General features: G+C 60.6%; 113 protein-coding genes and 4 pseudogenes (1 of these 117 only partly in view). 73 read left to right on the forward strand and 44 right to left on the reverse strand.

Features of this window, described 5'->3' with window-relative positions:
* Positions 1-487, forward strand: partial view of an MFS transporter gene (locus tag P3R38_RS12935; RefSeq protein ID WP_277686206.1) — the final stretch only. It extends 839 nt beyond the left edge of the window; only the last 487 of its 1,326 coding nucleotides appear in the window; its start codon lies off the left edge, out of view; the stop codon is at positions 485-487.
* Between the two features lie 89 nt (positions 488-576).
* Here P3R38_RS12935 and P3R38_RS12940 read toward each other — a convergent pair whose 3' ends face one another.
* The 3 genes from P3R38_RS12940 to P3R38_RS12950 form a co-directional block, all read right to left on the reverse strand.
* A complete protein-coding gene (locus P3R38_RS12940; protein ID WP_104883868.1) occupies positions 577-1,392 on the reverse strand; it encodes a sugar phosphate isomerase/epimerase in 816 nt (271 codons plus the stop codon).
* Between the two features lie 80 nt (positions 1,393-1,472).
* On the reverse strand, positions 1,473-2,522 hold the full coding sequence (locus P3R38_RS12945; protein WP_277686207.1) for a Gfo/Idh/MocA family oxidoreductase: 1,050 nt from the start codon (positions 2,520-2,522) through the stop codon (positions 1,473-1,475).
* Positions 2,523-2,669: 147 nt separating this feature from the next.
* Positions 2,670-3,449 carry an IclR family transcriptional regulator gene (locus tag P3R38_RS12950; RefSeq protein WP_023380688.1) on the reverse strand — a complete coding sequence of 260 codons (780 nt, stop codon included), beginning with the start codon at positions 3,447-3,449 and terminating at the stop codon, positions 2,670-2,672.
* A gap of 187 nt (positions 3,450-3,636) precedes the next feature.
* Between P3R38_RS12950 and P3R38_RS12955 the strand changes: the two genes are divergently transcribed.
* Positions 3,637-5,349, forward strand: a complete 1,713-nt coding sequence (locus P3R38_RS12955; protein WP_277686208.1) for an FAD-dependent oxidoreductase — start codon at positions 3,637-3,639, stop codon at positions 5,347-5,349.
* 33 nt (positions 5,350-5,382) lie between these two features.
* Here the strand turns inward: P3R38_RS12955 and P3R38_RS12960 are convergent, their stop codons facing one another.
* The 4 genes from P3R38_RS12960 to P3R38_RS12975 form a co-directional block, all read right to left on the reverse strand.
* The gene (locus P3R38_RS12960) at positions 5,383-6,132 is read right to left on the reverse strand and encodes a hypothetical protein (RefSeq protein WP_049818773.1); all 750 of its coding nucleotides are present in this window, start codon (positions 6,130-6,132) and stop codon (positions 5,383-5,385) included.
* A gap of 75 nt (positions 6,133-6,207) precedes the next feature.
* The gene (locus tag P3R38_RS12965; RefSeq protein WP_023380692.1) at positions 6,208-7,848 is read right to left on the reverse strand and encodes a DUF5666 domain-containing protein; all 1,641 of its coding nucleotides are present in this window, start codon (positions 7,846-7,848) and stop codon (positions 6,208-6,210) included.
* A complete protein-coding gene (locus tag P3R38_RS12970; RefSeq protein WP_027907373.1) occupies positions 7,845-8,687 on the reverse strand; it encodes a DUF6502 family protein in 843 nt (280 codons plus the stop codon). The genes P3R38_RS12965 and P3R38_RS12970 overlap by 4 nt, the downstream gene beginning before the upstream one ends.
* A gap of 199 nt (positions 8,688-8,886) precedes the next feature.
* Positions 8,887-9,537: a hypothetical protein gene (locus P3R38_RS12975; RefSeq protein ID WP_277686209.1), complete on the reverse strand. Its 651-nt coding sequence runs from the start codon at positions 9,535-9,537 to the stop codon at positions 8,887-8,889.
* 287 nt (positions 9,538-9,824) lie between these two features.
* Here P3R38_RS12975 and P3R38_RS12980 point away from each other — a divergent pair, with 287 nt between their 5' ends.
* Positions 9,825-10,295, forward strand: a complete 471-nt coding sequence (locus P3R38_RS12980; protein ID WP_023380695.1) for a YMGG-like glycine zipper-containing protein — start codon at positions 9,825-9,827, stop codon at positions 10,293-10,295.
* A gap of 152 nt (positions 10,296-10,447) precedes the next feature.
* Here P3R38_RS12980 and P3R38_RS12985 read toward each other — a convergent pair whose 3' ends face one another.
* Genes P3R38_RS12985 through P3R38_RS13000 form a run of 4 tightly spaced genes read right to left on the reverse strand, consistent with a single transcriptional unit; the run spans position 10,448 to position 13,875 of the window.
* A complete protein-coding gene (locus P3R38_RS12985; RefSeq protein ID WP_027907371.1) occupies positions 10,448-10,984 on the reverse strand; it encodes a PqiC family protein in 537 nt (178 codons plus the stop codon).
* A gap of 29 nt (positions 10,985-11,013) precedes the next feature.
* Positions 11,014-12,654 carry an MlaD family protein gene (locus P3R38_RS12990; protein ID WP_023380697.1) on the reverse strand — a complete coding sequence of 547 codons (1,641 nt, stop codon included), beginning with the start codon at positions 12,652-12,654 and terminating at the stop codon, positions 11,014-11,016.
* Positions 12,638-13,282, reverse strand: a complete 645-nt coding sequence (locus P3R38_RS12995) for a paraquat-inducible protein A (protein WP_023380698.1) — start codon at positions 13,280-13,282, stop codon at positions 12,638-12,640. The genes P3R38_RS12990 and P3R38_RS12995 overlap by 17 nt, the downstream gene beginning before the upstream one ends.
* Entirely contained in the window at positions 13,279-13,875 is a 597-nt protein-coding gene (locus P3R38_RS13000) for a paraquat-inducible protein A (RefSeq protein WP_023380699.1), read from the reverse strand. Before P3R38_RS13000 ends, P3R38_RS12995 begins: the two co-directional genes overlap by 4 nt.
* A gap of 331 nt (positions 13,876-14,206) precedes the next feature.
* On the opposite strand from P3R38_RS13000, the gene P3R38_RS13005 reads away from it, so the two are divergent.
* Complete coding sequence (locus P3R38_RS13005) at positions 14,207-14,881, forward strand: DUF3313 domain-containing protein (RefSeq protein ID WP_027907370.1); 675 nt, start codon at positions 14,207-14,209, stop codon at positions 14,879-14,881.
* Positions 14,882-14,970: 89 nt separating this feature from the next.
* Here the strand turns inward: P3R38_RS13005 and P3R38_RS13010 are convergent, their stop codons facing one another.
* Entirely contained in the window at positions 14,971-15,798 is an 828-nt protein-coding gene (locus P3R38_RS13010) for an amidohydrolase family protein (RefSeq protein WP_277686210.1), read from the reverse strand.
* A 149-nt stretch (positions 15,799-15,947) separates the two neighbouring features.
* Between P3R38_RS13010 and P3R38_RS13015 the strand changes: the two genes are divergently transcribed.
* Positions 15,948-16,901 carry a LysR family transcriptional regulator gene (locus P3R38_RS13015; RefSeq protein WP_277686211.1) on the forward strand — a complete coding sequence of 318 codons (954 nt, stop codon included), beginning with the start codon at positions 15,948-15,950 and terminating at the stop codon, positions 16,899-16,901.
* Between the two features lie 314 nt (positions 16,902-17,215).
* Here the strand turns inward: P3R38_RS13015 and P3R38_RS13020 are convergent, their stop codons facing one another.
* Positions 17,216-17,662 (reverse strand): hypothetical protein, encoded by a 447-nt coding sequence (locus P3R38_RS13020; protein ID WP_277686212.1) that lies wholly within the window; start codon positions 17,660-17,662, stop codon positions 17,216-17,218.
* A 175-nt stretch (positions 17,663-17,837) separates the two neighbouring features.
* Here P3R38_RS13020 and P3R38_RS13025 point away from each other — a divergent pair, with 175 nt between their 5' ends.
* The 6 genes from P3R38_RS13025 (at position 17,838) to P3R38_RS13050 (ending at position 25,628) form a co-directional block, all read left to right on the forward strand.
* Positions 17,838-18,269, forward strand: a complete 432-nt coding sequence (locus P3R38_RS13025) for an anti-virulence regulator CigR family protein (protein ID WP_027907367.1) — start codon at positions 17,838-17,840, stop codon at positions 18,267-18,269.
* Between the two features lie 302 nt (positions 18,270-18,571).
* Positions 18,572-19,120 carry a tail fiber protein gene (locus P3R38_RS13030; RefSeq protein ID WP_027907366.1) on the forward strand — a complete coding sequence of 183 codons (549 nt, stop codon included), beginning with the start codon at positions 18,572-18,574 and terminating at the stop codon, positions 19,118-19,120.
* A gap of 34 nt (positions 19,121-19,154) precedes the next feature.
* Entirely contained in the window at positions 19,155-19,712 is a 558-nt protein-coding gene (locus P3R38_RS13035; protein ID WP_023380707.1) for a tail fiber protein, read from the forward strand.
* Between the two features lie 38 nt (positions 19,713-19,750).
* The gene (locus tag P3R38_RS13040) at positions 19,751-20,290 is read left to right on the forward strand and encodes a tail fiber protein (RefSeq protein ID WP_023380708.1); all 540 of its coding nucleotides are present in this window, start codon (positions 19,751-19,753) and stop codon (positions 20,288-20,290) included.
* Complete coding sequence (locus P3R38_RS13045; RefSeq protein ID WP_023380709.1) at positions 20,257-20,796, forward strand: GNAT family N-acetyltransferase; 540 nt, start codon at positions 20,257-20,259, stop codon at positions 20,794-20,796. The genes P3R38_RS13040 and P3R38_RS13045 overlap by 34 nt, the downstream gene beginning before the upstream one ends.
* A gap of 149 nt (positions 20,797-20,945) precedes the next feature.
* A complete protein-coding gene (locus P3R38_RS13050; protein WP_277686213.1) occupies positions 20,946-25,628 on the forward strand; it encodes a putative Ig domain-containing protein in 4,683 nt (1,560 codons plus the stop codon).
* A 50-nt stretch (positions 25,629-25,678) separates the two neighbouring features.
* On the opposite strand, the gene P3R38_RS13055 is transcribed toward P3R38_RS13050, so the two are convergent.
* Complete coding sequence (locus tag P3R38_RS13055) at positions 25,679-26,170, reverse strand: GNAT family N-acetyltransferase (RefSeq protein WP_023380711.1); 492 nt, start codon at positions 26,168-26,170, stop codon at positions 25,679-25,681.
* 93 nt (positions 26,171-26,263) lie between these two features.
* On the opposite strand from P3R38_RS13055, the gene P3R38_RS13060 reads away from it, so the two are divergent.
* The gene (locus P3R38_RS13060) at positions 26,264-26,932 is read left to right on the forward strand and encodes a class I SAM-dependent methyltransferase (protein ID WP_023380712.1); all 669 of its coding nucleotides are present in this window, start codon (positions 26,264-26,266) and stop codon (positions 26,930-26,932) included.
* A gap of 66 nt (positions 26,933-26,998) precedes the next feature.
* Here P3R38_RS13060 and P3R38_RS13065 read toward each other — a convergent pair whose 3' ends face one another.
* Positions 26,999-27,880, reverse strand: a complete 882-nt coding sequence (locus P3R38_RS13065) for a hypothetical protein (RefSeq protein WP_104883860.1) — start codon at positions 27,878-27,880, stop codon at positions 26,999-27,001.
* A gap of 205 nt (positions 27,881-28,085) precedes the next feature.
* Here P3R38_RS13065 and P3R38_RS13070 point away from each other — a divergent pair, with 205 nt between their 5' ends.
* The 4 genes from P3R38_RS13070 (at position 28,086) to P3R38_RS13085 (ending at position 32,191) form a co-directional block, all read left to right on the forward strand.
* Positions 28,086-29,066, forward strand: a complete 981-nt coding sequence (locus P3R38_RS13070; protein ID WP_104883859.1) for an aliphatic sulfonate ABC transporter substrate-binding protein — start codon at positions 28,086-28,088, stop codon at positions 29,064-29,066.
* Between the two features lie 16 nt (positions 29,067-29,082).
* Positions 29,083-30,474, forward strand: a complete 1,392-nt coding sequence (locus P3R38_RS13075) for an LLM class flavin-dependent oxidoreductase (protein WP_023380715.1) — start codon at positions 29,083-29,085, stop codon at positions 30,472-30,474.
* Positions 30,475-30,580: 106 nt separating this feature from the next.
* Positions 30,581-31,417: a bifunctional allantoicase/(S)-ureidoglycine aminohydrolase gene (locus P3R38_RS13080; protein WP_023380716.1), complete on the forward strand. Its 837-nt coding sequence runs from the start codon at positions 30,581-30,583 to the stop codon at positions 31,415-31,417.
* Between the two features lie 168 nt (positions 31,418-31,585).
* Complete coding sequence (locus tag P3R38_RS13085; RefSeq protein WP_104881720.1) at positions 31,586-32,191, forward strand: START domain-containing protein; 606 nt, start codon at positions 31,586-31,588, stop codon at positions 32,189-32,191.
* Between the two features lie 102 nt (positions 32,192-32,293).
* Here the strand turns inward: P3R38_RS13085 and P3R38_RS13090 are convergent, their stop codons facing one another.
* The 4 genes from P3R38_RS13090 to P3R38_RS13105 all read right to left on the reverse strand — a co-directional run bounded on the left by P3R38_RS13090 (position 32,294) and on the right by P3R38_RS13105 (position 35,002).
* Positions 32,294-33,001 (reverse strand): anti-sigma factor, encoded by a 708-nt coding sequence (locus P3R38_RS13090; RefSeq protein WP_023380718.1) that lies wholly within the window; start codon positions 32,999-33,001, stop codon positions 32,294-32,296.
* On the reverse strand, positions 32,998-33,546 hold the full coding sequence (locus P3R38_RS13095; protein WP_027907362.1) for a sigma-70 family RNA polymerase sigma factor: 549 nt from the start codon (positions 33,544-33,546) through the stop codon (positions 32,998-33,000). The genes P3R38_RS13090 and P3R38_RS13095 overlap by 4 nt, the downstream gene beginning before the upstream one ends.
* A gap of 130 nt (positions 33,547-33,676) precedes the next feature.
* Complete coding sequence (locus P3R38_RS13100; protein ID WP_104881719.1) at positions 33,677-34,204, reverse strand: DUF3455 domain-containing protein; 528 nt, start codon at positions 34,202-34,204, stop codon at positions 33,677-33,679.
* A gap of 318 nt (positions 34,205-34,522) precedes the next feature.
* Positions 34,523-35,002 (reverse strand): Lrp/AsnC family transcriptional regulator, encoded by a 480-nt coding sequence (locus P3R38_RS13105; protein WP_027907360.1) that lies wholly within the window; start codon positions 35,000-35,002, stop codon positions 34,523-34,525.
* 160 nt (positions 35,003-35,162) lie between these two features.
* Here P3R38_RS13105 and P3R38_RS13110 point away from each other — a divergent pair, with 160 nt between their 5' ends.
* The 3 genes from P3R38_RS13110 (at position 35,163) to P3R38_RS13120 (ending at position 40,388) form a co-directional block, all read left to right on the forward strand.
* Positions 35,163-36,989, forward strand: a complete 1,827-nt coding sequence (locus P3R38_RS13110) for a tyrosinase family protein (RefSeq protein ID WP_277686214.1) — start codon at positions 35,163-35,165, stop codon at positions 36,987-36,989.
* The gene (locus P3R38_RS13115) at positions 36,986-38,722 is read left to right on the forward strand and encodes a hypothetical protein (protein ID WP_277686215.1); all 1,737 of its coding nucleotides are present in this window, start codon (positions 36,986-36,988) and stop codon (positions 38,720-38,722) included. Before P3R38_RS13110 ends, P3R38_RS13115 begins: the two co-directional genes overlap by 4 nt.
* 61 nt (positions 38,723-38,783) lie before the next feature.
* The gene (locus tag P3R38_RS13120; RefSeq protein ID WP_277686216.1) at positions 38,784-40,388 is read left to right on the forward strand and encodes a hypothetical protein; all 1,605 of its coding nucleotides are present in this window, start codon (positions 38,784-38,786) and stop codon (positions 40,386-40,388) included.
* Positions 40,389-40,454: 66 nt separating this feature from the next.
* Here the strand turns inward: P3R38_RS13120 and P3R38_RS13125 are convergent, their stop codons facing one another.
* Positions 40,455-40,997, reverse strand: a complete 543-nt coding sequence (locus tag P3R38_RS13125) for an Rrf2 family transcriptional regulator (RefSeq protein WP_023380726.1) — start codon at positions 40,995-40,997, stop codon at positions 40,455-40,457.
* A 278-nt stretch (positions 40,998-41,275) separates the two neighbouring features.
* Here P3R38_RS13125 and P3R38_RS13130 point away from each other — a divergent pair, with 278 nt between their 5' ends.
* From P3R38_RS13130 to P3R38_RS13190, 13 genes are all read left to right on the forward strand, one after another.
* Entirely contained in the window at positions 41,276-42,478 is a 1,203-nt protein-coding gene (locus P3R38_RS13130; protein WP_277686217.1) for an NAD(P)/FAD-dependent oxidoreductase, read from the forward strand.
* Positions 42,479-42,708: 230 nt separating this feature from the next.
* Complete coding sequence (locus P3R38_RS13135) at positions 42,709-44,334, forward strand: methyl-accepting chemotaxis protein (RefSeq protein WP_104881716.1); 1,626 nt, start codon at positions 42,709-42,711, stop codon at positions 44,332-44,334.
* Positions 44,335-44,867: 533 nt separating this feature from the next.
* Positions 44,868-45,929 carry a 3-deoxy-7-phosphoheptulonate synthase gene (locus P3R38_RS13140; RefSeq protein WP_277686218.1) on the forward strand — a complete coding sequence of 354 codons (1,062 nt, stop codon included), beginning with the start codon at positions 44,868-44,870 and terminating at the stop codon, positions 45,927-45,929.
* Positions 45,930-46,007: 78 nt separating this feature from the next.
* Positions 46,008-46,289, forward strand: a complete 282-nt coding sequence (locus tag P3R38_RS13145; protein WP_023380733.1) for a peptidylprolyl isomerase — start codon at positions 46,008-46,010, stop codon at positions 46,287-46,289.
* Between the two features lie 16 nt (positions 46,290-46,305).
* Positions 46,306-48,150 carry an extracellular solute-binding protein gene (locus tag P3R38_RS13150; RefSeq protein WP_027907357.1) on the forward strand — a complete coding sequence of 615 codons (1,845 nt, stop codon included), beginning with the start codon at positions 46,306-46,308 and terminating at the stop codon, positions 48,148-48,150.
* A complete protein-coding gene (locus P3R38_RS13155) occupies positions 48,147-49,205 on the forward strand; it encodes a microcin C ABC transporter permease YejB (protein WP_023380737.1) in 1,059 nt (352 codons plus the stop codon). Before P3R38_RS13150 ends, P3R38_RS13155 begins: the two co-directional genes overlap by 4 nt.
* Positions 49,205-50,221, forward strand: a complete 1,017-nt coding sequence (locus tag P3R38_RS13160) for an ABC transporter permease (RefSeq protein WP_023380739.1) — start codon at positions 49,205-49,207, stop codon at positions 50,219-50,221. The genes P3R38_RS13155 and P3R38_RS13160 overlap by 1 nt, the downstream gene beginning before the upstream one ends.
* A gap of 82 nt (positions 50,222-50,303) precedes the next feature.
* Positions 50,304-51,683, forward strand: a complete 1,380-nt coding sequence (locus P3R38_RS13165) for a sigma 54-interacting transcriptional regulator (RefSeq protein WP_277686219.1) — start codon at positions 50,304-50,306, stop codon at positions 51,681-51,683.
* A 255-nt stretch (positions 51,684-51,938) separates the two neighbouring features.
* A complete protein-coding gene (locus tag P3R38_RS13170) occupies positions 51,939-53,330 on the forward strand; it encodes a GntP family permease (protein ID WP_277686220.1) in 1,392 nt (463 codons plus the stop codon).
* Positions 53,331-53,340: 10 nt separating this feature from the next.
* Positions 53,341-54,111: a 3-hydroxybutyrate dehydrogenase gene (gene hbdH / locus P3R38_RS13175; protein ID WP_023380744.1), complete on the forward strand. Its 771-nt coding sequence runs from the start codon at positions 53,341-53,343 to the stop codon at positions 54,109-54,111.
* Between the two features lie 58 nt (positions 54,112-54,169).
* On the forward strand, positions 54,170-54,649 hold the full coding sequence (gene eco / locus P3R38_RS13180; protein WP_023380746.1) for a serine protease inhibitor ecotin: 480 nt from the start codon (positions 54,170-54,172) through the stop codon (positions 54,647-54,649).
* Positions 54,650-54,707: 58 nt separating this feature from the next.
* Positions 54,708-56,666, forward strand: coding sequence for an acetoacetate--CoA ligase (locus P3R38_RS13185; protein ID WP_277686221.1), 1,959 nt, complete (start codon positions 54,708-54,710; stop codon positions 56,664-56,666).
* Positions 56,667-56,701: 35 nt separating this feature from the next.
* Positions 56,702-56,977: a peptidylprolyl isomerase gene (locus P3R38_RS13190; protein WP_023380749.1), complete on the forward strand. Its 276-nt coding sequence runs from the start codon at positions 56,702-56,704 to the stop codon at positions 56,975-56,977.
* A 50-nt stretch (positions 56,978-57,027) separates the two neighbouring features.
* On the opposite strand, the pseudogene P3R38_RS13195 reads toward P3R38_RS13190, so the two are convergent.
* Positions 57,028-57,306 (reverse strand): annotated as a pseudogene (locus tag P3R38_RS13195) (LysE family transporter); the annotation flags it as partial.
* A 91-nt stretch (positions 57,307-57,397) separates the two neighbouring features.
* Here P3R38_RS13195 and P3R38_RS13200 point away from each other — a divergent pair.
* The 4 genes from P3R38_RS13200 to P3R38_RS13215 all read left to right on the forward strand — a co-directional run bounded on the left by P3R38_RS13200 (position 57,398) and on the right by P3R38_RS13215 (position 62,614).
* The gene (locus tag P3R38_RS13200) at positions 57,398-58,498 is read left to right on the forward strand and encodes a DUF3800 domain-containing protein (RefSeq protein WP_277686222.1); all 1,101 of its coding nucleotides are present in this window, start codon (positions 57,398-57,400) and stop codon (positions 58,496-58,498) included.
* A gap of 69 nt (positions 58,499-58,567) precedes the next feature.
* Complete coding sequence (locus P3R38_RS13205; RefSeq protein WP_277686223.1) at positions 58,568-59,200, forward strand: hypothetical protein; 633 nt, start codon at positions 58,568-58,570, stop codon at positions 59,198-59,200.
* A 736-nt stretch (positions 59,201-59,936) separates the two neighbouring features.
* Entirely contained in the window at positions 59,937-61,769 is a 1,833-nt protein-coding gene (locus P3R38_RS13210; RefSeq protein WP_277686224.1) for a P-loop NTPase fold protein, read from the forward strand.
* 545 nt (positions 61,770-62,314) lie between these two features.
* Positions 62,315-62,614, forward strand: coding sequence for a helix-turn-helix transcriptional regulator (locus P3R38_RS13215; RefSeq protein WP_277687214.1), 300 nt, complete (start codon positions 62,315-62,317; stop codon positions 62,612-62,614).
* Between the two features lie 9 nt (positions 62,615-62,623).
* Here P3R38_RS13215 and P3R38_RS13220 read toward each other — a convergent pair.
* Positions 62,624-63,283 (reverse strand): annotated as a pseudogene (locus P3R38_RS13220) (DUF4113 domain-containing protein); the annotation flags it as partial.
* Here P3R38_RS13220 and P3R38_RS13225 point away from each other — a divergent pair.
* Complete coding sequence (locus P3R38_RS13225) at positions 63,267-63,437, forward strand: hypothetical protein (RefSeq protein ID WP_277687236.1); 171 nt, start codon at positions 63,267-63,269, stop codon at positions 63,435-63,437. The pseudogene P3R38_RS13220 and the gene P3R38_RS13225 overlap by 17 nt on opposite strands.
* The gene (locus P3R38_RS13230) at positions 63,434-63,706 is read left to right on the forward strand and encodes a hypothetical protein (protein WP_277686225.1); all 273 of its coding nucleotides are present in this window, start codon (positions 63,434-63,436) and stop codon (positions 63,704-63,706) included. The genes P3R38_RS13225 and P3R38_RS13230 overlap by 4 nt, the downstream gene beginning before the upstream one ends.
* 3 nt (positions 63,707-63,709) lie before the next feature.
* Here P3R38_RS13230 and P3R38_RS13235 read toward each other — a convergent pair whose 3' ends face one another.
* Complete coding sequence (locus tag P3R38_RS13235) at positions 63,710-65,317, reverse strand: recombinase family protein (RefSeq protein ID WP_277686226.1); 1,608 nt, start codon at positions 65,315-65,317, stop codon at positions 63,710-63,712.
* A 183-nt stretch (positions 65,318-65,500) separates the two neighbouring features.
* Between P3R38_RS13235 and P3R38_RS13240 the strand changes: the two genes are divergently transcribed.
* Positions 65,501-66,121, forward strand: a complete 621-nt coding sequence (locus P3R38_RS13240; protein WP_277686227.1) for a LysE family translocator — start codon at positions 65,501-65,503, stop codon at positions 66,119-66,121.
* Between the two features lie 45 nt (positions 66,122-66,166).
* Here P3R38_RS13240 and P3R38_RS13245 read toward each other — a convergent pair whose 3' ends face one another.
* The 3 genes and pseudogenes from P3R38_RS13245 to P3R38_RS13255 all read right to left on the reverse strand — a co-directional run.
* A complete protein-coding gene (locus P3R38_RS13245) occupies positions 66,167-66,631 on the reverse strand; it encodes a hypothetical protein (RefSeq protein WP_277686228.1) in 465 nt (154 codons plus the stop codon).
* 1 nt (position 66,632) lies between these two features.
* Positions 66,633-66,929: a hypothetical protein gene (locus P3R38_RS13250; protein WP_277686229.1), complete on the reverse strand. Its 297-nt coding sequence runs from the start codon at positions 66,927-66,929 to the stop codon at positions 66,633-66,635.
* A 73-nt stretch (positions 66,930-67,002) separates the two neighbouring features.
* A pseudogene (locus P3R38_RS13255) lies at positions 67,003-67,371 on the reverse strand (LysE family translocator); the annotation flags it as partial.
* 138 nt (positions 67,372-67,509) lie between these two features.
* On the opposite strand from P3R38_RS13255, the gene P3R38_RS13260 reads away from it, so the two are divergent.
* Both P3R38_RS13260 and P3R38_RS13265 read left to right on the forward strand, forming a co-directional pair.
* Positions 67,510-68,331: an AraC family transcriptional regulator gene (locus tag P3R38_RS13260; protein WP_277686230.1), complete on the forward strand. Its 822-nt coding sequence runs from the start codon at positions 67,510-67,512 to the stop codon at positions 68,329-68,331.
* Between the two features lie 64 nt (positions 68,332-68,395).
* Positions 68,396-69,010, forward strand: a complete 615-nt coding sequence (locus P3R38_RS13265) for a LysE family translocator (protein ID WP_186598533.1) — start codon at positions 68,396-68,398, stop codon at positions 69,008-69,010.
* Here the strand turns inward: P3R38_RS13265 and P3R38_RS13270 are convergent.
* Complete coding sequence (locus P3R38_RS13270) at positions 68,967-69,683, reverse strand: metallophosphoesterase (protein WP_277686231.1); 717 nt, start codon at positions 69,681-69,683, stop codon at positions 68,967-68,969. The two genes, P3R38_RS13265 and P3R38_RS13270, sit on opposite strands and share 44 nt — an antisense overlap.
* A gap of 75 nt (positions 69,684-69,758) precedes the next feature.
* Here P3R38_RS13270 and P3R38_RS13275 point away from each other — a divergent pair, with 75 nt between their 5' ends.
* The 3 genes from P3R38_RS13275 to P3R38_RS13285 all read left to right on the forward strand — a co-directional run bounded on the left by P3R38_RS13275 (position 69,759) and on the right by P3R38_RS13285 (position 71,333).
* Positions 69,759-70,274 carry a DUF3016 domain-containing protein gene (locus P3R38_RS13275; protein WP_277686232.1) on the forward strand — a complete coding sequence of 172 codons (516 nt, stop codon included), beginning with the start codon at positions 69,759-69,761 and terminating at the stop codon, positions 70,272-70,274.
* Between the two features lie 76 nt (positions 70,275-70,350).
* A complete protein-coding gene (locus tag P3R38_RS13280) occupies positions 70,351-71,094 on the forward strand; it encodes a carbon-nitrogen hydrolase family protein (RefSeq protein ID WP_277686233.1) in 744 nt (247 codons plus the stop codon).
* Positions 71,091-71,333, forward strand: coding sequence for a hypothetical protein (locus P3R38_RS13285; RefSeq protein ID WP_104881710.1), 243 nt, complete (start codon positions 71,091-71,093; stop codon positions 71,331-71,333). The genes P3R38_RS13280 and P3R38_RS13285 overlap by 4 nt, the downstream gene beginning before the upstream one ends.
* 4 nt (positions 71,334-71,337) lie before the next feature.
* On the opposite strand, the gene P3R38_RS13290 is transcribed toward P3R38_RS13285, so the two are convergent.
* Complete coding sequence (locus tag P3R38_RS13290; protein ID WP_023380762.1) at positions 71,338-71,838, reverse strand: methylated-DNA--[protein]-cysteine S-methyltransferase; 501 nt, start codon at positions 71,836-71,838, stop codon at positions 71,338-71,340.
* 193 nt (positions 71,839-72,031) lie between these two features.
* Here P3R38_RS13290 and P3R38_RS13295 point away from each other — a divergent pair, with 193 nt between their 5' ends.
* The gene (locus P3R38_RS13295) at positions 72,032-72,247 is read left to right on the forward strand and encodes a hypothetical protein (RefSeq protein WP_023380763.1); all 216 of its coding nucleotides are present in this window, start codon (positions 72,032-72,034) and stop codon (positions 72,245-72,247) included.
* Positions 72,248-72,308: 61 nt separating this feature from the next.
* Positions 72,309-72,971, forward strand: a complete 663-nt coding sequence (locus P3R38_RS13300; RefSeq protein ID WP_023380764.1) for an SOS response-associated peptidase family protein — start codon at positions 72,309-72,311, stop codon at positions 72,969-72,971.
* Between the two features lie 3 nt (positions 72,972-72,974).
* Here the strand turns inward: P3R38_RS13300 and P3R38_RS13305 are convergent, their stop codons facing one another.
* Entirely contained in the window at positions 72,975-73,301 is a 327-nt protein-coding gene (locus tag P3R38_RS13305) for a hypothetical protein (protein WP_023380765.1), read from the reverse strand.
* Positions 73,302-74,250: 949 nt separating this feature from the next.
* Here P3R38_RS13305 and P3R38_RS13310 point away from each other — a divergent pair.
* From P3R38_RS13310 to P3R38_RS13325, 4 genes are all read left to right on the forward strand, one after another.
* Positions 74,251-74,520 carry a hypothetical protein gene (locus P3R38_RS13310; protein WP_023380767.1) on the forward strand — a complete coding sequence of 90 codons (270 nt, stop codon included), beginning with the start codon at positions 74,251-74,253 and terminating at the stop codon, positions 74,518-74,520.
* 479 nt (positions 74,521-74,999) lie between these two features.
* Entirely contained in the window at positions 75,000-75,236 is a 237-nt protein-coding gene (locus P3R38_RS13315; RefSeq protein ID WP_081669686.1) for a hypothetical protein, read from the forward strand.
* A gap of 236 nt (positions 75,237-75,472) precedes the next feature.
* The gene (locus tag P3R38_RS13320) at positions 75,473-75,748 is read left to right on the forward strand and encodes a hypothetical protein (protein ID WP_148299919.1); all 276 of its coding nucleotides are present in this window, start codon (positions 75,473-75,475) and stop codon (positions 75,746-75,748) included.
* 86 nt (positions 75,749-75,834) lie between these two features.
* Positions 75,835-76,509 carry a polysaccharide lyase family 7 protein gene (locus P3R38_RS13325; RefSeq protein ID WP_104881708.1) on the forward strand — a complete coding sequence of 225 codons (675 nt, stop codon included), beginning with the start codon at positions 75,835-75,837 and terminating at the stop codon, positions 76,507-76,509.
* Between the two features lie 88 nt (positions 76,510-76,597).
* Here P3R38_RS13325 and P3R38_RS13330 read toward each other — a convergent pair whose 3' ends face one another.
* The 7 genes from P3R38_RS13330 to P3R38_RS13360 form a co-directional block, all read right to left on the reverse strand.
* On the reverse strand, positions 76,598-77,938 hold the full coding sequence (locus tag P3R38_RS13330; protein WP_277687215.1) for an MFS transporter: 1,341 nt from the start codon (positions 77,936-77,938) through the stop codon (positions 76,598-76,600).
* A gap of 107 nt (positions 77,939-78,045) precedes the next feature.
* The gene (aroQ, locus tag P3R38_RS13335; RefSeq protein ID WP_277686234.1) at positions 78,046-78,483 is read right to left on the reverse strand and encodes a type II 3-dehydroquinate dehydratase; all 438 of its coding nucleotides are present in this window, start codon (positions 78,481-78,483) and stop codon (positions 78,046-78,048) included.
* A gap of 4 nt (positions 78,484-78,487) precedes the next feature.
* Positions 78,488-79,306, reverse strand: coding sequence for a shikimate dehydrogenase (gene aroE / locus P3R38_RS13340; protein WP_027907348.1), 819 nt, complete (start codon positions 79,304-79,306; stop codon positions 78,488-78,490).
* Positions 79,303-80,535, reverse strand: a complete 1,233-nt coding sequence (locus tag P3R38_RS13345; protein ID WP_104883846.1) for a CoA transferase — start codon at positions 80,533-80,535, stop codon at positions 79,303-79,305. Before P3R38_RS13345 ends, aroE begins: the two co-directional genes overlap by 4 nt.
* On the reverse strand, positions 80,532-80,987 hold the full coding sequence (locus P3R38_RS13350; protein ID WP_023380777.1) for a MaoC family dehydratase: 456 nt from the start codon (positions 80,985-80,987) through the stop codon (positions 80,532-80,534). Before P3R38_RS13350 ends, P3R38_RS13345 begins: the two co-directional genes overlap by 4 nt.
* Positions 80,984-81,382 (reverse strand): glyoxalase/bleomycin resistance/dioxygenase family protein, encoded by a 399-nt coding sequence (locus tag P3R38_RS13355; protein WP_023380778.1) that lies wholly within the window; start codon positions 81,380-81,382, stop codon positions 80,984-80,986. Before P3R38_RS13355 ends, P3R38_RS13350 begins: the two co-directional genes overlap by 4 nt.
* The gene (locus P3R38_RS13360; RefSeq protein ID WP_023380779.1) at positions 81,379-82,326 is read right to left on the reverse strand and encodes a 2-dehydropantoate 2-reductase; all 948 of its coding nucleotides are present in this window, start codon (positions 82,324-82,326) and stop codon (positions 81,379-81,381) included. The genes P3R38_RS13355 and P3R38_RS13360 overlap by 4 nt, the downstream gene beginning before the upstream one ends.
* A gap of 93 nt (positions 82,327-82,419) precedes the next feature.
* Here P3R38_RS13360 and P3R38_RS13365 point away from each other — a divergent pair, with 93 nt between their 5' ends.
* The 7 genes from P3R38_RS13365 (at position 82,420) to P3R38_RS13395 (ending at position 89,058) form a co-directional block, all read left to right on the forward strand.
* Positions 82,420-83,331, forward strand: a complete 912-nt coding sequence (locus tag P3R38_RS13365; protein ID WP_023380780.1) for a LysR family transcriptional regulator — start codon at positions 82,420-82,422, stop codon at positions 83,329-83,331.
* A gap of 130 nt (positions 83,332-83,461) precedes the next feature.
* A complete protein-coding gene (locus tag P3R38_RS13370) occupies positions 83,462-84,118 on the forward strand; it encodes an HAD hydrolase-like protein (RefSeq protein ID WP_023380781.1) in 657 nt (218 codons plus the stop codon).
* Positions 84,119-84,250: 132 nt separating this feature from the next.
* Complete coding sequence (locus P3R38_RS13375; protein ID WP_277686235.1) at positions 84,251-84,463, forward strand: hypothetical protein; 213 nt, start codon at positions 84,251-84,253, stop codon at positions 84,461-84,463.
* Positions 84,460-85,434, forward strand: coding sequence for a fimbrial protein (locus tag P3R38_RS13380; RefSeq protein ID WP_277686238.1), 975 nt, complete (start codon positions 84,460-84,462; stop codon positions 85,432-85,434). Before P3R38_RS13375 ends, P3R38_RS13380 begins: the two co-directional genes overlap by 4 nt.
* A 509-nt stretch (positions 85,435-85,943) precedes the next feature.
* Positions 85,944-86,714 (forward strand): EAL domain-containing protein, encoded by a 771-nt coding sequence (locus P3R38_RS13385; protein ID WP_347176200.1) that lies wholly within the window; start codon positions 85,944-85,946, stop codon positions 86,712-86,714.
* A 25-nt stretch (positions 86,715-86,739) separates the two neighbouring features.
* Entirely contained in the window at positions 86,740-87,714 is a 975-nt protein-coding gene (locus P3R38_RS13390) for a GGDEF domain-containing protein (protein ID WP_277686239.1), read from the forward strand.
* Between the two features lie 24 nt (positions 87,715-87,738).
* Complete coding sequence (locus P3R38_RS13395; RefSeq protein ID WP_277686240.1) at positions 87,739-89,058, forward strand: PAS domain-containing methyl-accepting chemotaxis protein; 1,320 nt, start codon at positions 87,739-87,741, stop codon at positions 89,056-89,058.
* Positions 89,059-89,086: 28 nt separating this feature from the next.
* On the opposite strand, the gene dmeF is transcribed toward P3R38_RS13395, so the two are convergent.
* Positions 89,087-90,013, reverse strand: coding sequence for a CDF family Co(II)/Ni(II) efflux transporter DmeF (dmeF, locus tag P3R38_RS13400; RefSeq protein ID WP_277686241.1), 927 nt, complete (start codon positions 90,011-90,013; stop codon positions 89,087-89,089).
* A gap of 7 nt (positions 90,014-90,020) precedes the next feature.
* Positions 90,021-90,296, reverse strand: a complete 276-nt coding sequence (locus tag P3R38_RS13405) for a metal/formaldehyde-sensitive transcriptional repressor (RefSeq protein ID WP_027907343.1) — start codon at positions 90,294-90,296, stop codon at positions 90,021-90,023.
* Between P3R38_RS13405 and P3R38_RS25115 the strand changes: the two are divergent.
* The 3 genes and pseudogenes from P3R38_RS25115 to P3R38_RS13415 all read left to right on the forward strand — a co-directional run bounded on the left by P3R38_RS25115 (position 90,286) and on the right by P3R38_RS13415 (position 93,626).
* Positions 90,286-90,657: pseudogene (locus P3R38_RS25115) on the forward strand (integrase). The gene P3R38_RS13405 and the pseudogene P3R38_RS25115 sit on opposite strands and share 11 nt — an antisense overlap.
* Positions 90,658-90,698: 41 nt before the next feature.
* Positions 90,699-92,285, forward strand: a complete 1,587-nt coding sequence (locus P3R38_RS13410; protein ID WP_277686242.1) for an ABC-F family ATPase — start codon at positions 90,699-90,701, stop codon at positions 92,283-92,285.
* 150 nt (positions 92,286-92,435) lie between these two features.
* Positions 92,436-93,626, forward strand: a complete 1,191-nt coding sequence (locus tag P3R38_RS13415; protein ID WP_023380791.1) for an MFS transporter — start codon at positions 92,436-92,438, stop codon at positions 93,624-93,626.
* Here the strand turns inward: P3R38_RS13415 and P3R38_RS13420 are convergent.
* Both P3R38_RS13420 and P3R38_RS13425 read right to left on the reverse strand, forming a co-directional pair.
* Positions 93,576-94,634: a dienelactone hydrolase gene (locus tag P3R38_RS13420; RefSeq protein ID WP_277686243.1), complete on the reverse strand. Its 1,059-nt coding sequence runs from the start codon at positions 94,632-94,634 to the stop codon at positions 93,576-93,578. The genes P3R38_RS13415 and P3R38_RS13420 overlap by 51 nt on opposite strands.
* A 130-nt stretch (positions 94,635-94,764) precedes the next feature.
* The gene (locus P3R38_RS13425) at positions 94,765-95,376 is read right to left on the reverse strand and encodes an FMN-dependent NADH-azoreductase (protein ID WP_023380793.1); all 612 of its coding nucleotides are present in this window, start codon (positions 95,374-95,376) and stop codon (positions 94,765-94,767) included.
* A gap of 133 nt (positions 95,377-95,509) precedes the next feature.
* Here P3R38_RS13425 and P3R38_RS13430 point away from each other — a divergent pair, with 133 nt between their 5' ends.
* Together P3R38_RS13430 and P3R38_RS13435 are read left to right on the forward strand one after the other, a co-directional pair.
* A complete protein-coding gene (locus P3R38_RS13430; RefSeq protein WP_023380794.1) occupies positions 95,510-96,412 on the forward strand; it encodes a LysR substrate-binding domain-containing protein in 903 nt (300 codons plus the stop codon).
* Positions 96,405-96,764: an MmcQ/YjbR family DNA-binding protein gene (locus P3R38_RS13435; RefSeq protein WP_104881699.1), complete on the forward strand. Its 360-nt coding sequence runs from the start codon at positions 96,405-96,407 to the stop codon at positions 96,762-96,764. Before P3R38_RS13430 ends, P3R38_RS13435 begins: the two co-directional genes overlap by 8 nt.
* A gap of 117 nt (positions 96,765-96,881) precedes the next feature.
* On the opposite strand, the gene P3R38_RS13440 is transcribed toward P3R38_RS13435, so the two are convergent.
* Complete coding sequence (locus tag P3R38_RS13440; protein WP_027907340.1) at positions 96,882-97,310, reverse strand: DUF1294 domain-containing protein; 429 nt, start codon at positions 97,308-97,310, stop codon at positions 96,882-96,884.
* 1 nt (position 97,311) lies between these two features.
* Positions 97,312-98,142 (reverse strand): undecaprenyl-diphosphate phosphatase, encoded by an 831-nt coding sequence (locus P3R38_RS13445; protein WP_104883837.1) that lies wholly within the window; start codon positions 98,140-98,142, stop codon positions 97,312-97,314.
* Between the two features lie 301 nt (positions 98,143-98,443).
* Between P3R38_RS13445 and P3R38_RS13450 the strand changes: the two genes are divergently transcribed.
* From P3R38_RS13450 to P3R38_RS13495, 10 genes are all read left to right on the forward strand, one after another.
* Entirely contained in the window at positions 98,444-100,078 is a 1,635-nt protein-coding gene (locus P3R38_RS13450) for a methyl-accepting chemotaxis protein (protein WP_023380798.1), read from the forward strand.
* Positions 100,079-100,293: 215 nt separating this feature from the next.
* Complete coding sequence (pnuC, locus tag P3R38_RS13455) at positions 100,294-100,860, forward strand: nicotinamide riboside transporter PnuC (RefSeq protein ID WP_023380799.1); 567 nt, start codon at positions 100,294-100,296, stop codon at positions 100,858-100,860.
* Complete coding sequence (locus P3R38_RS13460; RefSeq protein WP_277686244.1) at positions 100,857-101,384, forward strand: AAA family ATPase; 528 nt, start codon at positions 100,857-100,859, stop codon at positions 101,382-101,384. The genes pnuC and P3R38_RS13460 overlap by 4 nt, the downstream gene beginning before the upstream one ends.
* 307 nt (positions 101,385-101,691) lie before the next feature.
* Positions 101,692-102,129 carry a hypothetical protein gene (locus P3R38_RS13465; protein WP_027907336.1) on the forward strand — a complete coding sequence of 146 codons (438 nt, stop codon included), beginning with the start codon at positions 101,692-101,694 and terminating at the stop codon, positions 102,127-102,129.
* A gap of 1 nt (position 102,130) precedes the next feature.
* Positions 102,131-102,703 carry a hypothetical protein gene (locus tag P3R38_RS13470; protein ID WP_023380802.1) on the forward strand — a complete coding sequence of 191 codons (573 nt, stop codon included), beginning with the start codon at positions 102,131-102,133 and terminating at the stop codon, positions 102,701-102,703.
* Positions 102,704-102,754: 51 nt separating this feature from the next.
* Positions 102,755-104,290: a heme utilization protein gene (locus P3R38_RS13475; RefSeq protein ID WP_277686245.1), complete on the forward strand. Its 1,536-nt coding sequence runs from the start codon at positions 102,755-102,757 to the stop codon at positions 104,288-104,290.
* A 68-nt stretch (positions 104,291-104,358) separates the two neighbouring features.
* A complete protein-coding gene (locus tag P3R38_RS13480; RefSeq protein ID WP_023380804.1) occupies positions 104,359-105,039 on the forward strand; it encodes a C39 family peptidase in 681 nt (226 codons plus the stop codon).
* 33 nt (positions 105,040-105,072) lie between these two features.
* Positions 105,073-105,819 (forward strand): hypothetical protein, encoded by a 747-nt coding sequence (locus tag P3R38_RS13485; RefSeq protein WP_277686246.1) that lies wholly within the window; start codon positions 105,073-105,075, stop codon positions 105,817-105,819.
* A gap of 50 nt (positions 105,820-105,869) precedes the next feature.
* On the forward strand, positions 105,870-107,150 hold the full coding sequence (locus P3R38_RS13490) for a hypothetical protein (protein ID WP_023380806.1): 1,281 nt from the start codon (positions 105,870-105,872) through the stop codon (positions 107,148-107,150).
* A gap of 124 nt (positions 107,151-107,274) precedes the next feature.
* Entirely contained in the window at positions 107,275-109,476 is a 2,202-nt protein-coding gene (locus P3R38_RS13495) for an LTA synthase family protein (protein WP_023380807.1), read from the forward strand.
* Positions 109,477-109,544: 68 nt separating this feature from the next.
* On the opposite strand, the gene P3R38_RS13500 is transcribed toward P3R38_RS13495, so the two are convergent.
* Complete coding sequence (locus P3R38_RS13500) at positions 109,545-110,870, reverse strand: sigma-54 dependent transcriptional regulator (protein ID WP_023380808.1); 1,326 nt, start codon at positions 110,868-110,870, stop codon at positions 109,545-109,547.
* Positions 110,871-111,214: 344 nt separating this feature from the next.
* Here P3R38_RS13500 and P3R38_RS13505 point away from each other — a divergent pair, with 344 nt between their 5' ends.
* On the forward strand, positions 111,215-111,481 hold the full coding sequence (locus tag P3R38_RS13505) for a hypothetical protein (protein WP_023380809.1): 267 nt from the start codon (positions 111,215-111,217) through the stop codon (positions 111,479-111,481).
* Between the two features lie 112 nt (positions 111,482-111,593).
* On the opposite strand, the gene P3R38_RS13510 is transcribed toward P3R38_RS13505, so the two are convergent.
* Positions 111,594-112,154 carry a VWA domain-containing protein gene (locus P3R38_RS13510; protein ID WP_277687217.1) on the reverse strand — a complete coding sequence of 187 codons (561 nt, stop codon included), beginning with the start codon at positions 112,152-112,154 and terminating at the stop codon, positions 111,594-111,596.
* Positions 112,155-112,193: the final 39 nt, after the last annotated feature.

A 112,193-nucleotide genomic window follows, 5' to 3' on the forward strand; every position in this document is an offset into this window, starting at 1 on the left:
CATCAGCGTGACCCAGATGGGCATCCCGCTAATGCTGATCTGGCTGACTGCGGACTTCGGCAGTATTGGCGGCGGCATCCTTTCATCCTGGCTGATAGGCCGTGGAGTGCGCGCCACCCGCGCCCGATTGATTTCGATGCTGGTCTTCGCCTGCACCATCATCAGCGTCGTCTTCGCCGCCAATGCCAGCGGTCTGTGGATCGCGGTCCTGGCCATTGCCGTGGCGGTGGGTGCCCACCAGGCCTGGACGGCGAACATCTGGAGCCTGGTGATGGACTACACGCCCAAGCACCTGGTGAGCACCGTGTTCGGCTTCGGCAGCATGTGCGCAGCGATCGGCGGCATGTTCATGACCCAGATCGTCGGCAGCGTCCTGACTGCCACCCACAACAACTACGCGGTGTTGTTCACCATGATCCCGGCGATGTACTTCATTGCGCTGGTCTGGATGTACTTCATGGCACCGCGCACGATCGAATCGGCCTAAGCGCGAATCCCTTTCCTCTACGGGGCCCTTCGGGGCCTCTTTTTTGGCCAAGCCGTAGGAGCCGGCTTACCGGCTCCTACAGGCAACGATCAGACTTGCGCCAATACCCCGCGTGCTTTTTCCAAGGCCATCCGCGCCCGTTGCTCGGCACTCACGCCCTGCTCCATCAAGTGCCGTGTCGGAATTTCCAGGCTCAGCGGCACCGTGGCCGGCAAGGTACGTAGCAAGCCGACCAGGTCAGCGTCGCCCTCACCGGGGAAGCGCCGCTCGTTGCGGGCCTGGCGCAGGATCTCGTCCATATCGTCCGGCACCGGCCCGGCAACGTCGCAAAGCTGCGCATAATGCATGCGCTCGGGCGCCAGACTCGCGAGCGCCTGGAGGGAAGATCCGGAACGGTTGAAATGGAAGGCGTCAACCAGTACGCAGCCGTTGACTCGGTCAGCCGCTGCAACGATGTCCACCGCCTGGCTCAGGTTGCGCACGTCAGTCCAGGGCATGAATTCAAGGTGCGGGCGAATGCCATAGCTCACCGCCAGATCGCACAACGCGGCAAAGCGTTCGGTCAATCGCCCATGGTCAGGGTCGTTCCCCGCCACCAGCAGCTCGCTCCCCCCCAACTCAGCCCCCACCGCCAGGATAGGCTCGAAATCGGCGACACAGGTCTGCGGTTGCAACCGCAGGATTTCCAGGTCCAGCACCTTGATGCCCGTATCACGCAGTCGCGCTTGCGTTTGTCGGCGCAGCTCGGTATCCGCCACCAGCGGGAAATGTCGCTCTTCCCTGGTAGCGGGCACCAGACGCAGGCCCACGTGGCTGTAACCGGCGCGAGCGGCGACTTCCACCATCTGCGGTGGGGGAAGTTCAAGCACCGTCAGGGCGGCAAGGGAAAAGATTCGATCGGTCATGTGTTTCACCAAAAGCATGAAAAAGAAAGGTCTCGCCGCTGACCTGCCACAGTGGCAATCCCAGCGGCGAGGTGTAGACGTCAGATGGGGGCTGGAGCGCAGGCTCGACCGCTTTCGGCTGCCTGGCGGATGGCTTCGATCAGCGCCAGGGTGCGGCCACCATCGGCGGCATCGATCAGTGGTGCTTCCTGACCACGGGCAACGCGGATGAAGTGCTGCAACTGCAAGGTCAACGCCTCACCAGGGGGAATGGCTTCTTCGCTTTGCAGCAGCGGTGTATGCCAGCCCGAACCCGTCTCGGCGTAGTGCCAACGCTTGAGCTGCGGAATGCTCAGCGCACCTTCGGTCCCGGCCAGCAAGTAGCAAGGCTGGTCGGCCTGGCGTGGGTAGACTGGACTTTCGCCGGAGCCCAGCTCCCAGCTCCAGGGCGCGGCCACCGCGTCGGATCCGGTCAGGCTGCCCAGTGCGCCGTTGGCGAACTGCAACAGCACAGCAGCGCTGTCCTCGTTGGCGAAGCCCCGCACGTCATTGCGGGTGAACGCCTGCACCTGGACCACCTCGCCACAGAGGTAGCGCAACAGGTCAAGGTCGTGAATCAGGTTGGTCAGCAGAAAACCTGCGCCCGGCTCTCGGCGCCAAGGCGTCTCGAAGTAGCTGTCGGGCTTCTGCAACTGCCACAGCGCGGTGACGTTGATCAGCCGGCCCAGTCGCCCGTCCTGAATCACTTGGCGGGCACGGGCGATCAAGGGGTTATGCCGCCGGTGATGGCCGACCAGGACCGGTACACCATGGCGTTGCGACGCCGCTACCAGTGCGCGGACCTCGTCCAGGTGTACGCCCACTGGCTTTTCTACCAGTACCGGCACCCCGGCCTCGACACAAGCCAGGGCCGTAGCGACATGCTGGTTGTTCGGGTTGGCGATGATCACCGCTTCAGGCTTGATCTGCTCCAGCATCTGGCGGTGATCAGCGAACCAAGCCACGCCACACTCGGTGGCGAAAGCCTCGGCCTGCGGGCCTGGGTCGGCCACCGCGCACAACTGCGCTTGAGGAACATTGCGCAGGTGCTGGTAATGCTGGCGGCCCATGATCCCGGCACCGATGAGTGCGATACGAAGGGGTGCGTTCAACAGTCTGTCCTCTTGTCATTATTGTCATGGCAATTCCAGAACCAGGTTCCAGAATCAACCAACAATAATTTAGAACCAAGTTCCAGATACCAGAAGCGCCCTCGACACAGACTGTGCGGTAATCGACCGCAAAATGCCCGGATACCTTTACGACGCGAACAATTCACTGGCCTGACTGGCCGCCGACAGCTCCTCCACCGCCGCCAGCAACTGTGGCGCCAAGTCTGGCAAGCGCGCCTGGGCCATACGAGCGCTGGGGCCGGCGATGCTCAGTACGCCGATGACCTCATCACTTTGCGGACGACGCACCACGGCAGCCAGCGCCGAGGTGCCGACCGCGGAGGTTTCCTCGACCCAGGCGTAACCACGTTCGCGGGCGCGGTGCAGGTAACCGAGCAGTTCCTCCGTGGAACGCGGTGCATTCGGGCCGAACTGCGCAGGGTCGGCAATGCCTTGACGCAAGACCATCTGCAGCGCCGCTTCATCGCTCAAGCTGGCCAGCCAGGCATGCCCGGAGGCGGTGTAGAACAGCGGCGCATCCCGGCCCATGTCGGGGTCGTAGCGCAGCCCGGACCGAGCCCCCTGGGACTTGGCGATCCATGTCTGGCGGCTGCCGTCGATTACACCGAGGCGAACCAGTTCGCCGCTGTCCTGGGCCAGACGGTCGAGAATCGGCTGAATGATGTCGGCGCCGCTGTTGGAAAGGTAGCGAAAGCCCAGCGCCACCAGCTTGGCTGACAGTTGGTAGCGGCTGTTGTCGCGATTCTGACGCACGTAGCCCAGGCGAACCAGCTCGGCGAGCATGCGGTGGGTGGCACTTTTGGGGATGTCCAGGCGCTCGGCCAGGGTTTGCAATGCCAACCCGTGCGGTTCGCCGGTAAGGCATTCAACAAGACTGAAGGCGCGTTCGATCTGACTACCAGCCATGACTACGAGATCCCTTAAAAATTGGGCGAATTCTAGAAGAAAATGCCGCATCCACAGACGTCTTGACAGCCAAGTGTCCGGTTATCGACCACTAATTGCCTCTAGCCTGCGCGAATCGCTTGCATCACGCCCGGCCTGCCAAGAACATTGTGGAACCGAGTTCCAATAATAATGCAGGAGACCCCCGATGCCCACCGATACCTTCCAAGCCGACTGTGACGTTCTGGTCATCGGCTCCGGCGCAGCCGGGCTGGCTGCTGCCGTCACGGCCGCCTGGCACGGGCAGAGCGTCATCTTGGTCGAGAAGGAGCCGGTGTTCGGCGGTGCCACGGCCTGGTCCGGCGGCTGGGCTTGGGTGCCGCGCAACCCATTGGCCCAGCGTGCGGGTATCGAGGAAAGCATCGAACAGCCACGCACCTACTTGCGCAATGAACTTGGCGAGCACTTCGACGCCGAGCGTGTCGATGCTTTCCTCGAAGCCTGCCCGCACATGGTGGCGTTTTTCGAGAAGCACACCGCGCTGCAGTTCGCCGACGGCAATGGTATCCCGGACATGCACGGCGATACCCCTGGGGCGGCCACCGGCGGCCACCAAGTGATCGCGGCGCCATACGATGCCCGCGAAGTCGGCGCCCTGCTGCCGCGCCTGCGCAAGACCCTGCGCGAAACCTCGTTCATGGGCATGCCGATCATGGCCGGTACCGACCTTGGCGCGTTCCTCAACATGACCCGCTCACCGCGGGCCTTCCTTCACGTGTGCAAGCGCTTTGGCCGTCACCTCTACCACCTTGCCCGATACGGACGTGCCATGCACCTGGTCAATGGCGTGGCGCTGGTGGCGCGGCTGGCGAAATCGGCGCAGGACCTGGGTGTGCGTCTGCTGGAGTCCGCACCGGCCAGGCACTTGCTAATGGAAGATGGCCAGGTGAAAGGGGCAGTCGTCACGACGCCCCAGGGTGAGATGCGCATTCGGGCCAAGGCAGTGGTGCTGGCCGCCGGAGGCTTTCCCAATGACACCAAACGGCGTCAGCAACTGTTCCCGCGCGACGCCACTGGCCAAGACAACCTTGCCCTGCCCCCGCTCTCCTGTTCGGGTGATGGGCTGCGCTTGGGCGAGTCGGCGGGCGGCGTGGTCGCGACCGACCTGAAGTCACCAGTGGCCTGGGCGCCGGTGTCGAAGGTGCCGCACCGTGACGGCAGCATGGGCCACTTTCCGCACATCATCGAGCGTGGCAAGCCAGGGATCATTGGCGTGCTGGCCAGCGGCGAGCGTTTCGTCAACGAAGCGCACGGCTACTACGACTACGTTTCGGCCATGGTCGATGCGGTACCACCAGGAAAAGAAGTCTGCTCATGGCTGATCTGCGATCACCGCTTCCTGCGCCGCTATGGCCTTGGTCACGCGCGTCCGGCACCGCTACCGGTATGGCCCCACCTTCGCAGCGGCTACCTCAAGCGCGGCGCGACACTGGAACAGTTGGCGCTTGCCTGTGGTATCGACGCTGCTGGATTGATCAACACCGTCGTCAATTTCAACCGCCATGCACGAACCGGCCAGGACCCCGCATTCGGACGCGGCTCCACGCCATTCAACCGAAAGCAAGGCGACCCTCTGCACAAAGGCCCTAACCCCTGCGTGGCGCCCATCGAGCAGGGCCCGTTCTACGCCGTTAAGGTTCAACCCGGTTGCTTCGGCACCTTCGCCGGCCTTCGCACCGACGGCCATGCACGAGTGCTGGACGAAGCGGGCCAGCCGATAGCCGGCTTGTACGCTGTCGGTACCGACATGGCCAGTGTGTTTGGCGGTTGGTACCCCTCTGGCGGAATCAACCTGGGTCCGGCACTGACTTTCGGCTATGTGGCTGGGAGGCACATTGCCGGGGCGACCGCCTACGAATGAACCGCTGGCACTGCTGGCGCCAGGGGCACATCATCAGAACGCATGAAATAGCATCAGGCCGCCTTCCGCATCGGGACTGGCGTCGGAGAAACCTTTGACCGCGTACAACTGAACCTTCCATTGCGCGCTCAGCTTATGGGTGACGAACAGGGTGAGTTCCTTGATTTGCGACCCAGTGGACACGACTTTCTGCCGCCAGTCATAGGAAGCACCTGCCGTGGTACCCCTCGCCACTGGCAGGGCGAACCCCAGGCTGGCGAATACCGGGTCATCGAAATCGCTGCCTGGCGGGTCGCCGTACTTCTTCCAGCCCAGAGTGGCGAAGCCGGTCACCGGGCCAAATGCCTTGGCGATGTCGACCTGACCGGTGTAGTCGTACTCACCGGTACCCAGGCACTGGTCTTCATCGGCAGTAGGGAATTTGACCTTGCCGATCAGGTCGAGCAAGACGCCACCTGCACTGCCGTCAAGCAAGGCGTAAGCCGCGCTGGTGACCGTGTCGCCCAGACCGCTTTCCACATCCCTGCAACCGCCGGGCAGCGGGTCGCCATCGGGGCCCACCTCAGGGTTGGTGATGCGTAACCAGGGTACGGTGACCTTGTACGTCATCGGGCCGGTCTCGTATTTCGCCACCACAGGGACGTACCAGATCTCCGATGTGGTGCCGGTGCCGTAGTCGCCACTGGAATAGTCCAGGCCTGAGGCCAGGGTGAACGTGTCAGCCATCGCCGATGCGCTGATGCTCGCCAGCAAGCTGGTGAACAGAGGGAGCATGGGTCTCATCCGCACCTCAACTTCCCGTTGGAACGTGTGATCCGTTTCTCCCAGCCTAGTTGTTCCATGCCGAACTGCTTACCTCTAATGCCCGGAACGTTCGGGGCGCTCGACCTTCTCGGTTTTTTCTACTTTCTCGACCTTCTCCACTTTTTCGATTTTTTCTACCTTCTCGACTTTCTCAATCTTTTCAACCCGCTCTACTTTTTCGACTTTGTCCACCTTGTCGATCTTTTCTACCTTTTCGACTTTCTCGACCTTTTCGACTTTCTCGACCTTATCGGGCTTTTCGACCTTCTCGCCTTTCTCGATCTTCTCCACTTTCTCGGCCTTCTCTACTGCCCCGGCCCTCTCTACCCTTTCGGGCCGTCCACTGTTGCCGTGGCTCTCCTGCTTTTGCGCCGCCTCGACCCGCTCTGATCCAGCGTGGTCAACCGACTCGGTCGCTCCGTGGTCATCTGCCCCGACCTCGACTCGTACGCTTTTCCCGCTGTGGTCGTCGTTGAAAGCGCGGGTATCGCCCCCGCCATGCCCACTGTTGCGCGAGCCTGTCGTACTGTTCGAGTTCTGGTCGGTGCTGCGCTCCCGATTCCCCTTGCCCGAATGGTCGAGGCGTTCGCCAGGGCTTTCGACACGTGCTGCCCGTAGCTCACGATGGCCAGTGAACACCCCACTGACCCGAACGCGCTGATCCACTGCCAGGGTCTGCGCCTGCTCGCCTACGATCACCGTGTCACGCCCCAAGGTCACCTGAATGCCGCCAACGACCAGTCGTTGGTTCTGCCGACGCTGCACAAGCCCCTCGATCACAGCCGTCTGCACCCGACCGGCGAACGGCAGGCTTGGGTCGGGCCGGCTCTGTACGACTTCCAGCTGGCGCCCGGTCCATTGTCCCCGCACCAGCACTTCCTGCGCGGGCGCCATGCGGGTCCCGAGCTTCAGCCCCTGGAGGGAGCCAGCACGGTCTATCGTGCCAATCGCGCTGGACGCCTTCAGGCCCGGCGCACGCTCGATACGGCTGGCCACCACTGCGCCATTGGCATCGCGCAGGCCGCTGACTTTGACCGGCTCGCCAGGGCGTAACCCCTCTGCCACCCTCGCCCCTGCGGCCAGCCGCACTGGCTGGCCCATTACCCGCAGTGGCCCAGCAGCATTGGGCAGCGCGGTCAACGGGCCTTCGTAGACATTGAGAATCGAGATGCGCCCAGCATTCAGACCACGCTGGGTGACGAAGGCTTCTATGGCAACGACCTGGCCGATGGCAAGGTGGGCACTACTGGCGGGCATGCCGTTCTCGCTGACTGGCACGTCTTTGCCAAAGTGAACTTCAAGGCCATTGACGCAAATCGACGCAAACCCGGTTATGGTGCCGACGATGCCTGTGCCACCGGTTCCTCCAGGGCGCAGCACCGGAGCCCCCGTTCCGCCAACACCACCGTTATCGCGATCGAACAGAATGCCGTCCACGCCGTCTGCCACTGCCCCGGTACCGCCCGTGCCACCTGGACGCTGCTGCGCAGGTGCACCCGTGCCGCCCACACCACCGCTTGCGCTCCGTACACCAGTACCACCCATGCCCCCCGGAGACTGCAGGCCCGCAGCGCCCGCCATGCCCACTTCGTCACGGCTAACACACACGGGGGCGGCTTGCACGCCGGCACAGGTCGCCAGCCCCAGACCCAAGGCCAGCATGACCACACTGAGGCAGCGCGAGAAGGCATTCATGTGTCAGGCGTCTTGTGCGAATCGGGTTGGGTAGGCTCAGTGTAGAAATAAAGCCCGATGGTGATGCGCTGACGTTGTTCAGGACTGGGCGAGTCGGCGCTTTCAAGGTCGGCGGCCATCCGACTGAAGCCTAGCAGTGTTTGCATGCCGTCCTTGGCCACCAACTCACGCAGACTTTCCACGCTGGCCAGGCTAAGGGCATCGTAGTGCACACTTCGCTCGAAAAAGGGCAGACCCTGGCCGCTCAAGTTGTGCACCGCCGCGCTGGCGTGGTCATGCAGGTTATGACCAAAGTACGCGGCTTTTTCGTCGAACCCCTTCTGCGGCACGAATGCCTCGGCTTCCAGGTGCACACGGTCTTGCTCGTCCAATCGGACGATGCCCAGTCGCAACCACTCATCGAGCACCACCCGGGCACGGATGTCGGTGCTGACCTTCGCCACCAGAGCATCGAACGAACACGCCCCTCCGACGCTGGCCAGCCGCGGCAACGGCAGCGCCTGCCCGACATTGGCGCAGAACGGCGGGCTGTTGGTCCAGAGATTGACCAGTTGCGCACCAAGCGTGATGTTTTCCGGCAGCGCTTGCGACGCTTCACTCTCGCCGCGTAGGCGCCTGACGTCCTTGCGATGCACCCCCGTCAACAGACTGATGCGGCTATCGCTGGGCGCCTTTTCGTCCAGTCGAAACTCCCGATGGGCAACATCGACGAACACCTGCTTGAGCAGGTCGGCGAACACCGTATAGGTGACCCCCTTGCGCAGCATCAACCGCACCAGCGGGTACATCACCCGGCGCAAGGCATTGAGCATGGAGGGCGGTAATGTCGGCGATTGCATTGAGCGCATTTCCTTGACAGGTGGAAGCCGTATACGACGCGGGAAATAATCCCATACGTCCCGTAACCATTTCCTTCCCGAAACACCAAATTAACTGTCAGCGCTCATTGCACATGCGTTGAGAGGGGCAGTCGTGGACTGGGCAAGCCCAGGCAAAACCCGCCCCCCCAAGGTTTTGCTCATGGCCTGTCAGCGTGGCTCAGCTCCTGCTGTTGTCATCCCCCGCTTCGCCGCCGGCGTGAGTGCCGCGGTCATCACCCGGTTCGCCACCCACAGGGTTGCCGCGATCATCGCCAGGCTCGCCACCGACGTGATTGCCATGGTCATCGCCAGGCTCACCGCCAACATGATTGCCATGATCGTCACCCGGCTCGCCGCCAACATGGTTACCGTGATCGTCGCCGGGTTCGCCGCCGACATGATTGCCATGATCATCGCCTGCTTCGGCGTGGTTGCCGCTGCGCCCGGCATTGGAGTTGCCGTCGTGACCACGGCCTGCATCGCCATGACCGCTGCCGCTGTGGCCGCCGCTGTGGCCTCCATGACCGCCACCGTCGCCGCCATGACCACCACTACCGCCGTGGCCACCACCATGACCACCACCACCTCCACCGCCATGGCCTCCGCCACCACCGTGGCCACCACCACCGCCATGGCCACCACCACCGCCATGGCCTCCGCCGCCACCGTGGCCACCGCCGCCACCTCCATGACCGCCACCCCCACCCTCCTTGGCGTACGCGCTGGCGCTTTGGGAAATCGTGTCCGGAACCAAAACGATGGACGCTGACAGCACGGCGCCTATGGCCGCCGCCAGTAATGCCCTCTTGAACAACCTCTGGATTTGCATTTTCCGTCTCCTGGTCATCACCGCGAGAAACGCCAAATCAAGTCGGGAATCGTTGGAAGCTTTTACTTTTCTTAGCGTGGGAATTTTTCCCACACATATTAATTAGTCCCTTTCGCCGCGCGGTTCAAGCCGCGTCGGGAAAAGCCGACCGGTGGTGAGTGATGGCAAGTGGAGACAATCGCGACGAGGGGCGGCTTGGCGGGCTCAGAACACAGACCAGCGGGCATCAGCGCCCCGCGCTTGGAACTATTCTCTTCGATGGGGTTAGCTTCCAGTGGAGAAGAGCCATGCGTACATTCCCATGGGGATACTTGCTGGTACTGCTGCTTACCGCCTCCACAGCCCAAGCGCAGTCAGTCGTGCCGCTCAAGGGCCAAAGCAGCCAGCAGATGCAACTGGATATCAATGATTGCAACACGGTCGCCAACAATGCGACCAGCACTGCAACCCACTCCGAGCCTCACGTCGGCGGCAGGGTTCGCGGCGCGGCCGCCGGGGCCGCGGCAGGTGCGGTAGGGGCCCAGGTACGGGGCAACCAGCACGAAGAGATCTATGACCGGGCCAGCGACGAGGCCAAGCAGCAGTACCGGCAGAACCGCGCCGGTGAAGGGGCTGCGGCCGGGGCCGCCGTGGGCGGTATGCGCCAGCGCCAGGACCGCCGCCAGGACCGCCGCACTCAGGACCAGGCACAAAGCTCGGCCTATGCCAGCGCCTACAGCGGATGCCTTCAGGGACGTGGGTATCAGGTCAATCCATGATCAGCAGTACGAGGCTCTGTACGAAAAGCCTTGGTACTCGGTGATGCTGCGCTGAAAACAGCCTCGGAGTGCTCATTTACAACCCGTAAACTCCGCTTCCTCGGCTGTTTTCGCCTTGCCTGAGCTTCATCTCAAGACTATTCACACAGCGCCTAAGCGGCAGGGCAACGACCCTGCACTGCCGCGCTACGCACCGCACCGGCCAGTTGGCGCAGGTTGCTTTGCTGGGCGCTGACCAAGCTGCTGACACTGGCTTGCGCCGGTGTCTGTACCGTGGTGCGACAAGTCAGCTCGTCCTGGCCAGGCCGCTTCAACCGCCATACCGCCTCCAGCAAAGCGTGCTGGCCTGGCACTGAATCGAAGCGCTGCACGTCAACCCGCAGCACTGAGCGGACACTGCTGCCCACAGGTCCGCCAAGCTGGTCCTGCAGGGCGCTGCGGAACTCATCCACAAGGTTGGCGCCCCACCATTCGGTATCAAGTATTGCCAGGCCGCTCTGGCCCTGGCGCACCACCAATTGCGGTCGATCCACCTGCGGCGGAACACTGACCCGCTCCACCAGCACGTTCGTACCCTCTTCGCGGGTCGGCTGTGGCGGCACCAGAGTATGGTAGTGGGTGGGCGAACTGCTGCAGCCTGCAGCCAGCACCGCCAACGCGACCAGTATCACAGCGTGAATCTGAGGCATCAGGTATCACTCCTCGATCGGGTGCGGGGTCAAGGCTGCACGTCATCGGCACCCGCCGCCTTGGGCCGCCCACGAATCAGCGATTCGGGGTGCCGCCCCAGGAAGTCGGCAAGGTCACGCAGCGAACGCGACATGCGCTCCAGTTCCTGCAGCGCATCGCCCAGTTTCTCCCGCTGCGGCGAATCTTCGGCGATGGCCGAGTTGGCCGTCCGCAAGGTTTTCTGGACATCTTCCAGCGTCGCCTTCACGCCCGGCAGTGTCTGGCCGTCAAAGCGCTTGAGGGTTGCCCTGAGCTCCCGCAGGGTACCGTCCAGGTTGCCGGCGATGCTCTCCAGCGGCAGCTTGCCGAGACGTTCTACCATGTGCTGCAACTGCTCCTGCAGCTTCTCCAGGCTGCCAGGCACCGTGGGCACCGTGATCGGGCTGGCGTTCATGTCGAAGGCCACCTTCGGCGCTGCGGGGTAGAAATCCAGCGACACATACATTTGCCCGGTGATGAGGTTGCCGCTACGCGCCTGGGCTCGCAGTCCGTGCTCGACGAAAGTGCCAATCAGCCGGCGGGCACCGGCATCGTCACCGGGGGTATGGTTGAACGCCTTGAGCATTTTCTGGTGCACCGGGCCCAAGCGTTGCGGATAGATCACCGCATCCACCACCACTGGGAAAGTCTGCTTCTGTTCGTCGTAGTCGAGCGTCACTGCCACCACCTTGCCGAACTCGACCCCCTTGAATTCCACCGGCGCGCCTGGAGACAAGCCGCGCATCGACTGCTCGAAGCGCATGCGCAGGTGCTGCTGCTTGCCCGTGGGTGGCGCCAAAGCCGCGTCGCGGTCGACGAACAGACGAAACTGCTGTTGATCGGGCGCGGGGTCGGCAGGTGCCGCGAAGTCAGGCGCGCCGAACGCCAGGCCACCCATGAGGATGGATGACAGCGACTGGGTTTCGACTTTCAGTCCATTGGCACCGATCTGCATGTCGACCCCGCTGGCATTCCAGAAGCGGGTATCGGCGGTAACGAAGGCATCGTAGGGCGACTGTACGAACACGCCGATGTCCACCCCTTTGCCATCCTGCTGCAGGGCGTAGGAAACCACCTCGCCGACCGGGATCCGCCGGTAGTAGATCGACGAGCCGACATCCAGCGAACCGAGGTCGTCCGCACTCAGGGTGAAGTGCTTGCCCTTCTCGCCATAGGTGATCGGAGGTGGTAGTTCGAGCCCGGTGAAGCGCTTGCGCGGCGCCGTCGACTCACCGGCATCGGCGCCGATGAAACTGCCCGAGAGCAAGGTGTCCACCCCTGAAACGCCCCCGGCCCCGATGCGAGGTCGCACTACCCAATAGCGCGCACCTTCGGTGGCGAACGATTCGGCTTCCTTGGCCAGTTCCACCTGCACCACCACGCTTTCGCGGTCCTTGGCCAGTTCTACCGTGGTGACCTCGCCGATCACCACGCTGCGGTAACGTACCTGGGTCTTGTGCGCCACCAACCCCTCCCCGCTGCGAAACGAGATGGTAATGACCGGCCCCTGCTGCATCCAGTTGCGCACCACCAGCGAGGCGCCCACCAGCAAGGCCAGGATAGGTACGATCCACACCAGCGACACATTCACCCGCCGGGTCCGCACCTGAGGCTGACCTGCTGCCACGGGTTTGTCAGTCTGCTGCGCCATCGCTGCGCTCTCCGTCTTGTGGCTCGCCATCCCAGATCAGTCGTGGGTCGAAGCTCATCGCAGAAAACATCGTCAGCACCACCACCAAACCGAAGAACAGAATGCCTGGACGCGGTTCGATGGTTCCCAGGCCACGCAGTTGCACCAGCGCAGCCACCAAGGCCACCACCATCACATCGAGCATCGACCAATAACCGATCAACTCGACACAGCGAAACAGTTGCGAGCGCTGACGCCTCGCCCAGGTGCTGCGTCGCTGGGCAGTTACCAACAGCAGGCCGAGGGAAAAAAACTTGATCGCGGGCACACCGATGCTGGCGATGAAGATGATCAAGGCAATGTCCCACGCCCCCGCCTCCCAGAACTCCAACACCCCACCAACGATGGTGCTGTCGGTACCCTGGCCAAGCATTTCGGTGTTCATCACCGGCAAGGCATTGGCCGGCACATAGAAGATCAGTGCTGCGCACAGAAACGCCCAGCCACGGGCAATGGGATTGACCTTGCGTCGGTGCAGCGGCGCACCGCAGCGTTGGCAGTGACAGGCATCTTCGCGCAGGTCGCAGGCCTGACCGCAGCCGTGGCACAGACACACCTGCAGGTCGTCGGCCAACACCGGGACTGTCATACCTGCTCCCACAGGTCGCGGATATCGCGCCCGGCGATGTAGATCAGCAATACACTCAGCGCCGCCAGGGCAATCAGGCCGATACCAGGGATCACATCGAGCAAGCCGGCAAGCTTGATCACCGCCACCATCGCGCCGAGGAGGCAGACTTCCAGCATGCTCCAGGGCCTCAGCCTTTCCAGGGCCTGCATGCAAGCGCCAAACGCGGGTGAACGGCGGCCGGCCATGGCAAAGCTCAATACCCAGCACAGCACGGCGATCTGCAGCACCGGCGCGAAAATGATCGACAGCGCCAGTACCAATGCCATGAACGTAATGCTACCGCTACTCAGGACCATCACCGCGTCCCACAGCGTCGCCGAGTTGGACAGCCCGCTCATGCTGATGGTCATCACCGGGTAGGCATTGGCGAACACCAGCAGCACGCCACCCGTGATGCTGAGCGCCAGGCGCTGTTGGGGAGTCAGCCCATTGTGCCGATACAGCACGCCGCCACAGCGCGTGCACACAGCACTCTGGTGGCGCCGCAGCGGAGCACGGTGATAGACCGCGTCACAGTACTCGCAGATGATCAGGTCATTGCCCTTGCTCATGGCTTCTCTCGCGGCAGGTCCGAATGCCCTGCACAGCCCATGTCGCAGGCAAGATTAGTCAAGAAATGGCCAGTGCGTATTGGCCTCGATGTACAGTCGAACAACACCGGGAAACAGTATGTTCACCTCACCCGTGGGCACTTGCGAGTAATAAGGCCTCGTCTAAAGTTTAAATGCCCGAAGCCGACGTTCGCGGGTCTCTCACCATCGCCTCGCAAACCGCGAGAAGAGTGCCTTGTTCCACGATCGCAGAGTTCAAACTTAAATCTTGCGCCACCAAGAGTCGCCCGCATGCCTGCGGGATATCACTCAACGTAGGAAGGAGTGCTGCATGAAAACCCGGCCATTGGTTGCAACCTTGTGTCTTGCTACAGTCATGCTATATGGCTGCGCGAGCAAGTACGTGGAGTCCGATCAGTACTCGGGCTTCCTGAAGGACTACAGCTTACTTAAGGAAGACAAGTCGCCTTCCGGCGCGCCAGTCATGCGCTGGATCAAACCGGATGTCGACGCCAATCGTTATACCAGCGTCTACATCGAACCGAGCCAGCTTTATCCGAAACCCCAACCCACCGAAAAAGTCCCACAGTCGACTTTGACTGGCATTACCCACTACTACGACCAGACCCTCAAAAGCCACTTCTCTGAGGTGTTACCTTTGGCCAAAGGACCGGGTCCACGCGTCCTGATAGTGCGTCCGGCAATCACTGCAGTCAGTGCCAAGACCAAAGGCCTGCGCCCGTATGAAGTCATCCCGATCGCCCTGATCGCAGCAGGTGTAAGCACGGCCACCGGTATTCGCGACCAGGACACCACCATCGCCACCGAGGCGGCGTTCATCGACGGCGGCAACCAGCAGGTGGTCGCCCAGGTGGTCCGCAAGGGTGCAGGTAGCGAGCTTGAAAACGCCGACCAGGTGATGCAAACCAAGGACGCCAAGGCTGTGCTCGATGGTTGGGCCAAAGACATGGTGGCCTCCTTCCAGGCCGCCAAAGGCAGGAAGTGAATCACCCTGCCCCGTTGCCGCGCATGCTTGCAGCGGGGCAGCCCAGCGGACTCCTTCAGTTCACTCATCCTGTACGGGTATCGCAGTGCTCAGGCAAAACCAAACAAGCGCCTTGGGGTGTCCCACATGATCTGACGGCGCTGCATGGGGTCGGGCACCAGGCGCTCGGCGAGTTTGAGCAACGGGCCGTAATCGACACGTGAGCGTTGGCGGATAAAGGGCCAATCCGAGCCCCAGATGCAGGCGTGGGGGCCGAACGCCTCGATCAATGCCTGGACATAGGCAGCACTTTGCTCGAACAGTGCCTGCGGCGCGGCGAACTTCTGCATGCCTGACAGCTTGACGGTCGCCCGGCCAGAACCTGCCAGGCGCAGTAACGCCTGGAAGCCCGGTTGTTGCAAGCCGGCAGCAACGTCAGGGCGGCCGCAGTGGTCGATCAGCAACCGCGTTGGCAGGCGCAACAACCGCGCTTGTACGTCCAGCAGCTGGTCTTCGCACACCTGGACCTGGGCGAACAGATCAAGCTCGGCCAGCTTGCCGAACAGGCTTTCGCAGCCGTCGAGGCAGCCTACCCCGTAAAGCGCTGGATTGAAGGCAACCCCGACCACGCCTTGCTCCTTCAATGCCGCCAGCTGGCCAAGTTTCATGCCCGGCTCGACTACCGCGATGCCCCTGAAACGGCCCTGCCCGCGCGCCAGCGCATCGAGCAGGCAGCGGTTGTCGGTGTGATAGCCGCTGTTGGGGCCGACCAGCAACGCGTGTTGCACGCCATAGGCCTCCATCACTTGGGTGAACTGCTCTAGCGTGGCAACTTCCTGGCCCGAGGGGGCATAAGGCGCATCCGGATGGTAGGGAAAGCGATCGGGATCAAACAAATGGTTATGGCAATCGATCTTCGGTTCATCAAAGATGTTCATGGACAGCTCCCGGGTTGACGCTTTCTGCGCCTGAACGTAGATCCTGTTATCGTCCGCCATCGTGGCGGCGAGGCTGGAGCGACGATACTGCGCGCCGACGTTTGGCGCTCATACCCAGATGGCAGACATCATAACCAAAGGTAATACGCATGCCCCAAGACCCGGACAGCCCAGCATCCAGCGCGATGGTGTTCAAACTGCGGCACATGGAGGTGTTTCGCGCGGTGATGCTGACCGGCTCGATCAGTACCGCGGCCAAGATGCTGTACGTGTCCCAACCAGCCGTGAGCAAGCTGATCCATTACGTCGAAGGGCGTTTGGCATATCGCTTGTTCGAGCGCATCAACAATCGCCTGGTCCCCACCGAGGAGGCACATGTCCTGTTCCGTGAAGTAGAGCGGGTGTACCAGGCCGCCCTGCAGGTCAACGAGTGCGCGTTGTCATTGGCCTCGGGCAGCCACCGCAACCTACGCATTTCGTGCAGTGCATCGTTGTCGACAGTGGTGATCCCCATCGCCCTGGCGCAGCTCAAGCGCGAGTCGCCATCGCTGACCATCGAGTGGCAGACCTCGCTGATGAACGAGATGCCCAACCAGATCCTGTCGAAGAAGGTCGACCTGTCGATTGCTGCCCTTCCAGTGGTGCATGACCATCTGGTGTCCCAACCGTTCATGCGGGGGCGCATGGTTGCGGTAATGCCTGCCGATCACCCCTTGGCCCAGGAGCCGGCGCTGACGCTGCAGCAGTTGGTGGGGCACGCGCTGCTGCTGTTCCGGCCCGACATGCCGTTTGGCCGGTTGTTGGCGCATGAAATCCAGCGGCGAGGCCTGCACCTTGAGTCGTTGCTGTCGTTCACCAACGCCAACGAAGCTGTGGCCCTGGTAAAGCAAGGCATGGGCATGACCCTGATCGACGAGTTCGTGGCACAGGACAGTGGCCTTGAAGTGGTGCCGCTGGCGGAGGACATTCACTTCGATATCAGTTTCGTCTACTCACGCTTCGAGCCCCCATCCCAAGCTTCATTGCACCTGATGCGGGTGCTGCATGCCCAGGCACTGAAACTTGACAGGGCCATCACCGGGTTCGAACTGCCCCAAGGCTGAACGTCTGTTGCTGTGGCTCACCGCGCTGCCGGTGGACCGCGTGGAGTTGCCTGGGGCAGCCACCAAGCCCTGGCCATGCAGGGCGATGTCCGGGACGCTCGGACGCTGGCGCAGGAGGCCTAGTGCCTGGGGTTCGCTCACGACATTGCGCCGATTGCGCGGATGCCAGTGATGGTGCCTGGTGGTAATCGTCGCCTGCCGGTTGTCGAGCAGATACTGGCAGCGCGGCAGCGCTCGCCTACTTGTCGCGGGTGAAGTCGCGGAGAACGACCCAGCCTATGGCGAGCGTAGACTGGGCGTTGCTCATTCAGCCTTCAGCGGTCGTTCTTGGAGGACGAGCGAACGGCATTGCTCAAGCCCTTGGTGTTGTGATCGCCCGGCGTGGTGCGCGACACGGCGGTCGACTTGGCCAGGCCACGGGTATCCTTGGAATGCGCAACACCGGAGGTGGCGGTGCCATGCCCACGGTCGTCGTTACGGGTACTGCCGTAGTGATTTCCGCTTACGCCATGATCACGGGTGGCTTTGCCCGCATGCTCACCCGTCGAGCCTTTACCGTTGCCATTGCCGCCCATACCACCCTGGCCGCCGCCATTTCCGTTGCCACCGCCATGACCGCCGCCATTGCCGCCGCCGTGGCCACCCCCTTTACCACCGCCCTTGGCATAAGCCGCGCCAATCGGCGAAACATCAGCCGGTAACAACGCCGCACTCCCCAACGCAAAGGCACAGGCAAACACGGCTACCAAGGTCTTTTTCATTTTCTATACGCCTCCATGGGCGAGGTGGGATCGCCGTAAGACCGGTGAACCGCCTTTAAGTTTTGTACCAGGCGACGAAATGCAGTGCGCTACACACAGCCACACGGGCTTTCAACACACGCTGCCGGCTTGGCTAAGCTGTAGTTGACCTTCATGTGCTCAAGGAACAGCCCACATGCTCAAGCTCAAGACGCTGCTGTCGACCGCCCTCAGCCTGCTGCTGATGGGTACAAGCCCTGGCCTGCTCGCCGACCCAGGCAAGGGCAAAGGCCACGACAAGGGCGGGCAACACGGAAATTCGGGGCATCAGGGAAACGGCAACGACTGGCATGGTGGCCCATCGATCGATGTGGGCGGCGTGCGGATCATTCTCAACGATAACCGGGACTATTGGAACGCCGGCACTGCGCTGCCACCCGGCATCCAGAAAAACCTGGCACGCGGCAAGCCCTTGCCACCCGGCATAGCCAAGAAGCTCGATGGCCGCCTGCTGGGGCGCCTGCCGCACTACGACGGCTATGAATGGCGGCAGGCTGGTACCGACCTCATATTAGTGGCCCTCGCTTCAGGCTTGATCTACGAAGTGCTGCACGACGTGCTGGACTGATGCACTTACGCGCGGCCTTCGACAGCCGCATCTGATCGTTGCAAATAATCTTCAAATATCCCTGCAAAAATGATGGCATTTACCCATCAGCTAACTAGACTCCAGCTATCTCCGAGGCATCCAGCCTCCTCTGTTCGGGCCCCAAGGAAAGGATCATGCCCAAGCTACTAGCACGGAAGTAGTAGTCGGCCCCCGGCCAAAGCGGTTCTGTCTATCACCTGTTTCGTCGTACGCGGCGCTCAGCTCCCTGCGGAGATGGGCATTTACAGTGCATGCAGTTTGGGTAATGGAGACGTTGAAGCATGGACAATTTTCTAGGTGAAATCCGCCTGTTCAGCTGGCCGGTGATACCAAAAGGCTGGTTGCCCTGCGACGGCCGGCTGCTGCCGATCGTTCAGAACCAGGCACTTTTCGCATTGCTGGGTGTGCAGTTCGGAGGAGACGGCAAGGCCACCTTCGCACTGCCCGACCTGCGTGGTCGGGTGGCGATGGGGCGCAACGACTGGCCACCCGTGAACCCGGCATTCGCCTCTCACAGCACCGGACAAGCGGGTGGCGTCGAGTCTGTGATGCTGCCGCTCAGCGCACTGCCCGAACACACCCACAGCGTACAAGTCAGCAACGCCACTCTCGGCAATGGCGGCCCGGCCGGCAACTACCCCGCGACCAGCGCCAATGCCAACGGTGTTGCCGCGCAGCCGACCTACATCACCGCCGACACGAACAAGCTGGTGACCCTCCACGCTGACACCATCGCAGCCACCGGGCAGACGCCGATACCCAACATGCAGCCCTCAATCTGCCTGAGCTACTGCATCGCCACCCAGGGCGTCTTCCCGCCACGCCAGTAACGGCTACCACACCTATCATCTCAAGGGGCAAGTCATGTCAGATAACTACCTCGGGGAAATTCGGCTGTTCGCAGGTTCATACGCACCCGTTGGCTGGGCTTTTTGCGACGCATCCGTGCTACCGATCAGCCAGAACGAAGCGCTGTTCTCGCTGATCGGCACCACCTACGGTGGCGATGGCATAACCACCTTCGCCCTGCCCGACCTGCGCGGCCGGGTGGCTGTTGGCACCGGCGCAGGCAACAACCTGACACCCCGTACCCTGGGGCAGATCGTCGGCACCGAACAAGTGGCGATGACGGCTGCCAATACCCCGGCCCACAGCCATGGTTTCAGTGTCACCAACGCCCCCGCCACCACGGCGGAGCCGGCAGGCCCTTCCGCCCACAACACCTGCACCTTCGCCGCCTTCACCCCAGCCGGTCCGGTCAAGGGGCTGTACAGCACGGCAAACACGGATACCGCCGTCACGCTGAACAACGGCGCCTTGGTGCGCTCGGGCGGCATCGGTTCACCACACGACAACATGATGGGGTCGCGCGCCATCAACTACATCATCGCCCTGACCGGCATCTACCCGAGCCAATTCTGAGACCCAGGCCTGCTCTTCACTTTTCAGGGATATGACTCATGGACGCTTTCACTGGAGAAATTCGACTGTTTCCGTATACCTACATTCCCGATGGTTGGCTGCTCTGCGACGGTTCGGCAAGGCCGATCCAGCAGTTCCAGAGCCTCTTTGCCGTTTTGGGGTACGGGTTTGGCGGTAACACCAACCAATTCAACCTGCCCAATCTCAACGGTCAGGTCGCCATGGGCGTGGGGGCCGGCCCCGGATTGACCGCGCGTGCGCTCGATGCCAGCGCCGGAGCGGATGAGGCCACGCTGACACCAGCCAACTTCGCGCCTCATACCCATGCGCTCCGGGCCCAACCTGGGACGAATTTCGCGGCGGCCGTCGATACGCCCACCAGCCAAAGTTTTCTCAGCCAGCCGCGCAACCTGCGCCTGTACAACGGTGTAGCCGGCAACACCGACTACACCTTGGCCCCTGTCACCGTGAGCAAGGCGGGTACCCCGTTCAACAGGACGACCCGCAACGCCCAGCAACCTTATCTGACCCTGGCCTACTGCATATGCTACGACGGCAACTTCCCTGCGCGCCCCTGAGCGAGCGTCTTGCGCTGGCGCTGCCAGTAGGCATCGGGTTTGGTCTTCGGCGGCAGGGCGAAGGTGATGTCAGTCTGCTGCGGGCGCTGTTCGTGGCCCGACGAGGCATCGAGTTCGAGGGCTTGCCCTTGAGCGATGCACAGCGTCTGGCGTTTCTCGACGGCCAGGCCGACCTGCAGTCACGTCACTATGCCGAGCACTATCCACAGGCCGCATTCCTGGTCGTCGAACGGGCCGGACAGGCCATCGGTCGCTTGTGCGTAGACGAGAAACAGGCCGAGCTGCGGGTGGTGGACATCGCCCTTATGCCGGCCTGGCAGCGCCAAGGCATCGGCACCGCACTGCTGCGGGCGGTACTGGCGGTGGCGGACCTGCACGGCAAGGCTTGTGCGCTCAGCGTCGACGCCTGCAACCCGGCCCAGGCGCTTTACCGGCGCCTGGGCTTCGAGGTACAGCCCGGCGATGGCCTTTACCTGCCTATGCACCGTTTCCCTGTAACGGCCTGACACGAACACCCAACGCAATGGAATGCGCACATGGACAGTTAGCCATTTTGCCTGAAGTCATGAAGAGGGCCGGCCCATCGCTCAGCCCCAGTTCTCCCCCACTCTGAGTCCGTAGGCGATCACTGATCGGAAACATGGCAGGAAGCCCCATGATGCACTCACTCGCGTACCACCGTGCCTGGCTGACCAGGTCGTTCCTTCTGCTGTGGCTGTCGGCGCTCGCCCTGATGATGCCAGCCCAGGCCATGGCGATGACGTTCAGCCCTGCCCCAGGCAGCAACCTGGGCAGTTTCCCCGCAGGTCAGAGCCTGAGTATCCCGCTGAGCGTCTCAGGCGGCGTCCTGCCGATGACCGGCTGGTACGAGTGCGATGTCAGCGTGACCTACGACCCCTCATTGAAGTGCTTGCCAACAGGCCTGACCATCGCCGAGTCCACGAACAGTGAGTCGACTACCATCAATGGCACCCCAAACGTCGCGCCCGGCGTTTACAGCTTCACCCTGACGGTGTTCGACAGCTTCACTCCCGCGACCGTGAACTACTCGATCACCATCACCGGCGGCCCCACGGTGACCAGCTTGAGCCCCACCTCGGGCAGCACCAGCGGGGGCACCAGCGTGACCATCAGCGGCACTGGTTTCACCGGCGCCACAGGGGTGGCATTTGGCGGCAACGCAGCGACATTCTCGGTCAACAGCGACACCTCGATCACCGCGACCACCCCCAGTGGGTCAGCGGGTACCGTGCCGGTGGTGGTCACCACGGCAGCGGGCTCCTCCGTGATCAATGGCAATAGCCAGTACACCTACGTCGCACCGCCCATTGCCGGTGCGGTGAGCGCAACTGTGGCAGCCAACAGCAGTAGCAACCCCATCCCCCTGAACCTTAGCGGCGGCGCGGCCACCAGCGTGGCGGTGGCCAGTCAGGCCAGCCATGGTACGGCGACCGCCAGCGGTACCAGCATCACCTATACGCCCACAGCAGGCTACTCAGGCCCAGACAGCATCACCTATACCGCTAGCAACGCCATTGGCACCTCCGCACCGGCAACCATCAGTTTCACGGTTTCGCCGCCCACCTTGGCACTAAGCCCTGCGACCTTGCCCAGTGGAACCGCTGGCACCGCCTATAGCAGCACGTTGAGCGCCAGCAACGGCTCGGCGCCTTATAGCTTCAGCCTTACCAGCGGCGCGCTTCCCCCCGGACTGAACCTCAGCGGCAACACGCTGGGTGGAACGCCGTCCGCCAGCGGTACCTTCAACTTCACCGTCACCGCAACCGACAGTTTCGGTGCCACAGGGTCGCAACCTTACGCCCTGTCCATCGCAGCGCCGACGCTCAGCCTCACGCCGACCTCCCTGAGCGATGCCAGCGCAGGAGTTCCTTACACCAGCACCTTCAACACCACGGGCGGTACGGCACCCTACAGTTATGCCATCATCGCGGGCAGCCTTCCGGCTGGATTGGCCCTGATCGGGAATGCGCTGAGCGGTACGGCCACCGTCAGCGGCACCTTCACCTTCACCGTCACGGCAACCGACGCCAACAGCTTCACCACCTCGCGCAGCTACACCTTGACCGTGGCGTCACCGACCATCACCGTCTCACCGGTCTCCCTGAGCGGTGGCATCGCTGGCGCGGCCTACAGCGCTACCCTCGGTGCCAGCGGCGGGACTGCGCCCTACACCTTTGCCGTGACGGCGGGTGCTCTGCCAAGTGGCATGACCCTCAGTGGCGACACCCTGAGCGGTACGCCTACCGCCGATGGCACCTTCAATTTCACCGTCACCGCAACCGACGGCAATAACTTCACTGGTTCGCGGGCCTACAGCCTGACCATTGTCCAGCAGCCCCCCGTGGCGGGCACCGTCAACCTGTCGGTGGCGGCCAATAGCACCACCAACGCGGTCACACTCAACCTCGGTGGGGGCCCTGTCAGCAGTGTTGCCGTGGTCAGCGCGGCCAGCCATGGCACGGCAACCGCCAGCGGCACCAGCATCACCTACACCCCGAATGCCGGTTACTCCGGGGCCGACAGCTTCACCTACACCGCCACCGGCCCGGGCGGTACCTCGGCACCGGGCTCCGTCAATATCAGCGTGGGCGCCCCAACCCTGGTCATCACCCCTGGTACCTTCGGCGGTGGCATCGTCGGCTCGGCGTACAGCACCCCACTCAGCAGCGTGGGCGGCACCGCACCCTACAGTTACAGCGTCACTGCCGGCAGCCTGCCCACCGGCCTCGTCCTGTCCCCGGCCGGCGTACTCGGCGGCACACCGACCAACAGCGGCAGCTTCAACCTGACCATCACCGCCACCGACGCCTACGGTGCCGCCGGCAGCCAGGCGTACACCTTGGTAATCGCTGACCAGGCGCCGGTGGCCGGTGCTGTCAGCACTACGGTCGCTGCCAACAGTTCGACCCATGCCATCCCCCTCGCTTTGAGCGGCGGTCCGGTCAGCAGCGTGGCGATCAGCACCGCCCCCAGCCACGGCACCGCAGTGGTCAGCGGCACGGCGATCAGCTATACCCCCACGGCAGGTTTCTCAGGCAGCGACAGCTTTGCCTATACCGCCACCGGCCCCGGCGGCACTTCGGCGCCCGCCACGGTCAGCCTGAGCGTGACCGCACCGACCCTGGCGCTGAATCTCGCCAACCTGGTCGATGGCACCCTGGGCACTGCGTACAGCGCCAGCCTGGGTGCTTCAGGGGGCACCGCGCCTTACACCTATGCGATCAGCACAGGCAGCCTGCCAGCCGGTCTGAGCCTGTCACCGGCCGGCGTGCTCAGCGGCACGCCGACCAGCAATGGCAGCTTCGCCCTCACCTTCACAGTAAGCGACGCCTATGGCGCGGTCGGTAGCCAGGCTCATACGCTGGTGATCGCCGACCGCGCCCCCATAGCTGGCAACAGCAGCGCCACGGTTGCTGCCAACAGTTCAGCCAACGCCATCAGCCTCGCCCTCAGCGGCGGCGCCGCGACCAGCGTGACCGTGACCAGCGCTCCCGCACATGGCAGCGCCATCGCCAGTGGCCTGGGTATTCGCTACACCCCCAGCGCCGGGTACTCCGGCAGCGACAGCTTTGCCTATACGGCCAACGGCCCTGGCGGTACTTCGGCACCGGCGACGGTGACAGTGTCCGTCAGCGCACCGACCCTGGATGTCGAGCCCAGCGCTGGCAGTGTCGAAGGCGGCACCTTGGGCAGTGCCTATCGCATGAGCTTGCGCGCGCTCGGTGGCATGGCGCCGTACCGCTTCACCCTGAGTGCGGGCAGCCTGCCGACAGGCTTGGTCCTGGACAGCGGCAGTGGGGTGATCAGCGGCACGCCCCAGAGCACAGGCACCCACACCCTTGAGGTGACTGTCACCGACGTCAACGGCGCGGTCGGTACCTTCAGCTTCGCCCTGAGCATCGCGGCCCAGACGGTCACCGTGGTGTCGTCCAACGAAGCCCTGGTACCTGGCCAGGTGGCGAGCGTCGACCTGACCCAGGGTGCCACCGGTGGCCCGTTCCTGCGCGCGCGGCTGTTATCGCTCAGTCCGGCATCAGCCGGTAGCGCAAGCCTGAGCGGCCCGTTCACCCTGCGCTTCGCACCGACCACGGTGTTTGCCGGCACTGCCGTAGCCACCTTCAGCCTGGAAAATGGCAACGGCGGCAGTGCAACCGGCACCGTGACCTTCACCGTGCAGGCCCGCCCAGACCCCGGCCAGGATGCCGAAGTGATCGGCGTGCTCAACGCCCAATCACGCGCCGCTGAACGTTTCGCCAGCACCCAGATGGACAACTTCAACCGCCGCCTGGAACAACTGCACCGGCCAACCTGTGACCGCAACGCGTTTAACGCCAGCGTCAAGCATGGGCGCGAAGATGTGCGCCTTGGCGATCTGGGCAAGGCGCTGCGCGATGAACTGCAAGGCAACGACGCGGAGTCGGATGAGCAACGACGCAAGGAACGGGACAGCGCGCGGACAATCGATGGTGAATGCCGTGAGGCGCCGCTGGCCTTCTGGACCGATGGATTCATCAACACCGGCTCCAATCGCGCCCGTGGCGCCAAAGACAATAGCTACACCACCTATGGCTTGAGCGCCGGCGTGGACTATCGCCTTTCGCCACGGACCGTGGTGGGCATGGGGGTCGGTTACGGCACCGACCGCACCGATGTCGGCGACCATGACACCCACAGTGAAGGTGATGCGCTGGGCCTGGCGGCCTACCTGAGCACCCATCCGCTGTCGGAGGTGTATGTGGACGCGCTGCTTGGCTACAACCGCATCCGCTTCGACTCGCGCCGCTACGTCACGTCCGACCCGTCGAACGGCTACGCCCACGGCTCGCGGGATGCCGACCAGTGGTACGCGTCGCTGACCGCGAGCTACGAGTACCGTGCCGGCGCGCTTTCACTGGCCCCGTATGCACGGGTCAACGGCAGCGTCACCACGCTGGACGACTACCGCGAGCGTGGCGGTGGCATCTATGGCCTGAGCTACGACGAGCAGCATCAACGCACCTTCACCTCGTTCCTCGGCCTACGCGGTGCCTACGACATCCAGACCCGCGCTGGCGTGCTCACGCCGCGAGTGGGGCTGGCCTGGGGCCACAACTTCAGCCATAGCGACGACTACCGCATGCGCTACACCGACCAGGGCGACGACGGTGTGCTGTATCGGCTGTCACCCGACCCGATGGACAGCAACTTCATCGACCTGGACACTGGGCTTGAGTTGAGCCTTGGGCGCAGTTGGCGTCTGGGCCTGTCCTACAAGACGGCCCTAGGTAGCGACGAGCGCAACGAGATGTTCCGAATCGGGCTGGACGGACGCTTCTGACCCGCGCGCCGCTTCAGGGGCTGCCCCATCAGCCTGTGAAGCGGCATCGCTCACAGCGTCATTTCCATCTCGTGCCAGGCCATGCCACCATGGTCGGATGCCGAGGGCTGCACGTAGCGGTATCCCATCTTCTCGTACAGCGCCACGTGCCTGTCCTTGCACATCAAGTGAATGCGGCGCTTGCCCATATCCCGCATGCGTTTGACGAATTCGCTCATCAAACGACCCGCATGGCCTTTGCCCTGGTGGGCCGGATCGACCACTACCGACATGATCACCACGTTCGGCGCAGCGGCGTCATGGCCTACCAGCGATTTGAACGCTTCGTCCGACATCACCACTTCCCAGGCACAGCCACTGTTGATGAAGCCGATCACCTCACCAGCGTCCTCGAGAATCAAAAACCCTTCAGGGTACTGGTCGATCCGCTTGCGGATCTTTTCCAGGGTCGCTGCCTCGTCGCCTTCGTAGGCCGTCGACTCGATCTGGAAACAACGCTCGGCGTCGGTGGGTACGGCAGTTCGGAAGGTTGCAGCGCTCATCGGGTTCCTCGCAAATAGCAGGCGGCAAAAAGCGATAGCTTACCGCTTTTTATTGCCTATGCTTGAACCGCCTCCCCCTCATTGGACCTTGCCATGTCATCACCCGAGAGCGATCTGCAAGCGAGCTGGCAGCGCAACGCCCAATCCTGGATCGACGCCGTGCGCAGCGGTGCCATAGACAGCAGGCGGCAGGTGACGGACCAGGCGATCTTATTGGCCATTCTCGGTCGTCAACCCAAACGGGTGCTGGACCTGGGCTGTGGCGAGGGCTGGTTGCTGAGGGCACTGGCAGAACGCGGCATCGAGGCCGTGGGGGTCGATGGAGACGACGGATTGGTGCAAGCAGCGCGATCGGCTGGGTCGACACAGGTCTACCAGGCCAATTATGGGCAGTTGGTCGATGCCGAAATAGACGTGGGTTCAGGTTATGACCTGATCTGTGCCAACTTCGCGCTGCTGCATCAGAACATCATCCCGCTGCTGGCGGCCATGAACGCATTGCTCACCCCAGGCGGTGCGCTGGTGGTCCAGACGCTGCACCCCTGGAGCGTGGCTGCCGGAGACTATCAGGATGGCTGGCGAGAGGAATCATTCGCCGGAATGGCCGGGCAGTGGCAGCCGATGCCCTGGTACTTCAGGACCTTGTCCAGTTGGCTGAATGCGCTGGAGATGGCTGGGTTGCAGTTGGTCTGCCTACAAGAGCCCCAGCACCCGCAAAGCAGTGTGCCCCAGTCGTTGTTGATGATTGCGCAGCGCCGTTGACGTCATCGGTCCTATCGCCTGCAAGCCGGTGCCTGCTGTGTCACTCCTAAGGAGGCCGTGGGTCATTCACTGCAGTGTCGCGGTGACGGGCGCCACAGGCGGACGCAGGTGCAACACGCGGTCTCGCCCACCTTCAGCCAGCAAGTATCCGCCCTTGCCGTCCGGCACGATCGCCTGGGGCGCTTTGAGGAAGGACAGCACGGTGTGCTGGTCGCCCTGGGCATCGATACGCAGCAACCGTGCACGATGGGTGTTGTCTTCGCTGATCCACAGGCCGCGCTGGTCGCAGAAGAGGAAGGTCGGGTTGCGCAGGCCTTCGACCACCACCGGGTCCTGACCATCGTCGGACACCGCACGCACTTTGCCAGTGGCTTTCTCGGTATACAGCAAGCGCCCGTCGCTGCAGCGGGTCAGGCCTTCAGTTTCAGTCAGGCCCGAGCGCAAGACATCGAGCTGGCCACTGTGCCAGTCGTAACGCAGCAAGCGGCCATTACCTTTGCGGTCTTCGATGGCGTAGAGCGTGTCGCCGTCGTTCCACAGGCCCTGCACACTGTCGCCCTCGAACAGCGCAGTGACCTGACCATCACGGGCAAGGCTTACGGGCGCTCGGCCACCTTCCTGGCTGAACACCCATCCCCCTTGGGCGGCCACCATGCCATCTGGCTTGGACAGATGATCGACCAGCACCACCCGGTCGCCTTGGGCAGTGATCTTTAGGATGCTGCCTTTGCCATCGTCCAGTTCGCGGCTGACCAGCAGGCTGCCGTCGGCCTGGGGCAGCAAGGAAGCGGCTTTGTCTACCTGGCGATGCAACACTTCGACGTCCCAACCCTTGGCAGCCTGCACTGGATAGAAGCTCTGCCAGGCGAAGAAACCCAAGGTGGCAGCCAGCAGGCTGGCGGTGGCGGTCAGGGCAATACGCGTGCTGCGCTGGCGCAGGGTGGGCATGGACACAGGCTCCTTGAAATGGCCCGTCGATGCTAGCAAGGCAATGTGAAAAAAATGTCGTTGACACCGCTGAAGGTAATCAACAAAAAGGATATAAAAATAAGAAAACAATCTAACTAAGGAGAATAAAGGAATTGAAAGCAACAGGCCTCCTCCTTAGGCTGGGTTCACGGTTTGCCCTATAAGAACTGAAGGAGCGTCAGCCATGTCCAAACGAACTTTTTCCCCTCTGCGCCGCCTGCTGCTCGGAGGCCTGCTGGCCGGTGTCGCCAGTGCCCTGCTGCCGTGGTCCAACGCCCTGGCCGAAGAGGCCAGGACACTGCGCATCGGTTATCAGAAATTCAACAGCATCAACATTCTCAAAGGCAGCGGCGCACTGGAAAAAGCCCTCGCGCCACAGGGGGTGAACGTCAGCTGGCATGAGTTCGCGGCTGGCCCGCAATTGCTCGAAGCCCTGAGTACCGGCGCCATCGACCTCGGCCACGCCGCCGATGCCCCGTCGGTGTTCGCCCAGGCCGCTGGCAAGCCTGTGGTGTACCTGGCCGCTGAGCAACCCTACCCACGGGGCATCGGTGTGGTGGTGCGCGAGCAGGACAACCTCGGCTCGGTACAAGACCTCAAGGGCAAGCGCGTGGCCACTGGCCGTGGCTGGAACGCCCAGTACCTGCTGGCGGTGGCCCTGGAGCAGGCTGGCCTGAGTTACAGGGACATCACCCCGGCCTATGTCAACAATGCCGCCGATGCGGTGGCAGCCCTGCAGTCGGGCAGCGTCCAGGCCGTCACCCTTTGGGACCCGTTCCTCGCTGCAGCCGAAAGCCGGCCCGGCCTCAAGAACCTGCGCGATGGCAGCGGCCTCTCCAACAACCGCACGTTCTACCTGTCCACCGCAACATTCGCCGACCAGCACCGCGACCTGCTCAAGACCTTCTTCTCCGAGTTGGGCAAAGTCAGCCAGTGGGCCAACGCCAAACCGGGGGAAGTTGCAGCCTTGCTGGCACCGCAATTGGGTATCGACGCCAAGGTGCTGGAAGTGGCCAGCGAGCGGCGCAACTACAACGCCGTGGCCATCACTGCGCAGATCGTCGCCGAGCAGCAGAAACTGGCCGACACCTTCCAGGGCCTGGGCCTGATTCCGCACAAGCTGCACGTGGCCGACGCGGTCTACCCAGCCTCCGTGCTGCCCTGAGCGGAGCTTGCCTACCATGCCACGCCCGATCCGCTTCAACGCCTTCAGCATGAACGCTGCCAGCCATCAGTCCCCCGGCCTGTGGCGACACCCGCGCAACACCAGCGTGGCGTTCAATCGCCTCGACTACTGGACCGACCTGGCCCGCCTGCTGGAGCGCGGACTGTTCGACGCCTTGTTCATCGCCGATGTACTGGGGATCTACGACGTGTACCAGGGCGGGCCACAGGCAGCCCTGCGCGGTGGTGTACAGGTGCCGGTCAACGACCCGTTGCTGCTGGTGCCGGCCATGGCCGGGGTGACCGAGCACCTGGGTTTTGGCGTGACTTTCTCGCTGACGTACGAGCACCCCTACCCGTTCGCCCGGCGCATGTCGACGCTCGACCACCTGAGCAACGGCCGGGTGGGCTGGAACATCGTCACCGGGTATCTGGACAGTGCCGCGCGCAACCTGGGCCTTGCCCGGCAATTGGGTCATGACCAGCGCTACGACCTGGCCGAGGAGTACCTGGAGGTGTTGTACAAGCTCTGGGAAAAAAGCTGGGACGAGGACGCCGTGGTGCTGGAGCGCGAGACGGGCCGCTACGTCGAGCCGTCCAAAGTGCACGCCATCGGCCATCTGGGCGAGCACTTCCAGGTCCCAGGCATGCACCTGAGCCAACCGTCGCCGCAGCGCACCCCGGTACTGTTCCAGGCTGGCGCCTCGGCGCGCGGCCAGCAGTTCGCCGCGCGCCACGCCGAATGTGTGTTCATCAGTGGGCCGACGCCCACGGTGTTGCGCCGCTATGCCGATGGCATCCGTCAGGCCAGTGACGCACAGGGTCGCGGGCGTGATGAGGTGTTGATCTACGCCCAGGCACTGTTGATCGTGGCGCCAACGCGGCAGGAGGCCGAGGCACGTTTTGCCCAATACAGACGCTATGTCGACCTGGATGCCGCCCTGGCCCTGCTATCGGGCTGGACCGGTATCGACTTCGCAGGCCTGGACCCGGACGCGCCCATCGAGTACGTCGAGAACGACGCCGGCCGCGCCGCGCTGGCCGCGTTCACCGCCGCCGACCCGAACCGCCGCTGGACCGTACGCGAAGCCGCCGAGTTCATCGGCTTGGGCGGGCGTGGTCCGGTGCTGATCGGCTCGCCCGGCGAAGTTGCCGACCAACTGGAAACCTGGCTCGACCAAACCGGTATCGACGGATTCAACCTGACCTACGCGGTGCAACCGGACGACCTGACCAACGTGGTGGAGCTGCTGGTGCCGGAGCTCCAACACCGTGGCCGCTACCCCACGGCCTATACGGAGGGCACCTTGCGGCACAAATTGTTCGGTCAAGGCGCGCACCTGCCCGGGGCGCACGCTGGGCGTCAGGTCCGCATTCAGCCGGCAAATACCGGGTATTCCAACATTTAATTTGTGGATGATACAGGCTCGCCCCTATGCTGTCCGTGCATCCCCTGCGCCGCACCGGCCGGTGCGGTTCACGGCACGGGGAGAGAACAACAAGTCGAGATTGTCCATGTCGAATCATTCGTACTTCGCCCCCCACGGTGGGCACCCGGCTCAGACCGAGCTGTTGACTGACCGTGCCATGTTCACCGAAGCCTATGCCGTCATCCCTAAAGGCGTGATGCGTGACATCGTCACCAGCCACCTGCCGTTCTGGGACAAGATGCGCATGTGGGTCATCGCCCGCCCGCTGACTGGCTTTGCCGAGACCTTCTCGCAGTACATCGTGGAAGTGGCCCCGGAAGGCGGCAGCGAGCGCCCGGAACTGGACCCTAACGCCGAAGCCGTGGTATTCGTCGTCGAAGGCGAAATCGACATCACCGTCGAGGGCAAGCACCACACCCTGGGCCAAGGTGGCTATGCCTTCCTCGCCCCTGGCGCCGAGTGGAGCCTGCGCAACAACAGCAAGGCCAACTGCACCTTCCACTGGCTGCGCAAGCACTACCAGAAAGTCGAAGGCCTGGACGTGCCGGAATCCTTCGTGACCCACCGCGACAACGCCACCGTCATTGAAATGCCGGGCACCGAAGGCCGTTGGGTTACCACCCGCTTCGTCGACATGGCCGACATGCGCCATGACATGCACGTCAACATCGTGACCTTCCAACCGGGCGGCGTGATCCCGTTCGCTGAAACCCACGTCATGGAGCATGGCCTGTACGTGCTGGAAGGCAAGGCGGTGTACCGCTTGAACCAGGATTGGGTCGAAGTGGAAGCCGGCGACTTCATGTGGCTGCGCGCCTTCTGCCCGCAAGCCTGCTATGCCGGTGGCCCAGGCAAGTTCAGCTACCTGCTGTACAAGGACGTCAACCGCCACGTGCACCTGACCCTCAACCCACAGCGTTGAGCCCAGGCTGACGGCCATCGATCACGCCGACTGCCACAGGAACGAGCAGGTCCTGTAGCAGTCGGTTCGCCGGCGCAGCGCTACCTCGCAGCCCCATGCCACTGGCGCTTGTGGCGCGCTTTTTCTTTGCCGCGCATACTGCTACTCCCCCCTTGCGCGGTGTCCATCATGCTCCGCTACCGCCTGTTCGCTGCCCTGCTTTCTCTCTCGCCCATCGGCCCGCTGGCCGCTGAAGACTGGAACCTGGCCTATGACCGCGAAGGCATCAAGGTGTACCTGAGCGCTGTCACCGACTCACCCTACCAGCAGTTTCGCGGCGTCAGCCGGATGAAAGCCAGCGTGCGCACCCTCACCGACCTGCAGGAAAACCTGCGTGTCGCCTGCAAATGGCTCTACGCCTGCGCCCAAATGCGTCTGCTGGAGGTAGCAGGCGACAGCACCTGGGTCTACCTCACTACCAACCTGCCCTGGCCCACCATGCCGCGTGACATCGTGGTGAAGGTGACTACCGAGCGCCTGGAAGACGGCACCCTGTTCCGTCATCTGAGCGCCGACCCGGACAAGCTGCCCGAGGTGCCGGGACTCATTCGCGTACGACGGCTCAGTGGACAATGGATCATGAAGCCGTTGGGTGAGCGCGATACCGAAGTGACCTATGCCCTACAGGCAGATCCCGCCGGGGATGTACCCGGTTGGCTGGCCAACCGTTTCGTGGTGGATGCGCCAGTGGTCACCCTGCGCACGTTACGCGCCGTGGCTGAGCGCCAGCGTTGAGGCCAGGCCCGCGCATGTGGTTGCTACGCGGTGCCAGCAAGCGCCGCCAGCGAGGGCCTGCATCTGGGTTTCGCGGGCAAGCCCACGCCCGGCCCGCCCGGATCAGATCACCTTGACTGCACGGCCGATGAACTTTACCGGGCCCGTGGGGGCACCGGTAGGAGACCCTCCCGCTTTTTCAAGCGTCAACTCGAACAACTGGTTCGGCTCGAGCGCCGGCAGGCGCTTCACAGGCACACGGTAGGGCTCGCCCGGCTTGACCAACCCCAGCGAAACAGGTGCGCGCCACTGTTCACCTTTGGTCCAGAACTGCAAGGTCATGCCATCGGGCACAGTATCGCGGCCAAGGGGTATCAGTTCGATCATCCGCGCATCATTGGCGTGCACTACCCAGCCAGGGGCTTGGCCCGACGGCGCCACGAGCACGACTACATAGGTGGTCTCCGGTGGTGTGCGAGTCCACAGCGCCAGGGCCAGAAGCAAGCTTGCAGCCAGCCCGGCAGCACTCAAGCCTTGCCACAGGCCGACGCGGCGCCACCGACTGGCAGAGCGCGGACCTGGAGATTGGGACTCGTCAAGGCTGCGCTCAATCCGCCACCATAGGCGACGCGGGGGCTCGAGGGGCTCGGCCAGCTGGGTCAATGCGAGCAGTCGGGCCTCCCAAGACTCGACCGCAGCGCGTGCGGCGGGCTCTGCTGAAAGCCGCGCGTGCAAGGCGGCACGCTGCTCTGCATCCAGGGTTCCCAGGACGTACTCGGCCGCCAGATCGTCCAGCTCCTGATCACCTGCATCCACTGGGGTACCTTTCATGTCATGCACTCCCGCAAGGCCTTCAGGCTGCGCTTGATCCATGCCTTCACAGTGCCCAAGGGGGCGCCGAGCAGAATCGCGATTTCAGCGTTGCTACAGCCATCGACATAAGCGTGCAAGATGCAGCGCTGCGCGGCGGGCTGCAGTCGCTCAAGGCAGCGGTAGATCTTCGTCGACCCTGACCATAACTGCATGTCGCCACCGTCGGCCGGCAGCGTCAGCGCGGCCACCATGGAGGTTTCGTCCAGGTCGGTTTGGCAACGACTGTCGCGCACGTAGTTCAAGGCCAGGTGACGCGTGACGCTGTAAACCCAGCCGCGCGCTGAACCTCGCGTCGAATCGTAACTGGCGGCGCGCGTCCAGATGCGCAAGAAGGCATCGTGAACGATGTCTTGCGCTGCCGCCGGGTCCCGCGCGATGCGTTGAACGACCCCGAGCAAGCGGGCCCCCTCATGCTCGTACAGCGCCTGTAAGGCGCGGCGGTCTCCCTGGGCGCAGGCAGCGAGGCAGCCCTCGTAGTCAAAAGCAACAGCGGGCGCGTTCAAAGGTGGGACGCTCCTTTCATCATGCTCACGACGATGCCCCTGGCAACCGGCCAGGGGCTCGTCCAGCAGCGTAGCTGAGCAATGGAGACAGCGCTTCAAGCCCTGGTTACCCAGGCCGTCGGGTGGATCGTCACTTGGCTGACCAGAACACGTAGTCCGCCTGGTACTTGACGATCTGCTGCGCCCCTTTGTTTTGCTCCGTGCAACTCACCGCCGGTGCCACACCGCCACGGGTGGCGAGGCGCTGTATGTAGCTGACGCCTTGCATGGCGCCCGCACCGTCTGCCGGGTTAGCTTTGACCAGTTGATAAGGCAGGTCGCCTTTGGCCGCAGGCGCAACGGCGAGCTGGGTGCCAGTCACTTTCGAGCCATCCTTGGCTTGCCAGGTGGCGGGCGGACCGAAATAGTCACCCACTGGCTTACCAGCGCGGTCATTCAGAACGGCTTTGGGGCCAATGAAGAACCATTCTGTTTGACCTGGCGCATTGGCCTTGTCTCTGCACTCGTAGGTAATTTCCCCCACCCCCACGGTTTCCAGCATGACTTTGTGGCCGTCGGGTACCTTGACGGCATCCGGAATGCCAGACTGGGCATGGACGGGGGTAACCCCGAGTGCAAGACAAATCGCGAGCATTGCGGTTACGGGCTTGGTGCTCATAAGGAAGCTCCTGAAGAGGGTATCGGCAGCGCGATGAGCGACTGCCTGATAATCACTACCCGCCAACTGCCGATATGGATGCACTGCCGCGAAAAAATAGAGGGGGCCGGAAAAGACCTCGAATGGATAAGGGCCAATGGCGACTGCGCAGAAAGGTCTTTTGGTTTCCGCGAGGAAGCAGCAGGGTGTGTTCCTGCAACTGCTCATCCCGCTGATGTCGAGCAGCTCATCACGCGTCAGTGGATGGGGCTGGGAAATGGAAAGAGAGACCCACCGTGCGAATCTGCGATGGTTGCCCTTCATTCAGCTGACACAACGTCAGACATCTACGGCCCGGTGTAACCCACCTTCCAGCGGTAGCTCGTAGGATTTCTTCACCGTACGCACCACCAGGGTGGAAGAGTAAGTGCGAATCGGAATATCCCGGTACGTATCGAGAAACCGGTAGATGTAGTCGGTGTACTCGGTGGCGTCGCGAAACTTGGCAACCATCACGAAATCGAACTCGCCGGTCATCAGGTAGCAATCCTGGATCTCCGGGTGGCTGGCGAGGATGTGCTGCATCTTGCGGTCGATGTCGTTGCTGTCGCGATCGAGCTTGACCAGAAAGAACGCGGTCACCTGAATTCCCAGTTTGCGCTCGTCCAGTATGGCGACCTTGGCCTTGATGATGCCCGCGCTCTCCAATCGCCTGATCCGCCGGTAGCAACTGGTGGAAGACAGCCCGACGCTGTCGCTGAGCAATTCCAGATTCTGGCTGCAATCCTTTTGCAGCTTTCCAAGAATCTTCAGATCCATGGCGTCTGTCATTTTTCCCGTGTCTTCCTTGAAAAACTGCAATGAATCCGCCACGAGGACGCGCCAATTTGCACGATTCCCTGCGGGCTGGCTCTTTACCATCAACTGAGCTTAGCAGCCCGGCCAAATCTGGCCCGCAGGGCCGCATGAGAGGGACCTCATGATCATTGCCAAACCCACATGGGCCGCGGACATCCACGGCCTTTTCACCGCCCCGTACTGGATTCCCGCCGCGCAGCGAGCGGACGTGGCCGCCTCTTGGATCGGGTGCATGAATGCCTATTTCGTGTATCTGGACGACCCTGGGTCGGTAAAGGCCTGGTCAGAAACCATTTACCAGCACCTCGCCTCGCGCAACATGCCGCTGACGCTGGACCAGCAGCAGTTCTGGCCAATCGATGCGCTGGAAACCTTCAGGTTGTGGGTCAACCAGGGCTGGCGCCTGGACGACAGTTCTCCCTTCGACCTGGCCGAGCGCATCCCACCGCCGGACCTGCCGCAGCCGGTCAAGCGGGTGAGGCAGGACATCCGCGCCCTGAGCCTGGAGGAGCTGAACCTGTACCGCGCGCGCTTGGACGACGTGATGCACGTGGGCGACCCTGACAGCGGCTCGCCCTGGCAACGTTACGCCTATATCCACACCAATTGGTGCCTGCATTATCAGGAGGCCTTTGCGCTCTGGCATCGGGCCTACCTGTTGTACCTCGAAGAACTGATCGACTGCGCAATCCCTTACTGGGACTGGATGGCCGAAGACGCCAGCGTCGATGGCAGCGCGCAAGCCGGCCTGCCCCAGGCCTTCCTCGATGAAACCTATGTGCACCCGGACACCGGCCAGACCCGGCCCAACCCCTTGCGCTATGCGGCTGCCAAGGATGGCTGTTCCAAGGTCTGCGCCAGCGGCGCGGGCGACGGGGTGGATTGCCGGTACGTACAGCGCGATCCATTGTTCTACACCCATGGCGACGAGTCGCGCTTCGCTCGCACGCGCTTGTTCGGCATGAGCCGGATCTTCCAGCAGCAGGTGGTCGATGCCCTGAAGTTCGCCACCTTCAGCCAGCCACAGGGCGTGCCCGGCTATCCATGGGCCAACATTCCAGTGTTCGATCCTCCCCAGGAAGACCGCCTGTACCCCAATCGCAGCCTCAACTTCGATGGCCTGTACGAGCAACCTCATGACAACTACCACGGTTGGATCGGCGGCGACATGGCCGATAACGCCTACACCGCGTTCGATCCGGTGTTTTGCTCCTACCACGCCAACATCGACCGCATGCTCGAAGTCTGGATCAGGGCCCACCCCGGGGCGCAATTCACCACGCAGTGCCTGCTCCAGCCGTTCGTTGGGCGTGACGCCACGCAACTCAACTTCACCACTGCCGACCCTTGGCGCTACACCACCCTGGGTGACATGGCCCAGGACAGCCGACACATCGGTTACGACTACGGCGTGCCGGTAGCCCCGCAGTTTGGCGCACCCAAGGCAGCCAACAGTGCCTGCTGCAAGCACAGCGCAACATCCGCCTCGACTGCGGATACCGCTGCAGGGCCCGGGCCGTGGGTGGTGTTCGACCATGTTCGTTGCACCCATGACACCTACCTGATCGACGTATTCCTCGACCAGCCCGACGCCAGTGCGCAACACGTAAGCGCCGACAACCCTCATTACGTGGGGCGCTTCAGCCGTATCGGCATGGGGTTGGTGGACGACAAGGGCCGCTGCATCACCCACGGCGTGTCCCGCGCACTGAATGCGGCCCGCAATGCCAGCGCGCTGGGTCTCTCGCCCGACGCTACGACGCCGTTATCGCTGGTGGTCACACATGTGGACAGCGGCCGCGTGCTGACACCCGACCAATACACGACCCTGCCTGGATTCATCGCCCGACTGGTGTGGGATGACCCGCGCCAAACCCCTGCCGGTCCGCCCCCGGTGACCGGCTGTTGTTCTGCTTCCACCTCACGCCTACCAGGAGAACCGACATGAGCACTTCCTTCACACAGTTCACCTCGCCCGCCGGCCAAGCCCCCAAGGACTACAACAAGCTGGGCCTGGAAGACCAGTTGCCGCAGTTTGAAACCGACTGGAACAACAACCTCACCGGCTGGACCCAATCGTCCATCATCGGCAACCCCTGGTCCAACCTGAACGACGCCCCCCGCTCGGGTTACTACAATCCGCTCGTCGAAGGCTTCGGTGACGTGACTGTCCCCGCGATCACCTGGGCGCCCTTCCCCAACCGGCTCTGGACGTTTTTCTACAACAACGGTGCGGCGATCGTTCCCCAACTGGGCGGCAACGCCATGACTCTGGAGCAGGTGATGGAATTGGCCGATCACGGCCAGATCACCCTCAACAACACCCTCTACAAACTCTACGATCCCGACAACCAAGGGACCTTGCTGCAACTGCCGGCCAAGCGCTGCCCCAGCATCGACTGGAAAGGCCAGTACACGGCGTTCTCGCCCTCCGGCCCACGGGGCTGGCTCGACGAGTACTGCGAGTGGTCCATCGTGCGCGATACCGACGGCAACATGCGCAAGATCACATTCACCTGCGAAAACCCCGCCTATTTCCTGGCCATGTGGCGCATCGATCCGAACGCGGTACTGGGCCTGTACCGGGACTACATCGACCCGAACGTGCAACTCGAAGACCTGTACCTGCGCTATGCCGTCGATTGCCCGACCGGCAAGGCCGGAGATCCAGTGATCGACCCCACCACCGGCCAGCCGGCCTATGACACGGTCAACAAATGGAACGCCGGTACGACCTGTGTACCCGGCCAGTACGGCGGCGCGATGCACCTGACGTCCGGCCCCAACACCCTCAGTGCCGAGGTGTACCTGGCTGCCGCCGCCACCCTCCTGCGACCGGTGAGCAGCAGCCAGAACGCCCAGTCGCTGATCTGCTGCGCGCAGTACGGACAGAACTATCGCAACTCCGACCCGCACATCGGCTTCATGGCCAATACCAAGGCGGTGAACAATCGGCTGTCGCTGACCAACCCCATTGGCCTGTACCTGCAGCAGCCCACCGATTTCAGCGCCTGGAAAGGCCCGCAGGGCCAGGACGTGAGCCAGTATTGGCGCATCACGCGCGGCACGGCCAAGTCGGCGGCCAACGGCTCCGACCAGATCCTGCAGGCGGTGTTCGAGGTTCCGCAAAGCGCAGGCTTCTCGATCAATGACATCACCATCAATGGCCAACGGGTCGACTATGTGTGGGTCATCGCCCAACAACTGCTGGTGGGCCTGAGCGTCACCGCCAAGCCGATCACCGTCACACCCCCGTCGTTCCCTTGCGTACAGGCGCGGGTTGAGGGGCTGCAACCCTGGCCGGTTCAACTGCTGCCAGTAGACCTGTTCTACGGACAATCACCCACCGACCTGCCCGCCTGGCTTGCACCGGGCAGCAGCAACTCGTTCGTACTGGTGGTGCAGGGCGCCGACCCGAGCACCACGACGCAGAATGCACGGGTGCAATTCTCCAACCCCGGCATCACGGCGCAGGTCACCCACTACCTGCCAGACGCATCCGCCATTCCCGGACAGACCAACTCCGGCGGTACCCAGGCCTACATCCTCACCATCACGGTGAGCCCGACGGCAGCACCCGGTCTGGTCATGGTGCGCGCGCTCAATCCGGGCGAAGACGCGAACGTGAGCGCGGCCGATCACCCTTGGGAGGCCGGCCTGGCGCTGGTGCCCGGCGCCTGAACCACGCCCCTCTCGTGCCGCACCTTCGGGTGCGGCTTCACAGCTTGCAAGGAGCGCAATGATGTCCTGGTCACGCTTGAGTCTCATCTCGCTGTTGAGCGGCATGTTGCTGTATCTGTCGGCCCTGCCTCCCGCTGCGGCAGCCACGATGTCGGATGCCGACAGCTGTGTGCAACAGCAATTGGTGTTCAATCCGGCCAGTGGAGGGTTCCTGCCGGTCAACAACTTCAATGCCACCAACCAGGCGTTCATGAACTGTTTTGCCTGGCAGTTGTTCATCGCCCTGAACTGGCCGGTCAATCCCGGCTGGCCTGCCACCGCCAGCCTGGCGGGTGAACCCGACATGAACAGCACCCTGGCGCAATTCGGAGTGCCCTCTTCCCCGGGGCAACCCATGAGCGTGGCGCCCGTGTGGGCCAGCTACAAAGATGCCAACGACATCTTCCTGCCCGGCGCGCCCACGCCCACCGGTTGGGGCGTGCAAACCATGGTACCGTCCGGTTGCAGCACCCAGGGCAGTCTGAAGGCCCTGAAGGTAGGTGCACGCAAGTTCATGAATGCCACCTCAGAAGGCGCGATCAACGCCTTGCATGGTTTCCACCTCTCGACCGGGACGGTCGCTTCTATTCCCGACCCCGTCATGGAAGCGTCCGGCGGCTGGCTGACGGACCAGTCTGGCAACTTGGTGTTCTTTGAACGCAAAGTGGGCAAGGCCGAGTTCGACTACATCGTCGAGAAGGGGCTCTATGATGCCGCCAATCAGTTGAAGGTTGCGCAAAACCTCGATGGCAATACACCGGAAGGCCTGTCGCTGCCCCTCGGCGAGCCAATGCGTTCGCTGCCGCCGACCCCTGTGCCACAGGAGCAGCTGGGCGCGCTTGAGCTCAAGGCCGCGTGGCGTGTGCTGACCGGCAAACCCGAGCTGTTCGGGCGCTACCTGACCACCGTCGCCTGGCTCAAACGCCCCGACACACTGGAGTGCACCCAGGAAGTGGTGGGGCTGGTGGGCCTGCATATCATCAACAAGACCCAGGCGTCGCCCAATTTCATCTGGACCACCTTCGAGCAGGTGGACAACGTGCCCGAACCGGACCAGGCCCCGCCGCAAGGAACCCCGCCGAACGGTTTCTCTTTCAACAACCCCGACTGTGGGAGCGGCCCTGCGTGTGAACCCAATGTGGCTCGTATCCAGTGCAAGCAATACCACCCCGACAAGGACTGCACCGATCTCTTTCCACGCGACCAGCCGGTACAGACCACCCGTGAGCACCCCGTCCCCAGCGACCTGCAAGCCCTGAACAGCGCGGTGCAATCCAACTTTGCACAGCAGACCCACGGCCAGTCGGTGTTCCAGTACTACAAGCTGATCAACGTACTGTGGACCCTCGCGCCCAATCCTCCCAGCCCGGAGCCGGGCGCCAATGCCCAGGTGCCGCTGTCATACGGGCCGTTCATCAGTCAGGGCAACGTGCCGGTGGCCAACACCACCATGGAGACTTACGTACAGGGCGATGACTGCAACAAATGCCATCAGTACGCGACGATTGCCGGCAGCCCCTCCTTGGCCTCGGACTTCTCCTTCCTGTTCAACAGCGCGAGTTCCGCCGGCCATAAAAGTCTGATCAAGCGCGTCAAAGCCTTCGAAACGCTCAAGGACCGCCCCTGACGCGCAAATGAGGTGATCGCTGTTCGCACCGAACTGGGCCCCGGAGCCGGTGACGCAGGATGAAAGCTACACCTGCTTCACCGGTATCTCTAAGGCGCCGCCCTTTCCCTCGCGTCGCTCACTGATCCACGCGTTGACCTGCTGGCCAAACGCTGCCGGCGCTTTGCGCCCGAAACGCCGGGCAAGGTCAAGGATAGTTTGCTGGGCCAGCGCTTCCTCCATGCGTTTTTGTGCATTGAGCATCACCGCGTGGATCGCACAGGTGCCCTCGGTCGCCCATCCAGGAGGCGAGCCATCAAAGAGTGTGCAGCGCTCGCGAATTTCTCGGCAGTCGAAGATTTTCTTCGGGCCATCGATCGCCGTGACGATGTCGAGCACGGTGATTTCATCCGACGGCCGCGCCAGGCGGAAACCGCCACGCACCCCTTCGGTCGCCGCCACCAACCCCGCGCGCGCCAACTTGGTGAAAACCTTGGCCAGGTACTCCTGCGGCACGCCTTGCAACTCGGCCAGGTCGCGGACGCTGGACTCGCGCGTCTCACCACGCTCGTCCACCAAGTACAGCAAGCAGTGGATGCCGTATTCGACCCCAGCACTGTAGAGGGACATATCTATCTCCGACTAATCCTGTCGTAAATGTTACGCGCTAACCGTCGTAATAGCAAAGTAGTCGATCGCCGTTCGTCGTTCACAAACATGCCTAAACCGCTGTTACAACCCCGGGATAAATGGCTTTCTCTGCGATTGACCGTCATCTTGCCAGGCGCCGAAGAGAAAAAAAGCTTGCGGCCATAAACTACGATCAATACAGTCGTAGTTATTCGAACGACTCAGCTGACGTCATCGAATCCTTCCAGACCTCGTGAACGACCCCTGCGGAGCCCCTCATGAAATCCAACATCCTGATCATCGGTGCCGGCTTTGCCGGTGTTTGGAGCGCCCTGAGCGCCGCCCGCCTGCTGGACCAGGCTGGACGCGACGATGTGCGCATCAGCGTGCTTGCACCACAACCTGAGCTGCGCATTCGCCCGCGCTTTTACGAAGCGGATGTCCACAGCATGAAAGCGCCGCTGGGCGAGCTTTTCGAAGCCGTTGGCATTCACTTCATCCAAGGCAGCGCCGACACCATCGACGCCCAAGGCCGCAGCGTCAGCTACACCGACAATCACGGCCAGCTGCAACGGATCACCTATGACCGTCTGATTCTCGCCGCCGGCAGCCAAGTCGCGCGCCCCGCCGTGCCGGGCCTGGTCGAATACGCTTTCGATGTCGACCAGATGGAGTCGGCCATGCGTCTTGAACAGCATCTTGTAGCCCTCGCGTCGCGACCGGAGTCGCCAGCACGCAACACCGTGGTCGTGTGTGGCGGTGGTTTCACCGGCATCGAAACAGCAACTGAAATGCCAGCTCGCCTGCGGTCGGTGCTGGGCGAACAGGCTTCGTTACGGGTACTGGTCATCGACCGTGGTGCCACCGTGGGAGGGGCGCTTGGCGCAGGCATCACACCTTCGATCGTCGCGGCTTGCGAACAAGCGGGCGTGCAATGGCTGACCGGCAGCTCGGTAGTAGCAGTCGATGCCGGAGGCGTGACCCTCGACAACGGCGAATACGTCGCTAGCCATACGGTTATCTGGACAGTCGGCGTGAAGGCCAGCCCACTGACCGCGCAAATTGCCGGAGAGCGCGACAGCCTTGGACGTCTGCGGGTCGACGAGCACCTGAAAGTGATCGGCCAATCGCATATCTATGCCACCGGCGATACCGCTTGGGCGGCGGTGGACGATCTGGGCAACCACGCGCTGATGACCTGCCAGCATGCCATCCCCATGGGCCGCCACAGTGGTAACAACGCAGCGGCCGACCTGCTCGAGCTGCAACCGGTCGCCTACCGTCAACCCAAGTACGTCACCTGCCTGGACCTTGGTGAATGGGGCGCGGCATTCACCGAAGGCTGGGAACGTGAGCTCAAGCTGCAAGGCCCGGAGGGTAAGCATCTCAAACGCCAGATCAACTCGGTATGGATCTACCCGCCCGCTGCGGACCGTACCCAGGCCCTCGCAGCTGCCGACCCGTTGATTCCTGTCGTCTGACCGCCAGGGAACTGACAAGTCCGCCAACGAGGGCGGACGCGTCTTTTGCACAACGAAGTTGAATGGCTGTTCAGCAATGATGGCACCGTGGCATCATTCAAACAAAAAAGAAATGAGGGTGAGAAAAACACACTTAATTCGCAGCGCATCAAGAGCCTGGCGCCAGCCCCGGTGACCCGGCCTTGCGACCATGCTCTTGACGCCTGCACGACGACGTCAAGGAGCAATCAATGCAGCTAAGGAATATGAAGATCGGCATTCGCGCTGCCAGCGTGTTCGCCTTGTTGGGCATCCTGGTCCTGGCCATGGGCCTGATCGCGCTGTTCGAAACCCGGCAAATGGACAAGGCCACGGATGAGATCCGCATGACGTGGATGCCTTCGGTGGTCGCATTGAGCGAGATCAGCAGCAATCTCGGTCGAGCCCGTGCCATCACCCTGCGCGCCGCACTGGACGATAACGACAGCGAACGCGCCCGCAACATCGAGCAGCTCAAAGGCATCAACGAGCAGTTGCAAAGCGGCCTCAAGGACTATGAGACAACCATCATCGACGCCGACGACCGCGCCCTGTTCGCTGCATTCACCACGGCTCACCAGCAGTACTACGAGGGCCAGGCCCTGGTGATCGAAGACCTCGCCGCCGGCCGTATCGCTCAAGCCAAGCAGCGTATCAGCGGCCCGCTGACCCAGCACGCCGATAGCATGATGAAGGCCATGAGCGCCCTCATCGCCTACAACGGCAAAGGCGCCGAAGACGCTTCGCAACGCAGCAGCGACATGGCGGACGAAGCCTTCCTGGCCATCACTGTTTCGCTGGTGGTCATCATGCTCGCCCTTGCCGCCATCGCCACCCTGCTCACGCGCAGCATCGTCGTGCCACTGGGCGAAGCCGTGAGCGTGGCCGAGCGCGTCGCTACCGGTGACCTGACCCAGCCGATCAAGGTGAGCGGCCGCGATGAGCCCGCCCTGCTGCTGGGCGCACTGAGCCGCATGCAGGAGAGCCTGCGCGACACCATTCGCAAGATCGCCGCGTCTTCCGACCAGCTGGCGTCGGCATCCGAAGAGCTGCACACCGTCACCGAAGACACCAGTCGCGGCCTGCACCAGCAGAGTGCGGAAATCGACCAGGCCGCCACTGCGGTCAACCAGATGACCGCCGCGGTGGAAGAAGTGGCCAACAATGCGGTGAGCACCGCCGATGCCTCCAAGGGCGCCGACCGCACCACTCGCGACGGCCGTGACCAGGTCAACCAGGCCCTGGAGTCGATCCAGCATCTGGTCCAGGACGTCTCCGGCACCTCACAGGAGATCGAACAGCTGGCCAGCAACGCCAACGAAATCAGCCGCGTGCTCGACGTGATCGGTGCCATCGCCGGTCAGACCAACCTGCTGGCGCTCAATGCCGCCATCGAGGCCGCACGCGCCGGTGAAGCGGGCCGAGGTTTCGCCGTAGTGGCTGACGAAGTCCGCGCCCTCGCCCACCGTACCCAGCAGTCCACCGCCGAGATCGAGCAGATGATCGTCGGTATTCAGTCTGGTACCGAACGGGCGGTGTCCGCCATGCACAGCAGCCAAGGCCGGGCCAACGGCACCCTGGAGGTGGCGCAATCAGCAGGTCAGGCGCTGGAAGTGATCGCCGAGGCAATCGCCTCGATCAACCAGCGCAACCTGGTGATCGCCAGCGCGTCCGAGCAGCAGGCGCAGGTGGCACGCGAAGTGGATCGCAACCTGGTGAACATCCGTGATCTGGCGATGCAGACCTCAGCGGGGGCCAACCAGACCAGCGCGGCAGCCCAGGACCTCTCGCGCCTGGCGGTTGACCTGAACGGCATGGTGGCGCAGTTCAAGGTGTGATCGGCTCAATAGTATTTATCCATTGAATACCGCGCGGCACCTGAAGTATGCTCGGGCTCATTCATTGGAGAGCAACATGCCGAAACACACCTGCAACCCCGCCAAACACACCGGTCGCACCGCGCGTCCTGTGCTGGCCGTTGCTGGCTGCGAGGCTGTCGCCAGCTTTTATTTTGGGTATTGGTTTAGCCACTAGGCGCCGCTGATACCCACACGGCGCCCACTTTCGAGGGGCCGCCGAATACGAGAATACTCAAACCCCCGGTCGGCTCCCCGACCGGGGGTTTTGCTTTTCAGGCCATCGACAACACCGATTCACACTGAGGACAGATTCATGAACTACGCCACTTACTGCTACGCAAATACCTATGCCTGGCGATTTAGCCAATCCCGTTCGGGCCAGCCTGCCGCCTCCGTACGGTCGATCTCCGGTGGCACTGCCGCACAAGAACCGAATTTGACGATCTGTCGAACACCTCGATAGGGCCGATCGAGCGGGCCAGCACCCGCCGTCCGCCCAGGGATACCACGCCATGCAAGCTTCCAACCTCGCCCTGCCCCTTTCCCAGCCTCAAGCTGCCAACACCACCGTCAGCAAGCGCCTGCCCAGCCCGCACTTGCTCAAGCAGCAGATGCCGCTGTCCCTCGAGCTCGCCCAACAAGTCCAGGCCCACCGCCAAGCGATCCGCGCCATTCTCGAAGGCCGCGACGAACGTCTTTTGGTAGTCGTCGGCCCGTGCTCGATCCACGACCCGCGCTCGGCCCTGGAATACGCCGACCGCCTCGCAGCCCTCAGCCGCGAAGTGAACGACCAGCTGTTGCTGGTGATGCGTGCCTACGTCGAAAAGCCACGCACCACCGTCGGCTGGAAAGGCCTGGCCTACGACCCGCACCTCGATGGCAGCGATGACATGCACTCGGGTATCGCCTTGTCCCGTGGCCTGATGCTCAACATGATCGAGCGCGGCCTGCCGATTGCCACCGAACTGCTGCAACCGATGGCCGCCAGCTACTTCGACGACCTGCTGGGCTGGGCCGCCATTGGCGCACGCACCACCGAGTCGCAGATTCACCGCGAGATGGTCAGCGGGCTCGAACTGCCAGTGGGCTTCAAGAATGGCACCGATGGCGGTGTCGGAATCGCCTGCGACGCCATGCGTAGCGCCGCCCATCCCCATCGCCACTTCGGCATGGATGCGCAGGGCTACCCGGCGATCATCGAAACCCTGGGCAATCCGGATACCCACCTGGTACTGCGCGGTGGCCACAAAGGCCCCAACTACGACGCACAGAGCATCGCCCAAGCCCGCCAGGGCCTGGCCAAAGCAGGGCTGGCAGCACGGATCTTGGTCGATTGCAGTCATGCCAACAGCGGCAAAGACCCGGCTCGCCAACCGGCCGTGTTCGAGCAGGTGCTGAGCCAACGCCTGGCCGGTGATCGCTCGATCGTCGGCGTGATGCTCGAAGGGCATCTGTTCGACGGTTGCCAGGCACTGGACAAGGGCACGTTGAAGTACGGCGTGTCGATTACCGATGGTTGCCTGGGTTGGGCGTCGACCGAAACGCTGTTGCGTGACGCGGCAGCGCGCTTGTAGGAAACGTACAGCAAGCCTTGCGAGACATATCCCAGACAAGTGCGTTAGGCTTGCTTTTTAACCCAAGGAGTAGTTCCCATGGCACGTGCCACTGCCCGCCACATCCTGGTCAGCTCGGAAGAGAAATGCAACGAGCTCAAAGCCCAGATCGAAGCCGGTGCCGACTTCGCTGAAGTCGCCAAGGCCAATTCTACCTGTCCGTCCAGCCGTCAAGGCGGTGACCTGGGCTCGTTCGGTCCAGGCCAGATGGTTCGCGAATTCGATACCGTGGTGTTCAGCGCCCCGCTGAATGTTGTCCAAGGCCCGGTGAAGACCCAATTCGGTTACCACCTGCTGGAAGTGACCAGCCGCCAGGACTAAGTCACCGTTGCCGGTGATGTTCCCCAGGGGAGCAAGCGTGTGGGGGCTCGCACTGTTGTGCCTGTCCCTCACAGCCAAGGCAGCCCCCACCCACGCCCTCACCGTCTATGGTGAAGCCCCCCGTTATGGCCAGGCCTTCCGCCATTTCGACTACGTCAACCCCGATGCACCCAAAGGCGGTAGCATTCGCCGTTCGGCCATCGAAATCGGCCAGTTCGACCACATCCTGCCCTACATCGACAAAGGCATCGGTGTTTCCGAGGTCGACGGCTGGCTGTATGCGCCCCTGGCAGTGCGCTCGTTCGACGAACCCTACACCGTCTACGGGCTGATCGCCCGGCGCATGGAGCGTGGGCCAGACGATGCCTGGCTGCGTTTGGAGATCGACCCGCGCGCCACCTTCGCCGATGGCAAGCCGGTGCGCGCCGAAGACGTACGGTTTACCTACCAGTTGCTGATGAGCAAGGGCAGCCTCAAGTTCCGCACCCAGTTCGCGGAAGTTACCAGCGTGACGGTGGAAAGCCCGCATCGGGTACGCTTCGATTTCAAGCAACCCCATGGCCGTACCCTGGCCTTGGACGTGGCCAGCCTTCCGGTACTGCCTGAGCACGACTGGCAGAACCGTGACTTTGCCAATGGCGCAGGCTTTGAAAAGCCCGTCGGTAGCGGCCCTTACCGAATCGGCCGGATCGACAACGGCCGCAGCATCACCTTCGAACGCAACCCCGGCTGGTGGGCCAAAGATTTGCCGGCCAGCCGTGGCCGCTACAATTTCGACCAGATCCGCATCGAGTACTTTGGCGACACCGAAGTGGCCCGCCAGGTGCTCAAGGGCGGCGGCTACGACTACAACCGCGAGTTCTCCGCAACGGCCTACACGCTAGGCTACAATGGCGCGCAGCTGGACGATGGTCGCTTGCAACGGGCCCATCTAGGCCCTGCCAAGCCGCAAACGGCCCAGGGCTTCGTGTTCAACCTGGACCGCCCGCAATTCAACGACCGCCGTGTGCGCCAGGCGCTGGCGATGCTCTGGGATTTCGAATGGAGCAACCGGCAGATGATGCGCCGCCTGTACATCCGCCAGCAGAGCATGTTCTCCAACACCCCCCTTGCTGCACGTGCGCTGCCCGACGCCAGCGAACTGCAGGTGCTCGAACCGCTACGGGGCAAGGTCCCCGATGAAGTATTCAGCCAGGTGTATACGGCACCGGTGACCGACGGCTCTGGCATCATCCGAACGCAGCAGCTGCAGGCACTGGCCTTGTTGCAGCAGGCCGGCTGGCACCCCCAGGGTGACCAGCTAGTGAATGCGCAGGGCGAACCGCTGGCGTTCACCTTCTTGAACGGCCAGTCCGGGATGGAGCGGCTGCTACTGCCGTGGAAGCGCAACCTGGCGCAGATCGGCATCACGCTGAATATACGCAACGTCGACTCGGCTCAGTACATCAACCGTCTGATGGCCCGAGACTACGACATGATCGTCACCGGCTACCCTGTCACCTTGTCGCCCGGTGCCGAACTGTACAATTACTTCGGCTCGGCAGCGGCCAACGACCCGGGGTCGAACAACCTGATGGTGCTCAAGGACCCGGCGGTGGACACCTTGATCGATGGCCTGGTCCGCGCCAGCACCCAGGCCGACATGCTGCGCCACGCCCATGCCCTGGACCGGGTGCTGCAATGGAACTACTACTGGATCCCCAACTACTATCCACCCGGCAGCTCCACCGTCTGGTGGAACCGTTTTGGCCTGCCCAAGGTCCAGGCTGCCTATGATGAAGGCCTGGACACCTGGTGGGAAATCAGCCCGACCGCACTGACCAATGCGCAGATGGCCGAGCGCCGGAAGATGTCGCCATGACTGCCTATATCCTGCGTCGCCTGTTGTTGATCGTGCCTACCCTGCTGGCCATCCTGCTGGTCAACTTCGTCATCGTCCAGGCTGCGCCGGGCGGTCCGGTCGAACAGGCGGTGGCCAGGCTGCAGGGGCTGGGTGGCGGTGCGCCCGGGGCACGGGCCGAGGCCGTGCATGGCGAGTCTCGCGCTGGCCGTGGCCTGGACCCCAAGCTGCTCGAAGAGATCAAGCATCAATACGGCTTCGACAAGTCCGCCCCCGAGCGCCTCTGGTTGATGCTCGAACAGTATGCCCGGCTGGATTTCGGCCAGAGTTTCTTCCGCGGCGCCAAGGTGACCGACCTGATTCTGGAGAAACTGCCGGTGACCCTGTCCCTGGGTTTCTGGGCCACCCTGATCACTTATCTGGTGTCCATCCCGCTGGGGATCCGCAAGGCAGTGCGCCACGGTAGTCGCTTCGATGCCTGGAGCAGCGCGCTGATCGTGGTCGGCTATGCCCTGCCCTCGTTCCTGTTCGCCCTGTTGCTGATCGTACTCTTCGCAGGTGGCACCTCGCTCAACTGGTTCCCGGTGCGTGGGCTGGTCTCGGAGAATTTCGACCAACTCAGCCTACTGGGCAAGGTCGCCGACTATTTCTGGCACCTGATACTGCCTGTCGGATCGCTGGTGATCGGCGGTTTCGCCACGCTCACGCTGCTGACCAAGAACGCTTTCCTCGACGAGATTTCCCGCCAGTACGTGGTCACGGCGCGGGCCAAAGGCCTCAGTGAGCGCCGGGTCCTGTACGGGCATGTATTGCGCAACGCCATGCTGCTGGTCCTGGCCGGCCTGCCCCAGGCATTGATCACAGTGTTCTTCGCCGGTTCGCTGATGATCGAGGTGATTTTCTCCCTCGATGGCCTGGGCCGCCTGAGCTATGAGGCCGCGGTGTCGAGGGACTACCCGATCGTGTTCGGCACGCTGTTCATCTTCACCCTGGCGGGGTTGCTGATTCGCTTGATCGGCGACTTGTCCTACACCCTGCTCGACCCACGCATCGACTTCGACGCGAGGGTACGCTGATGCTTTCGCCTGTCTCCCGCCGCCGCCTGCAGCGTTTTCGCAACCACCGCCGCGGCTGGCTTTCCTTGTGGCTGTTCGCCGGATTGCTTGTGCTGAGCCTCGGCGCCGAGCTAGTGGCCAATGACAAACCCTTGCTGCTGGGCTACAAGGGCGAGTTGTACGCTCCAGCGTTCAAGCGCTACAGCGAGCAGCAGTTCGGCGGCCAATTGCCGTTTCAGCCTGACTATCGCAGTGCCTATGTGCGCCAACTGATCGAAAGCCAGGGTGGCTGGATGCTGTTCGCCCCAATTCCCTTCAGCGCCGACACGCCGAACTACGACCTGCAGGTGCCCACACCCAGCCCACCCAGTGCCAGCAACTGGCTGGGCACCGACGACCAGGGACGCGATGTACTGGCCAGGGTGCTTTATGGCACGCGGGTGTCGCTACTGTTCGCCTTCGCCCTTACCGTCGTCAGTGTGCTGATCGGGGTAATGGCCGGCGCCCTGCAGGGCTACCACGGCGGCTGGGTCGACCTGCTCGGGCAACGGTTGCTGGAGGTATGGTCAGGGTTGCCGGTGCTGTACCTGCTGATCATCCTCAGTGGTTTCGTCGAGCCTGACTTCTGGTGGCTGCTGGGGATCATGGCGCTGTTCTCATGGCTTAGCCTGGTCGATGTGGTGCGCGCCGAGTTCCTTCGTGGGCGTAACCTTGAGTACGTCAAGGCCGCCCGTGCCCTCGGGTTGCCCGATACCCAGGTGATGCTGCGGCATATCCTGCCCAACGCCATGAATGCCACCCTGACCTTCATCCCCTTCATGCTCACCGGGGCCATCACCACCCTGACCGCATTGGACTTCCTTGGCTTCGGCATGCCGGCAGGGAGCGCTTCGCTGGGCGAACTGGTGACCCAGGGCAAGCAACACCTAGAGGCACCGTGGTTGGGCTTTACCGCGTTCTTCGCCCTCGCGGTGATCCTGTCGCTACTGGTGTTCATTGGTGATGCGCTGCGCGAAGCTTTCGATCCTCGCCGCTAGCGTGGCGCGGACAAGGCAGCACAGTCTTCACCCAGGCCATACCTCGCCGCATAATGCGTCTCCCCCTCAACAGGCCTCCTCCATGCACGACAGCGACAGCCTCAAGGACTATCCCCAGGTAAGGCAACTGGCGATCCGCTCGCTGTTCGAGATCATCGAGCAATCCAGCGAAGGCACGGTGATCGTCGACCGCCAGGCCCGCATCGTCTGGATGAACGAGCGCTATGCCCGGCGCTTTGGCCTGGCCGATGCCGCGAGCGCCATCGGCCAGCCGTGTGAGTCGGTGATCCCTGGCAGCCTGATGCGGGAGGTGGTCAGCAATGGCCGGCCAATCCTGCTGGACATGCTCGACACCCACAACGACCCATTGGTGGTCATGCGCTTGCCCATCCACGATGACCAGGGCGCGCTGATCGGGGCCATCGGCTTTGCCTTGTTTGACGAACTGCGCAGCCTGTCGCCACTCCTCAAACGCTACTCGAGCATGCAGCAGGAATTGGCGTCCACCCGCTCACAGCTAAGGGCACGTCAGGCCAAGTACAGCTTCGCCCAGTTCGTCGGCAGCAGCGCGGCCAGCCTCGAGGCCAAGCGCCGGGCGCGGCGTGGCGCGAGCAGCGATTCGCCCGTGCTGTTGCTGGGCGAGACCGGCACCGGCAAGGAGTTGCTGGCCCATGCGATTCATGCCGCCTCGGCGCGCGCGCACAAGGCGTTCGTCAGCATCAACAGCGCGGCCATTCCAGAGACCTTGCTGGAGGCCGAATTCTTCGGCACCGCCCCAGGTGCCTTCACCGGCGCCGACCGAAAGGGCCGCAGCGGCAAGCTACAACTGGCCGAGGGCGGCACGCTGTTCCTGGACGAGATCGGTGACATGCCGCTGGCCCTGCAGAGCAAGTTGCTGCGCGTGCTGCAGGAAAAGGAATACGAGCCTGTGGGTTCGAACCAGATGCTGCGCAGCGACGTGCGGATTATCGCCGCCACCTCCATCGACCTGCAGGCCGCCATGGACCGTGGAGCGTTTCGCGCCGACCTGTATTACCGGTTGAACGTGCTGCCCGTCGCCGTGCCGCCATTGCGTGAGCGCCTGGAGGACTTGCCAGCGTTATGCGAAGCGATCCTGGCCGAGCTGGGCAGCCAGTACGAGTTGGAGCCCGAGGCATTGCAGCTATTGGCCCGGCACGCGTGGCCAGGAAATATCCGGGAGTTGCGCAATGTGTTGGAGCGGGCCACGTTGTTGGCCGACCAGCCGCGGCTGGGGCCTGCGGAAGTACGCTCGGCGCTGGGGCCATTGAGCCCGGTGGCGGCTGTGACGCGGCAAACATACCGAGAGGCCTGTGAACAGTTCGAGCGCAAGTTGATTGGCGATGCCTTGCTGGAATGTTCGGGGAATGTGCCGCACGCCGCGAAGTTGTTGGGGCTGGGGCGCTCCACCTTATACAAGAAGATGGTGGCGCTTGGGCTTTAGTCTCATTTTTGAGATTCATGTCTCTATATAGGGATACCACCCCAACCGCCGGCAATCCTTCGCCTACACGACACGTGTTAGGACCCGGCGTGCCGGCGAGGGACTGCAAAGCGGGCCCAACCGTCTCAAATCAGAGACAAATACGTCATAACCACCAAATTTATCTATGTAATTCAATCACTTATAAGGTTGGCACGATTCCCGCTATCCCCTGGTAACCGATAACAACAAGACCCACCCAGGAGATTCATCCCGATGACCGTGCTCATCGCACTGGCCGCCCTGGCCCTGCTGATGCTGGCCGCCTACCGCGGCTACAGCGTGATCCTGTTCGCCCCTATCGCCGCCCTCGGCGCGGTACTGCTCACTGACCCGGCCGCCGTGGCCCCCGCATTCACCGGGGTGTTCATGGAGAAAATGGTCGGCTTCATCAAACTCTACTTCCCGGTCTTCCTGCTAGGCGCGGTGTTCGGCAAGCTGATCGAACTGTCAGGCTTCTCTCGCTCTATCGTCGCGGCTGCCATCGGTCTGCTCGGCACCCGGCAAGCCATGCTGGTGATCGTACTTGTCTGCGCCTTGCTTACCTACGGGGGCGTGTCGCTGTTCGTGGTGGTGTTCGCGGTTTACCCGTTCGCCGCCGAAATGTTCCGCCAAAGCGACATCCCCAAGCGACTGATCCCGGCGACCATCGCCCTCGGTGCGTTCTCCTTTACCATGGACGCCCTGCCCGGCACGCCGCAGATCCAGAACATCATCCCCAGCACATTCTTCAATACCACCGCCTGGGCCGCACCCTGGCTGGGACTGATCGGCACCTTGTTCGTGTTCTGCGCAGGCATGCTCTACCTGCAACGCCAGCGCAACAAGGCCCAGCGCGCAGGCGAAGGCTATGGCAAGGACCTGCGCAACGAGCCGGAGACCGCCCCCGACCTGACCTTGCCCAACCCCTGGCTGGCCTTGTCGCCCCTGGTGCTGGTGGGGGTCATGAACCTGCTGTTCACCCATTGGATTCCACAGTGGTACGGCCCCAGCCACACCCTGCAACTGCCGGGCATGAGCGCGCCGGTCAACAGCGACGTGGCCAAGCTCACGGCCATCTGGGCAGTGCAGGCAGCCTTGCTGGTGGGTATCTTGATGGTACTGGTGTGTGCCTTTGGCGCCATTCGTGCACGCCTGGCGGAGGGCACCAAGAGCGCGGTCAGTGGTGCGCTGCTGGCGGCAATGAATACCGCCTCGGAGTACGGTTTCGGCGCGGTGATTGCGTCGCTGCCGGGATTCCTGGTACTGGCCGATGCCCTGCGCGCCATCCCCAACCCGCTGGTCAACGAAGCCATTACCGTCACGCTGCTGGCGGGCATCACCGGCTCGGCATCCGGTGGCATGAGCATCGCCCTGGCTGCCATGAGCGAAAGCTTCATCGCCGCTGCCAACGCCGCCAACATTCCGCTCGAAGTGCTCCACCGGGTGGCCGCCATGGCCAGCGGCGGCATGGATACCCTGCCGCACAACGGCGCGGTGATCACATTGCTGGCGGTGACGGGCCTGACCCATCAAGAGGCCTACAAAGACATTTTCGGCATTACATTGATCAAGACCCTGGCGGTATTCGTGGTCATCGCCACTTTCTACGCCACCGGCATCGTCTAAGGAGCTTTACATGACGCTCAACGGCAAGACTGCACTCGTCACCGGTTCCACCAGCGGCATTGGCCTGGGCATCGCCCAAGTGCTGGCGCGCGCGGGTGCCAACATCGTGCTCAATGGCTTCGGCGACCCGGCGCCAGCCCTGGCCGAGATCGCCCGCCACGGCGTGAAGGTAGCGCATCACCCGGCGGATCTGTCCGATGCGGCCCAGATCGAGGCGCTGTTCGCCCTCGCCAATCGCGAATTCGGCGGTGTCGATATCCTGGTCAACAATGCTGGTATTCAACATGTGGCGCCGGTGGAGCAGTTCCCGGTACAAGCCTGGGACAAGATCATCGCCCTCAACCTGTCGGCGGTGTTCCACGGAACCCGGCTGGCGCTGCCAGGCATGCGCGAACGCAACTGGGGGCGGATCATCAACATCGCCTCGGTGCATGGCTTGGTCGGCTCCAGCGGCAAGGCCGCGTATGTGGCGGCCAAGCATGGCGTGGTCGGGCTGACCAAAGTGGTCGGACTGGAAACCGCTACCGACAACGTCACCTGCAACGCCATCTGCCCTGGCTGGGTGCTGACGCCATTGGTGCAAAAGCAGATTGACGACCGTGCAGCCCATGGCGGCGATCCGCTGCAAGCCCAGCACGACCTGCTGGCCGAGAAACAACCTTCATTGGCCTTCGTCACTCCCGAGCATCTGGGTGAACTGGTATTGTTCCTCTGCAGCGAGGCCGCAAGCCAGGTCCGCGGCGCCGCCTGGAACGTCGATGGCGGCTGGCTGGCCCAATGACAGAGGGCGACCGGGGCCTGGCGGCGGCATTGCACCCGTTTGATTGCAAGGAGGCCCTATGCGCCCTACCCGTCTGTTCGCGATGTGTTCCCTGACCCTGGCCATGGCCGCCCCGGCGATGGCCGCCAAACTTGAAGATGTCGCACCCTACCCCAAGGCTGAAAAAGGCTTCACCCGGCAGGTGATCCACCTGCCGGCCCAGGCCGATGAATCGGCCCACACTCTGGAAATCCTGGCAGGCAAGACCTTGCAGGTGGACTGCAACCGCCAGCGCCTGGCCGGCAGCCTGGAAGAAAAAACACTGCAAGGCTGGGGTTATAGCTACTACCGTCTGGAGAAAGTCGGCGGCCCGGTCAGCACCCTGATGGCCTGCCCGGACGGCAAGAAGACCGAGGCCTTCGTGCCAGTGGTCGGTGAAGGCTTCATGGTCCGCTACAACAGCAAGCTGCCGGTGGTGGTGTATGTACCCGAAGGCGTCGAAGTGCGCTATCGCGTCTGGTCGGCATCGCAGGACGTACAAAAGGCTAAAGTGGAATAAGAGACCCTCTGTGGGGCTGCTTCGCGGCCCCACGCCCCAGATCCTGCGGAGGTTCGGCATGAACGATGTGCTCTGGCGCCCCTCCACGGCGCAGATCGAGGCCAGCCGGATGGATGCGTTCCGTCGCCGAGTCAACCTGCGCTACAACCTTGAACTCAACGACTACCCGGCGCTGCATCGCTGGAGTATCGAGCACCGCGCCGCCTTCTGGCAGACGCTGGCCGAGTACTTCCATGTGCGTTGGCATACCCCTGCCAGCCAGGTGCTCAGCGAAGGGCCACTGATGCCGGACGCCCGGTGGTTTGCCGGCGGGACCCTGAATTTCGCCGAGCACTTGCTGCACCGGCGCGATGATCGTCCGGCGCTGATCAGTATGCGCGAGGATGGCCTGCGCGTGGTGCTGACCCATGCTCAACTGGCAAGCCATGTCGCCGGCCTGCAAAGGGCCTTCATCGCCGCCGGCATAGGCGTCGGCGATCGGGTAGCAGCGATCATGCCCAACACCTGGGAAACCCTGGTAGCGATGCTTGCCTGCACCAGCCTCGGGGCGGTGTGGTCCAGTTGTTCGCCGGAGTTTGGCTTGCACGGCATTATCGACCGCTTCGGGCAGATCGAGCCGAAGCTGCTGATCGCCTGTGCTGGTTATCACTACGCTGGCAAGACCCTCGACCAGGTGGACAAGATCAACCAGGTCTGCGCCCAGTTGCCAGGCCTCGAACAGTTGCTGATAGTGCCCTACACCCGCACCCAGACCCACGCCGATGCGTTCAGTGCACCGCAGGCAAGCCTGTGGGACGATTTCTACCGGGCCGGCGGTTCACCCAACTTCGTCCCGCTGCCGTTCGATCACCCGCTGTACATCCTCTACTCCAGCGGAACCACTGGAGTACCCAAGTGCATCGTTCATGGCGCCGGTGGCGTGCTGCTGCAGCACCTCAAGGAGCATGGCCTGCACAATGACCTGAAGGCCGACGATGTACTGTTCTACTACACCACCTGCGGCTGGATGATGTGGAACTGGCTGGCCAGCGGCCTGGCGGTCGGGGCCACCTTGGTGTTGTATGACGGCTCTCCCTTCCACCCCGGCCCCGAACGACTGCTCGACCTCATCGACGCCGAGGGCATCCGTGCCTTCGGCACCAGTGCCAAGTACCTGGCCGCGCTGGAGCAGGAAGGCATCGAGCCGTGCAACAGCCATCGACTCGACAAGCTGCGACTGATCATGTCCACCGGCTCACCGTTGTCGCCGCACAGCTATGACTACGTCTACGGCAAGATCAAGGCGGACCTGTGCCTGGCGTCGATGTCGGGTGGCACCGACATCGTCTCGTGCTTCGTGCTCGGCAATCCGACCTTGCCGGTACGCCGCGGCGAAATCCAGTGCAAGGGCCTGGGTATGGCGGTCGAGGTGTGGGACGAACACGGCAGACCGGTAACAGGCGAGAAGGGCGAGCTGGTGTGCATCCATCACTTCCCCTGCATGCCGCTGGGTTTTTGGAACGACCCCGATGGCAGCCGCTATCACGATGCCTACTTCAGCCAGTTTCCGGGTGTCTGGGCGCAGGGCGATTATGCCGAGCAACTGACCAGCGGGGGCTTGGTGATCCACGGTCGTTCCGATGCGGTGCTCAACCCTGGAGGGGTGCGTATCGGCACGGCGGAGATCTACCGCCAGGTGGAAAAGGTCGAACAAGTGCTGGAAAGCGTTGCCATTGGCCAGGAGTGGCACGGCGATGTGCGTGTGGTGCTGTTCGTGCGCCTGCGCGACGGTCTGCTCCTGGATGACGATCTGCGCCAGCGTATCCGCCAGGTGATCCGCCAGTACACCACACCGCGTCATGTACCGGCGGTCATCGCGCAGGTCACCGACATTCCCCGCACCATCAGCGGCAAGCTGGTGGAATTGGCGATTCGCAACGTGGTGCATGGGCGGCCGGTGAAGAACACCGATGCCTTGGCCAACCCAGAGGCACTGGACCAGTTTCGCGACCGCACGGAGTTGCGCGATCAGGCATAATGTCGCCCTTTTTTGCCCCGAAGCACAGGTGTCCCATGAAAGCCCAAGCCCGCCATATCCTGGTCAAGACCGCTGAGGAAGCCGAGAAGCTCAAGCAGCGCATCGCCAACGGCGAGGCTTTTGACGTATTAGCCAAGAAGTTTTCCACTTGCCCATCGGGCAAGCGCGGTGGCGATCTTGGCGAAGTACGCCCCGGGCAACTGGTAGGGGCAATCGACCAGGTGATCTTCAAGAAGGCGTTACGTGTGGTGCATGGGCCGATCAAGAGCAAGTTCGGCTATCACCTGGTGCAGACCTTCTACCGCGACTGATCGAGCAGTCACCGCGCAAGCCACGGCGTCAACCTGGGCTTGAGCCAATCCTAGCGACGTGCCGCCAGCAGTCCGAGGCCAGCGCAGCCAAGCAAGGAGGCGCTGACCCGGTTGAACAACCGACGCGGCGCAGGCTGGCTGAACCAGCGTTGCAGGTATGCACCAAGCCCGGCGTAGAGGGCGATGGCGGCCCATTCCAGCAGCAGGAACAGCACGCCCAACCACAGGAACTGCTCACTCACAGGCGTGGCGCTGCCCACGGACACGAACTGTGGCAGGAAAGCGGTGAAGATCAAGATGGCCTTGGGGTTGCCTAACGATTGCCAATATAAATAATACTTTCAAGTGTCCGCGCACTATTGACGAGCCCTCTTAACTTCGTTTTGATTGCATTGAGCCATCAACCAAGGAAGCGGACCGATGAACCAGCAGGTAGGGTTAGACCCCGATGAGGAGCAGGACCTAAAGGACATAGCAATCAAAGCTAAAAATGAGGCGGAGAAGAATCGAATCATCGCTGCAATAGCGGGCAACAGCCCAACACGTGTCATTGATCGAGTAGCTTGGATTTTAAACCACTACCCCAAAGCACGCGATTCTGATATCTATTGCCAGTTGCAATATTGGAAAACCTTCCAGGCTGACTTATACAGCGGTGGAAATATTTTAATTGAAAACTACCCGAAACTTGAGCGTCTCCACTCAATCGCCCGCTCCCGCGCGTTCATCCAGAATACACACGGGCTGTTCATAGCATCTCCGGAAGTTCGGCGCACCAGAGGCAAACTGGAAGAAGAGGAGAAGCAAAAAATCCTTGACGCCAGACCTGCGCATCCCGTTTATTGCATTTACGCTGACGAAAGCGGAAAAACGAGTAAATATTTACTTGTTGGAAGCCTTTGGGTTTTGCGTAGTTACGACACGATGAAAATCACACGCGCCATCAAACAGAAAAAACAAGACCTAGGCTTCAAAGGAGAAATGCACTTTAAGGAGATCAACAACAACAATCTAGATAATTACTTAGAGCTCCTCGGGGCCATTGTAAAAAACTCTGAAGCGGTCTCATTCAAAGGCCTGGCAGTTGAGCGAAAAGGCCTCAAGAGTGTCGATGACACCTTAGTCAAAATGTTTTACCACATGACCATTCAAGGTATTATCGATGAAAACAAGTCAGGCCGAGCTGTTTTACCTCGAAACCTGCAATTCAGAAAAGACTCAGAAGAAGCGTCAAAAGATAAAATTTCAATGTTTGAGATAGAGCTCCAACTAAAAAGTGCTGCCAAAAGCCTTTTCAACGACAATGTTTATATTGACCTTGTTGAGTCCGAAGACTCATCAATATCACCACTAATGCAAGTAGCAGACCTTTTTGTCAGTTCCATATCTAGAATAATGAACAAGGAAGAAGGCAAGGAAGGCCCAAAAGACATATTTGCCAAAACATTCCTAGAGGCATTCGGCGTAGGCACCTCTTCCGAATTACTCGAATTTTCAGGTGATTGCGTACGCTTCTCATAATTCTTAAGCTGGAAGTCTTAAGCAGGACCCCATATTTAAATTAGGAGCTTTACCAAATTGGTAGCAGACATGGATTTTCAGAAAATATCCTGGTTAGCAATTGGGATTATCGTAACTTTATTTTATAAACACTTCTTTCCAGGGTATTTAAAAAAAAAGGGTGAAAATTTAGCAACCAAAGAAGATATCTCCGATATCACCAATAAAATTGAGAGTGTTAAGCACGAATACGCTTCGCAGTTAGAAAATGCCAAGGCTGATCTTTCCGCTCTTGTCACTCGTCACGGATTCCGCTACGAGAAGGAATTCGAAATCCTTGGCCGCCTCACCGAGCTTCTAGTAGAGCTTAGAGATGCCTGTAACAATTTGAGGCCAGCAGTCGATTTCAAAGATCCAGCACTTACCGAACGTGAAATCAAGCAAACACGGTTGTCCCGCCTATATGACGCAGGTAGGCAATTGTATAGAGAGTGCGAAACCAAACGCCCTTTCTTTCCTAGTGACATTTTCAACTCCATTAGCGCGATTATAAAAGCAGCCCATCTAGAGTCTACTGAGTATCTCATCAAGGACCCTTTTAAAGGGGATGATTTTTTGAGTTACTGGGAAAGTGCTGAGAAAAACCAAAAAGAAGTTACTCAAGCAGTTGAAAACGCAATGGAGTTAATCCGACAGCGCGTAACTAAATGGGACTCCATTTAGACTATATGAGCGCCCTATTCACAAATACTGCCCATGACAACCTAACGTTGCGCGTGTATTTCGTGCCCCGAGGCCGAGCTCGCCTTTCTAGCTCACATACCAATTGTGCTGGGGTATTAACCAGAAAAAGCGCCCAAGCCCCATACACAAAGGGCTTGGGCGCTTTTTTGTATCTGCTCGCCTTACGCCCAAAGGGCATAGATGGGCATAGATGGGCATAGATGGGCATAGATGGGCATAGATGGGCATAGAATGGTGCTCGATTTTCCCAGTGAATGCCAATATATATTTTTAGCCCATCTAGCTTTCGCCGCCATGCAACCCCGTTGAGAACCTTGCATAGCTTGGTATAGCGAGCCTGCCAACAGACGAAGCCGCTTGACCTCTTCAACATGTCCAGTCTCTGCTCCAGGGTGTAGTAGTTTGCACTTGGCTAAACCGCGTCGGCTACGCACGGTTCACCTGTTCCTCCGTTTTGACTCGTCGTATAAGCTCAAAGGCCTCAGTAGCGCGCTTTTGGTTTGCCAATGAGTCCTCCCAATCCTCTAGGAAACGGCCTCTTACTGTCTTGCCCCTCTCCCCTTCCTTCTCACGGCTTTCGAGCGGAACTTGTTATGATGGCGTAAAGATAGCGTATTATTCCGACATAGACGCGCACCAAAATAGTGTTTTATCAGCTTACTCAACAGGTGCAGCTACGTCTACCATGCAAAAATCCAAACTAGGTTATACAACCATGCCTAACAGCCACATTAAAGATTTTGCTTTAGAATATTGCTTCTCCTCCACACCACCACAATATGCAATGCTCCTTAAGGGAGCTTGGGGGAGCGGAAAAAGCTGGCTCATACATGATTTAATTAAATCCATTCGCGCTAAAAATGGGCGCGAACTATACGTCAGCTTATATGGGCTTAATTCGTTTTCCGCCATCGAAGATGAATTCTATAGAAAGCTACACCCAATTCTTTCTAGCAAAGGAATGGAAATAGCAGGGAAAATTCTAACAGGAACACTTAAAGCCACTTTAAAAGTTGACCTAAATGCGGATGGAAATTCTGACGAGTCAGTAAGCATAGCTATCCCCAATCTAAATCTTCCAAAGTATCTGAAAGACACTGCTGGTCTAGTGCTCATATTCGACGACATCGAGCGCTGCTCCATAAACCTGCCAGACCTCCTTGGGTACATCAATCACTTCGTTGAACATCAAGACTATAAAGTAATTTTAGTCGCCAACGAGGAAGAGCTCGACAACGACAAGAAATATAAGTCAATAAAAGAAAAACTAATTGGAAAAATATTTGAAGTAACACCTCAAGTCGATGAAGCCCTTGATAGCTTCATTGAAGACTCTCAAATACAACGATTTTATGAAGCCCATCGCAACCTAATTAAGAATACGCACACTCAATCCAACTACAATAATCTTCGTCATTTACGCCAAGCGCTTTTAGATTTTGCTCGAATTGAGCGGAAGCTGCCCGAACAGGTCACTGAATGCCATGCCTTAATGGAGCACTTTCTTCATCTATTTCTGATTTTCACATTTGAGATTCGGCATGGTCAAATGACCGCCAGCGACATAAACAACGCGCACAGCACTTTGATATCATATCAAGTAAGGCAGCATCTAAACAAAGATGGCGAAGAGCAGAAGCCAGTCGTTGCACAGTTAAAAGAAAAATACAAATCGCTCGACCTGTATAATACGCTCATCGAGGCGGAAGAATGGGTAAACCTGCTAGACAAAGGAATCATTAATCAGGACAAAATAACCGCACAACTAAAAAACTCAAAGTATCTAATTTCGAAAGAGACTCCCACATGGGTAAGACTATGGCATTATCGCGACCATACTGATAGCGAATTTAATGAGTTAGCGATCCAGGTATGGCGACAACTGGAAAATTTAGAAATAACTCCACTCCCCGAAATAAAACATGTAATCAGCATGATGCTTTATTTCAGCCAAGAGGAATTAACCACCCTCAATTCCGAGCCAATAATCTCAGCTGGAAAAAAATGCATTAGTTATCTGCGCAACAAAGGAGAATTCAATCGGAAACCTGAATACCGATACAGAGATGACGAGTCAGCCATGGGCTTGCAATTCCTAAGTCATGACATGGACACATTTAAAGAGTTTTGCGCATACATTCGCGAAGAGCAAGAACAAGCATTCAATGCAACCCTACCTCTATTAGGTAAGGAGCTTTTGACAGCCATGACGAGCTCACCGAAAGAGTTTTCCGCACAGCTATATAGCCCCGGACCTTATTGTGATATCCCTGTGCTCGAGCACATCCCAGCTTCTGACTTCGTTCAAAAACTATTAGAACTTAAATCAAACGAATTTCATGAGGCATGCTATTTTTTTGAAGAGCGTTACATTTCCGGCTCATTCAACGTTCTTACCGGAGAACTAAAATGGGCACTTGACGTTAAGTCTCTAATAGATAGAGAAATCGAACTTCGCTCGGGCACTCTATCAGGACATTGCCTGAAATACGTCGTTAACCGCCAAGTTACCACAGCAATCAACCTTCTTACCCGACAGCCAGCTTGATTACGTGGAATTAATAATCTTCATGCTCTGTCAAAAATTAGATACCAGCAACCTACTCGTTACAATTGTGCTGGAGTATTAACCAGAAAAAAGCGCCTAAGCCCCATGTACAAGCGGCTTGGGCGCTTTTTTGTATCTGCTCGCCGGACACCCAAAGGGCATAGAGGGGCGCTCGGTTTGCCCCATTTTTGCCCCACGGTATCGTTAGTGCCGCTTGGTACAACGAATCCGCGATCAGACGCAGCCGCTCAATCTCAACTGCTGGCCGGCCTCAGGCTGGTGATACGCGCGCGTGGCCTCTATGGCTTCTCGTATCAACTGCTCGCCGGCCGCGACTACACCTTCCAGTATCTTTTTCACTCGTCGCTCCAGCTGAGTTCATGCTGCTTGTTACTACCGGAGCCTGCCGACATAGCGATTTTGCATGCTGACATTCAACTCTTATACTGTATGAGTATACACGTACGGTAATCCAACCCATGTCTGCAGACGTAATCGACCCGCAACCCATTCGATCAGTCTTGGATGACGAACAGCTCGAGGCCATGGAGTGGCTGATGGAACAATTGCCGCTCGGCTTCCTGCCTGGGCACTGCGCTGAAGCACGCACCATGCTTGGCTGGAGCGTAGAAGCCTTGGCATTCCGATCCGGCGTGTCCCCTCGATCCATACGGAGCATCGAGAACGGGGCCGAGCTGCGTCGCGTCACGATGCAAGCGCTCGCATTCGCCATGGAAGCGGAGGGCCTGGTGTTCTTCCCCGGCCATCCTCCCCTGCGCGCCGGCAATTGCCGAGGGGCTACACCCGACCCTAGGACACGGGACGACTATCACCTGCTCGAGTGACGGCCGCGCTCAGCGCACCCGCCATAGCTGATCGATCCGTGTCGTGTATGAGCGGCTCATCATCTCGCGGCGCATACCCCAGTCGGGGGTGCGGGGGACGCTGGCGGTGCGCATTGTGCCGCGCCCGTACTTCCCATTGATCTCGTCCAGCACCGACATCAGCCGGTCACAGGCCACCGGCTGTGTCATAGCGAATAGATCATCGGTGAACTCCCCCGGTTGCCGCAGATCCATCAGTAACACCTCGGCCTTGCTGTAACGGAACCCCGGCCGGTAGACCTGCTCCACAGCCTCGGTGGCCGCCCTGGTGAGCAGCAGCGTATCGTTGGTGGGGTAAGGCAACTCCACCAGGGCGCCCTTGGCGTACTTGGCTTCGTCCGGGTTGAACATGCCAGTACGGATGCTCACCCGCATGCGCTTGCACACCGAGCCCTGCGCCCGGAGCTTCTCCGCCGCTCGCCCGGTGTAGGTGGCCACCGCCTGTTTGATCGGCGGCAACTCGGTCAGCCGCTTACCAAACATCCGGCTGCAGCAGATCTCCTGTTTGGGCGGAGCAGCCTCCTCTAGCTCGAGACAAGGCGTTCCCGCGAGCTCCCTGGCTGTCTTCTCCACGACCACGCTGAACTTCTGGCGCAACGTCCAGGGGTCCGCCTTGGCCAGATCCATTGCTGCAGACTTCAGCCAGCGCATGAAAGCACTGGCCAATCGCATCGAGGAAGTTGCGCTCACGGTTGAAACCGAACGCGAAGGGAATGCGGAACAGATCGTGAAGATCAAACAACTCCAACAGACACTCAAAAGCTTGCTGGGGGACATACAATGAAAACCGCAGTACCCAACCCAGTACTTGCAGGAGCAAAGCTCTCCGCAACAGTGAGCACCGGTTTCACTGCTCATAGCGAATCAGGAGCAAAGGCTCGTATGGCGATCATTGATGACCAGGGCAACATCCTTGCGGCCGGTGAAGATGTTGCCTGGGCGGCTTGGCGGGTATGCGTAGAAGTGCAAGAGAACTTCTGGGAGGGACAAGGGCACCTGGTGGTGCACACCAGCCCACCAGGTCACCACCTCGACAGCAAAAAAACTGCCTAACCGTTACAACGGGCGGTCGACAGCGGCCGCCCAATTACCCGTCTTTCTCTCTACCCGCAACCAACGCCGTTGCCCCGCCCTTGAGATTAAAAGCACGTCGATGTACTTCGCGCTTCGCCCCTGCGGTACAACCCCACGCATGTAAATGACGATCCGCTCGAATGTATCGAGCATGAGCTGTCGCACCTTATCTCGAGGCTCGACCTGCTGGGCCTCCACCCCCGATGCCAGGTCCGCCCAGAGTTTCGCATCGGCCGGTTTCTGCCTCGCCGACACGCCGGCGAGCTCTCGCTCAATGCGGCGCTCTTCTGTTCGTGCGGCATCGAGCTGCTGTTCCAGATCACGGGCCTTTCTCAGGAACGTGATAGGGAGGACACCATCACCCTCACCTAATGCCAAGGCTTCTGTGATCCGAACGAGCTGTTGCTCAAGATCCGCGACCTTTTTCCGCGACTCGGTCAGGCTCAGGTGAAGATCGCCTCGAGGTCCCGCTGGCTCCTGCAGGCGGAACAGATTCATCTGGTCCGAGCAAAATGACATGACGGCGCGCTCCACTGGCGCAACACTGCAACTCCCCCCAACGGAACACCCTCCTTTGTCCATGTAGGATACGCACATGATGCGCCGATGGCCGTCCGACAATGTTCCATCCAATCGCACCTTTTGCATTACATTCTGTGCCGTCATCGCGGTACCACAGTACCCGCAATAGGTGATACCGATTCCAGTGACCACCCCAGGGATAGCGCCTTTTCCACGCCTTCGGCTTCGGTCGCCCCGCAATAACTGCAACTCATCAAACTGCTGATCACTGATTAAGCGCGGATAATAGCCTTCAAGTAAATATTCGCTACCATCAACAGATATCTGCTTAGCACCTTTGAGGCTCACTAGCTTAATTAAACGGTAGATCTGCTGGGGAGAGCTTCCAATATGAGACGTATCAAACCCATTCGCCTGCATCAAACTATAGGTCCGATCAGCACCATATCCCTCACGATACTTATCCAGTGCGAACTGCACCACTTGCACACGTTCAGGTATTAGCTCCCATTGACCATCAACAAGACGCAGCCAACCAGGATCAGCGCCGTTGCGTATCAGACCACGGTATGTCCCGTTAACCCAGCCTTCGCACTGACGCTTGATTGATGCCTTGACCCGTTTGCTTTTGGTGTCGCTTTCTTCATGCGCTCGAATCATCACCAGGAGGCTGTAGACCAGATCCATTGGCTGCGCTTTGAGCTTTTCCCGGTTGTACTCACGACCATCACTGGCTGTAACAACCGTGATCCCGGCATTGATGATCTGAGCCAGCTGGGCTTGCGCCTGGATGGGTTCGGCTCTGCTCAGACGATCCAGACCTTCAACAACCAGGACCGACCCGGCAGGAATCCGGCCATCATCCACAGCCCGTAGAAAGACCCCTAAAGCCCCCTGCTTTACGTGCCGCTGATGAAAGGCCGAAAGGCCTTCATCACGTAGAGAAAGGGAGTCGTCTAGCGAAAGCCCACGCTCCGCAGCCCAGGACTTTGCATATTGCGCCTGCCTGTCAGCGCTATGGCCAGCCGCCTGACGTGGATCTGAGAAGCGCAGATAGCTGTAGACCATCCCGACTGACGCTGACATTTTCACCCCGGCAAACGCTATGACGAGTCATAGTATATATCAGCAATCAGACGGTAGTCTCAGCACTACCCATTCTAGGCACCATCAATTTTACGTACTGCATTGCAACCCTAAGCGCCTTGAGGAATGATGGGCAATCGGTCATGAGATGATGAAGACGAACTGATGAATACCTCGACACTTCTGCTGTTTATACCGGCTTGTTTTGCCCTCAACATGGCACCCGGCCCAAGCAATCTGCTTTCTATCAGCAATGCTACACGTTATGGCTTCGCAGCATCCTGCTTTGCCGGTGTCGGCCGACTAATTGCGTTTGCCGCAATGATCGCACTGTCAGCAGTTGGCCTTGCAGCCATACTCGAAACCTCGGCCCTAGTCTTTCATGCAATAAAGATTTTAGGCGGAGCGTACTTACTGTTCATTGCATACAAACTGTGGACAGCCAGCACTACTAATGAAGAATCCATAGCAACAGCATCAAAGAGCCAAATAGAACTTATCAAACAGGAATTTTTTATTGCGGCTGGAAATCCGAAAGCGATTCTAATATTTACTGCTTTTTTGCCCCAGTTTATAGATCCAACCCAGGATGTCGCATCCCAGTTTACGGTACTGGGAGCGTTATTCCTTTTGCTGGAGGTAATTGCTCTGGCTGGTTATGCACTGATCGGACTGCATCTCCGCCGCTGGTTCAATCAGCCAAAGGGCAAGCGACTGTTCAATCGGACCTGCGCCGTCTTGCTCTCGGGTGCCGCCACGCTTCTGCTGAACGCCCGCCGCACCTGACATAATTCTAAAACCGTGAGCAATTATTAGATTAATGAATACAGTTCATCCAATCATATTTTTCACAATCGAGTACGGCACTACGTTCTCTTCATTAACGGCATACAGCGGCCCTAGCAACCGATTGTCATTTGTGAGCACCGTATACTCTGAGACGAGCCTTATCAACGAGTTATCAGTCAGCCCATAAACCAAGTAGGCATCACTCTCTGAATCATCTTTGATATTGGTATCTACCTGCTTGAACTCTGCAAAAAGCAGCCGAGAAATATTAAAGGCAATATCTCTCGCGTAGCCTTTCAAATCAATTAGATTTGACACCTCCGCAGCAATGTATGGCGTTATGTATACAGAACCAAACTGCCGCATGTACTCAGCAATCACCACAACATCATTACTTGTATACTCATTCAACCTTTTAGAGTTTACTATATGACGCCCTTCTTCTACAGAGCCAATAACCAAAAGAAGCAATAGATTAGTATCAATTATTAGCCCTTTACTGCTCAAACTACTGCTCCTTATATTTTCGGAACCCTCTGAATTCGCCCGTATGAGCGTCCACAAGAAAAACCTTGTACTCTCTTCTACGACCCATCAGGCTCGCCAATCGAGAAATGTTGTCTGGAGCGATCCCAAATCTTAGCGGATTGTCCCGATCAAGGTCATAACTGAAAGTTACTTCGTACATTTTTCCATCCTGTGAAATCAAAGCCTCTTCCAGCGTGAGATTTTCCGCGCTTGGGACAAGAGTTTTCACATTTTCACGAGCGACGGAAACGGCGCTATTAAAATCTACTTTTGCCACTTATAACACTCCTCTGTGAGTCCATCATTATAGAACGTTTGGACGCAAAGAAGAATATATATTGCTAATCATTAGGATTGCCCGCTGCCACCCAGAACTCCTGACGAGCCAGTCGCCAGGTGCCGCGCGGATGGTCGGCTGCCAGCACGGCATCACCCACTGGAGCACGCCACAACTGCCAGGCGATATAGAACAGATACGCTGCGCCCACCACCTTGATCGTCAGGAACAGGTATTCGCTGGTGTGCAGCACCACGGCCAGGCCCATGGCCGCCAGCGCGATCATGCCACTGAAGGCGACGATTCGCCCGCCGCCTGCGACACAGGCCGTACGCAGGCCATAGCGGCTGGCATTGTGCAGCGAAAGCAGGTTGTTTGGCCCCGGTGCCATGTTCAGGGCAAAGCAGGCGGGTATGAATAACAGCAGGCTCGACAGGTCCATTCGCGTTCTCCCAGACGTCAAGTGCTTATTTCGACGTTCGCCCGCACCAGGGTCAAGGTACAGCCATGGGAAAAAACTGTACGGTCGCCCCCTTGGCCTTGGCGCTGGTAAGCTGCCTGAGTGATCAAGGAGCCTGCCATGCCCTCTTCCTCGTCCCCCGCGCTGTGGCGCGATGCGGCGCTGCCCTTCGTCGAAAGCCGCCGCGCCTGCGATAGCCGGGCCTGCTACAAGGCCCATAGCCACCCAACCTTCTCCATAGGTGCGGTGGATGCCGGCAGCAGCTATTTCACCGGCGCCGGTGCCGGGCAAACGCACCTCACCCCTGGCACCCTGGTGCTGGTTCCGGCGCAGCGTGTGCATGCCTGCAACCCCGAAACCGGTCAGGCCTGGAGCTACCAGATGCTGCACGTGGACGCGCACTGGCTGGCGCAGTTGCGTCTGGAGTCCGGTCTTGCCGCAGCCGAGACCGGGGCCCCCGCACGCATCAGTCGATCCCCTGCGCTGTACCGTGAGTTCTGCGATCTGAACGCCCTGCTGTTCTCCACGGCAGCCGCGTCGGAGAAGGAAGCTGCACTGGTAGCCTTCCTCGGCGACCATGACTTTTCCGTGCATCCGCCACTGTATCCTGCACCTGCGCCGTCGCTGGATGCGCCCACCCTGAGAACACTGATCGAACGCATGGAAGCCGACGACCCGGCTGAACTGAGCCTGGCTGCGATGGCCAGCCAGGCAGGCCTGGGCCGCTATCAGCTGATCCGTGCCTTTCGCGCGGCCACCGGGATGACGCCCCATGCCTACCTGCTGAACGCTCGCGTCAATCGGGGGCGGCGTTGGCTCCTTCAAGGGCATGACCTGGCCGAAATCGCCTATCGCTTGGGCTTCGCCGACCAGAGCCATTTCCAGCGAGTGTTCAAGGCCCATGTGGGTGTGACACCAGGGCAGTACCGGGCCACGCAATAATCTTCAATACGCGCCATCGGGCCGACGCCAGACTGGGGTTTTGATAACCCGAGTGACCTGCCTCATGGAGCAGTTTCTGATTGTCGCCTTCGCCCACTTCCTTGCCCTGCTCTCGCCCGGCCCGGACTTTTTCCTGGTCGCCCGAAGTTCGGTATCCGCTGGCTGGCGAGTTGCCAGCGGCGCATGCCTGGGTATCGCCTTGGCCAATGGTCTTTTCATCGTCAGCGCCTTTGCCGGCCTTTCCATCCTGCGCGACGGCAGCGCCTTGTTCATCGCCTTGCAAGTGGCTGGCGCGGGTTACCTGCTGTACATCGGTACGTTGTTCGTTCGCCACGCCGGGAAAACCGAATTGGCAATGGCAGGCGAAGTGCAAGCGGCCGGTGGCTGGAGCCGCTGCTTGGGCATGGGCTTTTTATCCGGAATCCTCAACCCCAAGAACGCCTTGTTCTATGCAAGCCTGGCCAGCATGGTCGCCAGCAGCAGCGGTGCCTGGAAGACCGTCTACGCTGGCTGGATGTTCAGCATCGTGCTGGTCTGGGACCTGCTGGTCGCTGTGACCATCGGCAATCGCAGGGTGCTGAAACGCTTCGCGTACGCCTTGCCGTGGCTGGAAAGGCTCAGTGGCGCATTGCTAATCATGTTGGCCATGGCGCTAATCGGTCACCTGGTAGCGGGTTGACCAAGGTCAGTGTGCGCAGGTCCATCAGGCTGAAATGACCAAGGCTCCAGCCGCCGGTATCCAAGTGCCAGACATTGCCCAGCAGCGTGGCCTCGACCAGCGGCGTATGCCCCACCAGCAGTGCCCGCAGACCTTCCACCGCGCGGCTGTCGCGCTCGTGCAGGCGCCTGCGCGACCACTGGCAGAATTCGCAGACTTTGGGTTCGAGCACGCCTTCGAGTTGGTCACGCAGCACGCTCCAGTCGGCGAACGGGCTGTCAGCGTGCAACAACCCGACAAGGCCTTCGGAGGTCTGTACTTCCATGGCGATTGGCAAACGCTCGAACGCATCGACGAAACGCTGCTGATCCGTCCTGGGCAGATCCAGAAACCAACCTCCGCCGGCAGAGCGATACATCTGCGGATCCAGCTGACCGCCGTTGAGGTGGTTCACCGCCAGCGACTCGTGGTTACCCTGCACAGCATGAAACCAAGGCCGGGCAAGCCAATCCAGCACCGCTTCGCTTTCCGGGCCCCGATCCACCAGGTCACCGACACTGAACAGGCGATCTACCTCGGGGTCGAAACCCACGGCATTCAACAACTGCTCAAGGCGGCTGAAATGCCCGTGGATATCACCCACCGCCAAGTCACGCCCCTTGCCATTGGCGGTTACCCGCCGAAACCGGCTCATTGCACTATTCCTCTACGGCAGCTCCCATGGCAGGCGTAAAATGGTTTGACACGCAGTCCGCTCCGGAGGTGCCTCGTGCGTAACGTCCTTGCCTGTGCCGTGCTCATGGTGCTTTCACTCAATAGCATGGCACAAGGCACACAAACCCTGCAGGTTCAGGTGCATTTCGATCACCCTGAGCACTTCCGCGATGCCAGGCTGGATCGCGCAGGTTACGCACGTGGCGCTGACGACTACGTCCTGAAGACCCTCACGTACCATCTGCAAAAGCTTGGCCAGCGCTACCTGCAACCCGGCCAGCAACTGGTCATCGATATCCATGACATCGACCTGGCTGGGGGCTTCGAACCCTGGCACGTCAATGCCTACGATGTACGCTTCATGCGCGAGACCACCTGGCCGACCATCGACCTGAGCTACACCTTCAGCCAGCCGGGCAAACCCGACCAGCATGCCCAGGAACGGGTCAGCGACAAGATGTACCTCAGCCGCCCCGGACGGGTAGCCAGTAGCAGCGAGCGCCTGTATGCGGAAAAAGCCATGCTCGCCGACTGGTTCCGCCAGCGTTTCGCCGCCCAGCCAGCGTCATGATGGTCTCTTCACTGGCGAGGCGTAGCGTGCCGGTAGTATCCTCGGGGTTTGGATCCGTACCAAGGAAGGGCTAGCCATGAAACTCTGTGCCATACAACTGGCGTCGCACAAGGGCGACCTGGATAGCAACCTCGACCGCCACTGCTACTGCATCGAGCAGGCCGCCGCCCTGGGCGCCAGGCTGGTGGTGTTTCCCGAACTGTCCCTGACCGGTTACGAGCCGACCCTGGCCCGCCAATTGGCCCTGCCCCTCTCATCTGCCCGACTGGACCCGCTGCAAGCACTCTGCGACCACCATGACATAACGGTTGCAGTGGGCCTGCCACTACCGACCCCCAATGGCATACAGATCGGCATGCCCATCCTGCGCCCGGGCCAACCCAGGCTGAGCTATGCCAAGCAGCGCTTGCACGACGATGAGCTGCCGTTCTTCACGCCTGCCGGGCAGAGCCTCGTATTCGAGGTGGACAAACACACCATCGCGCCAGCCATCTGTTACGAATCCATGTTCATGGCACATGCCGAGAAGGTCCGCGCCCAAGGGGCTGGTCTGTATTTGGTCAGCGTCGCTAAAACCGTCAAGGGTATCCGCGAAGGTTACGAGCACTACCCGGAGGTGGCCCGGCGTTTGAACATACCCGTATTGATGGCCAACTGTATCGGGCCGGCAGACACCTTCATCGGGGCCGGCGGGTCCGCGGCCTGGGACCCTCGAGGGCAGTTGCTGGCGGCATTGGATGAGCGGACCCAAGGCCTGGTGATGCTCGATCTGGCGACAGGCAGTGCCACTGCCCTGGTGTTACCGGAACTGCCTGCATGAGGTATCTGCTGCTTGCCTTGGCATGTTACGGGGCCACCTACTACCTGGTCGGTTTGACGATTCAAGGCCAACTGGCAAACATCGCCGACGGGCTTAGCCATCGACCGGATGCGCCAACGCCCGCTCAATATCTGCGCGAAGTACGCCACCAGGCGCGCCGCGCCCATCGTCACTACACGTTGTTGGCTGGCTCGGTATTGGCACTTGGGTGTTGCCTGGTGGTCAGTTGGGCAAGCTGAACGCCTACCATTCCAGCGCCAGGCTCTGCCGTCCTTCCAGTGCCAGCAAGTATTGCTTGGCCTGCAAACCACCCGCGAAGCCGGTCAAGTTGCCGGAAGCGCCGATCACCCGGTGGCAGGGCGCGATGATCGAAATCGGATTGCGCCCGTTGGCCGCGCCGACGGCCCGAACTGCGCTGGGGTTGCCGATCTGCCGGGCAATCTCGCTGTAGCTGCGGGTTTCACCGAAAGGAATGGTCAGCAGCGCCGCCCACACCTGGCGCTGAAACTCGGTGCCGACAAAATCGAGCGCCAATTCGAAGCGCTGCCGGGTACCGGCAAAGTATTCACCCAGCTGACGAGCGGTTTCGCGCAACAGCGGATGGTCGTCGTCGCGCTGCAGTTCGCCAAGGCAAACGCGGTTTTCACGTTCATGCTCCCACAGGACGGCTGCCAAACGCTGGTTGCGGGCCACCAGGGTCAGCGTGCCGACAGGGGATGCCATCAGGGTGAATGAACTGGACATGGAAGACTCTGCTCAGCAAGACGTTCGCCGCACTCTAACCCTGCCTGCGGCGCCCTGCACCCGCTTTCTTGCTCAAGCAACGCCAGCCGCGGGTGTACCGACGGTAAGCGAACTGTCATTTATTCATGAGCTTCCTTGATGCTTATCCGCAGCAGGACTAATACTTAGATCTCTGCCTGGGGAGGCACAAAAAATGCAACCAAGATTCGTTATCGTTCCGGCGGTACCCATCGAAAAGGAGTCATTTCGTATCGGTGCGCGCTACTATGCGGCGACCACGGGTGGTGGCTTCGACATCTACGATAACCAAGCCAAGGAGCGGCTCAAACCTAGCTATCCGGACAGGACGGCCGCAGAGGCGCAATGCGTTCGCATGAATGCCGCGGGTGATGCGCCCCCCAAGTCGTGAGCCAATCGCCACCTTGAGAGCGGCGACGCTATACAGACAGTTCCGGCAGGAGGGTTGGTTGATGTGCGGGCGCCTCTCTCAATACCGTGGCATTCACGAGTTCGTCGACACCCTTGGCATGCCCGGAGCCTGGCGTAACGTCATCGACGGGCCCGTCACGCCTGGCTACAACGTGGCCCCGTCGACCCCGGTGGTGGTCTTGCGCGTAGACGGTGCCGGCCTCAGGGCCGACCGAGTGAGATGGGGCTGGCGGCCACACTGGGCCGAAGACCGCGCACCACCGATCAACGCGCGCGTCGAGAAAGTCGCCCATGGCGCCTTTTTTCGCGCGATCTGGCCCCACCGGGCAATTACCCCAGTCGACAACTGGTACGAATGGGTCGATGAAGGCGGCCCGAAAAAGCAGCCTTACCTGATCAGGCGTCGCGACGGCCGCCCTGCCCTCTGTGCCTCGATAGGACAGTTCACCGGCCACGACAATGACGGCTTCGTGATCATCACCGCTGACGCCCAGGGCGGCATGGTCGACGTACACGACCGACGCCCCGTCGTGTTGTCGCCCGCGCTTGCCAGGGCCTGGCTGGCCCCGTCGACAGCACTGGCACAGGCTGAGCAGATGGCGTTGCACCTGGGCGAACCCGCCGAATCCTTCGAGTGGTACCGTGTGAGCGTGGCTGTGGGCAATGCGCGTAACCAGGGGCCGGAGTTGATCCAGGCCGTATGATCACTACAGGCAGTCGCGCGCCGCTTGGCGCAACTTGTCACCCGCGAAGAAACCACCTTTGTAGAACGTGGCGAGGCCGCCGTCGTGGTGCTTGACGACTTCCAGCACCTCATCGGATGCCAAGGCACTGGGCACCGTCAGACGGTAGCCGTTGTTGATCGATTTCTGAACCGTGAGCGGGGCTATGGCTTTCCATTTAGGCAGCACGCACGCGGCGTAATCCTCGGGTGATTTTTTCGTGGTTTTACTGCCAGTGGGGGCCGCTGGCGATGCACAGGCAGTCAGGAAAGCGGCCAGCGCAAGCGGAAACAAAATGCGAAAGGTATGCATGGACAAAGTGACCAAATCAAAGTGATGGCAGTTTACTGAGCTACTGTAAGGAACTCCAATCCACCAAAGTCGCCCCCAACCCTCTTGTACGCACTTCATCGCACATCCGGGCAAGCCGCGACACGCCACTGAAGGCTGACCGGGTCTGCGACGTATTACCAATAGGCCAATGCCGGCGACTGTCTACAATGGGCCTCGCTGACGGATCAGCACCCATCGGAAAGCCCGCCTCGGCGGGCTTTCCCCTGCCACCCTGCGACCTCATGCCATTCGCCGCCCTGCGGTAGGCCCTAGCAGCACCTGCCATGCCGGGTATCCACTGGTCAGATCCGCACCGCAGCGAGACAAAACGGGCGCTTACTGAGGGTCATGCCTTCTGGCTCGGCATAGCAGATGTCCATCGAGGTGAGCCGCCATGAAACGCATCCACAAGATCATCCAGTTACACCGCCGTCAGCTGCACTTCCATCTACCACCCAGCGGGCTGGACAGTGAACTGCCTGCCCTACCCCCACACCCGGTTGTCACTCTCCAGTTGGCCCAGGTTCGGGAGGTCGCCATACCCAGTAACGGGGATCAAGCGCTGGCCTGCAAGAACACGAATATCGCCACGACATCCACGGTCAACACCGCCGTTACGATGAAACTCAAGAAGTAGAGGTCATTCTGGAACATGGCTGCACACCCCATTTTTGTCAGTGTTACTGGGAGTGCAGCAAAACCTGTTCCACCCTAGCGGTACGCATGAACTTCAACGTGTGACTTGCCAGGGCCCGGTCAAACTTCGATCAGGACCGCTGAGCCCGACCGTAGGGGCCCATGCCATAAATAGGCTAAGCTGCAATCTCCGGCGCCTCGATGGCACTGGGCGTTTCGACACGCAGCTATCCATCGTCGCTCTGGCGATTCACACCAACGAGCCGGAATCTGGCTCAAAGAGGGTGTACCAATGGCGACAATCGAGACAAAGGCGTTCGCTCGCGGGCTGCAACGGGTGGAGAACAGCTGGCAGGCCTATGTCCTGTCACAAAAGTCCGCCGCGGGTCTGGTGGGAAAGGAGCTCGAATTAGCCTTGGCGATCAGTGCTCGACACTTCACGAAATTTCAGAATCAGAGCCAACAGTTCTATGCAGAGGTTCGAAAGCGTGTGGGAGACGCCGAAAAACTGGAAAGGGACATGGCGTTGTATCCCCATTACTACCTGCCTAAACCCCAATAGCCGCCACGCTTCGGTCTGCGCCGGCTGGAGTAATGGGCGAGATCCTGCGGCGCGGATCCCTCCTTCACCTGAACACTCACCCTAAGAGCATGCTGATGCATGCCCTGGGTGATACAGCTGCATGGGTTCTTGGATCAGCACGCAACCTCAAGGTCTGGCCGTGTGGCTTTTGCTCCATTGCGTTTTCAGCGGCAAGCGGTTGAAACCGCTAACCCCTGGGTCGACGTTCTGAATAGAACCGCCATTGGAGAGAAATCGCTCGACTTGCTCCGAGATCCGTAAATGCGCTTCTCGGTTTTGGGCGGGCTGGGGCGGGAACATGATGACAACCTCACTGTTGTGCCACTGTAATCCAGTACTCGGCATCCACTATACGCCAAACCCTACAAAAAATACGCAATTCGCCGCAATATTATGCAAAATAGCCACAACATAGAGACAATCAACCAATCACGCAGCGCTTGCAGCGGGAGCACGTCATGACCCTTCGAAGCCTGGCCAGGAATCTTCCGTCAGATCCAGAAAGAGAGGGATGGGTGCTTGGCTGGGGCGTCCTGCGCGCCCTGCACCCCTGGCATTTTGTCGACGTCTATGCCGACCGGAACACCGCCTGGGCGGAAGCGCAGCGCCGCGGATCAGATTATGTCGTTGAGTTCGGCTCGCATCGCCTTGGATCGGATGAATTCATCTGCGGGATAACACCGCCTGAAGGCTAAGGCTTGGCCGGCAAACCCAGAGGGACGCCTGCCGGGCACGTTGGTAGGGACTGGCGGCACATCGATGCAGCCGCCGCGCCCTGACACGCCCTCCAAGACCATCGACCCTTGGTCGACTTTTTGTACCATCCAGTACATTCCTTGATTACACTCCGCGCGTTTCACCCCTGTCCTACAAACTGACGATCTGATACTTGGAGTGTATTAAGTCGATGCAAACGGATTCGATTCGCCTGATGAGCGATCTGGAGCAACAAATGCTGCTGGAAGAGCTCAGCAGCAACGCAACGCAGGTCGAAGAGCAACTGAAATTCGTGGTTTGTGGACAATCCACTTTAAGTGAGCTGGAGAGTCTGCTCGGCCCCTTCGAACAATGTGAAGTGCTGGGCGACATGAAATTACTCCGCTGGAGGTTTGTCTACACCGAGGGGGGCCTGGCCCTGAGTGATCCTCAAGTCCTCACGGTGGCAATCGACCAGAAAGACTGCATAACCGATTTCGCCTTGGTCTAGCGCTGCGAAAGCGCTCGCCAGATTCGGTCCGCTCCATTGATCTGCCATGAACCAGGCGCCCCGTATCATTGTCAGGAGACGTATCAATGAGCGTAAACATCAACAGTCTCACGATCACCACGCCGGTTCCCACTTCAGCCACCAACCCGGTTGCGCTGGAGCTCAGTGGAGCCGAGGCGATCGCACAACTGCCCAGCGTCGTCAAGGTCTTGGCCGATGGCTCTGTACAGTTCTCGGCACCGACCAAAGGTGCATCCAGCAAGAGCACTCACCGCACGCGGTGCGAATGGAAGGAGCCGGTCTATTGGTCGCTCGCAAGCGATGCCGAGCACATCAACGTGCAGGAGATGACGCTGACCAAGGTCAACTCCGCCCAGAAGGTTGTCATTGCGCAGCTCCATGTGAAGGACGACGATAGCCCGCCAGTGAAGGTGTTCTGGAGCAAGGCAAACATCACCCTGGGATTTCGCAAGACATTCAATCAGGCGGCCCCAGTGAACATGACCTTACTCAAAAACGTGCCCCTCGGGACGACGTTCAGGGTGATCATACGCGTCCTGGCTTCGGGTGCCCTGAACGTTACCGCGCAAAGCAATGGCCGCGCGGGATCGTCCGGCAGGCTGGAGATGGACAGTTCCTGGCGCTCATCGCTGTTGAACTTCCACGGCGGTGTGTACAACCAGGTCGACTATACCGACGCCACTGCAGCTGATGACGGCTCGATCTGTATTCTGAGCGAACTCTCGCTGACTCACGTCTGACCTTCGGGCGCCGGCCAGGTGGCACTGTCCGTTCAGTTGTCGGTGCCGGCTTCACCGCTTGCCCGTCGCCCCCATAGTCATGGCGGCCCTAGTGGGTGCGTAGCACTTGCTCACCAGCATTCCCAGGCAAGCGGATGGCGTCGGCCAGGGCGACACCGGCGATCAATGCCACACCGATTAGCGCCCAGTGAAAATCACTCACCGTCAGCTCACCCTCACCTCCTCGCAGCATCAGCGAAAGGCGCAACAGCAGCGCGACAACCGCCACACCAAGCGCCATCGCCAGCTGGAAGAACATACTGAACAGTGTCGATGCCTCGCCCATCTGCTGCTTGGGCACCTCGGAAAATCCGAGCGCGTTGTAGGTGGTGAACTGCATCGAACGCGACAGTCCGCCTATGAATAGCACCAGCGCCATCCAGTACCACGCCATCCCCTGTTGCAGGCCCAGACAAGCCAGGATGCAACCGACGCCGATCAAGCCGTTCACCAACAGTACGCGTCGAAAGCCATGACGCCGCAACAACCCCGTCGTAAACGGCTTCATCGCCAGGTTACCGGCGAAGATCGCCAGCACCAGCAACCCAGTATCCAACGGTGACATGCCCAAACCGATCTGCAACAGCAACGGGACCAGGAACGGCAAGGCGCTGATCGAAAGGCGGAACAGCGTGCCACCGACGACGCTGGCCCTTAAGGTGGCGATACCCAGGGTCGTCAACGGCAGCAGCGGCGCCGGATGGCGCTGGCAATGACGGACCGACATCCAGGTCAGGAGGCCACCCACCGCCAGCAGGGCTAAGCCTCTATCGAGGCTGCCACCGGAAAGCGAACCCAACATCTCCAGCCCAAGCAGCCACGCGGCGCAGGCCAAGGCAAGAAGAACGAAGCCGAGCACATCGAAGCTGCGGACTTCGCTCGAACGAGTATTGGGCACCAGCCACCACGCCGCCGCGATAGCCAGCAGGCCCAACGGGATGTTCAGGTAGAAGATCCACGGCCAGGACAGGTGGGTCACGATCAGCCCACCAACGGGGGGGCCGAGGACCGGTGCCACCAACCCAGGCCAAGTGATTACCGCGAGCATCTTCACCAGGTCCTGCTTTTCGGTGGTGCGCAACACCACCAACCGACCGACCGGGACCATCAGGGCGCCACCGATACCCTGGAGCACCCGTGCGGCGACAAAGGTTTCCAAATTGTAAGCCAGGCCGCAGAGCCAGGACGCCAGGGTAAACAGAGCAATGGCACCGGCGAATACCTGGCGGGCACCGAAGCGGTCAGCCACCCAGCCGCTGAGCGGAATGAACACTGCCACCGCCAGCAGGTAGGCGCTGATGCCGATGTTCAGACTCACCGGACTCGCGCCAAAATCATGGGCCATCTGCGGTAGCGCCGTGGCGATGACGGTCGCATCGAGGTTTTCCATGAAAAAGGTGATGGCGACCAGCAAGGCAATGCAAGTGGTCTGCCGGGCGCTGAGGGTTACGGCCGCTTCGGTCAAGGCTACACGTCCTTCTGAAAGTGAAGAATCGGTCAGACCATCTTCATCGCCGCACGCAGGGCGAGCAGATAAGTCTCGACACCGAACCCGCAGATCTGTCCGCGCACGACTTCGGCGAACACCGAATGGTGACGAAACGGCTCTCTGGCATGGATGTTCGACATATGCACTTCGACCACCGGCGCCTCGAGGATGGCCAACGCATCGCGGATACCATAGCTGTAGTGCGTCCACGCCCCGGCATTGATCAGCACAGCATCGACCCGATCTTCAAACGCTTGATGGATTCGCTCGCACATGGCGCCTTCGAAGTTGGTCTGGAAGCTCTCGACCCGCACCCCCAGTTCCTCGCCCAGCGCCTGCAAGGACTGGTCGATATCGGCCAGCGTGGCCGTACCATACTGGCGCGGGTCGCGTTTGCCGAACATGTTGTGGTTGATACCGTGCAACATCAGCACATTGGCAACCATGGGCTTACTCCAGAGGAATGGTCAGTCGGTCGATCACGGCGCGGGTTTCGGGACGCACCCCACGCCACCAGGCAAACGCTTCCGCCGCCTGCTCGACCAGCATGCCCACACCGTCGGCCAGGCGCGTCACGCCTTGTGCTTGCGCCAGACGCAGGAATGGCGTCAGGCCTTTGCCATAAGCCAACTCGTACGCCAGCCGCGTCGCGCCCAACACATCAGCAGGCAACGGCGGCAGTTCACCGGTAAGGCTTGCAGAGGTGGCATTGACAACGATGTCGAACGCCTGCCCTTCCAGCTCCTCGTAGCGGCTGATACGTAGCAGCGGATGGTCCAGTTCATTGCGCAAGGACACCGCCTTGGCCATGTCGCGGTTGGCGATCACCAGCTCGCTCGGGCCCGCTTGCAGGAACGGCAGTAGTGCTCCACGAACCGCACCACCAGCGCCGAGTACCAGCACCCGACGGTTGCGCAGCGGCTCTGCAAGGTTCTCTTCGATATCCCGCAACAAGCCGATGCCATCGAAGTTCTCGGCGAAGATATGGCCATCCTCGAACTTCAGCGCATTGGCCGCCCGTGCCAGCTGAGCCCGCTCGCTGCGCCGGTCGGCCAGCTCGAAAGCGCGCAACTTGAATGGCGCGGTGATGTTCATGCCCAGCCCGCCATCGCTGCGAAATTGCAGCACCTGGGTCTCGAACCCCTCGAGCTCGCCCTCGATGGCACCATACGCCAGGGTCTGGCCGCTGGCCTGGGCAAACAGGCCGTGGATCAAGGGGGATTTTGTGTGATTGATCGGTCGCCCGATCACTGCATAGCGGTCGCTCATCGTGCATCTCCGTGGGTGAACAGCACACCGTCCGCTTGCATGGCGGTGATTTCTTCGGGGCTGAAGCCAAGCCCGGCAGCGACTTCGGCATTATGCTGGCCAAGGTCCGGGGCCACCTGATGGATCGTGGTGTCGCAATCGGAAAAGCGGAACGGCAGATTGGGCAGGCGCAGGGTACCGTAGCGCGGGTGCCGCTGTTCGATGACCATGTTGCGAGCCTGGATCTGCGGGTCGGCCAGCACTTCGTCGATGCGTTGCACCTTGGCGCTGGGAATGTCGATGCCATCGAGCAGTTGCAGGATGTCGGCGACCCGACGCGCGCCGACCCAATCGCGGACCACTGCGAGAATCGCTTCGCGATGTGCATTGCGGCCATTGAGGTGATGGTAGCGGCTATCGCTACCGAACCCGGACGGGCCGCCATTGGCCTCGACCATGGCGGCAAAGCGCTGCCAGGCATCGTCGACCTGGGCGGCGATGACCAGGTCGCCATCGGCTGCGCGGAAGACGCCATAGAGGGTCGAGGTCGGCATGTCATGGCCGGTCTGCTCCGGTAGCACCTTGCCGTCGGACAACGTGTAGCACTGCACCGCATACTCGTGCATCGACACCAGCGTGTCGTACAGGGCCATGTCGATATGTTGTCCGCGTCCAGAGCTTACCCTGCCCAGCAACGCCGCGTTGATCGCCGCAACAGCATGAATACCGGTGTACATGTCGCCCAGGGAAATGCGCAGCAACGGGGGCGCCTCGCCCGGCACGCCAACCATCTGCATGATGCCGCTCTTGGCTTCGGCAATCAGCCCGAAGCCGGCGCGGTGAGCATCCGGTCCGGTGTGACCGTAGGCTGAGATCGAGCAGTACACCAGGCGCGGGTTGCGCGCCGACAACTCGGCATAGCCAAGACCAAGCTTATCCAGCGCACCCGGGCGATAGTTTTCGATGAACACGTCGGCCGAATCGGTCAGGCGTTGCATGAAGGCCTTGCCACGCGGGTCCTTCATATTGACGCTGACGCCCTGCTTGCCCATGTTCAGCTGCAGGAAGTAGCCGCTCTGCTGCTCATCCAGGGTAAACGCATGCTGGCGGCCGGCATCGCCGCTGCCGGGCCGTTCGACCTTGATCACCTCGGCACCCAGCGCGGCCAGGCAGCGCCCCACATAAGGACCGGCGAGGAAGTGGCTGTAGTCGATGACGCGGATACCTGCCAATGGCAATGCCTGGCTCATGCTTGTGCCCTCCTCGGCACCATCAGGCGGTGCTCGCCGCGCTGCACGACTTCGCCATGCTGGTTGATCAGTTCCGACGGCAGTACCACGATGCCCCACCCTGGGCGACTTTTGCTGGGACGCATCGCCCCTACGCGCATGCGGACATGCAGCACATCGTTGACCTTTATCGGCAGCACGAAATCCCAGGTCCAACCCAACGACATTCCCGGCACGAAGCGGTATTGGCACTGGGTCTTCAGGCCGTCGGCGATCGACAACCCGAACAAGCCGTGGGCGACCAGGCAGCCGAAGTGGCTGGCATTGGCGTACTCCTCATCGACATGGACTGGGGTGTGGTCGCCGGTGAGGTCGGCGTAGGCCAGGATGCGCTCGCGAGTTACCGTGTAGGTGGGGCTGATGCACTCATCGCCTTCGCGGGCGTCGTCCCAGAATTTTTCCACTACGCTCATGCCGATACCTCCGCACGCGGGTCGATGGCCAGTGCCTGGGCGACGCACTTGGCCGGCGAGGCCTGGATGAACTCCACCGCCAGGCCGTCGGGCAGGCGCAGCCAGTTGCGACCCTGAGACATTTCGCTGACACCGAAGCGTTGGGCTGCGGCCAGGGCGGCTTCGAGGTCCTCGCACATGATGCCCAGGTGGGCCAAGCGCCCCTCCGGCCCGGCGAAGTCCGGCTGGTGAATGAACTGCAGGCCACCCAGCGTCCAGTACTGCGTCGGCAGCTCGACGTCGCCCTGCACTTCCCGCATGGTCATGCCGCACACTTCATTGAAGAAACGGATATGCCACTGAATGTCCCGCACCCAGAAGGCAACGTGTTCGAGATAGGCTTTCGGCTGGCTCATGGATTATCCCTTTTCTGGTGATCGGCCATCGCGCGTTCGATGCCCTTGATACAGGCCACCAAGGTCGCGTTGACGGGGGTGGCAACGCCATGACGCTGGCCCCAGCGCACGACGGAGCCGTTGATGAAGTCGATTTCGGTGATCGAGCCCTTTTCCAGGCTCTGCAGCATCGAGGTGCGGAAGCTCGCCGGCAGGCCCTCGGCAGCCAGTCTCCATGCCGCTTCGGGACTGGTCAGGCTCAGGCGGATGCCGGCCCGCTCGGCGACGGCAATGGCCTCGGCCACGGCAGCCTTTGCGGTGCATTCGAGCAGCGGCTCGCTGTACAGCTGGCCATAGCTGAGCATGGTGATGCCGCTCAACGCGCCAGTCGCGACGTTGACCAGCAGCTTGTCCCACATGGTGCCAAGGATGTTGTCGCTGACCGTGGTGGCCAGTCCGGCGCCGTTGAACGCCTCTGCAATGGCTTGCACGCGTGGCGTCATCTGGCCGTCGAGCTCGCCAATGAAGGTCTGCTTGCCTGCCACCCCGGCCCGGATCGATCCGGGTGCCAGCAGCACGCCGCCGACATAGGTCTTGCCGGCCAGCACCCGCTCGCGGCCCACGGCCTCGGCCAGGATGTCCTCATGGCCGAGGCCATTCTGCAGCGACAGCACCAGCGTTTGTGGCCCGAACAGTGCAGTGCCGCCAGCGATGGCATCGGCGGTGTGGAACGACTTGACCAACACCACCACCAGGTCGACCGCGCCAATGTCTTGGGCGTCAGTCGTCGCGTTGACCCGCACTGAGCGCTCGCCGCGTTCGTCCTGCACCTGCAGCCCGTTCAGGTTCATCGCCTCGACATGCGCACGGCCACGGTTCAGCAGCCAGGTTTCATGCCCTGCCTCGCTCAAGGCCGCGCCAATGGCGCAGCCCAGGGCACCGGCACCCAGAATGCAGATTTTCACGTCGCAGACCTCCTGTGATTTGCGACCACCTTATGCAGACGGGCTTATTTAGACTATACAATGCGCTCAATACCACTATTGAGAATCGCAATAATGAGTACATTGGAGGCTCTGCCTGAGCCGAAACTGCTGCAGCTGTTCGACGTGCTGTATCACTGCCGCAGCGTTACCCGCGCGGCCGAGCAGCTCGGTCAGAGTCAGCCGACCATCAGCATCTGGCTGGCGCGGCTGCGCGAACAATTGAACGACCCGCTGTTCGTGCGCACGCCGACCGGCATGGCACCTACGCCACGCGCCGATCAGTTGATCGGCCCCTGCCGGGAAGTCCTGGAATCCCTGCGCCGCCTGACCGCCTGGGAACCACAATTCATTCCAGCCACGGCGCAGCGTCGCTTTCGCCTGTGCGTCAGTGATGCCAGCCATATCACCTTGCTGCCCAGCATTCTCAACCACCTGCGCTCACATGCGCCGGGAATTCGCCTGGAGGCGGCACGTATCGATGGCAATACTGAAAGCGCATTGGAGTCCGGCGAGGCGGACCTAGCGATCGGTTTCGTACCATGGCTGGGTGGAGGGATGTATCAACAGGTGCTGTTCGACCAGGACTGGGTGTGCCTGAGCAATCCGCAGCATCCACGCCTGGCACATGGGATGAATGTGGCGCGCTACCGCGCCGAAGGGCATGTCCAGGTCAGCGCCGGCACCGGGCAGAAATTGCTGGAGGCCGGCTTGGCGCGCGCGGGCATCGAACGCAGGATCATGCTGGAGCTGCCGGCGTTCCTGGGGTTGGGGATGATCGTCGGGTCGACGGACTTGGTGGCCACGTTACCCCGCCATATCGGGCAAACTCTCGCCGAAATGCATGGGCTGCGCCTGCATGACTGTCCGTTTGCAGTCGAGGGATTCACGGTCAAGCAGCATTGGCATGCCCGGTATCACCAGGACAGCGGGAATCGGTGGTTGAGGGAGGTCGTCCGGGGATTGTTCCAGTCAGGGAAAGGTTAGCTTCAGGAGCAACAGTCCGCTGAACCAGGGTTGCCAGCGCTGCCATGTAGGAACAATTGCCGTCGCACCGCGAGCGCATCCAAATAGCGCTTCCCGCGAAGACACCCACACTCCAGGAAGGAACACTCAGATGCCGTACCGACTTGCCATCTTCGACTTTGACGGCACGCTCGCAGATTCATTTCCCTTCTTTGTCCGGGTGTTCAACCAAGTCGCTGACCGGCACGCATTCAACCGAATTCAACCCGAAGAATTAGACAGTCTGCGCAAACTGGGGGCACGGGAGATCATGTCCCATATCGCAATGCCCCGCTGGAAGCTGCCTTTCGTAGCGCGGACATTCATGAGTCTGATGAACAACAATCGAAGCTCGATCCCGCTTTTCGATGGAATCGCCGATACGCTAAGCCATCTGGATGAGCAAGGACTGATGCTCGCGGTGGTCTCTTCCAACGCCAAAGACAATGTCACGCAGATCCTGGGCGCCAGCTGTCGACATTTCCGCGCCTTCGAGTGCGGGGCATCCATTTTCGGCAAGGCATCACGCTTGCGCCGGGTCATGCGCAAGTGTGGGGTTACGCCAGAAGAAGTTATCTATATAGGCGACCAGCCTACAGATGGCGAAGCAGCATCGGCTGCAGGCATTGCGTTTGGCGCGGTTGCTTGGGGATATGGGACCCATGAAGCATTCCATGATCTTCCATCCCACGAGTGGTTTGCCGATGTAAGCCAATTAAGGCGACTGACCGGAAACCCTCTGCTGCTGCCATGCATACCCACGCGCTGACGTGTAGCCCGCAAAAAAGCTGTCGGCTGCGGTGAGGTATCAGATTCGTCTGATTAAGCTAGCGGCGGCCCTTGACATAACTTGGCGCATCCATTTACCGAGCATGCACCATGCAAATTTCAAGGCGAACTTATGAACAAGCAAGCAAGCAAGCATTATAGCGCTCGAAGCGTAATTGCCGCAAGCCTATTTTTAACTATTTCCGCGTGTACATTACCCGCTCGTGACAACTCGGACGAAATCCATAATACATCAGAAACCCTTCATTTAAAGGAAGCCTATGATCGCTTGACATTCGAACACCCTGAATTTAATTGGAAATACGTTGAGGGACTCGCCGAATGATAAAGCCGATCAAATACCTGGTAGCTTGCATTATTGCGACACCCTCGCTTTCGTTCGCCGCCTGCGAATTTTTCGAGGGCCACTCCCAGAAACAAATCACCGTAAGCATACCCTCAACGCTTTCCATCCCCCGAGACGCAGAAAACAACACCGTTATCTACGAGTCTCCAGCCCAGACCTTTTCCGGTAACGCGTCGTACACCTGTTCCACTACCTTCACCACCGGAATAGTAAACAACGTCGGCAGCAACGCACCGACGAAAAACTACTTCCCCATCGGCAATACGGGGCTTTCGTGGCAGTGGATCTATCAGGACGCGCCCTATAACGGATTCGGTGGTGGATCAATTAGAACCCCGGGCGGGTATGGATTCAACACCACGAAGAACGCGTTGCGCATCATAAAAACCGGCGACATCCCGTCAGGTACGACGATACCTGCTGGCACCTTGGGATATATACAAGTCGAAACATCAGCCGTCAGACCGCTAGCGATGATAATAGACAAAAGTCCATCCATCGTACCTCAGTCATGTGAAACGCCGAACATAGCGGTGGAGATGGGCGAATACAATCTAAGTGTCTTTGCCAGCGAAGGCAACGCCACCCCACCCAAACACTTCGAAATAAAACTGAACAACTGCCCCAGCGGAATCAAAAAAGTCAGTTATCGCTTGACTGCCACTTCAGGTTCGCCAGCGGTAAATGGGCAACTCGGGATAATAGAACTGAACAAGGGTTCAACCGCCAAAGGCATCGCGCTTCAACTACTTGACAGCAACCAGGCACCTCTACAACTCGACAAAACTTATGTTTTCAACGAATACTCAACCCTCGGCGGAAATTTCTCCATCCCCATGAGCGCGAAGTACATACGCACGCTGCCTAACGGCAGCGCGGGTCAATACGATGACGGTATGAGCGCGGGCTCTGCTAGTAGTGAAGTGACGTTCGTCATGAGTTATCTGTGACTCACGGTGCGCGTCAAGGACATTGTCATACCCGGTTGGCCGGCTCGCCCTTATGGGCTCATCGACCGCCCCACAGGCAGGCTGGGCCACCGTAGGCAATAGACAGCAGCACACCATCGCGTATCAGCACACATCATTTTTAGCCGCCGTCGGACCAGCACATCAGCCACAAAACCTCGACCAAATCCGCCTATGGGGCCTTGCGTACACAGAGGAAAAGCGAAACTCGCTAGGTCACGGAGCCAGAGACCGATTGGCGCAGCGTGAAACCTGACGGGGCCTGTTGTACAGAACGTCACAGTCGGTCAATGAAAATACAGCCAATACGGCGCTTATACTATCTACTTTGGCCGTTTAGACATCCAAGCAATGAAAAATACCTGTACAAGGTACTTTCTTTGTACAGGTATTAAGGCAATACTCCCTGCACCGAGGATCGCTCGTACGCTCCCAGCCTGTCGGCATGAAGCCGTACCGCCATGTTATTCCTTCTGCAGGAGGTGCCAGCCTTGTCTATACAACTCATACCTGTTGAGCCTCAACGACCTCATGGCTGCCGCAGCTGCAAGGATAACGCTGGCATTGACTTCGACTTCACCATGGCGTTCCAGCCCATTGTCGACACCCGCGCCCACTGTGTTTTTGCGTATGAATCTCTGGTCCGGGGTAAAGATGGCGCTGGCGCACAGGCCGTATTGCAAAAAGTAAATGACTCAAACAGATATAAATTTGATCAAGCGTGTCGTGTCAAAGCGGTGGAACTTGCTGCGAGAGCCGGCATGCCAAGCTGCTTGAGCATCAATTTTCTACCCAATGCTGTGTACCAAGCAGAGGCCTGCATTAGAACCACCCTCCTTGCCGCAGAAAAATACAATTTTCCCATTGAAAAAATAATATTTGAAGTTACTGAAAATGAGAGCATCGCAGACAAAGCACACATAAAAAAAATCATGGAATCCTATAAAAAACAAGGCTTTAGAACGGCAATCGATGACTTCGGCTCCGGGCACTCCAATCTCAATTTACTGGCCAGCTTTCAACCCGACATCCTCAAGATCGACATGGAACTGATAAGAGACATCCATAGCAGCAAGGCCAAGCAAGTTATCACCAAGGGCATTGTAAGCGTCTGCCGAGACCTCAACATACAAATCATCGCCGAAGGGATCGAGTGCGTTGAGGAATTTGATACGCTTCAGGCACTCGAGATACACCTGTTCCAAGGGTTCTTTTTCGCAAAGCCAAAACTTGAATCCCTTCCTGAGATTGCATGGCCCTAGCAGCGAAACCTAATAGGAGTCATCCATGGACAGCGCGATAGACTTCAACGCTGTAATAGCGCTCACACTGGACTACTTAAAACTTCATTTCACACACGCAGAATGGAGCATTGTTCGCGTGGGTGCCGATGAAGCCCCCAAGGCGAGCGGCAGTCATTTCGAACACCCCACGCTCGACGCCGAACTGCAAGCCATCACGAATAAAATACGCGCCGACCTCTTGGTCAATGATGTTCACGCGCCGGGAGGGGTCATACAACATGCATTATCAGGCGAGCACGGCGACACTACGCAGACTACACAGTACGTTGCCATACCCCTACTCCACTATCCGCCTATGCTCTACGGATTTATTTATGGAAGATCGGTAGATCGCAACCTATTGGAAAACCGTGCCGACCTCAGACTGCTGGAACTTATTGCGTCGCTTCTAAGTAGCTTACTGCATGCTGAAACACAAGCAGATTTCCAGGCGCGCCGCGCCGAGCGTTTCGAAACCCAGGCGTACACTGATGCTATGACCAACCTGTTCAACCGAGCAGCATGGGAACAACTCTTGCACCAGGAAGAACTGCGCTGCGAACGCCAAGAAACACCCTGCGCTGTCATCGTGATTGACCTGGACGACCTCAAGCAAACCAATGACGCCGAAGGGCATTATGCCGGAGATCAGCTTATCAAACGGGCCGCTACCTCGTTACTTCAAGCTTCACGCAAAGAGGATATCGTTGCCCGACTCGGCGGCGACGAGTTCGGGATAATTGCCACCCACTGCAACGAATATGACGGCGCGTGCTTATTGCAGCGAATTAGAGACTTGTTCAAAAAAGAAAAAATCAATGCCTCAATCGGAATGGCGCCACGCCAACCGTCTGGCTCACTAAAAAAGGCGTTCATCCGGGCTGACCAAGCGATGTACAAAGAAAAGCGTGTAAAGCGTGGTTCCGCAACGGCGCGAACCTTAGAAAACCCGTTTACGCCGGGTCACCAAACGGTCTGATTTAGCCACTGCATGGGTGCCATTATGTTTAACAAACGTCTAAAGTGCGAATTGGATGATGCCTTGTCAACGCTCCGGTCCCAGGAGGCCAGAGAAACAGCCATCAGTCGCTCGACGGCGACCATTGAGTTCACACCGGAAGGCATTATAACGAACGCCAATCAAAACGTATTGCATGCAATGGGTTACACGCTGGATACGCTGATTGGCCAACACCACGACATCCTTTGCCCGAACGACGATACCCACAGTGTCGGGCATGAGGGCTTCTGGAGAACATTGCGAGACGGGGAATATATCCGCGACCGCGTCCCCTTCCGCAGCCGCCAAGGTGAAACGCTCTGGCTTGAGGCAACCTACAATCCAATTTTTTCGGCGGACGGTCGCGTCAGTCGCATACTGATGCTCGCAAACGACATAACAGAGCACGTCAGGCGCGAGCAAGAGCAACGCAACGTCCTAGAGGCCATGAGTCGATCGATGGCCATGATCGCGTTTGACCCAGACGGATATGTACTTGAAGCCAACGATAATTTTCTGCATACGCTCGGATATCGTATGCCTGAAATTCAAGGTAAACACCACCGACTCTTTTGCACTCAACAAGAGGCGCAGTCGTCGGAATACCAAGATTTTTGGGCGCACCTCAACAAGGGCGCGTTCTTTTCCGGCCGTTTTCAGAGGGTGAACCGATGCGGCGCCACCGTTTGGTTGAGCGCCACTTACAACCCGATATTTGATGCCAACAAGAAACTGTACAAGATTGTAAAATTTGCTCGCGACATTACACCGCAGGTTGAACAACAGCAAATCGAGTCAACGGCCGCCACGCTTGCCTATCAGGTCTCGAAAGAAACCGACCAACGTGCGCAGCACGGCGCCATGGTCATCAGCGAAACCGTGGCGGTGGTCCGCAGCATTGCGGGCGAACTTTCAAATGCTGCCCTCAAAATATCAGCCGTTGGTCAGCAGTCTGAAATGATCACTGGCATTGTCCAAACCATACGCGGCATCGCTGATCAGACTAATTTGCTGGCGCTAAATGCAGCCATTGAAGCGGCCCGAGCAGGCCCCCAAGGAAGAGGTTTCGCTGTCGTCGCAGATGAGGTGCGTCACCTCGCTGTTCGCACCGCCCAAGCCACCTTGGAAATCAGCGACGTTGTAAAGCGAAACCATCAATTATCGCAAGACGCTGTAAAAGGTATGCAGATGACTCAACATATGGCTGACGTCGGCGTAGGGTTAGTAGGCCAAGCCGGGGATATCATTGGGGAAATTCAAAGCGGCGCCCGCCAGGTCGTGGACACGGTCAAGCAACTCAGTGAAGCGGTAGATAAACTCTGAGCTTTTTCGTCAACTCGCTTCTTCGCCTTCACGTTGTTGCCCTGTACTCAACCGTGAGATGAGTGACTTGGTGAACAGGCTCCAATGCAGCGCGTACATCATCGACCGATAGACCTACAGAACCTTGCACACTCACGATGGCTGCTCGCGCCTGCGGCCCCACTCGCCAGACATGGAGGTCTGTAATCTTGAGCGTCCCGAACTGACTGAGCAATTCACGGATCTCCTCGGCTATATACTCATCGCTCTTGTCGAGTAGCACGGCTGCAGTATCGCGAATGAGCGACCACGCCCAGCGCGCAATCACGACAGCCCCCACTATACCCATCAACGGATCAAGCCATACCCAGCCGAGGTACTTGCCAGCCACCAGTGCGACGATGGCCATGACAGATGTCACTGCATCCGCCAGCACGTGCATATATGCGGAACGCAGGTTGTTGTCGTCGCCATGGGTGTGGGTGTGGTGATCATGGGAGTGTCCATGATGATGCGCATGCTTATGACTGCCTCCCGCGAGAATGAGGGCGCTGACAAGGTTTACGACCAAACCTATTACCGCAATGAGCGTGGCCGCCTCGAACTCCACGTGGGCAGGTTCGAAAAGGCGTACTAACGATTCAGCACCGATGCCCAAGGAGATCAACCCGAGAACGAGAGCGGACGCAAAACCGCCAAGGTCACCCACTTTTCCCGTTCCAAAACTATAAGCAGCATTCTGCGAATGCTTGCGGGCAAACGCATAGGCCGCCACGGCGATACCCAGCGCGCCTGCATGAGTGGCCATGTGAAAACCATCGGCCAACAGGGCCATCGAACCGGTGATGTATCCGGCAGCTATTTCTCCCACCATCATGGCAAGGGTCAGCCCTACAACCCACAAGGTGCGCTTGGCATTTTCATCGTGTCCAGCACCCAGGAAATCATGGCTGTGAATGGGATCGATCGTGCTCATGTGTTTCTCACTTTGAGTATCGGCGGATGGCTTCCAGGAGCGCTTCCACACCTTGCGCCCTCTCTTGATCAGTGAGACCCGCCCTGGCTACATGCTCACGGGCATGGTCCTCAACAATCTCATCAAGTAGCCCGTTGATTGCGCCACGGGTTGCAGCCACCAGATGCAGGGTTTTTGCGCAGTCAGCATCGCCCTCCAGTGCACGCTCTATAGCCTGTACTTGTCCAGCGATGCGCTTCACCCGCTTGAGCAACTCATCTTTTCCGGATTGCATGTGGGCCATAACATACCCCCCTACCCTATATTGCGTGAATGATGCGCTTGATTTTCGTTGGGAGCAAGGGAGGGTCGGCAAAAGCAGGCTGTGGTTCCACGAACCAAGTGTTACAATCCGCCACTTCAAAGCGGCGCTCGAAGCGCTGGACATCCGTGAACGTCGGCAGTACGACACCCGCCACACCTACGCAACCATGCGCCTGATGACTGGGATGAACCGTGCGTTCATCACGAACCAGCTTGGCCAAAGCGTTGAGATGTTGCCCTCTACCTACGCGTAATGGATCAGCTCCTCCTCGGACTGGAGGGAGCTGGAGAAGCTGCCGCCCCGAGTCGAATTGGCCCAGCATTGGCCCAACACTGACTAGAGGGCCTAAATACACCTCTGGAACCCCCGCAGGACAAGCACTTGATTTCTACCGCCAACATCACCATGCAATTCGGCTCCAAGCCGTTGTTCGAAAACGTCTCGGTCAAATTCAACAACGGCAACCGCTACGGCCTGATCGGCGCCAACGGCTGCGGCAAGTCCACCTTCATGAAAATCCTCGGCGGCGACCTCGAGCCGTCCACGGGTCAGGTCATGCTCGAGCCGAACACCCGTCTGGGCAAGCTGCGCCAGGATCAGTTCGCCTATGAAGAGTTCACGGTCATCGACACCGTGATCATGGGTCACAACCAGTTGTGGAAAGTCAAAGCCGAGCGCGACCGCATCTACTCGCTGCCGGAAATGACCGAGGAGGACGGCATGGCCGTCGCCGAGCTGGAAACCGAATTCGCTGAAATGGATGGCTACACTGCCGAGTCCCGTGCCGGCGAGCTGCTGCTGGGCCTGGGTATTCCGCTGGAACAGCACTTTGGACCGATGAGCGAAGTCGCGCCAGGTTGGAAGCTGCGCGTGCTGCTGGCACAGGCGCTGTTCTCGGATCCGGACGTGCTGCTGCTGGACGAACCGACCAACCACCTGGACATCAACACCATCCGCTGGCTGGAGAACATCCTCACCGCGCGTAACAGCACCATGGTGATCATTTCCCACGACCGGCACTTCCTCAACAGTGTCTGCACCCATATGGCCGACCTGGATTACGGTGAACTGCGCCTGTTCCCGGGCAACTACGACGAGTACATGACCGCCGCCACCCAGGCCCGTGAGCAGTTGCTGGCCGACAACGCCAAGAAGAAGGCCCAGATCGCTGAACTGCAGACCTTCGTCAGCCGCTTCTCGGCCAACGCCTCCAAGGCCAAGCAAGCCACCTCGCGCGCCAAGCAGATCGACAAGATCCAGTTGGCCGAGGTCAAGCCTTCAAGCCGTGTCAGCCCGTTCATCCGCTTCGAGCAGACCAAGAAGCTGCACCGCCAGGCCGTGACCGTCGAGAAAATGGCGAAAGCTTTCGACGACAAGGTGCTGTTCAAGGACTTCAGTTTCACGATCGAAGCCGGCGAGCGTGTGGCGATCATCGGTCCGAACGGTATCGGCAAGACCACCTTGCTGCGTACCCTGGTCGGTGAAATGACCCCGGACAAGGGTGAAGTGAAGTGGACCGACAGCGCCGAAGTGGGCTACTACGCCCAGGATCACGCGCACGACTTCGAAGACGACATGAGCCTGTTCGACTGGATGGGCCAGTGGACCACCGGCGAGCAGGTGATTCGCGGCACCTTGGGCCGGATGCTGTTCTCCAACGACGAGATCCTCAAGTCGGTGAAGGTCATTTCCGGTGGCGAACAGGGCCGCATGCTGTTCGGCAAACTGATCCTGCAAAAACCGAACGTACTGGTCATGGACGAACCGACCAACCACCTGGACATGGAGTCGATCGAGGCACTGAACCTGGCGCTTGAGAACTATCCAGGCACGCTGCTGTTCGTCAGCCACGACCGCGAGTTCGTGTCGTCGCTGGCCACTCGCATCATCGAACTGACCCCCACTGGCGTGGTGGACTTCAGCGGCACCTACGATGACTACCTGCGCAGCCAGGGCGTCGTAGTCTGAGCCGACCGCACAAGGGCCGCACCGCGGCCCTTTTTTGCGCCCCGGCCCAGCGGGCAAGGCTCGCAATCAAATAATCATTAGCCTGCTTTCATTTCCGTCGCGCAACGGCCATGATGAATCCACGCCCACCGCCCGCCCGCGAACGAGCCCATGACCGCGCAACAACCCTCCCCCAGCACCCGCGCCAACCTCACGCTACAGATCCTGTCGATCGTTTTCTACACCTTCATCGCCTTCCTCTGCATTGGCTTACCGATTGCGGTGCTGCCCGGCTACGTGCATGACCAATTGGGCTTTGGCGCGGTAATCGCCGGGGTGACCATCGGCCTGCAGTACCTGGCCACCCTCCTCAGCCGTCCCTTCGCTGGGCGTGTGGCCGATACCTTGGGTGGCAAGCGTGCCATTGGCTACGGACTGTTCGGGATTGCCGGCTGCGGGGTATTGACGTTGCTGTCGGCCTGGACGCTTGCACTTCCCGTGCTGAGCCTGTTGCTGCTGCTGGCTGGACGGGTGCTGCTGGGCGTGGCCCAGGGGCTGATTGGGGTGGCGACATTGAGCTGGGGCATCAGCCAGGTAGGTGCGGAGCATACGGCCAGGGTGATTTCCTGGAACGGCATCGCCTCCTACGGCGCCATTGCCATCGGTGCGCCGGTGGGCGTGCTGGCCGTGGACGGCCTTGGCTTCAGTGTGCTGGGCCCGGCGCTGTTGCTGCTTGCGCTGTCGGCCTTGCTGGCATTGCGCAAGCGCCCGGATGTGGTGGTGGTCCGTGGTGAACGCCTACCGTTCTGGTCGGCTTTCGGGCGCGTCGCGCCCTGCGGCCTGGGGCTGACACTGGCCTCGATCGGTTATGGCACCCTGACCACCTTCGTCACCCTTTATTACCTTGAGCGTGGCTGGATTGGCGCAGCGTGGTGCCTGAGCGCATTCGGCCTGTGCTTCATCGTTTCGCGGCTGCTGTTCGTCAACGCGGTCAACCGCTTTGGCGGCTACAACGTGGCCATCGCCTGCATGGCCACCGAAGTGGTCGGTTTGGGCCTGTTGTGGCTCGCCCCTTCGCCGCCCTGGGCACTGCTGGGGGCGGGCCTGACCGGCTTCGGGCTTTCACTGGTGTATCCGGCGCTGGGGGTCGAGGCCATCAAGCAGGTGCCCAGCAGCAGCCGAGGTGCCGGACTGGGCGCTTACGCGGTGTTCTTCGACCTGGCCCTGGCCATCGCCGGCCCAGTCATGGGCGCGGTCGCCGTGCACTTGGGCTACGCCTCGATCTTTTTCGTCGCGGCCCTGCTCGCCCTGTCAGGGGTGGGCCTGATCCTGCTGCTGGCCCGGCGCAACAACGGCGGTTGAGCGCCCTGCGGGCAGCGGCGCGCCCAGTGCCTGGCTGAAAAATGCAGCAGTGTCACGCGTTAGCGAGCGATGGATATGCCGGCGGTCGACACCGTCGGCATCCTTGCACAGCACTGGCATGCGAGCGTGCTGCTCTTCGTCGCAGCGGGCCATGAACACGAAATGCCCAGCGCCGGCCAACAAGCGGTAATCCGGGGTGAGCGGAAGCTTACGGGCAAGGGCCTCGGCATTCCGGTCCAGCGCCACCAATTGGTCGCTGTCACCGCTGAAGATCAATGCCGGCACCTTTACGCCAGCCAGGGCGTGACGGCCAAACATCAGGCTAAGCGGTGCCATCAGCATCACCGCGCCTATCCGTGTATCTGGCTGGGGGCTCAGTTCGCTACGGTCGGCTATCAATACACCATGGGTCTTGCAGGCATCGGCATCGTCTGGGCGCTCCAGGCAGTAGCGCCTCAGCCGGTCCAGATCTGGCTGCGCGCCCGACAGAATCAGCGCCGTTTCACCGCCGGCCGAATAGCCAATCACACCCACTTTGCCGTCATTCAGGTAGGGCCCCAGCAACCGATCGACACGGGCGGCGGTGATGGCGGCACTGACCTGCAACGGACGACCATAGAGGTTGCTCAGGGTGCCCAGGCGGCTGTGGTCGCGGGCGTTGTCGCCTGGGTGAATCACCGCCACCACGACGAACCCCTGGTGCGCCAGGGCCGTTGCCAAGTAATGCAGCGCCAGCGGGCTTCCGGTGTTGCCATGGGACAGTACCAGCAAGGGAAATTGACCCAAAGCGACCGGGGCCTCTTCGGCCACCCGGATCGGGTAGCCATCGATACGATTGGTGCGAGGCTCGCCTGTGGACGGGTAGAACGCCAGGGCCTGCATCGGACGGGCATCGACAGGATCGTCCAGGGTCATGCGGTGCAGCCCAACGTTCCAAGGCTGCGCCTCGGCGCGGGGCAGCAGCCCCCCCAGCAGGACCAGCGCCAACAAGATTCGGAAGGTGCTCATCGGCCCGCCACCCCTGCGAAGCAAAAGGATGACGCCAGCATAGATCCAGGATCGTCCGGGGCGGATGAAACCTAAATGAAAAAACGGCTGACACCCCAGGTGGCAGCCGTTTTCTAATTGCCTCAGCGGATCACGCGGCGGCGAACAGCTCGTTGGCGATCTGCGCCTGAGCGTCGTCAATTGCCTTGCTGCGCTGCTCCGGACCGTAGGCCAGGCCGTGGGCGCGGACGATTTCCAGGTCGGTGATACCGATGAAGCCGAGGAACACTTTGAGGAAGTCCTCATGACCGGCACCGGTCGCTTGGCCGGCGTGAAGGCCGCCTGCAGTGGATACCAGGACCACTTTCTTGTCGCCGCACAGGCCTTCAGGGCCGGCTTCGGTGTAGCGGAAGGTCTTGCCGGCGACGGCAACACGGTCGATCCAGGCTTTGAGCTGGGTCGGCACGGTGAAGTTGTACATAGGGGCGCCGATCACCACAGCGTCGGCGGCCAGGAACTCTTCCAGGGTTTCGGCGCTGAGCTTGGCTTCGAACGCCTGGGCCGCATCGCGCATGTCTTCAGGGGTACCGGCTGCAACCAAGGTCGCGGCGGAGAAGTGGGCGATGGCGTCGGCGGCCAGGTCGCGGTAGACCACTTCGATGCTCGGGTCGACGGCTTTCCAAGCTTCGACCACTTCGCGGCTCAGCTGACGGGAGGCGGAATTGTCGCCCAGGATGCTCGAATCGATATGCAACAGTTTCATGGGACTCTCCTGTGAATGAAGACCGCGGCGGTGGGCGATCACGATGGAGAGAATCCTACCGGGGCAGCCAATGGCTGATAAGGCAGCAAAAATGCGTTAGTTTGTCCTATGGATAGGACAGTGAGACAGGACCATGCAAGACCTCAATGACCTCTTTTACTTCGCCCGCGTGGTTGACGCCGGGGGGTTCGCGGCGGCAGGACGCCAGCTGGGCATCCCCAAGTCACGCTTGTCGCGACGCATCGCCGAGCTGGAGGAACGTCTGGGCACACGCCTGCTGCAACGCACCACCCGCCAGCTCAAGCTCACCGCCGTGGGCGAACGGTACCTGCATCATTGCCAGGCCATGCTGCTGGAGGCCGAGGCGGCCGACGAGGTGGTGGCGAGCATGAGCAGCGAGCCGCGTGGCCGACTGCGGGTTTCCTGCCCGGTCGCCTTGGCCCATGCCTTCTTGCCGGACGTGGTCAGTCGTTTTCTGGCGCACTACCCTCAGGTACAACTGGACATGGTGCTGCTCAACCGCCGGGTCGATCTGATTTCCGAGGGTATCGACGTGGCCCTGCGGGTCCGCGATCTGGGCGATGAGGACCCTGCGCTGGTCACCCGTCGTTTGCGCCAGGCACAGATGCAGCTGGTGGCGGCTCCTGGCTTCGCCGACCACATTCGCGACCCCGCCGAACTGGCCACCCTGCCAGTCCTGGGTGCAGCAGAGGCCGACAGGCTGGTGCACTTTCGTCTGCACGGCCCAAACGGCCAACAGCAGGAGATTGCGCTGGAGCCGCGCCTGGCCATCGACGACTTCGTGGTGCGAAGCGCAGCCGTCCGCGCCGGGCTCGGCTTCTCGGCCTTGCCAAGCATGTTCTGTGAGGAACAGCTTGAACGAGGCGAACTGGTCAGGCTGCTGCCCGACTGGTCGCTGCCTGGTGGCTATCTGCAGGCGGTGTACCCTCACCGGCGGGGTCTGCTTCCAGCGGTACGGGCCTGGATCGATCATCTGGCGGCGTCGTTCGAGGCCTGTGGGGAACGTTATGTCTAGGCAGCACATGACCGAAGACCAGGTCGTGACCTTCTGCCTGGGCTTGCCGGGTGCACGGGAAGACTACAAGTGGGGGGGTGTCCGGGTGTTTTCGGTAGCCGGTAACAAGATGTTCGCGGTGCTGGATCTGGCCGGTGCAGGGCTGTCGTTCAAGGTGGCGGACGACATCTTTCTGGGCTACTGCGACCGACCCGGCGTCCGCCCGGCACCTTACCTGGCGCGGGCAAAGTGGATCAGCATGGCGCCACCCTACCCCATGGGCCGGGATGAGCTGTGCGATTTGCTGCAACGCTCGCACCAGCTAGTGGTGAAACGCCTGCCAAAACGGCTGCAGGTTGGCCTGGTGATGTGAACCGATCGCTGGCAAGCCGAGGCTCCAGGTAACGCGACGACTTCAAGAAGGACGCGCCCCTGGAGGAGCGACCTTGGGTCGCGAAAGGGCTGCAAGCAGCCCCCGGCAACGCCGCCATCAAAACAACGAGAAAAGCTGCTGATTCAGGAACAGGTAATCCACCCAGAATACCTGGTGCAGCAGCACGATGCCCCAGAACACCAGCTGGTAGGAAACCTTCCGAGTCTTGTGCCGAAACAGTTGTTGGGCCACCAGTGCTCCAGGCCAGCCCCCTAGAAGCTCGCTGACATGCAACACCTTCTCAGGCGTACGCCAGGCTTGGGCGCGCGCCTGGTGCTTGTCCTGCCAGTACAGCAGCAGGCAGATCAAGCTCGCCGCCGGATAGACGGCTAGCGGCCACCAGGCTTGCCCACCCCAAGCCATCTGGGCCACGCCAATTCCTGGCAGCAGGCACAATGCGCCCAAAACCAGCAGCTTGAAGCGGGCATGGCGTACCCCCTCCTCACGAGCGGCGCCATACTGCCCCTTGGCTTGCGTGCGTGCCATATCAGCCGTGCGCCGTCGACCAGTCGACCCAGCCGAACTGCCAGGTGGCCAGAATCAGCAGGCCAAAGGCAATGCGGTACCAGGCGAACACTGCATAGCTGTGATTGGCGATGAACTTCAACAAGCCTCGCACGGCGATCATGGCGAAAATGAACGAAGTCACGAAGCCGATGGCGAAGACTGGCAAGTCGCTGGGCTGGAACAGATCGCGGTACTTGTAGCCTGAATACACCGCCGCCCCCACCATGGTGGGCATGGCCAGGAAGAAGGAGAACTCGGTAGCGGCCTTGCGCGACAGACCGAAGATCAAGCCGCCGATGATGGTCGAACCGGAGCGGGAAGTGCCGGGGATCATGGCCAGGCACTGGATGAAGCCGATTTTCAGCGCATGGCTCCAGCGCATGTCGTCGACGTGATCGACCTCGACGCGGTGGTCGCGGCGCTCGGCCCACAGCATGATGAACCCACCGACCACCAGCGCAGCAGCCACGGTGATCGGGTTGAACAGGTATTCATGAATCAGGTCGGCGAACAACACACCGAGCACCACCGCAGGCAGGAAGGCCAGCAGCAGGTTACCGGTGAAGCGTCGCGCGGTGGGCTGGCGGGTCAGCCCAAAGACCACATCGAGGATCTTGCGTCGGAATTCCCAGACCACCGCCAGGATCGCCGCCAACTGGATGATGATGTTGAACGCCATGGCCCGCTCGCCACCGAAGCCGATCAGGTCGGCGACGATAATCTGGTGGCCGGTACTGGAAATCGGCAGAAACTCCGTGAGTCCCTCGACCACACCTAAGATGATTGCCTGGAAGGCAGTCCAAAAATCCATCGTTCCCCCGGGTGGAGCACTGCTCTGTGCAGGCCCCTAGTTCTTGATTTGCTTGTGATTTGCCGCACGCGGCGCGGCTGTTTTACAGCGACTGTTGGTGGCAATGCCAGTCGAAAAGTTCACGCTGCCTAAAGGTTTCATCTTGGGCGGCCGAAATCCTAACAGAGACGCCCTGCGATCGCTTGCCTGAACAGCGGCAGAGTAGCCCGGATCTAGCACTTAGCCATTAGTCGAGTGGGGGGCGACGGCAAAGCGTGTTTGGATGCACCTGAATAACAAGAAAAACGCGGGAGTAACCTTCATGAAGACCTTGAGGTCGATGTCGATCAGCCGCCGCTTGTGGCTGATACTGCTGGTGGCCGTGGCAATGCTGGTAGTGCTGGGCTTGTTGATGCTGCGCCAGATCCACGGCGACCTTTACCAGGCCAAGGCGGAGAAGACCCGCCATGTGGTCCAGACTGCCGCAGGTGTGCTGGCCTACTACCAGGGGCTGGAGGCTGCCGGAAGCCTCAGCCGCGAGGCGGCCCAACAGCAGGCCCTGCAAGTGGTGCGTGGGCTGCGCTATGACCAGAATGACTACTTCTGGATCAACGACCTGGGGCCGAAAATGATCATGCACCCGGCCAACCCCAAACTCGATGGCCAGGACCTTTCGGCCATCCGAGACCCAGACGGTTTCGCCGTTTTCAACGAAATGGTCGCCCTCGCCCGCAGCCAGGGCGCAGGCCCGGTCAACTACCGCTGGCCCAAGCCGGGCGCCACCGATCCGGTGGCCAAGACCTCCTACATTCAATTGTTCAAGCCTTGGGGCTGGATCATCGGTTCGGGTGTGTACGTCGACGATGTGCAGGCCGAATTCGCCCGTCAGTTGCGCGACGCCACCCTGGTCGGCCTGGGCATCGCCCTGTTGATGGCGCTTGTGGTGATGCTCATTGCCCGCAGCATTGCCCGCCCACTGCAGGAAGCCGTTCAAGCCATGGGCAATATTGCCAGTGGCGAGAGCGACCTGACCCGGCGTCTGGACACCCACGGCCGTGACGAGATCACCCACCTGGGCGAGCATTTCAACCGCTTCAACGGCAAATTGCAGGGGGTCGTCGGCCAACTGCAAGGTGCCGCCCATGCCTTGGCCCAGTCCGCAGGACAAGTCGGTGACAATGCTGGAGCCGCGCAACAGCGCAGCGCCCAGCAGTCGCTGCAGATGGACCAGGTGGCGACTGCCGTGAACGAAGTCACTTACGCCGTGCAGGACGTGGCCAAGACCGCCGAGCAAGCGGCCGGCGAGATGCGCGCTGCGCAACAGCAGGTGGAGCATGGCCAGCAAGCGATTCACGGCAGCCTGCAGCAGATCGACAGCCTGTCACAGACCATCGATCAGGCCGTGCAGGTGATCCGGGAACTGGCCGGGCACAGCAGCAAGATCGGCGGTGTACTCGATGTGATCCGCTCGATCGCCGAGCAGACCAACCTGCTGGCCCTGAATGCTGCGATCGAGGCAGCCCGCGCGGGCGAACAAGGCCGTGGTTTTGCCGTGGTTGCCGACGAAGTGCGCCTGCTGGCCCAGCGCACGGCTCAGTCGACCGCGGAAATCCATACCATGATCGAGCATTTGCAGGGCCAGTCGGATGCCGCGGTCAAAGCCATCGACACCAGCAGCGAGGCCTCCCGCCAGACGGTTCAGCAGGCCCGAGAAGCCGGCACCAGCCTGGATGCGATCAGCCACGCGCTGCACAACCTCACCGCACTCAATGCCTCCATCGCCAGTGCCACCTTGCAGCAGTCGCATGTCGTCGAGGAAATCAACCGCAACGTGCTGGATACTGCCGGTTTGTCACAGCAGACCGCCGACGCTGCCCGCCAGTCGAGCGATGCTGGGGAGGCACTGGCCCGCTTGAGCGAGGAGCTGGAGCAGCTGCTGCGTCAATTCAGGGTTTGAACCGCGTCTGCGAAGGGCCGCGAGGCGGCCCCGACAGGGACTGATGCGAGGGCTATGCCCTCGATCGCAGGCTACGCCCGCGCCCCCGCAGCTTCTTCGAATCGATGAGCTTTCGTTGTTCGGTCAGAGCCGGCAGCCAAGCGGTTCACAAAGCCTTGTCACTCATCGCCCCCCACGGGCTACAATCGCGCCCCCTCCCATTCCAAGGATCGCCGATGTCCGGCCTTGAGCTCATCGCCGCCGTGCTCGGCGTAATCGCCGTCTGGCTCACCGTCAAACAAAATGCCTGGTGCTGGCCGATTGGCCTGGTGATGGTGCTGATCTATGCCTGGCTGTTCCATGAGGTCAAACTGTACTCGGGCATGCTCCTGCAAGTGGCCTACGCTGCGCTGCAGCTGTATGGCTGGTGGCAATGGCTGCGCCCGGATCGCGCCGAAGATGCACGCAAGGTGTCCCGCCTGGGGGGGCCTGCCGTAGGTCACAGCCTGTTGGCCGGCCTTGTGTTGAGCCTGGCGCTGGGCGCGGCGATGGCCCGGTGGACCGATGCTGCCCTGCCCTGGCTGGACGCCACCTTGACCGGTTTCAGCTTGGTGGCGCAGGTATGGATGGCGCAGAAGCGCCTGCAGTGTTGGCCGTTGTGGGTGGTGGTCGATGTGGTGTACGTCGGTCAATACCTGCATCAACAGCTGTACTTCACTGCTGGATTCTTCGCCGTGCTGACCGTCATCGCTGTGCGCGGCTGGATGGAGTGGCGTCGTGATCCGGCGTTGGTGGCGCAATGAAAGTCGTAGTGCTGTGTGGTCCGGAATCCAGTGGTAAAAGCTGGCTAAGTCGAGTGCTTCAGGCTCGCTTCGGCGGCCTTGTCGTGCCGGAATACGTGCGCTACTTCATCGACCAGGAGGGCCGCGATACCTGCTACGCCGACATCCCCACCATCGCCCGCGGGCAACTGGCGTGGGAAGATGACGCTCGCGCCCGCCAGCCTCGTTTGTTGATCCTCGATACCCACTTGCTCAGCAACCTGTTATGGAGCCGGGCACTGTTTGGCGATTGCCCGGCCTGGATCGAGCAGGCCCTGCTGGAGCGCGACTACGACCTGCATCTGTTGCTCGACCCGGAGGGTGTCGACTGGGTGGACGATGGCCAGCGCTGCCAGCCCCAACTGAGTGAGCGCCAAGGTTTTTTTGCCGACAGCCTAGGCTGGCTGCAACGCCACGAACAAGTTTGGCAGGTCGTCGGCGGCGACTGGCCAACCCGCAGCGCCGCCGCATTGGACGCTGTCGGCCAACTGCTCGCAACCCCGTGATGTGTTAAGCCCCTGAGACACCAAGGCAAGCCATGGTTCCCGTGCTTGCGCGCTTTCCGCAAATGCCGGGGTGAGTGTTACGCCGCTGATACAACCCCGCCAAAGCCGCTTGGGGCAGGGCCACAACCAGAAAAAGCTGTTCTTGGCCTGCCCCGTGTCTCGTCGCTGATACAGCTAAATGATGAAGCATTCAGCTATTGAAGCTAATTCCTTGAATTATCTATGAAAAGCAAAAACGGCACAGCTCCTGCTCTCTTCCTCGCAACGCTGATAACGGGCCAGCGAACGGAAAGAAGGAATTGCCACCGTGGAGAAACTCGATAAAGGCCTTTTCCGCCGCCTGCTGATAGGGTGCGTACTGGGTTCATGCCTCAGTCTACCGGCCCAGGCCGACAACGGAATCATCGTGATCACCCGCGATGTCCAACCCCGAATGGCGATCCGCGCGCCGCTGGCGCCAGACCCCAACCCTACCACCGCCAACGCCAACCCCTCTGCCTACATCCTCAAGCAGACCAATGAGCTCAGTGATGGCGACTTCGCCAACATCACCAGCGGCACTGGTATTTCTTCGCTGGTCAACCAGCAGACCAACAACCTGGGCGGAGCCATCGGCAACCAGAACCAGCTTCCCAACATGGCCGCTGGCCGTGGCACAGGCGCAGGCAATGGCATCTCCAACATGGTCAATTCGAGCGTCCAGCGCGGTCTTGCACCGCTGCAGATCCTGACCGGAGGCAAATGAGATGAGGCAGACGCTGTTCATCCTTGCCGCGTTTTGCAGTGCATCGGCCTTGGCCCAGTCCCCCGTGATGAATGACGCTTCCATCGACAGCTCCGGCGGGCAGTACCAAGGCAACTTCTCCCTCAACCAGGCAGCGGGCGACCTGCAGCAACAGGTCAACGCCCGCGCGTTTGCCAATGGGCCGCAGGCCAGCGCGAATACGCAGATCCAACAACGCCTTCAATCCGTGATCGATCCGAACATGGATGCCCGAGCCAGCATTCAGGGCACCGCCTTCAGTCACGGCAGCGGCGCGCTGGGCATCAACCAGAGCGCAGGTGCCAGTACCCAGCAAGCCAACGCACTGAGCATCAGCACCAGTGCGCATCCGCAAAGTATCGACGACAGCGTCCTGATGCAGCAGAACGTGGCGCTGATCAAAAGCTCCGATCCAACCGATACCTCCCCTGGTTATCGCCAGGTCACCACCGGTGACCAGGCCTTCACCGGTAGCCGTGGGGTGATTCAGTTGAATCAGAGCGCCGGGGTGGGAAACCAGACGGCAAACACCCTGAGCGTACGGGTCGCGAACTGACCCAAAAAGGTAAGAACAACACTTAACCGAAAAAAAAGACGGAGAAACACCATGAAACCCTCGATGGCACTCAAGCCTCTGGTTTTCGCAATTGCTGCGGTCATGGCTGTTGCTGCACAAGCGGATCAGAACGATCGGCGTGGACATGGCCACCACGGCCACTACAACCCTCCTCCAAAACCTATCTACACCAGCGCTACTGCCACAGCTGACGACACCCAAAGAAGCACCAACAACTTCATCCTCAATGAAGGCACCGTCAACGAAGCAGAAATGAGCAGCTCGGCCGCAGGCGCGAGCGGCAACGTCGGCGTCAACGTGGCAGCCGGTAACGGCAACCAACAAGACAACGCGGCGGCTATCGCCAACACCGCGTCCGACAACTCTGCCATCGACAACAGCTTCGTCTTCGGCGACTCCGTGGCAACCGCAAACGTCGATCAACACAGCAACAACAACACCGTCAAGAACTGGTCGACCCAAAGCTCGGCTGTCATGAGCGGCTCGGCTGACGGTAGCAGCGGTAACGTGGGTATCAACATTGCTGGCGGCGACCTGAACCAGCAGAAAAACACCATGGCCATTGCCAACAACAGTGCGCCAATTGGTAACTCCACTGCCACTGCCACTGCCAAGCAGACCGGTCCAGGCCTGACCGTCATCAACCGTGCCGACCGCACCTATCGGGTGGATACGCTTACCTTCACCACCTCCAAGAGCGGTTCGTCCTCGCGCAGCGGCTCGTTCGATGCCAACATCGACAAGAGCTCCAGTTCGAGCTTCAGCGTGGCTGGCTCGCAAAGCAGCAGCGCCAGCGGTTCGAAGAGCAGCAGCGCCAGCGGCTCCAGCAGCAGCAACGCCAGTGGCTCTAGCAGCATGAACGCCAGCGGCTCCAGCAGCAGCAGCGCCAGCGGCTCGAACAACATGGCTGCCAATGGCTCGAACAGCTGGAATGCCAGTGGTTCGCATAACTCGAGCTTCAGCTCCACCTCGAGTGCTTCGCTCAGCGCCTCGCTGGATGCTTCGGCCAGTGCCGATGCAACCTCCAGCTCGTCGTTCGGCCCGTTCACCCGGACCCGCAGCGAAAGCTTCGACGGCTCGCTCAGCGCTAACCTCGACGTAGACGTCGATACCTCGAGTGACAAAACCCACGCGTCGTCCTTCGACAAGTCCTTCGATTCGTCGTTCGACAAGTCGTATAGCTCTTCGTATGACCGGACCCGCGACTCTTCTTACGACAAATCTCGCGACACCTCCTACGAGAAGTCTCGCGATTCTTCGTACGAAAAAGCGAGAGCCTCGGAGTGGGAAAAAGCCAACGCTTCGGCCTTCGAGAAGTCCGGCGAGAAAGCCTCGCAATCTTCGGACAGCATCTCGAAGAGCTACAGCGAGTCTAGCGAGTACGCACTGAGCAACACCGTGTCGTTCCAAGTGCTGACCCCGACCGGCTGGGCCAACCCTGTGACCAACACCGCAACCCTCAGTGGCTCGGTGAACGGTGGCAGCGGCAACCTGGGCGTCAACGTGGCAGCCGGTGTGGGCAACCAGCAAAGCAACTCGCTGGCCATCTCCAACACCTCGATGTAGCAACTGCGGCGTGGAGGCCCCCTTCGGGGGGCCTCTTTCTAACAAGAAATCAAAGGGGGGCGTCGAACATGCGCATTATCGCCTTGGCGTTTTTGCTGTGCATGGCCAGTGTGATCGAAGCAGCCCAGATGCCGTTGTCCGTCCTGCCGGGAGGCGCGGTCATCTACAAACCCATCCAGAGCATCCGCGAACGCAAGTTCGCCGACCTGGTGCAACAGAAAACCGACTTCAGTTGCGGCGCCGCGGCCCTGGCGACCATCCTGCGCCAAGCCTACTGGCTGGACGTCGACGAGCAGCAGATCATCGAAGGCATGCTGGCCCATGCCGACCCCGACCAGGTGCGCGTCCAAGGTTTCTCGATGCTGGACATGAAGCGCTACGTGGAAAGCCTCGGCATGCGCGCCCGTGGTTACAAGGTGGCCCCCGATACCCTGCACAGCATCCGTATTCCAGTGGTCGTGCTGATGGACATCCGCGGCTACAAGCATTTCGTGGTCATGCAGAAGGTCGATCGTGGTTGGGTCTACATCGGCGATCCGGTGCTGGGCCACAAGCGCTTCAAGGTAGAGGACTTTCTCAAGGGCTGGAACGGCATCATCTTCGCCGTCATTGGCCAGGGATACGACAAGAACAACATCCTGCTCGACCCACCGTTGCCGCTGAGCGCCAAGAACCGCATCAGTAACTTCACGCCGGTGCAGGACGCTGAGTTGATGGACTTTGGCTTTATCCAAAGCGACTTCTTCTAGCAATCAATGGGCAAGACGCTCCGGGAGCTCCCCATGAAAACTTCTACCTGGCTGGCCTTGATGTGCCTGGCCGCTACCCTGCCGACCCAGGCAGAGACATTCAAACCCATCGAGCTGAAGGATCAGGAGCTGGCCAACCTGCGTGGCCGCTACGTGATGCCGGGACGGATCGTCAGCTTCGGCATCGTCATGACCAGCACCTGGCAGAACGCCAATGGCGAGGTGATTGGCGCAACGTCTTCGATGCAGATTCAGCAATCGACCATCAAGCCGCAGTTCTATGTGTCGATGATCGACGAAAAAGGCACCGGCACCTCCCAACCCACGAGCAATGGCACAGGGACCGTCACCGGCGGCAGCGGCCTGAACACCACCGAAGGCGTGACCCAGGTGGTACGTGCCGCGGGTGACTTCAACACAGCACACAACAATGTCGCCATCAACGTGACCAAGGGCAACCAGGCCCCAACCAGCAGCCCGCAAGGTCAACCCCTGGCTGACGGCTCCTCGCTGACCGGCAGCAACGGTGCGGGTTCGCTGAACGTGTCAGCTTCCGGCACCGGGGTTCAGATGAGCATCGTTGCCAATAACAACCAGGGCAACACCTTCCAGCGCATCGGCCAAGGTGGACTGATGCAGAACACGACCTTGCTCGGTGCCAGCAACCGGGTCAGCAACCTGACGTCGCTCAATGTCGTGATGCGAGACAGTGCTCGCACGGCCGGCACGATGAATGTCAACCTGGACCAGCTCAAAGGCCTTCGAAACCTCGGATACTGATCTACGCTCAGTCTCATCGAATGCAGTCAGTCAGAAGGGACGGCTAACCCATGCACCGTTTGTTGACGCTAAGAGCTATCGTCTGTTTGAGTACCCTGGCACCGGCCACTCTGCTCCAGGCTGCGGCCGACCCGGAGGTCGAAGCGCTGAAACAGGAGCTTATCGCGCTGAAACAGCGCTATGAAGCACAACAGAACGCATTGATGGTGCTGGAGCAACGACTGCGCCAGGTCGAAGAGGCACCTCAGGCCCCAGCCCCGAAACGCCTGACCAAATCGCCTGCCGAAGGGGTCAAGGGCAGCCAGACCGTGGCCTCTGGCGCGCCCGGTACCACAGGCAGTTCCTACGGACAATCGTTGCAGGACAATTCCGAGCCCGCGCAAAGCGTGTCCAACCTGTATGACGAAGCCAGCGGCTTTTTCGGTGGCGGCAAGTTCAGCGTCGAGACCGGCCTGACCTATACCCATTACGACACCCGCGCCCTTACCCTCAACGGATTCCTGGCGCTGGATTCGATTTTCCTGGGCAATATCAACATCGACCGTATCAAGGCGGACAACTGGACCCTGGACCTGACAGCCCGCTACAACATGGATCAGCGCTGGCAGTTCGATATAAACGTCCCGATCGTCTACCGCGAATCCACCTACTCCTCAGGCGGCGCAGGCGGTGCCGCTGGGGTGACGTCCGATGATACGGTGACCCGCGACCCGGCCATCGGCGACGTCAACTTCGGGATCGCCTACAAGTTCCTCGACGAAGACGAAACCTGGCCGGACGCCGTGGCTACACTGCGCGTCAAGGCACCCACCGGCAAGGACCCCTATGGCATCAAGCTGATCCAGAGCCCTGGCAACGACAACCTGGCGGTTCCGGAAGACCTGCCGACCGGCAATGGTGTCTGGTCGATCTCGCCCGGCATCTCGCTGGTCAAGACGTTCGACCCGGCCGTGTTGTTCGCCAGCCTGCAGTACACCTACAACATGCAGGACTCGTTCAGCGACATCAGCCCGCAGGTCAATTCCAAGGTTGGCGGGGACGTGAAACTCGGGGACTCGTGGCAGATCGGCGGCGGTATCGCCTTTGCCCTCAACGAGAAGATGAGTATGTCGTTCTCGGTAACCGACCAGTTCTCGAGCAAGAGCAAGATCAAGCCTGACGGGGGCGACTGGCAGTCGATCAGCAACAGTGACTACAACGCTGCGAACTTCAACATTGGCATGACATTCGCTGCGACCAACAACCTGACGATCGTACCGAACCTGTCCATCGGGCTGACCGATGATGCGCCGGACTTCTCCTTCAGCCTCAAATTCCCTTACTACTTCTGAGTTGTGCGGGCCTGCCCGGCCCGGCAATTGGTAACCAACCTTGTAACCGACCGCTTTCCTGAACTTGGCCTGTTATCATCGAGCACAGAAACATGACGTTTTAATGGCAATAAGGAAAGTTTTCGTGAATGACCTGTTAGGCCACCCTCGCACCCGTCTTGCCGCCCTGGCGACCCTGGTGCTGGTGATCCCACTGGGCGCGCGCGCCATGTTGGGTTGGTCCAACGCTTTTGGTTACCTGTCGGACCTCGCGATCGGCAGCCTGCTGGTGCTGGCACTGCATCGCCGCCCCTGGTGGCTGGCCCTGCCGGTGCTTCTGGCCTGGGCCGGGTTCTGGGTGACTTCGGCGGAGCTGGTGAGTGCAGTGGGCCGGCTGCCCACCGCCGCCGACCTGGGCTACCTGACCGACCCACAGTTCGTGGAAAACTCCACCGGTGGCGGCCTTGCCCATGCCTGGCTACCCTGGGCACTGGCGCTGGGCCTGCTGGGGTGGGTGGCGAGCCTATCGTTCGGGGCCCGTTCGCCTGCTACTCCCTTACCCCGCAAGGCCTGGGCCATTCCCGTGCTGCTGTTCGGCCTGCACTGGAGCGGTCAGCACCTGGCGCCGTCGGACGCCGACCAATGGCGCCAATACAACCTCTCCCACCAACTGCTGGCAGCAGGCGTCGGCAGCGTGCAGCAACGTGCCCTCGATGCGTTTGGCGAACAACAACCCGTAACCCCGCTGCCAAGCGCGGGCCTTACCCAGTCCGACTTGCATGGCCGCAAGCTGTTGGGCGTGCCCGGCCAGGCGCGCAACCTGCTGGTGATTACCCTCGAAGGTATTCCCGGGGCTTACATCAGGCCTAATCGCCAGGCCCTGAATAGCCGCTTCGACGAAGAGCTGATGCCCAAGCTCAGCCACTGGGCAGAGCGCGGCATGAATACCCCGGATTACGTGCTGCATACCCACCAGACCATTCGCGGCCTGTACGCCATGCTCTGTGGTGACTACGACAAGCTCGCCAACGGCACTCCCAAGGGCATGGAGCTGTTGACGCAGCAACAGCGCAATCAGGCTTGCCTGCCGGCGCAGCTGCGTCAGGCGGGATTCACCACCCATTACTTGCAGGGTGCAGGCCTGCGTTTCATGGCCAAGGACCGGATCATGCCGCACATTGGCTTTGACTCGGTGAATGGCCAGGAATGGTTCCGCAACGGGAACTACCTGGAGTTCCCCTGGGGCAAGGATGACCGGGCCTTCTTCGAGGGTGCGCTGGACTACGTGGGCCAGCTACGCAAACAGGACAAGCCGTGGATGCTCACCCTGCTGACCGTGGGCACGCACCAGCCCTACTCGGCGCCCGAGCAGTACCTGGAGCGGTACGATACCGCCAAGCAGGCGGCAGTGGCCTATCTGGACGATGCCATTGGCGCGTTTCTCGACAGCCTCGAACAACAGGGTGTCCTCAAGGATACCCTGGTAGTGGTTACGTCCGATGAGTCCCACGGCATCGACGGAGTACGCCTGGCATCATCCTGGGGTTTCAACCTCACCCTCGCCCCCGAGCAAGCCGCATTGCCCCGCGTGAACCGCGGCACCTATGGGCATATCGACCTAGCCACTTCGTTGCTCGATTACTTCGCACTGCCCATTCCCGCCGCCCTCGGCGGGCGCTCGCTGTTTCGCGACTATGACAGTGGCCGCGAGATGATCGCCTACACCAACGGCATGCTTCGCTACCATGACGGCAAGGGCGTGTTCACCGAGTGCGACTTCCAGCAGCGCTGCCGGCGATACGCCAGCGAGGGATTCATTGCCGACCAAGCCAAGTACCTGGGGCCAGGCGATGCGATTACCGGGCTGCAGATCAGCGCTCTGGCCGGAGTGCTCGACCAGTCCTTGCTGCAGACACCGCTGAACCTTCGCTACCAGTTCGGCGGTCCGTCCGCCATCCCGCTGCAAGCCCGAATACACGACGACTGGGCCGATAACCTGATCGGCGCACAGTATCTGGAACTGCCGGAGGGCTCGCACACCAGGGTACGGGTCAAGATCCGCTCCCTCGACCCGCAGCACAATGCCTACATTCAGCTCAAAGCCAAAGAGCTAGAGCAGGATGTACCATTGGGGCTACCTGAAGAAATGCTGGTAACGGCGGACCAGCCTCTGGACATGGAGTTCGGTTTCGACAACCCGACTGAGCGCAAGGCGTTTTCTTTCCATTTGCTGGGGTACGGCGGTGGCGAGGTGGAGGTCAGTGACTTCAGTGTGATCACAGCGCTGCCGGGCGAGGACGAGGCTGTCGAGGAAATTGCCGACGGGCATATTGCGCAGTCGAGTTGAGACGCAGTGCCAAAGTGTCCAGGCTGCTTCCGAACAACCCCACACGTTGAGTCAGCCCGGCTGAATGCTTACCTGATCTGATGCTTGTGCAGCAGGCGATAGAAGGTTGGCCGCGACACCCCGAGCACCCGCGCCGCGATGCTCAGGTTATCGCTGTGCCGGTTGAGCACATCGCACAATGCCTGACGTTCCGCGCGGTGCTTGTAGTCCTCCAGCGTGCCCAGCGGTTGATCCTGTTGCTCCACTACCTGCAAACCAAGGTCCTGCGCCTCAATCTGCCGCCCTTCGGCCAGGACCAAACCTCGCCTCACACGATTGGCCAGTTCCCGCACATTACCCGGCCAGTCGTGTCGGCCCATCGCAGCCAGCGCATGGTCGCTGAACGAACGCGGTCTGCGCCCAGTTTCCAGGCTGTAGAAATGCGAAAAGTGGTTGGCGAGCATCGACAGGTCACCATGGCGGTCGCGCAGGGGCGCAGTCACGACCTGCAGGACGTTCAGCCGGTAATAGAGGTCTTCGCGAAAGCGGCCCTGTTCGATGGCCTTCTCCAGGTCCACATGGGTCGCGGCCAGTACCCTGACGTCAACGGGGATAGGTTGGCTGCCTCCCACCCGTTCGATGTGCTTCTCTTGCAGAAAACGCAGCAAATTGGCTTGCAACTCCAACGGCAAGTCACCGATCTCATCGAGAAAGAGCGTACCGCCGTGCGCTGCTTCGATTCGCCCGACCTTGCGCTGGTGGGCACCCGTGAAAGCCCCCTTTTCATGACCGAACAGTTCGGACTGGATCAGGTGTTCCGGGATCGCGCCGCAGTTAATGGCGATAAACGGTTGATCGAAGCGTTGCGACTGACGGTGCAACGTGCGGGCCACCAACTCTTTGCCCGTGCCACTTTCTCCCCGGATCAGCACCGGCGATTCGGTCGGCGCCAGTTTGCCCAACAACTTGCGCAGTTCACGGATGGGTCTGCTGTCGCCAAGCAGTTCGTGCTCAAGCTCCTCCACCTGCATCGCACCTTTGCCACGCAAGCGCGCCATGCCAAACGCACGCCCCAAGGTAACTTGAACCCTGGACACATCGAACGGCAAGGTGTGGAAATCGAAGAACCACTCGCAGACGAAATCTCCGACGTTCTGCATGCGCAGCTCTTCAGCGCTCAACACGGCAATCCATTCGGTGTTGCTGCGCTTGATCATGTCCTTGACTGCGTCGGGGTGGCGCAGGTGCGACGCCTGCAGGCGCAGCAAGCCGACATCGCATGGGTACTCCAGCGCAGCGCCCAGCGTACAGCTATGCACGTCCCAGCCCGCTCCACTCAGGCCTGGCAAAAGACGGTGGCAATCGTCGCAAGGATCGACAATGAGCAAGCGGCGTTGAGATGCAGGCTCGTGCATAACCTTTCCTTGGCGCCAAATTATGGTTTTTTACATGAAAACAGTAAGTTGCGACGCCCGAATTAACAGTAGCAACGAACTTGGCGCCGCCCACTACCGTTTGTCTGTAAACGGGAGTGGCTACAATTCGACAAGGGAATTTTCACCGGTTGATGACGTCACACGGGGCGTAGAATGGAGAGTCATTTCTCCGCCCCCAAAAAATTTACAACTGCCATGTGACTTGAACACCGACTTGGAGCATCAGTACGAATAACCCCGCGCTGCGTATCGCGAAATGTTTTAGCGAGCACTCGACAACGCGGACTTCACTTCGATGTTTGGGACCATAGAGAGACCGAACCATGAATGCCCCGCTCCGTGTCAACGAAGCACTGCTGATTGCCGACCATGCCTTTGAACCCTTCCAGTGCGTTGCCTGGGATGCCCCAAACGGTTCGGGCGAGCTGAGTCTGGCAGTCATCGACCGGACCAGCACCCGTATCGGCAGCAAACAGGTTTCCTCGCGTATCTATTCCGACCCAGCGCAATGGGCGAACCTGATCGAGGAAGTGCGTGCCGAACTCTCCGAAAAAGGTTATGACCTGCAACCTTGGTCGATGCCGAAGTAATAGCTGCGGGTGACACAAGTGCGTGCCAGTGCACGCACCTGTGAAACATGTGCTGTTACTGCCACGGCAACTTTCCTTATTGCGGCACAGTGTCGCAGCCTGCTGACAAGTGTCACTTTTGCATTACCTTGAAGTTTTGCAGGTGCCGGTATTCGGCTTGCAGTTCTTCGGCCAATTGTCTGGCACGCCCCAGGCGTACTGGCGCCATTTCCATATCCACCAGCAGGGTGTCGCAAGCCAGTGGTTGCACAGCGCCCCAACGCTGCAGGCGGCCATCGGTGAACACCAGGCAGCGCTGCAGCTCCTGTGGACAGGCCTTGCGCCGCGCCAGCAGCCACTGACGAGCCTGGTCCAAGGCCGCGATCAGGGGGGTACCACCACCGGCGCCCAGCGCCTGCAACCAGAGTTGCAACGCTGCAGAGGCCTTGAGGCCATGGCGCTGCCATTGTGGCGTACCTCCGCTGGCGGTCAGCAAGGCCAGACGCGCTCGCTGGCGATAGGCCTGGTCGAACAGCTCTGCCAGCAGCCCTTTGGTGTGTGCCAACGCCTGGTGACGACGGGTCGACGCTGAGGCGTCGACGATCACCAGCCATAATTCGTTCGCTTGGGCCCGCCGCTGTTGCCAGCACAGATCCTTGCGCACGCGTGGCCGCCCCTTGAGCAGGGTCGGCAACCAGGCAACCCGGCCGGTGGCAGCCGCCTGAACACGGCC

This window comes from Pseudomonas sp. NyZ480 (genome assembly GCF_029537255.1).
Classification (GTDB): Bacteria; Pseudomonadota; Gammaproteobacteria; order Pseudomonadales; family Pseudomonadaceae; genus Aquipseudomonas; species Aquipseudomonas taiwanensis.

Excerpts from the sequence above, each read along its gene's own strand:
- P3R38_RS12990 (WP_023380697.1), bottom strand. The coding sequence starts at position 12,654 with ATGGCGCAGCAGACTGACAAACCCGTGGCAGCAGGTCAGCCTCAGGTG.
- P3R38_RS13070 (WP_104883859.1), top strand. The coding sequence starts at position 28,086 with ATGTCCAAACGAACTTTTTCCCCTCTGCGCCGCCTGCTGCTCGGAGGC.
- aroE (WP_027907348.1), bottom strand. The coding sequence starts at position 79,306 with ATGAGCGACCGCTATGCAGTGATCGGGCGACCGATCAATCACACAAAA.
- P3R38_RS13145 (WP_023380733.1), top strand. The coding sequence starts at position 46,008 with ATGGCACGTGCCACTGCCCGCCACATCCTGGTCAGCTCGGAAGAGAAA.
- P3R38_RS13015 (WP_277686211.1), top strand. The coding sequence starts at position 15,948 with ATGCCCCAAGACCCGGACAGCCCAGCATCCAGCGCGATGGTGTTCAAA.
- P3R38_RS13025 (WP_027907367.1), top strand. The coding sequence starts at position 17,838 with ATGCTCAAGCTCAAGACGCTGCTGTCGACCGCCCTCAGCCTGCTGCTG.
- P3R38_RS13080 (WP_023380716.1), top strand. The coding sequence starts at position 30,581 with ATGTCGAATCATTCGTACTTCGCCCCCCACGGTGGGCACCCGGCTCAG.
- P3R38_RS13305 (WP_023380765.1), bottom strand. The coding sequence starts at position 73,301 with ATGCATACCTTTCGCATTTTGTTTCCGCTTGCGCTGGCCGCTTTCCTG.
- P3R38_RS13130 (WP_277686217.1), top strand. The coding sequence starts at position 41,276 with ATGAAATCCAACATCCTGATCATCGGTGCCGGCTTTGCCGGTGTTTGG.
- P3R38_RS12970 (WP_027907373.1), bottom strand. The coding sequence starts at position 8,687 with ATGCAATCGCCGACATTACCGCCCTCCATGCTCAATGCCTTGCGCCGG.
- aroQ (WP_277686234.1), bottom strand. The coding sequence starts at position 78,483 with ATGGTTGCCAATGTGCTGATGTTGCACGGTATCAACCACAACATGTTC.
- P3R38_RS13055 (WP_023380711.1), bottom strand. The coding sequence starts at position 26,170 with ATGAGCGCTGCAACCTTCCGAACTGCCGTACCCACCGACGCCGAGCGT.
- P3R38_RS13260 (WP_277686230.1), top strand. The coding sequence starts at position 67,510 with ATGCCCTCTTCCTCGTCCCCCGCGCTGTGGCGCGATGCGGCGCTGCCC.
- P3R38_RS13475 (WP_277686245.1), top strand. The coding sequence starts at position 102,755 with ATGAAACCCTCGATGGCACTCAAGCCTCTGGTTTTCGCAATTGCTGCG.
- P3R38_RS13000 (WP_023380699.1), bottom strand. The coding sequence starts at position 13,875 with ATGAGCAAGGGCAATGACCTGATCATCTGCGAGTACTGTGACGCGGTC.
- P3R38_RS13355 (WP_023380778.1), bottom strand. The coding sequence starts at position 81,382 with ATGAGCCAGCCGAAAGCCTATCTCGAACACGTTGCCTTCTGGGTGCGG.
- P3R38_RS13115 (WP_277686215.1), top strand. The coding sequence starts at position 36,986 with ATGAGCACTTCCTTCACACAGTTCACCTCGCCCGCCGGCCAAGCCCCC.
- P3R38_RS13200 (WP_277686222.1), top strand. The coding sequence starts at position 57,398 with ATGAACCAGCAGGTAGGGTTAGACCCCGATGAGGAGCAGGACCTAAAG.
- P3R38_RS13330 (WP_277687215.1), bottom strand. The coding sequence starts at position 77,938 with ATGGAAAACCTCGATGCGACCGTCATCGCCACGGCGCTACCGCAGATG.
- P3R38_RS13150 (WP_027907357.1), top strand. The coding sequence starts at position 46,306 with ATGTTCCCCAGGGGAGCAAGCGTGTGGGGGCTCGCACTGTTGTGCCTG.
- P3R38_RS13035 (WP_023380707.1), top strand. The coding sequence starts at position 19,155 with ATGTCAGATAACTACCTCGGGGAAATTCGGCTGTTCGCAGGTTCATAC.
- P3R38_RS13325 (WP_104881708.1), top strand. The coding sequence starts at position 75,835 with ATGAGCGTAAACATCAACAGTCTCACGATCACCACGCCGGTTCCCACT.
- P3R38_RS13440 (WP_027907340.1), bottom strand. The coding sequence starts at position 97,310 with ATGGCACGCACGCAAGCCAAGGGGCAGTATGGCGCCGCTCGTGAGGAG.
- P3R38_RS13345 (WP_104883846.1), bottom strand. The coding sequence starts at position 80,535 with ATGAGCCAGGCATTGCCATTGGCAGGTATCCGCGTCATCGACTACAGC.
- P3R38_RS13425 (WP_023380793.1), bottom strand. The coding sequence starts at position 95,376 with ATGAAACTGTTGCATATCGATTCGAGCATCCTGGGCGACAATTCCGCC.
- hbdH (WP_023380744.1), top strand. The coding sequence starts at position 53,341 with ATGACGCTCAACGGCAAGACTGCACTCGTCACCGGTTCCACCAGCGGC.
- P3R38_RS13165 (WP_277686219.1), top strand. The coding sequence starts at position 50,304 with ATGCACGACAGCGACAGCCTCAAGGACTATCCCCAGGTAAGGCAACTG.
- P3R38_RS13065 (WP_104883860.1), bottom strand. The coding sequence starts at position 27,880 with ATGCCCACCCTGCGCCAGCGCAGCACGCGTATTGCCCTGACCGCCACC.
- P3R38_RS13405 (WP_027907343.1), bottom strand. The coding sequence starts at position 90,296 with ATGGCCCACATGCAATCCGGAAAAGATGAGTTGCTCAAGCGGGTGAAG.
- P3R38_RS13215 (WP_277687214.1), top strand. The coding sequence starts at position 62,315 with ATGGAGTGGCTGATGGAACAATTGCCGCTCGGCTTCCTGCCTGGGCAC.
- P3R38_RS13285 (WP_104881710.1), top strand. The coding sequence starts at position 71,091 with ATGAGGTATCTGCTGCTTGCCTTGGCATGTTACGGGGCCACCTACTAC.
- P3R38_RS13140 (WP_277686218.1), top strand. The coding sequence starts at position 44,868 with ATGCAAGCTTCCAACCTCGCCCTGCCCCTTTCCCAGCCTCAAGCTGCC.
- P3R38_RS13110 (WP_277686214.1), top strand. The coding sequence starts at position 35,163 with ATGATCATTGCCAAACCCACATGGGCCGCGGACATCCACGGCCTTTTC.
- P3R38_RS13190 (WP_023380749.1), top strand. The coding sequence starts at position 56,702 with ATGAAAGCCCAAGCCCGCCATATCCTGGTCAAGACCGCTGAGGAAGCC.
- P3R38_RS13105 (WP_027907360.1), bottom strand. The coding sequence starts at position 35,002 with ATGGATCTGAAGATTCTTGGAAAGCTGCAAAAGGATTGCAGCCAGAAT.
- P3R38_RS13210 (WP_277686224.1), top strand. The coding sequence starts at position 59,937 with ATGCCTAACAGCCACATTAAAGATTTTGCTTTAGAATATTGCTTCTCC.
- P3R38_RS12940 (WP_104883868.1), bottom strand. The coding sequence starts at position 1,392 with ATGACCGATCGAATCTTTTCCCTTGCCGCCCTGACGGTGCTTGAACTT.
- P3R38_RS13365 (WP_023380780.1), top strand. The coding sequence starts at position 82,420 with ATGAGTACATTGGAGGCTCTGCCTGAGCCGAAACTGCTGCAGCTGTTC.
- P3R38_RS13235 (WP_277686226.1), bottom strand. The coding sequence starts at position 65,317 with ATGGTCTACAGCTATCTGCGCTTCTCAGATCCACGTCAGGCGGCTGGC.
- P3R38_RS13045 (WP_023380709.1), top strand. The coding sequence starts at position 20,257 with ATGCTACGACGGCAACTTCCCTGCGCGCCCCTGAGCGAGCGTCTTGCG.
- P3R38_RS13090 (WP_023380718.1), bottom strand. The coding sequence starts at position 33,001 with ATGAAAGGTACCCCAGTGGATGCAGGTGATCAGGAGCTGGACGATCTG.
- P3R38_RS13160 (WP_023380739.1), top strand. The coding sequence starts at position 49,205 with ATGCTTTCGCCTGTCTCCCGCCGCCGCCTGCAGCGTTTTCGCAACCAC.
- P3R38_RS13290 (WP_023380762.1), bottom strand. The coding sequence starts at position 71,838 with ATGTCCAGTTCATTCACCCTGATGGCATCCCCTGTCGGCACGCTGACC.
- P3R38_RS13310 (WP_023380767.1), top strand. The coding sequence starts at position 74,251 with ATGGCGACAATCGAGACAAAGGCGTTCGCTCGCGGGCTGCAACGGGTG.
- P3R38_RS13005 (WP_027907370.1), top strand. The coding sequence starts at position 14,207 with ATGAAAACCCGGCCATTGGTTGCAACCTTGTGTCTTGCTACAGTCATG.
- P3R38_RS13320 (WP_148299919.1), top strand. The coding sequence starts at position 75,473 with ATGAGCGATCTGGAGCAACAAATGCTGCTGGAAGAGCTCAGCAGCAAC.
- P3R38_RS13240 (WP_277686227.1), top strand. The coding sequence starts at position 65,501 with ATGAATACCTCGACACTTCTGCTGTTTATACCGGCTTGTTTTGCCCTC.
- P3R38_RS13280 (WP_277686233.1), top strand. The coding sequence starts at position 70,351 with ATGAAACTCTGTGCCATACAACTGGCGTCGCACAAGGGCGACCTGGAT.
- P3R38_RS13265 (WP_186598533.1), top strand. The coding sequence starts at position 68,396 with ATGGAGCAGTTTCTGATTGTCGCCTTCGCCCACTTCCTTGCCCTGCTC.
- eco (WP_023380746.1), top strand. The coding sequence starts at position 54,170 with ATGCGCCCTACCCGTCTGTTCGCGATGTGTTCCCTGACCCTGGCCATG.
- pnuC (WP_023380799.1), top strand. The coding sequence starts at position 100,294 with ATGTCCGGCCTTGAGCTCATCGCCGCCGTGCTCGGCGTAATCGCCGTC.
- P3R38_RS13085 (WP_104881720.1), top strand. The coding sequence starts at position 31,586 with ATGCTCCGCTACCGCCTGTTCGCTGCCCTGCTTTCTCTCTCGCCCATC.
- P3R38_RS13300 (WP_023380764.1), top strand. The coding sequence starts at position 72,309 with ATGTGCGGGCGCCTCTCTCAATACCGTGGCATTCACGAGTTCGTCGAC.
- P3R38_RS13395 (WP_277686240.1), top strand. The coding sequence starts at position 87,739 with ATGTTTAACAAACGTCTAAAGTGCGAATTGGATGATGCCTTGTCAACG.
- P3R38_RS13370 (WP_023380781.1), top strand. The coding sequence starts at position 83,462 with ATGCCGTACCGACTTGCCATCTTCGACTTTGACGGCACGCTCGCAGAT.
- P3R38_RS13020 (WP_277686212.1), bottom strand. The coding sequence starts at position 17,662 with ATGAAAAAGACCTTGGTAGCCGTGTTTGCCTGTGCCTTTGCGTTGGGG.
- P3R38_RS12965 (WP_023380692.1), bottom strand. The coding sequence starts at position 7,848 with ATGAATGCCTTCTCGCGCTGCCTCAGTGTGGTCATGCTGGCCTTGGGT.
- P3R38_RS13375 (WP_277686235.1), top strand. The coding sequence starts at position 84,251 with ATGAACAAGCAAGCAAGCAAGCATTATAGCGCTCGAAGCGTAATTGCC.
- P3R38_RS13120 (WP_277686216.1), top strand. The coding sequence starts at position 38,784 with ATGTCCTGGTCACGCTTGAGTCTCATCTCGCTGTTGAGCGGCATGTTG.
- P3R38_RS13100 (WP_104881719.1), bottom strand. The coding sequence starts at position 34,204 with ATGAGCACCAAGCCCGTAACCGCAATGCTCGCGATTTGTCTTGCACTC.
- P3R38_RS13270 (WP_277686231.1), bottom strand. The coding sequence starts at position 69,683 with ATGAGCCGGTTTCGGCGGGTAACCGCCAATGGCAAGGGGCGTGACTTG.
- P3R38_RS13490 (WP_023380806.1), top strand. The coding sequence starts at position 105,870 with ATGCACCGTTTGTTGACGCTAAGAGCTATCGTCTGTTTGAGTACCCTG.
- P3R38_RS13420 (WP_277686243.1), bottom strand. The coding sequence starts at position 94,634 with ATGAGCACCTTCCGAATCTTGTTGGCGCTGGTCCTGCTGGGGGGGCTG.
- P3R38_RS13230 (WP_277686225.1), top strand. The coding sequence starts at position 63,434 with ATGAAAACCGCAGTACCCAACCCAGTACTTGCAGGAGCAAAGCTCTCC.
- P3R38_RS13435 (WP_104881699.1), top strand. The coding sequence starts at position 96,405 with ATGTCTAGGCAGCACATGACCGAAGACCAGGTCGTGACCTTCTGCCTG.
- P3R38_RS13315 (WP_081669686.1), top strand. The coding sequence starts at position 75,000 with ATGACCCTTCGAAGCCTGGCCAGGAATCTTCCGTCAGATCCAGAAAGA.
- P3R38_RS13445 (WP_104883837.1), bottom strand. The coding sequence starts at position 98,142 with ATGGATTTTTGGACTGCCTTCCAGGCAATCATCTTAGGTGTGGTCGAG.
- P3R38_RS13450 (WP_023380798.1), top strand. The coding sequence starts at position 98,444 with ATGAAGACCTTGAGGTCGATGTCGATCAGCCGCCGCTTGTGGCTGATA.
- P3R38_RS12980 (WP_023380695.1), top strand. The coding sequence starts at position 9,825 with ATGCGTACATTCCCATGGGGATACTTGCTGGTACTGCTGCTTACCGCC.
- P3R38_RS12995 (WP_023380698.1), bottom strand. The coding sequence starts at position 13,282 with ATGACAGTCCCGGTGTTGGCCGACGACCTGCAGGTGTGTCTGTGCCAC.
- P3R38_RS13430 (WP_023380794.1), top strand. The coding sequence starts at position 95,510 with ATGCAAGACCTCAATGACCTCTTTTACTTCGCCCGCGTGGTTGACGCC.
- P3R38_RS12955 (WP_277686208.1), top strand. The coding sequence starts at position 3,637 with ATGCCCACCGATACCTTCCAAGCCGACTGTGACGTTCTGGTCATCGGC.
- P3R38_RS13415 (WP_023380791.1), top strand. The coding sequence starts at position 92,436 with ATGACCGCGCAACAACCCTCCCCCAGCACCCGCGCCAACCTCACGCTA.
- P3R38_RS13480 (WP_023380804.1), top strand. The coding sequence starts at position 104,359 with ATGCGCATTATCGCCTTGGCGTTTTTGCTGTGCATGGCCAGTGTGATC.
- P3R38_RS12950 (WP_023380688.1), bottom strand. The coding sequence starts at position 3,449 with ATGGCTGGTAGTCAGATCGAACGCGCCTTCAGTCTTGTTGAATGCCTT.
- P3R38_RS13185 (WP_277686221.1), top strand. The coding sequence starts at position 54,708 with ATGAACGATGTGCTCTGGCGCCCCTCCACGGCGCAGATCGAGGCCAGC.
- P3R38_RS13205 (WP_277686223.1), top strand. The coding sequence starts at position 58,568 with ATGGATTTTCAGAAAATATCCTGGTTAGCAATTGGGATTATCGTAACT.
- P3R38_RS13500 (WP_023380808.1), bottom strand. The coding sequence starts at position 110,870 with ATGCACGAGCCTGCATCTCAACGCCGCTTGCTCATTGTCGATCCTTGC.
- P3R38_RS13050 (WP_277686213.1), top strand. The coding sequence starts at position 20,946 with ATGATGCACTCACTCGCGTACCACCGTGCCTGGCTGACCAGGTCGTTC.
- P3R38_RS13460 (WP_277686244.1), top strand. The coding sequence starts at position 100,857 with ATGAAAGTCGTAGTGCTGTGTGGTCCGGAATCCAGTGGTAAAAGCTGG.
- P3R38_RS13170 (WP_277686220.1), top strand. The coding sequence starts at position 51,939 with ATGACCGTGCTCATCGCACTGGCCGCCCTGGCCCTGCTGATGCTGGCC.
- P3R38_RS13135 (WP_104881716.1), top strand. The coding sequence starts at position 42,709 with ATGCAGCTAAGGAATATGAAGATCGGCATTCGCGCTGCCAGCGTGTTC.
- P3R38_RS13030 (WP_027907366.1), top strand. The coding sequence starts at position 18,572 with ATGGACAATTTTCTAGGTGAAATCCGCCTGTTCAGCTGGCCGGTGATA.
- P3R38_RS13470 (WP_023380802.1), top strand. The coding sequence starts at position 102,131 with ATGAGGCAGACGCTGTTCATCCTTGCCGCGTTTTGCAGTGCATCGGCC.
- P3R38_RS13350 (WP_023380777.1), bottom strand. The coding sequence starts at position 80,987 with ATGAGCGTAGTGGAAAAATTCTGGGACGACGCCCGCGAAGGCGATGAG.
- P3R38_RS13505 (WP_023380809.1), top strand. The coding sequence starts at position 111,215 with ATGAATGCCCCGCTCCGTGTCAACGAAGCACTGCTGATTGCCGACCAT.
- P3R38_RS13295 (WP_023380763.1), top strand. The coding sequence starts at position 72,032 with ATGCAACCAAGATTCGTTATCGTTCCGGCGGTACCCATCGAAAAGGAG.
- P3R38_RS13010 (WP_277686210.1), bottom strand. The coding sequence starts at position 15,798 with ATGAACATCTTTGATGAACCGAAGATCGATTGCCATAACCATTTGTTT.
- P3R38_RS13075 (WP_023380715.1), top strand. The coding sequence starts at position 29,083 with ATGCCACGCCCGATCCGCTTCAACGCCTTCAGCATGAACGCTGCCAGC.
- P3R38_RS13040 (WP_023380708.1), top strand. The coding sequence starts at position 19,751 with ATGGACGCTTTCACTGGAGAAATTCGACTGTTTCCGTATACCTACATT.
- P3R38_RS12975 (WP_277686209.1), bottom strand. The coding sequence starts at position 9,537 with ATGCAAATCCAGAGGTTGTTCAAGAGGGCATTACTGGCGGCGGCCATA.
- P3R38_RS13125 (WP_023380726.1), bottom strand. The coding sequence starts at position 40,997 with ATGTCCCTCTACAGTGCTGGGGTCGAATACGGCATCCACTGCTTGCTG.
- P3R38_RS12985 (WP_027907371.1), bottom strand. The coding sequence starts at position 10,984 with ATGCCTCAGATTCACGCTGTGATACTGGTCGCGTTGGCGGTGCTGGCT.
- P3R38_RS13060 (WP_023380712.1), top strand. The coding sequence starts at position 26,264 with ATGTCATCACCCGAGAGCGATCTGCAAGCGAGCTGGCAGCGCAACGCC.
- P3R38_RS13380 (WP_277686238.1), top strand. The coding sequence starts at position 84,460 with ATGATAAAGCCGATCAAATACCTGGTAGCTTGCATTATTGCGACACCC.
- P3R38_RS13485 (WP_277686246.1), top strand. The coding sequence starts at position 105,073 with ATGAAAACTTCTACCTGGCTGGCCTTGATGTGCCTGGCCGCTACCCTG.
- dmeF (WP_277686241.1), bottom strand. The coding sequence starts at position 90,013 with ATGAGCACGATCGATCCCATTCACAGCCATGATTTCCTGGGTGCTGGA.
- P3R38_RS13155 (WP_023380737.1), top strand. The coding sequence starts at position 48,147 with ATGACTGCCTATATCCTGCGTCGCCTGTTGTTGATCGTGCCTACCCTG.
- P3R38_RS12960 (WP_049818773.1), bottom strand. The coding sequence starts at position 6,132 with ATGAGACCCATGCTCCCTCTGTTCACCAGCTTGCTGGCGAGCATCAGC.
- P3R38_RS13390 (WP_277686239.1), top strand. The coding sequence starts at position 86,740 with ATGGACAGCGCGATAGACTTCAACGCTGTAATAGCGCTCACACTGGAC.